Annotated in this window: 111 protein-coding genes and 1 pseudogene (1 of these 112 only partly in view); 67 read left to right on the top strand and 45 right to left on the bottom strand. The window is 66.6% G+C overall.

The genetic code is table 11. The annotated features are described in order from the left end of the window. Positions 1–66 precede the first annotated feature (66 nt). Positions 67–780 carry a cellulose biosynthesis protein BcsS gene (gene bcsS, locus VGN82_RS25155; RefSeq protein ID WP_327529804.1) on the top strand — a complete coding sequence of 238 codons (714 nt, stop codon included), beginning with the start codon at positions 67–69 and terminating at the stop codon, positions 778–780. Positions 781–784: 4 nt separating this feature from the next. Here bcsS and VGN82_RS25150 read toward each other — a convergent pair whose 3' ends face one another. Genes VGN82_RS25150 through VGN82_RS25135 form a run of 4 tightly spaced genes read right to left on the bottom strand, consistent with a single transcriptional unit; the run spans position 785 to position 4,029 of the window. Beyond that, the gene (locus VGN82_RS25150; RefSeq protein ID WP_327529803.1) at positions 785–2,383 is read right to left on the bottom strand and encodes a molybdopterin-binding/glycosyltransferase family 2 protein; all 1,599 of its coding nucleotides are present in this window, start codon (positions 2,381–2,383) and stop codon (positions 785–787) included. Then, positions 2,380–3,072, bottom strand: a complete 693-nt coding sequence (locus tag VGN82_RS25145) for an XdhC family protein (RefSeq protein WP_327529802.1) — start codon at positions 3,070–3,072, stop codon at positions 2,380–2,382. Before VGN82_RS25145 ends, VGN82_RS25150 begins: the two co-directional genes overlap by 4 nt. 4 nt (positions 3,073–3,076) lie before the next feature. Further along, on the bottom strand, positions 3,077–3,706 hold the full coding sequence (locus VGN82_RS25140) for a LysE family translocator (RefSeq protein ID WP_327529801.1): 630 nt from the start codon (positions 3,704–3,706) through the stop codon (positions 3,077–3,079). Beyond that, entirely contained in the window at positions 3,706–4,029 is a 324-nt protein-coding gene (locus VGN82_RS25135; protein ID WP_327529800.1) for an XdhC family protein, read from the bottom strand. The genes VGN82_RS25140 and VGN82_RS25135 overlap by 1 nt, the downstream gene beginning before the upstream one ends. Before the next feature lie 177 nt (positions 4,030–4,206). On the opposite strand from VGN82_RS25135, the gene VGN82_RS25130 reads away from it, so the two are divergent. Then, positions 4,207–4,899 (top strand): esterase/lipase family protein, encoded by a 693-nt coding sequence (locus tag VGN82_RS25130; protein WP_327529799.1) that lies wholly within the window; start codon positions 4,207–4,209, stop codon positions 4,897–4,899. Here the strand turns inward: VGN82_RS25130 and VGN82_RS25125 are convergent. The 6 genes from VGN82_RS25125 to VGN82_RS25100 all read right to left on the bottom strand — a co-directional run bounded on the left by VGN82_RS25125 (position 4,896) and on the right by VGN82_RS25100 (position 11,447). After that, a complete protein-coding gene (locus tag VGN82_RS25125; RefSeq protein WP_327529798.1) occupies positions 4,896–6,095 on the bottom strand; it encodes a vWA domain-containing protein in 1,200 nt (399 codons plus the stop codon). The genes VGN82_RS25130 and VGN82_RS25125 overlap by 4 nt on opposite strands. Then, positions 6,092–6,469 carry a nuclear transport factor 2 family protein gene (locus VGN82_RS25120; protein ID WP_327529797.1) on the bottom strand — a complete coding sequence of 126 codons (378 nt, stop codon included), beginning with the start codon at positions 6,467–6,469 and terminating at the stop codon, positions 6,092–6,094. The genes VGN82_RS25125 and VGN82_RS25120 overlap by 4 nt, the downstream gene beginning before the upstream one ends. A gap of 87 nt (positions 6,470–6,556) precedes the next feature. Next, a complete protein-coding gene (locus tag VGN82_RS25115) occupies positions 6,557–7,471 on the bottom strand; it encodes an AAA family ATPase (protein ID WP_327529796.1) in 915 nt (304 codons plus the stop codon). Positions 7,472–7,588: 117 nt separating this feature from the next. Continuing rightward, complete coding sequence (locus VGN82_RS25110; RefSeq protein ID WP_327529795.1) at positions 7,589–8,392, bottom strand: FAD binding domain-containing protein; 804 nt, start codon at positions 8,390–8,392, stop codon at positions 7,589–7,591. Between the two features lie 79 nt (positions 8,393–8,471). Beyond that, positions 8,472–10,835: a xanthine dehydrogenase family protein molybdopterin-binding subunit gene (locus VGN82_RS25105; RefSeq protein WP_327529794.1), complete on the bottom strand. Its 2,364-nt coding sequence runs from the start codon at positions 10,833–10,835 to the stop codon at positions 8,472–8,474. A 99-nt stretch (positions 10,836–10,934) separates the two neighbouring features. Then, positions 10,935–11,447, bottom strand: a complete 513-nt coding sequence (locus VGN82_RS25100; protein WP_327529793.1) for a (2Fe-2S)-binding protein — start codon at positions 11,445–11,447, stop codon at positions 10,935–10,937. A gap of 327 nt (positions 11,448–11,774) precedes the next feature. On the opposite strand from VGN82_RS25100, the gene VGN82_RS25095 reads away from it, so the two are divergent. Then, positions 11,775–13,118, top strand: a complete 1,344-nt coding sequence (locus VGN82_RS25095) for a methyl-accepting chemotaxis protein (RefSeq protein WP_327529792.1) — start codon at positions 11,775–11,777, stop codon at positions 13,116–13,118. A 43-nt stretch (positions 13,119–13,161) separates the two neighbouring features. Here the strand turns inward: VGN82_RS25095 and VGN82_RS25090 are convergent, their stop codons facing one another. Then, positions 13,162–13,614, bottom strand: coding sequence for a CoxG family protein (locus tag VGN82_RS25090; protein ID WP_327529791.1), 453 nt, complete (start codon positions 13,612–13,614; stop codon positions 13,162–13,164). 170 nt (positions 13,615–13,784) lie between these two features. Between VGN82_RS25090 and pcaB the strand changes: the two genes are divergently transcribed. Genes pcaB through pcaC form a run of 5 tightly spaced genes read left to right on the top strand, consistent with a single transcriptional unit; the run spans position 13,785 to position 18,069 of the window. Continuing rightward, the gene (gene pcaB, locus VGN82_RS25085; RefSeq protein WP_327529790.1) at positions 13,785–15,191 is read left to right on the top strand and encodes a 3-carboxy-cis,cis-muconate cycloisomerase; all 1,407 of its coding nucleotides are present in this window, start codon (positions 13,785–13,787) and stop codon (positions 15,189–15,191) included. After that, on the top strand, positions 15,184–16,437 hold the full coding sequence (locus VGN82_RS25080; protein WP_327529789.1) for an aconitase X catalytic domain-containing protein: 1,254 nt from the start codon (positions 15,184–15,186) through the stop codon (positions 16,435–16,437). Before pcaB ends, VGN82_RS25080 begins: the two co-directional genes overlap by 8 nt. After that, on the top strand, positions 16,428–16,853 hold the full coding sequence (locus VGN82_RS25075) for an aconitase X swivel domain-containing protein (RefSeq protein ID WP_327529788.1): 426 nt from the start codon (positions 16,428–16,430) through the stop codon (positions 16,851–16,853). Before VGN82_RS25080 ends, VGN82_RS25075 begins: the two co-directional genes overlap by 10 nt. 30 nt (positions 16,854–16,883) lie before the next feature. Further along, entirely contained in the window at positions 16,884–17,663 is a 780-nt protein-coding gene (pcaD, locus tag VGN82_RS25070; RefSeq protein ID WP_327529787.1) for a 3-oxoadipate enol-lactonase, read from the top strand. A gap of 10 nt (positions 17,664–17,673) precedes the next feature. Further along, positions 17,674–18,069 (top strand): 4-carboxymuconolactone decarboxylase, encoded by a 396-nt coding sequence (gene pcaC, locus VGN82_RS25065; RefSeq protein ID WP_327529786.1) that lies wholly within the window; start codon positions 17,674–17,676, stop codon positions 18,067–18,069. Between the two features lie 3 nt (positions 18,070–18,072). On the opposite strand, the gene VGN82_RS25060 is transcribed toward pcaC, so the two are convergent. The 3 genes from VGN82_RS25060 to VGN82_RS25050 all read right to left on the bottom strand — a co-directional run bounded on the left by VGN82_RS25060 (position 18,073) and on the right by VGN82_RS25050 (position 20,497). After that, positions 18,073–18,696: a class I SAM-dependent methyltransferase gene (locus tag VGN82_RS25060; protein WP_327529785.1), complete on the bottom strand. Its 624-nt coding sequence runs from the start codon at positions 18,694–18,696 to the stop codon at positions 18,073–18,075. 417 nt (positions 18,697–19,113) lie between these two features. Continuing rightward, a complete protein-coding gene (locus VGN82_RS25055) occupies positions 19,114–19,638 on the bottom strand; it encodes a flavin reductase family protein (RefSeq protein ID WP_327529784.1) in 525 nt (174 codons plus the stop codon). A 154-nt stretch (positions 19,639–19,792) separates the two neighbouring features. Then, positions 19,793–20,497 (bottom strand): GntR family transcriptional regulator, encoded by a 705-nt coding sequence (locus tag VGN82_RS25050; protein ID WP_327529783.1) that lies wholly within the window; start codon positions 20,495–20,497, stop codon positions 19,793–19,795. A 420-nt stretch (positions 20,498–20,917) separates the two neighbouring features. On the opposite strand from VGN82_RS25050, the gene VGN82_RS25045 reads away from it, so the two are divergent. The 9 genes and pseudogenes from VGN82_RS25045 (at position 20,918) to VGN82_RS25005 (ending at position 29,694) form a co-directional block, all read left to right on the top strand. Beyond that, the gene (locus VGN82_RS25045) at positions 20,918–22,150 is read left to right on the top strand and encodes an NAD(P)/FAD-dependent oxidoreductase (RefSeq protein WP_327529782.1); all 1,233 of its coding nucleotides are present in this window, start codon (positions 20,918–20,920) and stop codon (positions 22,148–22,150) included. Between the two features lie 7 nt (positions 22,151–22,157). Continuing rightward, positions 22,158–22,742 carry an AAA family ATPase gene (locus tag VGN82_RS25040; protein ID WP_327529781.1) on the top strand — a complete coding sequence of 195 codons (585 nt, stop codon included), beginning with the start codon at positions 22,158–22,160 and terminating at the stop codon, positions 22,740–22,742. Then, entirely contained in the window at positions 22,739–23,749 is a 1,011-nt protein-coding gene (locus VGN82_RS25035) for a 4-hydroxyproline epimerase (protein ID WP_327529780.1), read from the top strand. The genes VGN82_RS25040 and VGN82_RS25035 overlap by 4 nt, the downstream gene beginning before the upstream one ends. A gap of 405 nt (positions 23,750–24,154) precedes the next feature. Further along, positions 24,155–25,072, top strand: a complete 918-nt coding sequence (locus VGN82_RS25030; protein WP_327529779.1) for a branched-chain amino acid ABC transporter permease — start codon at positions 24,155–24,157, stop codon at positions 25,070–25,072. A 4-nt stretch (positions 25,073–25,076) separates the two neighbouring features. Further along, on the top strand, positions 25,077–26,471 hold the full coding sequence (gene livM / locus VGN82_RS25025; protein ID WP_327529778.1) for a high-affinity branched-chain amino acid ABC transporter permease LivM: 1,395 nt from the start codon (positions 25,077–25,079) through the stop codon (positions 26,469–26,471). Continuing rightward, positions 26,471–27,295, top strand: a pseudogene (locus VGN82_RS25020) (ABC transporter ATP-binding protein); the annotation flags it as partial. The gene livM and the pseudogene VGN82_RS25020, both read left to right, overlap by 1 nt. Before the next feature lie 26 nt (positions 27,296–27,321). Further along, entirely contained in the window at positions 27,322–28,071 is a 750-nt protein-coding gene (locus VGN82_RS25015) for an ABC transporter ATP-binding protein (protein ID WP_327529777.1), read from the top strand. Position 28,072: 1 nt separating this feature from the next. Further along, on the top strand, positions 28,073–28,438 hold the full coding sequence (locus VGN82_RS25010; protein WP_327529776.1) for a DUF6867 family protein: 366 nt from the start codon (positions 28,073–28,075) through the stop codon (positions 28,436–28,438). A gap of 140 nt (positions 28,439–28,578) precedes the next feature. Further along, complete coding sequence (locus tag VGN82_RS25005; protein WP_327529775.1) at positions 28,579–29,694, top strand: branched-chain amino acid ABC transporter substrate-binding protein; 1,116 nt, start codon at positions 28,579–28,581, stop codon at positions 29,692–29,694. Positions 29,695–30,305: 611 nt separating this feature from the next. Here VGN82_RS25005 and VGN82_RS25000 read toward each other — a convergent pair. The 5 genes from VGN82_RS25000 to VGN82_RS24980 form a co-directional block, all read right to left on the bottom strand. Further along, positions 30,306–30,887, bottom strand: coding sequence for an RBBP9/YdeN family alpha/beta hydrolase (locus tag VGN82_RS25000; RefSeq protein ID WP_327529774.1), 582 nt, complete (start codon positions 30,885–30,887; stop codon positions 30,306–30,308). A 39-nt stretch (positions 30,888–30,926) separates the two neighbouring features. Beyond that, complete coding sequence (purB, locus tag VGN82_RS24995) at positions 30,927–32,234, bottom strand: adenylosuccinate lyase (RefSeq protein WP_327529956.1); 1,308 nt, start codon at positions 32,232–32,234, stop codon at positions 30,927–30,929. Positions 32,235–32,320: 86 nt separating this feature from the next. Continuing rightward, positions 32,321–33,004: a ribulose-phosphate 3-epimerase gene (gene rpe / locus VGN82_RS24990; protein WP_327529773.1), complete on the bottom strand. Its 684-nt coding sequence runs from the start codon at positions 33,002–33,004 to the stop codon at positions 32,321–32,323. 96 nt (positions 33,005–33,100) lie between these two features. Continuing rightward, complete coding sequence (locus VGN82_RS24985; protein ID WP_327529772.1) at positions 33,101–33,784, bottom strand: glutathione S-transferase family protein; 684 nt, start codon at positions 33,782–33,784, stop codon at positions 33,101–33,103. A gap of 47 nt (positions 33,785–33,831) precedes the next feature. Continuing rightward, on the bottom strand, positions 33,832–34,812 hold the full coding sequence (locus tag VGN82_RS24980) for a hypothetical protein (protein WP_327529771.1): 981 nt from the start codon (positions 34,810–34,812) through the stop codon (positions 33,832–33,834). A gap of 261 nt (positions 34,813–35,073) precedes the next feature. Here VGN82_RS24980 and VGN82_RS24975 point away from each other — a divergent pair, with 261 nt between their 5' ends. The 3 genes from VGN82_RS24975 to VGN82_RS24965 all read left to right on the top strand — a co-directional run bounded on the left by VGN82_RS24975 (position 35,074) and on the right by VGN82_RS24965 (position 38,620). Then, on the top strand, positions 35,074–36,324 hold the full coding sequence (locus VGN82_RS24975) for an NAD(P)/FAD-dependent oxidoreductase (RefSeq protein ID WP_327529770.1): 1,251 nt from the start codon (positions 35,074–35,076) through the stop codon (positions 36,322–36,324). A 223-nt stretch (positions 36,325–36,547) separates the two neighbouring features. Next, positions 36,548–37,687: a dipeptidase gene (locus tag VGN82_RS24970; RefSeq protein ID WP_327529769.1), complete on the top strand. Its 1,140-nt coding sequence runs from the start codon at positions 36,548–36,550 to the stop codon at positions 37,685–37,687. A gap of 123 nt (positions 37,688–37,810) precedes the next feature. Then, the gene (locus tag VGN82_RS24965) at positions 37,811–38,620 is read left to right on the top strand and encodes an RNA methyltransferase (RefSeq protein ID WP_327529768.1); all 810 of its coding nucleotides are present in this window, start codon (positions 37,811–37,813) and stop codon (positions 38,618–38,620) included. 41 nt (positions 38,621–38,661) lie between these two features. Here the strand turns inward: VGN82_RS24965 and VGN82_RS24960 are convergent, their stop codons facing one another. Both VGN82_RS24960 and VGN82_RS24955 read right to left on the bottom strand, forming a co-directional pair. Beyond that, complete coding sequence (locus VGN82_RS24960) at positions 38,662–39,312, bottom strand: glutathione S-transferase family protein (protein ID WP_327529767.1); 651 nt, start codon at positions 39,310–39,312, stop codon at positions 38,662–38,664. 176 nt (positions 39,313–39,488) lie between these two features. Further along, entirely contained in the window at positions 39,489–41,783 is a 2,295-nt protein-coding gene (locus VGN82_RS24955; RefSeq protein ID WP_327529766.1) for a TonB-dependent hemoglobin/transferrin/lactoferrin family receptor, read from the bottom strand. Positions 41,784–42,173: 390 nt separating this feature from the next. Here VGN82_RS24955 and VGN82_RS24950 point away from each other — a divergent pair, with 390 nt between their 5' ends. Beyond that, the gene (locus tag VGN82_RS24950) at positions 42,174–43,451 is read left to right on the top strand and encodes a flavin monoamine oxidase family protein (RefSeq protein WP_327529765.1); all 1,278 of its coding nucleotides are present in this window, start codon (positions 42,174–42,176) and stop codon (positions 43,449–43,451) included. 32 nt (positions 43,452–43,483) lie between these two features. Here VGN82_RS24950 and VGN82_RS24945 read toward each other — a convergent pair whose 3' ends face one another. Next, positions 43,484–44,404 (bottom strand): bifunctional helix-turn-helix transcriptional regulator/GNAT family N-acetyltransferase, encoded by a 921-nt coding sequence (locus VGN82_RS24945; RefSeq protein WP_327529764.1) that lies wholly within the window; start codon positions 44,402–44,404, stop codon positions 43,484–43,486. Positions 44,405–44,550: 146 nt separating this feature from the next. Here VGN82_RS24945 and murI point away from each other — a divergent pair, with 146 nt between their 5' ends. Both murI and rpsD read left to right on the top strand, forming a co-directional pair. Further along, a complete protein-coding gene (murI, locus tag VGN82_RS24940) occupies positions 44,551–45,420 on the top strand; it encodes a glutamate racemase (RefSeq protein ID WP_327529763.1) in 870 nt (289 codons plus the stop codon). Between the two features lie 193 nt (positions 45,421–45,613). Continuing rightward, positions 45,614–46,231, top strand: coding sequence for a 30S ribosomal protein S4 (gene rpsD / locus VGN82_RS24935; protein ID WP_327529762.1), 618 nt, complete (start codon positions 45,614–45,616; stop codon positions 46,229–46,231). A 157-nt stretch (positions 46,232–46,388) separates the two neighbouring features. Here the strand turns inward: rpsD and VGN82_RS24930 are convergent, their stop codons facing one another. The 5 genes from VGN82_RS24930 to VGN82_RS24910 form a co-directional block, all read right to left on the bottom strand. Beyond that, entirely contained in the window at positions 46,389–46,685 is a 297-nt protein-coding gene (locus VGN82_RS24930; protein ID WP_327529761.1) for a cupin domain-containing protein, read from the bottom strand. A 150-nt stretch (positions 46,686–46,835) separates the two neighbouring features. Further along, positions 46,836–47,021, bottom strand: coding sequence for a hypothetical protein (locus VGN82_RS24925; protein WP_327529760.1), 186 nt, complete (start codon positions 47,019–47,021; stop codon positions 46,836–46,838). 11 nt (positions 47,022–47,032) lie between these two features. Continuing rightward, positions 47,033–48,223: a Na+/H+ antiporter NhaA gene (nhaA, locus tag VGN82_RS24920; RefSeq protein ID WP_327529759.1), complete on the bottom strand. Its 1,191-nt coding sequence runs from the start codon at positions 48,221–48,223 to the stop codon at positions 47,033–47,035. A gap of 322 nt (positions 48,224–48,545) precedes the next feature. After that, complete coding sequence (locus tag VGN82_RS24915; protein WP_327529758.1) at positions 48,546–49,130, bottom strand: threonine transporter RhtB; 585 nt, start codon at positions 49,128–49,130, stop codon at positions 48,546–48,548. 88 nt (positions 49,131–49,218) lie between these two features. After that, on the bottom strand, positions 49,219–49,371 hold the full coding sequence (locus tag VGN82_RS24910) for a hypothetical protein (RefSeq protein WP_327529757.1): 153 nt from the start codon (positions 49,369–49,371) through the stop codon (positions 49,219–49,221). A gap of 223 nt (positions 49,372–49,594) precedes the next feature. On the opposite strand from VGN82_RS24910, the gene VGN82_RS24905 reads away from it, so the two are divergent. Beyond that, the gene (locus VGN82_RS24905; protein ID WP_327529756.1) at positions 49,595–49,837 is read left to right on the top strand and encodes a hypothetical protein; all 243 of its coding nucleotides are present in this window, start codon (positions 49,595–49,597) and stop codon (positions 49,835–49,837) included. 79 nt (positions 49,838–49,916) lie between these two features. On the opposite strand, the gene VGN82_RS24900 is transcribed toward VGN82_RS24905, so the two are convergent. Continuing rightward, positions 49,917–50,552, bottom strand: a complete 636-nt coding sequence (locus VGN82_RS24900; protein ID WP_327529755.1) for a Spy/CpxP family protein refolding chaperone — start codon at positions 50,550–50,552, stop codon at positions 49,917–49,919. Positions 50,553–50,734: 182 nt separating this feature from the next. Here VGN82_RS24900 and VGN82_RS24895 point away from each other — a divergent pair, with 182 nt between their 5' ends. Genes VGN82_RS24895 through VGN82_RS24885 form a run of 3 tightly spaced genes read left to right on the top strand, consistent with a single transcriptional unit; the run spans position 50,735 to position 52,952 of the window. Further along, positions 50,735–51,733, top strand: a complete 999-nt coding sequence (locus tag VGN82_RS24895) for a P1 family peptidase (protein WP_327529754.1) — start codon at positions 50,735–50,737, stop codon at positions 51,731–51,733. A gap of 32 nt (positions 51,734–51,765) precedes the next feature. Further along, positions 51,766–52,554: an ATP12 family chaperone protein gene (locus VGN82_RS24890; protein WP_327529753.1), complete on the top strand. Its 789-nt coding sequence runs from the start codon at positions 51,766–51,768 to the stop codon at positions 52,552–52,554. An 11-nt stretch (positions 52,555–52,565) separates the two neighbouring features. Further along, positions 52,566–52,952: a DUF1801 domain-containing protein gene (locus VGN82_RS24885; protein ID WP_327529752.1), complete on the top strand. Its 387-nt coding sequence runs from the start codon at positions 52,566–52,568 to the stop codon at positions 52,950–52,952. On the opposite strand, the gene VGN82_RS24880 is transcribed toward VGN82_RS24885, so the two are convergent. Next, positions 52,949–53,434, bottom strand: a complete 486-nt coding sequence (locus VGN82_RS24880) for an RrF2 family transcriptional regulator (RefSeq protein WP_327529751.1) — start codon at positions 53,432–53,434, stop codon at positions 52,949–52,951. The genes VGN82_RS24885 and VGN82_RS24880 overlap by 4 nt on opposite strands. Next, positions 53,434–53,913, bottom strand: a complete 480-nt coding sequence (locus tag VGN82_RS24875) for a carboxymuconolactone decarboxylase family protein (RefSeq protein ID WP_327529750.1) — start codon at positions 53,911–53,913, stop codon at positions 53,434–53,436. The genes VGN82_RS24880 and VGN82_RS24875 overlap by 1 nt, the downstream gene beginning before the upstream one ends. Before the next feature lie 196 nt (positions 53,914–54,109). Here VGN82_RS24875 and VGN82_RS24870 point away from each other — a divergent pair, with 196 nt between their 5' ends. From VGN82_RS24870 to VGN82_RS24820, 11 genes are all read left to right on the top strand, one after another. Beyond that, positions 54,110–55,639 carry an acyl-CoA carboxylase subunit beta gene (locus VGN82_RS24870; RefSeq protein WP_327529749.1) on the top strand — a complete coding sequence of 510 codons (1,530 nt, stop codon included), beginning with the start codon at positions 54,110–54,112 and terminating at the stop codon, positions 55,637–55,639. Between the two features lie 264 nt (positions 55,640–55,903). Continuing rightward, positions 55,904–56,668, top strand: coding sequence for an ABC transporter permease (locus VGN82_RS24865; RefSeq protein WP_327529748.1), 765 nt, complete (start codon positions 55,904–55,906; stop codon positions 56,666–56,668). Continuing rightward, positions 56,661–57,407 (top strand): ABC transporter ATP-binding protein, encoded by a 747-nt coding sequence (locus tag VGN82_RS24860; protein WP_327529747.1) that lies wholly within the window; start codon positions 56,661–56,663, stop codon positions 57,405–57,407. Before VGN82_RS24865 ends, VGN82_RS24860 begins: the two co-directional genes overlap by 8 nt. A gap of 19 nt (positions 57,408–57,426) precedes the next feature. Beyond that, positions 57,427–58,383 carry an ABC transporter substrate-binding protein gene (locus VGN82_RS24855; RefSeq protein ID WP_327529746.1) on the top strand — a complete coding sequence of 319 codons (957 nt, stop codon included), beginning with the start codon at positions 57,427–57,429 and terminating at the stop codon, positions 58,381–58,383. Between the two features lie 92 nt (positions 58,384–58,475). Beyond that, entirely contained in the window at positions 58,476–59,489 is a 1,014-nt protein-coding gene (locus VGN82_RS24850; protein ID WP_327529745.1) for an MsnO8 family LLM class oxidoreductase, read from the top strand. Between the two features lie 93 nt (positions 59,490–59,582). Then, a complete protein-coding gene (locus VGN82_RS24845) occupies positions 59,583–60,956 on the top strand; it encodes an MBOAT family O-acyltransferase (protein ID WP_327529744.1) in 1,374 nt (457 codons plus the stop codon). Beyond that, positions 60,931–61,965, top strand: a complete 1,035-nt coding sequence (locus VGN82_RS24840) for a hypothetical protein (RefSeq protein ID WP_327529743.1) — start codon at positions 60,931–60,933, stop codon at positions 61,963–61,965. The genes VGN82_RS24845 and VGN82_RS24840 overlap by 26 nt, the downstream gene beginning before the upstream one ends. Positions 61,966–62,138: 173 nt before the next feature. Then, a complete protein-coding gene (gene dksA, locus VGN82_RS24835; protein ID WP_327529742.1) occupies positions 62,139–62,561 on the top strand; it encodes an RNA polymerase-binding protein DksA in 423 nt (140 codons plus the stop codon). Between the two features lie 209 nt (positions 62,562–62,770). Further along, positions 62,771–63,481 carry a L,D-transpeptidase gene (locus VGN82_RS24830; RefSeq protein WP_327529741.1) on the top strand — a complete coding sequence of 237 codons (711 nt, stop codon included), beginning with the start codon at positions 62,771–62,773 and terminating at the stop codon, positions 63,479–63,481. Positions 63,482–63,882: 401 nt separating this feature from the next. Further along, a complete protein-coding gene (locus tag VGN82_RS24825) occupies positions 63,883–64,602 on the top strand; it encodes a DUF1254 domain-containing protein (RefSeq protein WP_327529740.1) in 720 nt (239 codons plus the stop codon). 7 nt (positions 64,603–64,609) lie between these two features. Beyond that, positions 64,610–65,320, top strand: a complete 711-nt coding sequence (locus VGN82_RS24820) for a DUF1214 domain-containing protein (RefSeq protein ID WP_327529739.1) — start codon at positions 64,610–64,612, stop codon at positions 65,318–65,320. Between the two features lie 293 nt (positions 65,321–65,613). On the opposite strand, the gene flgH is transcribed toward VGN82_RS24820, so the two are convergent. Genes flgH through flgF form a run of 4 tightly spaced genes read right to left on the bottom strand, consistent with a single transcriptional unit; the run spans position 65,614 to position 69,036 of the window. Beyond that, positions 65,614–66,366: a flagellar basal body L-ring protein FlgH gene (gene flgH / locus VGN82_RS24815; protein WP_327529738.1), complete on the bottom strand. Its 753-nt coding sequence runs from the start codon at positions 66,364–66,366 to the stop codon at positions 65,614–65,616. A 21-nt stretch (positions 66,367–66,387) separates the two neighbouring features. Beyond that, positions 66,388–67,461, bottom strand: coding sequence for a flagellar basal body P-ring formation chaperone FlgA (gene flgA, locus VGN82_RS24810; protein WP_327529737.1), 1,074 nt, complete (start codon positions 67,459–67,461; stop codon positions 66,388–66,390). Positions 67,462–67,478: 17 nt separating this feature from the next. Beyond that, positions 67,479–68,270 carry a flagellar basal-body rod protein FlgG gene (flgG, locus tag VGN82_RS24805; protein ID WP_327529736.1) on the bottom strand — a complete coding sequence of 264 codons (792 nt, stop codon included), beginning with the start codon at positions 68,268–68,270 and terminating at the stop codon, positions 67,479–67,481. Between the two features lie 22 nt (positions 68,271–68,292). Beyond that, complete coding sequence (flgF, locus tag VGN82_RS24800) at positions 68,293–69,036, bottom strand: flagellar basal-body rod protein FlgF (protein ID WP_327529735.1); 744 nt, start codon at positions 69,034–69,036, stop codon at positions 68,293–68,295. 288 nt (positions 69,037–69,324) lie between these two features. Here flgF and fliL point away from each other — a divergent pair, with 288 nt between their 5' ends. The 5 genes from fliL to VGN82_RS24775 all read left to right on the top strand — a co-directional run bounded on the left by fliL (position 69,325) and on the right by VGN82_RS24775 (position 75,911). After that, positions 69,325–69,831, top strand: a complete 507-nt coding sequence (fliL, locus tag VGN82_RS24795) for a flagellar basal body-associated protein FliL (RefSeq protein ID WP_327529734.1) — start codon at positions 69,325–69,327, stop codon at positions 69,829–69,831. 43 nt (positions 69,832–69,874) lie between these two features. Beyond that, on the top strand, positions 69,875–71,005 hold the full coding sequence (fliM, locus tag VGN82_RS24790; protein WP_327529733.1) for a flagellar motor switch protein FliM: 1,131 nt from the start codon (positions 69,875–69,877) through the stop codon (positions 71,003–71,005). A gap of 13 nt (positions 71,006–71,018) precedes the next feature. Next, positions 71,019–71,489 (top strand): DUF6468 domain-containing protein, encoded by a 471-nt coding sequence (locus VGN82_RS24785; RefSeq protein ID WP_327529732.1) that lies wholly within the window; start codon positions 71,019–71,021, stop codon positions 71,487–71,489. Beyond that, positions 71,486–72,322, top strand: coding sequence for a MotE family protein (locus tag VGN82_RS24780; protein ID WP_327529731.1), 837 nt, complete (start codon positions 71,486–71,488; stop codon positions 72,320–72,322). The genes VGN82_RS24785 and VGN82_RS24780 overlap by 4 nt, the downstream gene beginning before the upstream one ends. Before the next feature lie 112 nt (positions 72,323–72,434). Beyond that, on the top strand, positions 72,435–75,911 hold the full coding sequence (locus VGN82_RS24775) for a hypothetical protein (protein WP_327529730.1): 3,477 nt from the start codon (positions 72,435–72,437) through the stop codon (positions 75,909–75,911). A 19-nt stretch (positions 75,912–75,930) separates the two neighbouring features. Here VGN82_RS24775 and fliP read toward each other — a convergent pair whose 3' ends face one another. Continuing rightward, a complete protein-coding gene (fliP, locus tag VGN82_RS24770) occupies positions 75,931–76,731 on the bottom strand; it encodes a flagellar type III secretion system pore protein FliP (protein ID WP_327529729.1) in 801 nt (266 codons plus the stop codon). A gap of 127 nt (positions 76,732–76,858) precedes the next feature. Next, a complete protein-coding gene (locus tag VGN82_RS24765) occupies positions 76,859–78,250 on the bottom strand; it encodes a hypothetical protein (protein ID WP_327529728.1) in 1,392 nt (463 codons plus the stop codon). A 226-nt stretch (positions 78,251–78,476) separates the two neighbouring features. Here VGN82_RS24765 and flgB point away from each other — a divergent pair, with 226 nt between their 5' ends. The 8 genes from flgB (at position 78,477) to VGN82_RS24725 (ending at position 85,031) form a co-directional block, all read left to right on the top strand. Next, positions 78,477–78,881, top strand: coding sequence for a flagellar basal body rod protein FlgB (gene flgB / locus VGN82_RS24760; protein WP_327529727.1), 405 nt, complete (start codon positions 78,477–78,479; stop codon positions 78,879–78,881). Positions 78,882–78,934: 53 nt separating this feature from the next. Then, positions 78,935–79,345 (top strand): flagellar basal body rod protein FlgC, encoded by a 411-nt coding sequence (gene flgC / locus VGN82_RS24755; protein ID WP_327529726.1) that lies wholly within the window; start codon positions 78,935–78,937, stop codon positions 79,343–79,345. 14 nt (positions 79,346–79,359) lie between these two features. Then, positions 79,360–79,683, top strand: a complete 324-nt coding sequence (locus tag VGN82_RS24750; RefSeq protein ID WP_327529725.1) for a flagellar hook-basal body complex protein FliE — start codon at positions 79,360–79,362, stop codon at positions 79,681–79,683. Positions 79,684–79,705: 22 nt separating this feature from the next. Beyond that, the gene (fliQ, locus tag VGN82_RS24745) at positions 79,706–79,972 is read left to right on the top strand and encodes a flagellar biosynthesis protein FliQ (protein ID WP_108048817.1); all 267 of its coding nucleotides are present in this window, start codon (positions 79,706–79,708) and stop codon (positions 79,970–79,972) included. Between the two features lie 80 nt (positions 79,973–80,052). Further along, entirely contained in the window at positions 80,053–80,811 is a 759-nt protein-coding gene (gene fliR / locus VGN82_RS24740) for a flagellar biosynthetic protein FliR (RefSeq protein WP_327529955.1), read from the top strand. A gap of 6 nt (positions 80,812–80,817) precedes the next feature. Beyond that, positions 80,818–81,885, top strand: a complete 1,068-nt coding sequence (gene flhB, locus VGN82_RS24735; RefSeq protein ID WP_327529724.1) for a flagellar biosynthesis protein FlhB — start codon at positions 80,818–80,820, stop codon at positions 81,883–81,885. Between the two features lie 115 nt (positions 81,886–82,000). After that, positions 82,001–84,511, top strand: a complete 2,511-nt coding sequence (gene cckA / locus VGN82_RS24730; RefSeq protein ID WP_327529723.1) for a cell cycle histidine kinase CckA — start codon at positions 82,001–82,003, stop codon at positions 84,509–84,511. A gap of 16 nt (positions 84,512–84,527) precedes the next feature. Then, entirely contained in the window at positions 84,528–85,031 is a 504-nt protein-coding gene (locus VGN82_RS24725; RefSeq protein WP_327529722.1) for a hypothetical protein, read from the top strand. Positions 85,032–85,045: 14 nt separating this feature from the next. Here VGN82_RS24725 and VGN82_RS24720 read toward each other — a convergent pair whose 3' ends face one another. After that, on the bottom strand, positions 85,046–86,356 hold the full coding sequence (locus tag VGN82_RS24720; protein ID WP_327529721.1) for an MFS transporter: 1,311 nt from the start codon (positions 86,354–86,356) through the stop codon (positions 85,046–85,048). Positions 86,357–86,645: 289 nt separating this feature from the next. Between VGN82_RS24720 and recA the strand changes: the two genes are divergently transcribed. The 4 genes from recA (at position 86,646) to VGN82_RS24700 (ending at position 92,430) form a co-directional block, all read left to right on the top strand. Beyond that, the gene (gene recA, locus VGN82_RS24715) at positions 86,646–87,731 is read left to right on the top strand and encodes a recombinase RecA (RefSeq protein ID WP_327529720.1); all 1,086 of its coding nucleotides are present in this window, start codon (positions 86,646–86,648) and stop codon (positions 87,729–87,731) included. A 253-nt stretch (positions 87,732–87,984) separates the two neighbouring features. Beyond that, the gene (gene alaS, locus VGN82_RS24710; RefSeq protein ID WP_327529719.1) at positions 87,985–90,627 is read left to right on the top strand and encodes an alanine--tRNA ligase; all 2,643 of its coding nucleotides are present in this window, start codon (positions 87,985–87,987) and stop codon (positions 90,625–90,627) included. A gap of 7 nt (positions 90,628–90,634) precedes the next feature. Beyond that, a complete protein-coding gene (locus VGN82_RS24705; RefSeq protein ID WP_327529718.1) occupies positions 90,635–91,795 on the top strand; it encodes a cyclic nucleotide-gated ion channel in 1,161 nt (386 codons plus the stop codon). Beyond that, the gene (locus tag VGN82_RS24700; protein ID WP_327529717.1) at positions 91,792–92,430 is read left to right on the top strand and encodes a hypothetical protein; all 639 of its coding nucleotides are present in this window, start codon (positions 91,792–91,794) and stop codon (positions 92,428–92,430) included. Before VGN82_RS24705 ends, VGN82_RS24700 begins: the two co-directional genes overlap by 4 nt. An 18-nt stretch (positions 92,431–92,448) precedes the next feature. Here the strand turns inward: VGN82_RS24700 and VGN82_RS24695 are convergent, their stop codons facing one another. Beyond that, positions 92,449–92,904: a GFA family protein gene (locus tag VGN82_RS24695; RefSeq protein WP_327529716.1), complete on the bottom strand. Its 456-nt coding sequence runs from the start codon at positions 92,902–92,904 to the stop codon at positions 92,449–92,451. Positions 92,905–93,031: 127 nt separating this feature from the next. Continuing rightward, on the bottom strand, positions 93,032–94,246 hold the full coding sequence (locus VGN82_RS24690) for an NADP-dependent isocitrate dehydrogenase (RefSeq protein ID WP_327529715.1): 1,215 nt from the start codon (positions 94,244–94,246) through the stop codon (positions 93,032–93,034). Positions 94,247–94,524: 278 nt separating this feature from the next. On the opposite strand from VGN82_RS24690, the gene VGN82_RS24685 reads away from it, so the two are divergent. The 4 genes from VGN82_RS24685 to VGN82_RS24670 all read left to right on the top strand — a co-directional run bounded on the left by VGN82_RS24685 (position 94,525) and on the right by VGN82_RS24670 (position 97,335). Beyond that, positions 94,525–95,313, top strand: coding sequence for a hypothetical protein (locus VGN82_RS24685; RefSeq protein WP_327529714.1), 789 nt, complete (start codon positions 94,525–94,527; stop codon positions 95,311–95,313). 53 nt (positions 95,314–95,366) lie between these two features. Then, positions 95,367–96,101 carry an SDR family NAD(P)-dependent oxidoreductase gene (locus tag VGN82_RS24680; protein ID WP_327529713.1) on the top strand — a complete coding sequence of 245 codons (735 nt, stop codon included), beginning with the start codon at positions 95,367–95,369 and terminating at the stop codon, positions 96,099–96,101. 129 nt (positions 96,102–96,230) lie between these two features. Next, positions 96,231–96,758: a 2,4'-dihydroxyacetophenone dioxygenase family protein gene (locus VGN82_RS24675; RefSeq protein ID WP_327529954.1), complete on the top strand. Its 528-nt coding sequence runs from the start codon at positions 96,231–96,233 to the stop codon at positions 96,756–96,758. 208 nt (positions 96,759–96,966) lie between these two features. Continuing rightward, entirely contained in the window at positions 96,967–97,335 is a 369-nt protein-coding gene (locus VGN82_RS24670; protein ID WP_327529712.1) for a hypothetical protein, read from the top strand. An 8-nt stretch (positions 97,336–97,343) separates the two neighbouring features. Here VGN82_RS24670 and VGN82_RS24665 read toward each other — a convergent pair whose 3' ends face one another. Then, a complete protein-coding gene (locus tag VGN82_RS24665; RefSeq protein WP_327529711.1) occupies positions 97,344–97,751 on the bottom strand; it encodes a flagellar assembly protein FliX in 408 nt (135 codons plus the stop codon). 295 nt (positions 97,752–98,046) lie between these two features. On the opposite strand from VGN82_RS24665, the gene VGN82_RS24660 reads away from it, so the two are divergent. The 8 genes from VGN82_RS24660 (at position 98,047) to flaF (ending at position 104,562) form a co-directional block, all read left to right on the top strand. Beyond that, on the top strand, positions 98,047–99,111 hold the full coding sequence (locus tag VGN82_RS24660; RefSeq protein WP_414644402.1) for a flagellar basal body P-ring protein FlgI: 1,065 nt from the start codon (positions 98,047–98,049) through the stop codon (positions 99,109–99,111). Further along, positions 99,111–99,470: a rod-binding protein gene (locus VGN82_RS24655; protein ID WP_327529710.1), complete on the top strand. Its 360-nt coding sequence runs from the start codon at positions 99,111–99,113 to the stop codon at positions 99,468–99,470. Before VGN82_RS24660 ends, VGN82_RS24655 begins: the two co-directional genes overlap by 1 nt. Position 99,471: 1 nt before the next feature. Further along, complete coding sequence (locus VGN82_RS24650; protein ID WP_327529709.1) at positions 99,472–99,960, top strand: hypothetical protein; 489 nt, start codon at positions 99,472–99,474, stop codon at positions 99,958–99,960. Positions 99,961–100,116: 156 nt separating this feature from the next. Further along, a complete protein-coding gene (locus VGN82_RS24645; protein WP_327529708.1) occupies positions 100,117–100,587 on the top strand; it encodes a hypothetical protein in 471 nt (156 codons plus the stop codon). A gap of 258 nt (positions 100,588–100,845) precedes the next feature. Beyond that, positions 100,846–102,186: a flagellin N-terminal helical domain-containing protein gene (locus tag VGN82_RS24640; RefSeq protein WP_327529707.1), complete on the top strand. Its 1,341-nt coding sequence runs from the start codon at positions 100,846–100,848 to the stop codon at positions 102,184–102,186. Between the two features lie 234 nt (positions 102,187–102,420). Further along, entirely contained in the window at positions 102,421–103,758 is a 1,338-nt protein-coding gene (locus tag VGN82_RS24635; protein WP_327529706.1) for a flagellin N-terminal helical domain-containing protein, read from the top strand. Between the two features lie 56 nt (positions 103,759–103,814). Further along, on the top strand, positions 103,815–104,207 hold the full coding sequence (flbT, locus tag VGN82_RS24630) for a flagellar biosynthesis repressor FlbT (protein ID WP_327529705.1): 393 nt from the start codon (positions 103,815–103,817) through the stop codon (positions 104,205–104,207). Beyond that, entirely contained in the window at positions 104,191–104,562 is a 372-nt protein-coding gene (flaF, locus tag VGN82_RS24625; protein ID WP_327529704.1) for a flagellar biosynthesis regulator FlaF, read from the top strand. Before flbT ends, flaF begins: the two co-directional genes overlap by 17 nt. A gap of 85 nt (positions 104,563–104,647) precedes the next feature. On the opposite strand, the gene VGN82_RS24620 is transcribed toward flaF, so the two are convergent. The 5 genes from VGN82_RS24620 to VGN82_RS24600 all read right to left on the bottom strand — a co-directional run. Continuing rightward, on the bottom strand, positions 104,648–106,165 hold the full coding sequence (locus VGN82_RS24620) for a hypothetical protein (RefSeq protein WP_327529703.1): 1,518 nt from the start codon (positions 106,163–106,165) through the stop codon (positions 104,648–104,650). A 7-nt stretch (positions 106,166–106,172) separates the two neighbouring features. Beyond that, positions 106,173–108,038, bottom strand: coding sequence for a flagellar hook-associated protein FlgK (flgK, locus tag VGN82_RS24615; protein ID WP_327529702.1), 1,866 nt, complete (start codon positions 108,036–108,038; stop codon positions 106,173–106,175). 175 nt (positions 108,039–108,213) lie between these two features. After that, on the bottom strand, positions 108,214–109,611 hold the full coding sequence (locus tag VGN82_RS24610) for a flagellar hook protein FlgE (RefSeq protein ID WP_327529701.1): 1,398 nt from the start codon (positions 109,609–109,611) through the stop codon (positions 108,214–108,216). A 199-nt stretch (positions 109,612–109,810) separates the two neighbouring features. Continuing rightward, positions 109,811–110,824, bottom strand: a complete 1,014-nt coding sequence (locus VGN82_RS24605; RefSeq protein WP_327529700.1) for a YcjF family protein — start codon at positions 110,822–110,824, stop codon at positions 109,811–109,813. Continuing rightward, positions 110,821–111,315 carry the 3' end of a YcjX family GTP-binding protein gene (locus VGN82_RS24600; protein WP_327529699.1) on the bottom strand. It continues 951 nt past the right edge of the window, so 495 of the gene's 1,446 nt are visible here — the last part of the coding sequence; its start codon lies beyond the right edge, outside the window; the stop codon is at positions 110,821–110,823. Before VGN82_RS24600 ends, VGN82_RS24605 begins: the two co-directional genes overlap by 4 nt.

The raw sequence follows: 111,315 nt of genomic DNA, 5'->3' as shown, positions 1-111,315 counted from the left end.
CCGCCGCGCCGGGGGGCGTGAGTGGCGTATGGGGCGTGGATCGCTAGAGCCGCGAGGCGGGCTGCCGTGCCCGCGATCCTGCTCGCCTGCCCGCTCACCTCTCCGGCCATGGCCGAGGACGAGACGACCGAGGAGCGCACGCCGCTCTCGACCGTCATCTTCGGCTCACTCGAAGCCGGGCCGACCAAGACCTTCGCCGCCATCGGCGTGAAGAAGGCGCTGACCGGCGGGCTGGCCAGCAGCGGCTTCCGCGCGTTGCTGAAGGTCGGCGGCTCCCAGGAGCAGACCGGAACCCGTCGCCCCCACGGTACCGCCTACAAGAGCGAGGCGCAGGTACTGATCGGCTATGAATGGCGCATCGGTGACACGTTTCTGTCGCTCTATGCCGGCCCGGACTATGAGAGTGAACTGCGCGACGAGCCGCTCGTCACCGTTGTCACGCATCGCTACGGCGCTCGCCTTCACGGCGATCTCTGGATGACACCAACGCCCGATACCATGCTGCACGCCAGCGCCTATGTCTCGACGATCGATGGCCGAGTCTGGGGCCGCGTCGCGCCCGGCTGGCTCCTGCCCCAGAACCTGGCGCAGAGAGGTCTCTATCTCGGCCCCGAAGTCGAGGCCTATCGCGAAAGCGACTACAGCAAGCTCCGCCTCGGCCTGCACCTGACCGGCCTGCGCTTCCTCGGACTGAGCTGGCGCATCTCCGGCGGCTGGCAAAGCACGAGCGACCGCCCGTCGGAGGCCTATGCGACGCTCGGCCTGCATTGGCAGCGCTGAAGGATCAGCGCTCCAACGCCGCCAGCGCTTCGGGCGTATCGACGTCGAGCGCAATGGCAGGATCGTCGAGCGGCACCTCGACGATGGCATCGCCCGCCGCATCGAGCAGCCGGCGCGCGCCCTGGTCGCCGCCGAGCTTCTCGACCTCGTCGAACAACGTCCGCGCCAGCAGCACGGGGTTGCCGCGCTGGCCGAGCAGCGTCGGCACCACGGCGAGCGCCTCGCTGCGCTCGGCGAAGACCTGTGCCAGACGGTCGATCACGCCGGCCGTGACGTTGGGCATGTCGCCGAGCGACACGACGACACCGGCCGCGGCTGCCGGCAAGGCCGCGAGCCCAGCCTTGACCGAGCTGGCGAGGCCGCTGGCGAATTCCGGATTGTGCACGAGCTCGACATCGAGACCGGCGAGCGCCGCCACGACCGCCTCGTGCTGGTGTCCGGTCACCACGATCACCGGCCGGGCCCGCGAGGCGAGCTGCGCCTCGACCGCGTGACGAACCATCGGCTTCCCGCGCACGCTCTGGAGCAGCTTGTTCGCCTCGCCCATGCGCGTCGAGCGGCCGGCCGCCAGCACGATCCCGGCCACGGGCGCCGCCTCCAGATGCGACGGAGCGCGCGGCTGCGGCCGCGAGACGATCTCCATGAGAAGCCCACCCACCCCCATCGCCTGAATGTCGGCCCGAGAGACCGGAATGCCGGCAAGGCTGCGCTGCAGCACCCAGTCGAAGCCGTTCTCCTTGGGTGACCGCGCACAGCCCGGCGCGCCGATCACGGGCTTTCCCGCCAGCTCGCCGATCAGCAACAAGTTGCCCGGATCGACCGGCATTCCGAGATGCTCGATCTGTCCGCCCGCTTCCAGCAGCGCCTGCGGAATCACGTCGCGGCGGTCCGTGATGGCGGACGCGCCGAAGACGACCACGAGATCGGCCGAAGCCGCCTGCGCGCCGATCGCCTGTGCCAGCGGCGCCTCCTGATGCGGCACGCGAAGATCGGACGTGATCATGGCCCCGGCCGGCTCCAGCCGATCCGCCATCACCCGCAACGTCTTGTCGACGACCGAGGGCTTGAGGCCCGGAAGCAGCGTCGAGATCACCGCCACGCGCAACGGCCTGTAGGGCGCGATCGCGATCGGCTTCAGATCCTCCAGAGTGGCGAGCGCCTGCTCGACCAGCGCCGCCGGGAGGCCATAGGGAATGATCTTGACCGTGCCGACCATCTCGCCGGCGACGACCGGCTTCATCGGCGGCAGCGTCGCCACCGTGATCGCCTCGTCGATGCGGTTGAGACCGTCAATCGCGCCGGCATCGATCGTCAGCACGCCCGCTGTCGCCGCGAACAGGTTGACCCGCCCGGTGAAGGCAGCCTCCGTCACGACGCCGCGCCCAGCCAGAGCCGCCGCGAGCCGAGTCGCGGCCTCATTCTCGCCGATGTCCCCGGCTTCGAGCCTGACCGCGACCAGCTCCGAAAGCCCAGCCTCCGTTAGCCGCATGACATCCTGGGGCGTGATCGCAGCGCCCTTCTTCACGATCACCGCGCCGGCACGCACGCTATGGGCGGCGATGCAGCCGGCCGCTTCCGCGACGGGAACAGGCCCGAATTTCATGCCGGCTTCCGTCGCGGACCGCGCAGCGTCGAGACGATCTCGCCGAGGATCGCAAGCGCGATCTCAGCCGGCGAGACGGCGCCGATATCGAGCCCGATCGGCGCATGGATGCGACCGGTCGCAGCCTCGTCGAAGCCGGCAGCCGCGAGACGCTCGACACGACGGCCATGCGTCTTCCGGCTGCCCAGCGCGCCGATATAGAAGCAGTCCGAGCGCAAGGCCGCCTCCAGCCCCGGGTCGTCGATCTTGGGATCATGCGTCAGCGCCACGAAGGCCGTATACGCATCGAGCCCGAGCGTCGCCAGCGCCTCGTCCGGCCACTGCGTCAGCAGGGTGACCTCCGGAAAGCGCTCCGGGGTGGCAAAGGCGGTGCGCGGATCGATGATGGCGAGATCGAGATCGAGCAACTTCGCCATCGGCGCCATCGCCTGCGAGATATGCACGGCGCCGGTGACGATGACGCGCGGATGCGGCGCCTGGACGGTCAGGAAGAGCTGCCGCCCCTCGGCCTCGACCATCGCGCTCTTGGCCGTGCGCAGTTGCCTGTCGAGCGTCTCCCCGAGCGGATCGGCCGGGATGTCCGCAGCCTTCACCAGCCGCTGCGCACCGCTTGCGACATCGGTCACCAGCACGGTTGCGCGACGCGCCGCGCGCTCGGCATTGAGCGTCACCAGGACTGCGAGATCCATCGCCTCAGCCCTTGTCGGTGGCGAGCTTGAGACCAAGCCCGATCATCAGCGATCCGCCAAGCCAGCGACCGAAGGCGAAGCCGGCCCGCGTCTTCTTCATCAGCCGCATCACGGAGGATGCACCGAACACGGTGACGATATCGGCGGAAGAGAAGGCGAAGTTGACGACCGTGCCGAGGATCAGGAACTGCGCCCAGACCGGGAGAGAGCCGGCGGGATCGACGAACTGCGGCAGCAGCGCGATGAAGAACAGCGCGACCTTCGGATTCAGGATCTCGACGATGAAGGAATCGAGCAGCGCCCGCTTCACCGTCTTGGGCGGGGTGATCGGCTGCTGGGCGGCCGCAATCTGCGAGCGGATCATGCCGATGCCGAGCCAGACCAGATAGAGCGCGCCGGCGATCTTCACCGCCAGATAGAGCTCCGGCACATGCTTGAATACGGCCGACAAGCCGAAGGCCGCAGCCATGACATGGACATAGCAGCCGAGATGGATGCCGAGCGCCGCCATGAAGCCGGCGCGCCGGCCATGGGAGATCGTTTGCGCCGCCGTGTAGAGCAGCGCCGGGCCGGGGAAATAGGCGACGAGGATGGTCACTGTCGCGAAGGCGAAAAGCGTTTCCCAGGAGGCCATCAGTTCACTTTCTCTACGAAGACCCTGACCCGGCCGCCGCAGGACAGTCCGACCTTCCAGGCGGTCTCGTCGGCGACGCCGAATTCGAGCGTCCGGGCCCGCCCGTCGGCGATCACGTCGATCGCCTCCTCGACCACTGCTCCCTCGACGCAGCCGCCGGAAACCGAGCCCTGGAAGTTGCCCTCCCCGTCGATCACGAGATGCGAGCCGACCGGGCGGGGCGCCGAGCCCCAGGTCTCGACCACCGTGGCGAGCGCCACCGAACGACCGGCCCTGGCCCAGGTTTCCGCAGTCGCGAGGATGTCCGTGTCCGTGCTGATCATGTGCCCATCGATCCTGCCTCAGGCGGCCACGCTCTCAGAATATGCGCAGATCGCCGCTTTGACGCATCTACTTAAGCATGACCGCCACAGCTTTCGAGCATGCATGGCGCGAATCCACGGCTCGCGCCTCGACCATCGATGACGATCTCGCTATCGCTCAGGTCGGCGAGGCGGGACATGGCGAGAGAACACCTAAAAGAAGATCCGGCAAGGCAGGACGGCATCGTCCTTCTGCACGGAATCGCACGGCGCTCGGGCTCTCTCGAAGCTCTGGAAAATGCCCTGCAGGCAGACGGCTATCGCACGCTCAACCTCGATTATCCCGCCCGCAGCCACAATATCGAGGACATCGTCGCATTCATGCGGGAGCCGGTCGTGCGCTTCGGCGCGGAACTCGACGGCGAGCTGCATTTCGTCACCCATTCGATGGGCGGCCTGGTCGCCCGCGCCTATGTCAACCGCCACCGCCCGGAACGGCTCGGCCGTGTCGTAATGCTGGCACCGCCGAACGAAGGCAGCGAGATTGCCGACCTTCTCGGGAACAACGCGCTCTTCCGTGCCTTCTTCGGGCCGGCGGGCTCGGAACTGGGGACGGAGCGACCCGAAGCCCTCTGCGAGGTCCTGGGCGGTGTCGACTATCCGCTCGGCGTCATTGCCGGCGATCGCTCATTCTATCCGATCGGGTCGCTGATGCTGGCCGGCGCCAATGACGGCCGGGTCTCGGTCGAGCGCACCAAGGTTGCCGGCATGGCCGATCACATCACCATCCACGCCACCCACCCGCTGATCATGCGCAACCGCGAGGCGATCGCGCAGACGCGGCATTTCCTGAAGCATGGGCGCTTCGAGCGGTCCGAGATCCCAGCCTAACCGGCCTTCTTCAGCCACTGGCGCGGATCGCTCGCCCGGCTCGCCTCCGGCGAGAGCGCGGCGCAAAGATCGGCCATCGCCGCGAGGTTGTGGATCGGCCTGAACGAATCGACATGGGGCAGCATCGCCCGGATGCCGCTGGCGCGCGCCTGGAACTGATCGAAGCGCAGCAACGGGTTCAGCCAGATCAGTTGCCGGCAGGAGCGGTGCAGCCGGTCCATCTCGAAGGCCAGCTCGCCATCGAGATGGCGCTCTAGGCCATCGGTGAAAAGCAGCACGATCGCACCGCCCCCGAGCACGCGCCGCGACCAGACCCGGTTGAACGTGTGGAGCGCCGTCGAGATGCGCGTGCCGCCTTCCCAGTCGGGCGCTGCCTTGCCGGCCAGCGCCAGCGCCTCATCCGGGTCGCGAGCGCGCAACGACCGCGTGATGTTCGTCAGCCGGGTACCAAAGACGAAGGAATGCACGCGCCGACGCTTTTCGGTGACGGCATGCAGGAAGTGCAGGAAGATGCGCGAATACTCCGCCATCGAACCGGAGATGTCGACCAGCGCCACGATCGGCGGATGCACCTCGGCCCGTTCGCGGAAGGCGAGGTCGATCGCGCCTCCCCCGCCCCGCAGCGAGCGCCGGAAGGTCCGGCGCGGATCGATCCGCGCGCCCTGATGAGCCGCCTGGAAGCGCCGTGTCGCGACGAAATCGTCGGGAAGGCTGAGCTCCGAGACCAGCTGCTTGGCCCGCGCGATCTCGGCCGCACTCATCTGGGCGAAGTCGCGCGATTTCAGCGTTTCGCGATCGGACACGGTCAGTTGCGCCGTCAGCTCGGTCAGCTCGACCGGCGCATCCTCCTCGCGCCTCGGCGGTGCGAAGGCTTCGGCCACCCGAAGCGCCCCGGCCTCCTCCTTCTGAGGCGCGCTGTCGGCGCCCGGCGAGACCGGCGACATTTGCGCCATGATCTTCTCGATCAGGTTGCGCCGACGCCAGAACAGCCGGAAGGCCTGGTCGTAGACGGCGCTGTCCTCGTGGCGCTTCACGAAGATCGCATGCAACGCCCAGTAGACGTCCTCGCGCTCGCCGAGCGCTCCGTCGGCCAGCGCCTCGACAGCCTCGACCACCGCGCCGGGACCGACGCGAAGGCCCGCGATCCGCAAGGCGCGGGCGAAATACGCGATGTTCTCGGGCAGTTTGCCGGTCACGGCCCCATCTCGGTCATGTAGACCTTCTGCACGATCTGCCATTTGCTCTCGACCTTCACGAAGGAGAGCAGATCGGTGAAGTAGCGCGGCGGCATCTGGCACTTCACCTTCACCAATGCCAGCGTCGGCCCGACGATGTCGATCGTCAGGATGTGGTCGCCGCGCACCATGCCCGCGGCCTTGGGCGACGGGCGCGCGGCCACTGCGGCCAGCCATTCATCGCGTGGCACGATCCGGATCAGCCCCTCGTCATCGGCGGTGGTCAGCGCGCTGGTCGGGTGAAAGGCGTGCTCGAGCTTGGCGACATCGCCTTCATAGAGCCCATTGAGATAGGTCCAGGTCACCGCCTCGACCGCCTTGAGATCGTTGTACATGATCGCTCCTCCGCCCATCCCGCCAGAGCTGTTAGCCGCCATCGCGCGCGCCGTCGTTGATCTGGCGCAGGGCCAGAGGCCGGCCGGTTAGGCCTTCGCTTCTGACTTCGCTTGGTCCAGCAGCTCCTTCACCTTCGAGCCCTGCATCGCCTGGATGTCGTCCTGGTACTTCAGCAGGGCGCCGAGGGTGTCCGAGACCAGCGCGGGGTCGAGCGCGACCGCATCAAGCTCCACGAGCGCGGTCGCCCAGTCCAACGTTTCGGCGACGCCCGGCGCCTTGAACAGCTCCTCCTTGCGGATCGCCTGCACGAAGGACACCACCTGCCTGGCGAGCTTCGCCGGGGCGTGCGGCGCACGCGCCTTCAGGATCGCGAGCTCGCGGCCTGCGTCGGGATAGCCGACCCAGTGATAGAGGCACCGCCGCTTCAGCGCGTCATGGATTTCGCGGGTGCGGTTCGAGGTCAGGATCACGATCGGCGGCTCGGCCGCCTTCACCGTGCCGAGCTCCGGAATCGTCACCTGGGAATCCGCGAGAACTTCGAGCAGGAAGGCCTCGAAAGCCTCGTCGGTGCGGTCGAGTTCGTCGATCAGCAGGATCGGCGCGCCGCCCTCCTGTGGTTCCAGCGCCTGCAGCAGCGGACGCTTGATCAGGTATTTCTGCGAGAAGATGTCGCCTTCCAGCCGTTCGCGATCACCGGTCGCGCCGCCGGCTTCCGCCAGGCGGATCGCCATCATCTGCCCGGCATAGTTCCACTCATAGACGGCGGAGGCGAGATCGAGCCCTTCATAGCATTGCAGCCGGATCAGCTTTCGCCCGAGCGCAGCCGAGAGCACCTTCGCGATCTCTGTCTTGCCGGTGCCGGCCTCGCCTTCGAGCAGCAGCGGCCGCTTCATCTTCAGGGCCAGGAAGAGCACCGTCGCCAGCGCGCGATCAGCGACATAGCCTTGGCTCTGCAGCAGGGTGAGCGTCGCGTCGATGGAGGTCGGGAGCAATTGGGGCATGACAACTCGCGTCATGCTCGGGCTTGCCCCGAGCATCTCTTGAACGACGGGCAGAAGGCGCCAAACGAGATGGCCGGGTCAAGCCCGGCCATGAGCTACCACCCTTGCGTGCTGGCGCTACTTGCCCGTCGCCTGGGCCACGGCCTGCTTCGCCATCACCCCGATCAGATGCGCGCGGTACTCCGCATCGGCATGCATGTCGGCATTGATGCCCTTGGACGAGGCCTTGAGACCCTCGAGCGACTTCGGCGCGAAGCGCGCCTTGAGGGCCGTCTCCGCTTCCGGCCAGCGGAAGACACCGCCCTCGCCCGCCCCGGTCACCGCGACGCGGATGTCGCTGCCACGCTTGGCGACGAAGACGCCGACCAGCGCATAACGCGAGGCCGGATTGCGGAACTTGGCATAGCCCGCCTTGGAGACGACCGGAAACACCACCTTGGTGATGATTTCGCCCTCTTCCAGCGCCGTCTCATAGAGCCCGGTGAAGAAGTCGTCGGCCTCGATCTTGCGCTTGTTGGTCACGATCGTTGCGCCCAGCGCGAGGCAGGCCGCCGGGTAATCCGCCGCCGGATCGTTGTTGGCGACGGAGCCGCCGATCGTGCCGCGATGGCGCACATGCGGATCACCTATATGCGAGGCGAGATAGGCCAGCCCGGGGATAGCCTCCTGGACGATCGCGGATTCCGCGACCTCGGCATGGGTCGACATCGCGCCGATTACGACCGTGCGGCCCTTGCGAGCGATACCCTTGAGATCGCCGCAGGCGCCGAGATCGATCAATGCGCTCGGAGCCGCGAGACGCTGCTTCATCGTCGGCAGCAGGGTGTGGCCGCCGGCGAGGATCTTGGCATCCTCCTTCTTGGCGAGGAGGCCCGCAGCCTGACGCGCAGAGCCCGGGCGGTGATAGGTGAAGGCGTACATGGGTATGATCCCTTGCTGAAATCTGCGGGGTTCATCCCGGCCCTGCGCGCTTCGCTCCGGCCGGGATGACGAGCAAAAACTATTCCGCTGCCATTCTCTTCACGCTCTTCTGCGCCGCGCGCCAGACGGCCTGCGGCGTCGCCGGCATGGCGATGTCCTCATGGCCGAGCGCATCGGTGATGGCATTGATGACGGCAGGCGGCGCGGCGATGGCACCGGCCTCGCCGCAGCCTTTGATGCCGAGCGGATTGGACGGGCAGGCCGTCACCGTCATGCCGACCTGGAAGGACGGCAGATCGTCGGCCCGCGGCATGCAGTAGTCCATGAAGCTCGCTGTCACGAGCTGCCCGTCGCTGTTGTATTTCGCGCCTTCGAGCAGGGCCTGGCCGACGCCCTGTGCGATGCCGCCATGGACCTGGCCCTCGACGATCATCGGATTGATGACATTGCCGAAATCGTCGACCGCCGCCCAGCGGTCGATCTTCGTGACGCCGGTCTGCGGATCGATCTCGACCTCGCAGATGTGCACACCAGCCGGGAAGGTGAAGTTGGTCGGGTCGTAGAACGCCCCTTCCTTCAGCCCCGGCTCGAGATCCTGCCCGTTGAACTTGTGCGCGATATAGGCCTGCAGCGCACACGACCCGAAATCGAGCTTGCGGTCGGTGCCCTTCACCGAGAAATGCCCGTCCGCGAAGTCGATATCGGCCTCGTCGGCCTCCAGCACATAGGCGGCGACCTTCTTGCCCTTGGCGATGACCTTGTCGACGGCCTTGACGATCGCAGACATGCCCACCGCGCCCGAGCGCGAGCCATAGGTGCCCATGCCCATCTGCACCTTGTCGGTGTCGCCATGGATGATCGAGACATTGTCGATGGGGATGCCAAGACGGTCCGAGACCAGCTGCGCGAAGGTCGTCTCATGGCCCTGGCCGTGGCTGTGCGAGCCGGTCAGCACCTCGACCGTGCCGATCGGGTTCACCCGGACCTCGGCCGATTCCCACAGGCCGACGCCAGCACCAAGCGAGCCGACCGCGGCCGAGGGCGCGATGCCGCAGGCCTCGATATAGGCGGAGAAGCCGATGCCGCGCAGCTTGCCCTCGCGGGCCGAGTCGCGCTTGCGCTTGCCGATGCCCTTGTAGTCGATGATCTCAAGCGCCTTCTTCATCGAGGCGCCGTAATTGCCGGCGTCATACATCATGATGACCGGCGTCTGGTGCGGGAACTTCTTGACGTAGTTCTGCATACGGAACTTCGCCGGATCCTTGCCGAGTTCGCGCGCCGCGACCTCGACCAGGCGCTCGACCACGAAAGTCGCCTCCGGCCGCCCCGCCCCGCGATAGGCATCGACCGGCGCGGTGTTGGTGTAGACCGCGTCGACCTCGCAATAGATCGCCGGGATGTCGTACTGGCCGGAGAGCAGCGGAGCGTAGAGATAGGTCGGCACCGAGGACGAGAACGTCGAGAGATAGGCACCGAGATTGGCTGTTGTCTTGACGCGCAAGCCGGTGATCTTGCCCTCGGCGTCGGTCGCGAGTTCGGCATGGGTGACGTGGTCGCGGCCATGCGCGTCAGAGAGGAAGGCCTCGGTACGGTCGGAATTCCACTTCACCGGCCGGCCGACCTTCTTCGCAGCCCAGACGCAGACCGTCTCCTCGGCATAAATGAAGATCTTGGAGCCGAAGCCACCGCCGACATCGGGCGCGATCACCCGCAGCTTGTTCTCGGGAGCGATACCGATGAAGGCCGAGAGCACGAGCCGGGCGACATGCGGGTTCTGGCTGGTGGTGAAGAGCGTGAAGACGCCGTCGCCGGCGTCGTAGTCGCCCACCGCGGCGCGCGGCTCCATCGGGTTCGGCACGAGCCGATTGTTGACGATGTCGAGCTTGGTGACGTGCTTCGCCTTCTTGAAGGCGGCCTCGGTCTCGTCCTTGTTGCCAAGATGCCAGTTGAAGACGGTGTTGTCGGGGGCTTCCGCATGCACCACCGTCTTGGCCCCGGCCGCCTTGGCGGTGTCGACCACCGCCGGCAGCACCGCATAATCGACCACGACCACCTCGGCCGCGTCGCGCGCCTGCGCCAGAGTCTCGGCGACGATGACCGCCACATGATCGCCGACATAGCGCACCTTGCCCTGCGCCAGCGCCGGGTGCGGACCGGCGCGCATCGGCGAGCCGTCCTTGTTGTGGATCATCCAGCCACAGATCAGCCCGCCGACCTTGTCGGCCGCGAGATCGTCACCCGTATAGATGCCGAGCACGCCCGGCATCTTCGCAGCCGCCTTGGTGTCGATCGACTTGATCGTGGCGTGGGCATGCGGCGAACGCAGGAAATAGGCATGGGCCTGGCCCGGCCGGTTGATGTCGTCGGTGTAGCGTCCCTGGCCGGTGATGAAGCGATGGTCTTCCTTGCGCCGCACCGAGGCGCCGATTCCGGTTGCCGACATGGTGTTTCCCTCCCTCAGCGCGCCTCTGGCGGGCACGTCATGACCTCACGACCAGGCCTGCGCCGATGGCGCGGCCCGCGGCATCTCACTCGCAGGCCTTCACTCGGCAGCCTGGCGCGGCGGCTCCTTCGTGCCCATGCCCTGCCCGGCCATGGCCTCGGCTCCGGCGGCAACGGCCTTGACGATGTTGTGGTAGCCCGTGCAGCGGCAGATGTTGCCGTCGAGATCCTCACGGATCGTCTTCTCGTCGAGGTTGTGGCCGCGCCGGTTCACGATGTCGACGGCGGACATGATCATCCCCGGCGTGCAGAAGCCGCACTGCAGGCCATGATGCTCGCGGAAGGCTTCCTGCATCGGATGCAGCGCCCCGTTTGCGGCCAGCCCCTCGATCGTCGTCACGGAGGCGCCTTCGAGCGAGACCGCCAGCGTCGTGCAGGACTTCGCGGCCTTGCCGTCGATATGGACGACGCAGGCACCACACTGGCTGGTGTCGCAGCCGACATGGGTGCCGGTCAGGCGCAGGTTTTCGCGCAGGAACTGCACCAGCAGCGTACGCGGATCGACCGTCGCAGTGACGGCTTTGCCGTTCACCGTCATGGAGAGGGTGGCCATCGTCTTCCTCCTGTGACCCGGGTCTGACGCCCGGCTCGTGACATAACCGAACGCTGCGCTGGAGCGGAGGCTCGCGGCATGGCGCCAGCTTCTCCTTGGAACAGCTTTAAACCAACTGTGGACCCGCGTTTTTCCGCGGTCAAGCGGGAGGCGAAGAGGGAAGACCGGCTGTTTGGCAGCGTTTCGCGGGTGTTTCATCACGCCCCGGCGACGCCGGACAGGATCGGAGAAACCGCGTCGCTCGTCACATTGGCGGAATCTTAACGGAGGCTGGTCACAGTGCCTCGGTTCGGCGAAGTGCTTTTGCCGGCGGCACGGGGGCCGATCTTGACGTCGATTTCCGAACAGGTCGAGCGACGCTTGGGCTCGACAGGCTACGGCGCGGAAAAACGCGCAGCTCTGCGCGGCTATCGCAAGCATGTCGATCTCGTCATCGAGGACATCGTCGCCAAGGCGTTCTCTTATGGCCGCCAGATCCATCCCGGACTGAAGGACAATATTACGCCCCTATCCGAAGACATCTACGCGATCACGGAGCAGCACTTCCGGCTGATCTTCGATGGCGATTTCGACGAGAAGTATTTCGAGTCGATGGAACGCGTATGCACGCTCGAGCGCGCCATCAAAGTCGGCACCCGATCGCGCGTCTCGATTGCGGGAGCCGTCTTCAGGTCGATCGCCGCGAAACCGCGCCTGACGTCCCTGCTCTCTCCCCGTCGGTTCGCGCGAGATATGGAGATTATCGAGAACGTCCTCGTCATGGACATCAACACGGCGATCACGCTCGACCAGGCGCTCGAAGCGGCCGAGGCCCGCCATCGCGGCGAGGCGCTCGACACCGCCGCGCATATGCTGAAGTCGCGGATCGGCACGCTCGATGCCTCGATCAGCGGCGCCGTCGAGCAATTCGTCAGCTCCGCCGACGAGACCGCAGGCGCCACCGCCTTCATCCGAGCGCAGGTTCTCGACGTCACCCGGGCAGCGGAAATGATGCGCGACCGCGCCCGCCAGACGGCGGCCGCGACCGAGGAAATGTCGGCCAATATCGGCGAAATCGGCCACCGTGCCCGCCAAAGTGTCGCCATCGCCTCACGCGCCGTCGGCGATGCCGAGGCGATGAACAACGCGATCGCACAGTTGCGTGAATCGACCACGAGCATCGGCTCAGTGCTCGGCCTGATCGCGGACATCGCCGCTCAGACCAACCTGCTCGCCCTCAACGCTACGATCGAGGCAGCGCGCGCCGGAGAGGCCGGGCGCGGCTTCGCCGTCGTCGCCTCGGAGGTGAAGTCGCTGGCGACGCAAACGGCAAGTGCGACGCAGGAGATCTCGCGCCAGATCAACGAACTCTCGGCGAGCGCCGCGGCCTGCGGCGAGCATGCCGCCTCGATCAGCACGACGATCGGCGAAATCCGGGGCGATGCGGAAGCGATTTCCGACGCGGTCGCCCATCAAAGCCTGGTCACGTCTGGCATAGCCCACGACGCCTCGGACGTGGCCGGCTGCTCGGATGACACGATCGCCAGCGCCCAGGCGGTTGGCCACAGCCTTGAGACAACGACAAGGGCGATCGAACGCGCGACCCAGGTCGCTTCCCAGATCGCGCTTCAGGTCGGCGCCGCCGAGGCCACCGTCAGCGCAGCCCTCGAGAGCCTGCGCCGCGCAAGCTGAGGCCGGTCAGCCCTCGCTGGCCGGCATCAGAAGCAGGCCCGGCTCAACCTTCGCTGACCGCCTTGGCAAAATTGGCGAAGAACTCGTCGGCGAGTTTCTTCGAGACCGAATCGATCAGCCGTGAGCCGAGCTGCATCAGCTTGCCGCCGACCTGTGCCTCGACATCGTAGCGCAGCAACGTCTGGCCTTCGTCCGCATCGCTCAGCGTGACCTTGGCGCCGCCCTTGGCGAAGCCCGCGATGCCCCCCTCGCCCTCGCCCTGGATGCGGTAACCGTTTGGCGGATCGAGATCGACGAGCTCGACCTTGCCCTTGAAGCTCGCCTTCACCGGCCCGAGCTTTACCTTCACCACGGCGGAGAAATGCGTGTCGTCATCCTTGCTGAGCTGCTCGCAGCCGGGAATGCAGGCCTTCAGCACCTCAGCATCGTTGAGCTTGGCCCAGACGACCTCCTTGGTCGCGGGCAACGTCACCTCGCCATTCATCGTCATCGCCATGGCGCCACTCCCTCGGATCCCTGCCGCAACCATCCGGCTCCTGTTGCAGCCGGCCACGCCTCGGGTCTATCCAAGGCTGTCGCGCCTATCCATGAGCGGAAAGCGCCGATCGGCACAAGAGGACGAAGCGTGACGACCGACCCCAGCCGCCGCATGGCGCACGCCACCCAATGACGTCCGACGCATCGGGCCTGTTCGGCGAGCTTTTCGTCGATGCCGAAATGGCCAGGATCCTCGGCGATGAGATGCTGCTTCAGGGCATGCTCAACTTCGAGTCGGAACTCGCCCATTCGCTCGAGGCCGAAGGCCTCGCTCCGGCCGGGAACGCCATGGCGGTCGCGCAGCAATGCGACGCTCGCCTCTACGACATCGCCGCGCTCGGCAGAGCCGCTACGCTCGCGGGCAACCCTGCGATCCCGCTGGTCAAGGCATTGACGGCGCGCGTTGCCGAAGCCGCGCCCGAGCATGCCAAATGGGTCCACTACGGCGCAACCAGCCAGGATGTGATCGATTCGGGCTATGCCTATGTCATCGGCCACGCGCTCGAGATCATCGATTTCAGGCTTGGCCGGATCGCGCATTTCCTGCGTGCTCTCATCGAAGAGCATCGCGCGACGCCGATGATCGGCCGCACCTTCCTGCAGCAGGCCGTGCCGATCTCGTTCGGCCTCAAGGCTGCACTCTGGCTCGATCCGCTGCTAGAAAGCCGGCGCGTCCTCGACGAGATGCTCACGACGCCGGTCGTCCAGTTCGCCGGAGCTGCTGGCACGCTCGCAGCCCTCGAAAGCGACGCAGAACGCGTGCAGGCGCAGTTCACGGCGCTGATCCAGGGAGCGCCGGCCTCGAGCATCTCCTGGCACGCGCAGCGACATCGCATCGTCCGGCTCGCCGCCGAACTCGGCATCCTGACCGGCAATCTCGGCAAGATCGCCCGCGATGTCGCCCTGATGGCTCAGACAGAGATCGGCGAACTCGCCGAGCCGGCCGCACCGGGCAAGGGCGGCTCCTCGGCGATGCCCCATAAGCGCAATCCGGTGCTGTGCACGCTGATCCTGGCCGCGGCACAGCGTGCGCCGGGCCTGGTCTCGACCCTGCTCGCCGCCATGCCGCATGAGCACGAACGTGCGCTCGGCGGCTGGCATGCCGAATGGCCGACGCTGCCGGAGCTGTTCCGTATCGCCGGCTCGGCCTTGGCGCAGACGGTCACCCTGATCGAAGGGCTTCAGGTCTTTCCCGAGCGCATGCGCATCAATATCGAGGTCACGCATGGGCTGGTGATGTCGGAGCGCGTCTCGGTCGCCCTCGCCGCGGCCTTGGGCAAGGCGCAGGCGCATCATCTTCTAGAAGAGGCGAGCCGTGCCTGTCTGGCGGAGCAGCGGCATCTGCGCGACGTCCTGACCGACATTCCTGCGGTGACCGACCATATCGACGCCGTCGCCCTCGCGGAGCTGTTCGACCCATCGACCTATCGCGGCGCCTCCGACGCGATCATCGACCGCGTTCTGGCTCGTTGCGAGCAGCGCCCGCGGCCCGTTCCCCCCGCACCAGCGCGGGATTACAGGGCCGTCGATGGTTGAACTCACGACGCAGCAGCATGCCATAGCGGCCAGCAACGACGCCGCCGCCATGGCGCTGCGCATCGTCGCCGAGGCCGCGCGCCTGATGGGTGCGCCGCGGCTGATCCCGATCGCTTCCGCCCATATCGACGGCGCGCTCTATCACGGCGATTCCGGCACGCTCTTCGCCGAACGGCTGGTCGCGGGCGGCGCCCGCGTCGCCGTTCGCGCGACGCTGAATGTCGGCGCCTTGGCGCCCGCTGGCTGCGCGGCGATCCGCCTGCCGCCACATGAGCGCGACATGGCCGCCCGGATGATGCGCGCCTATGAGGCGATGGGCTGCGAGCCCTCCTGGACCTGCGCGCCCTATCAGGCCGGCCATCGCCCTGCTCTCGGCAGCGACGTCGCCTGGGGCGAATCCAATGCCGTCGTCTTCTGTAATTCGGTGCTGGGCGCCCGCACCAATCGCTATGGCGACTTCCTCGACATCGCCTGCGCCATCGCCGGCGTCGCGCCCGATTACGGGCTGCACCGGCCCGAGAACCGCATCGCGACGCTGCTGATCGACACGAACGGGCTGAGCCCGCGCCTGCGCGCCTCCGACGTCTTCTACCCCGTCCTCGGCACGATCCTCGGCCGCGCGGCCGGTACATCGGTCGCGGTCATTGACGGCCTGCAGGGCTGCACGACCGAGGATCGCCTGAAGGCCCTGGGTGCAGCCTCGGCCTCGGCCGGGGGCGTCGGGCTCTTCCATGTCGCCGGCGTCACCCCCGAGGCGCCGGACGCGGCCACGGCTCTGGGCCACCTGCCACCCCGCGAGACTCTGACACTAACGCCGGATCTGGTGCAGCAGGCCCTTGCCGGGCTCTCGACCGCCGGCTCAACGGAGCGCGTCGATGCGGTCGCGATCGGCTCGCCGCACCTCTCCCTGGCCGAGATCGACGAGGTCGAACGCCTCCTCGCCGGGCGCAAGCTCAAGGTGCCGCTCTACGCCAATACGGGGCGTCATGTGCAGCGCCCTCTCGAGGCGCAGGGACGGCGCAGCGCATTGGAACGCGCGGGGGTGATCTTCGTCGTCGACACCTGTGTGGTCGTGACCCCGATCCTGCCCGACATTCCAGGAGCGGTGCTGATGACCAACTCCGGCAAGTTTGCCCACTACGCGCCCGGAACGACCGGCTATGCCGTGACCTATGGCTCATTGGCGGAATGCGTCGAGAGCGCCGTCGCCGGCCGCCTCGTCAGGGAGCGCCAGGCATGGTCCTGAACGCCCAGCCCCTGAATGCTCAAGTCCTGATCGCCGGACCTCAGGTTTCAGGACGCTGCCTCGCATTGACCGCGCCGATCAGCTTCTGGGGCGGGGTCGATCCCCGCTCCGGCACCATCATCGACGCACGCCACCCGCAACGCGGCGAGGCTATCGCCGGCACCGTGCTGGCCCTGCCGGGCACGATCGGCTCGTCCTCCGCCTCGGCCGTGCTGCTCGAGCTTGTCCATGCCGGCAAGGCGCCGGCCGCTCTGCTGATGGATGCGCCGGACGCCATCCTGCTGCTGGGGTTGGTGGTCGCGCGGGAGATGGGCTGGCCGACGCCGCCCGCGCTACGGCTGCCGGCAGCGGCGCAGGCAGCGCTCGCCGGTCGCTGGCTTATGCTTTCGGGCGACGGCAAGATCACCGCCGAATAGGCGAAAGACGACGAGACAAGGAGACCGCCGATGCCGATCGAGACCATTGCGGGCGAGCCGTTCAACATCCGCTTCGACGGCCCGGCCGACGCACCGGTGCTCATGCTGTCGAACTCGCTCGGCACCAACCTGTCGATGTGGGATCCGCAGATCGCCGAATGGGCGAAGGCCTTCCGCATCCTGCGCTACGATTCGCGCGGGCATGGCCTTTCCGTGGCGACCGACAGGTCCTTCGGCATCGACAGGCTCGGGCAGGACGCCCTCGCCATCCTCGACCATTTCGGCATCGAGAAGACGCATTGGTGCGGCGTCTCGAAAGGCGGAATGGTCGGCCAGTGGCTCGCTACCAATGCGCGCGAGCGAATGGGCCGCGTCGTCCTCGCCAACACCGCCGCCCATATGGGACCGCCATCGCTCTGGAACGACCGGATCGACATCGCGCGCAGCCGCGGCATGGCCGCCCTCGTCCCAGGCGTGCTGGAACGCTGGTTCAGTCCGCGCTTCCGCGAGACCGAGCCCGCGACGGTGGTGAAGGTGAGCGAGATGCTGACCACCACCCCGGCGATCGGCTATGCCACCTGCTGCGCCGCCATTCGCGACATGGACCAGCGCGAGACGATCCGCAGCATCGCGAACCCGGTGCTCGTCATCATCGGCAAGCTCGACCCCGCGACGCCACCCGCCGCCGGCCACTTGATTGCCGACGCCATCGCGGGCTCGCGCACGGTCGAGCTCAACGCCGCCCATCTCTCCAATCTCGAGCAGCCCGAGGCCTTCACCGGCGCCGTGCTCGATTTCCTGAAAGCCTGAGGAGCCCGCCATGGACGAGAAGACCCGCTACGACGAGGGCATGAAGACCCGCCGAGCCGTGCTCGGCGGCGCCTATGTCGACAAGGCCAGCACCGGCCTCACCGACTTCAATGGCGAGTGGCAGGAGTTCATCACCCGCACCGCCTGGAACGACATTTGGAACCGGCCGGGCCTGCCCCGGCGCGAGCGTTCGATCATCGTGCTGGCGATCGCGGCCTCTCTCGGCGCCTGGGGCGAATTCCGCATCCATGTCCGCGGCGCCATCAACAACGGACTCAGCCGCGACGACGTCAAGGAAGTGCTGCTGCAGACGGCGATCTATGCCGGCGTCCCAGCCGCGAACCATGCCTTCAAGGAAGCAGCCAGCGTCTTCGCCGAAATGGAAGCAGAAGCGGCGAAGGCCTGACGGCTATGTGACCGAGAAGGCGGTGTAGGATTTGGGAATGCCCCAAACCCGCTCGACATAGATTTCGGCCTCGGGAAAGAGACGATGCATCTCTTCCCGGGAGACGATATCTGTTCCCTCCACCATCTCCGTCCAGGCCGGCAGTGTTCGTTTCCATCTCTTGATCGTCGCCGCGCGCAGGGCTTGCGGCCAGAACCACCAGAACGGCATGCCGTTATGGGGCTCGATCGGAAAGTATCGTGCCGGGGTCTGCACCCAGTAAGACTTGCCCAGTCGACGCACTTCACTCGCAAATCGAGCGCGAAAATCGGAATTTCCGACATGCTCGATCACGCTATTGCTAAATACGATATCGAACTCTTTCTTCTCAATGCCGACGACATCACAAGCATCACCTTCGACATATTTTATATTGTGATGCGTGGGATGCAGCGTCTCGGCCCTACCGGGCAGATTCAGAATAACAATGTCGAGTGGCTCGACCACTGTGTCCCAGATGGTGGGCTGACCGCCGAGATCCAGAATCGCCGGGTGATGGTCCAGGTGGAAAACACTGCAGAATTTGCGCATCCGCTTTCGGCGATAATGCGCCGAAATGGGGCCGAGCATAAAATAAAACAACTTCAATCTTAGATGCCGGAAGTCCATAATTGACCACCCAATCTAAAAGAGACGCAACGATACATATTAATTGAATGAAATTATTCGATAAAAATAAACCAAATCCCTCAGAAACAACTAGCTCCAGATATTTGACTTCAGATATAAACTGAAAAGATCATCTGAAATCCAACTGCCAATCGATCAGCTCCAGCCACTCTATTAGGCCCACCGAAATCGTTGCGCCAAAGCGAACCTCAATACCGCCGCCCGTGAGAAGCTGACCCGTTACGGCATCTTCCGGCGTAAGCTATTACGTCTTTCGGTCGAGGAGCAAGCCTCCCCAAGGCCACTCGATCGCGACAACCTTCCGACTACTTGGGACATCGGCCCAACAAGTGGAAAGCGGCCTTCGGGAAAAGCCATTGCAAGCACCGACGCCGCTCAGACGGCCTCGAAGCGCCGCCCCCGATAGATCAGGCTCGTTGCCCCAGCCGGTTGCGCCCCGGCCCCACCGAGGCCGACGACCTCACCGATCAGGACGCGATGCGTCGCGATGTCATGCGCGGCCACCAGCCGGCAGTCGAAGGCGGCAACCGCTTCGGCCAGGACCGGCGCACCGGTCGCGAGGCTGCTCCAGTGGCGCGAGGCGAAACGCGCCTCGCCATCGATACCGCGCCGGCTGGCGAAGATCTCGGCCAGGTCCTCGCAGCCGCCCGGCAGCGTGTTGATGCAGAACACCCCGCTTGCCTCGATCACGGCCAGCGTCCGGCTCGGCCGCGCGATCGAGACCAGCACGGTCGGCGGCGTATCCGAGACGGAGGCGACCGCCGTCGCGGTCAGCCCGATCCGGCCACCGGGCCCGACCGTGGTGACGATATGGACCGCGCTCGCAACCCGCGCCATCGCGTCGCGATAGAGCGGTGCATCGGGCGCGGCCCGCCGCACGGGTTGAACGAGTTCTGTCATCGGATTCCGGCTGGCCAGCGAAAGCGGGTTCGCCGCTCATGTAGAGACTGCCGACCGGAAAAGCCAGAATCGCCGGAGCAGGACGGGCCTGCGCCAGCAGCGCCATCACCGAGATCAAATATATCAACGAATGTCGGACCTAACAGAACCGGCATCACTCTCGGTCGAGCGTCGCCAGCAATCCGTTGCGCAGATGCAGCATCAGCGCATCGCTGGCAGCCATCGCCGCGGCGGGATCGGCCGTCGCCAGCGCCTGGGCGAAGGCGACGTGATGGCTCGCCGCCGGCATCAGGTCGTCCTGTCGCTCGAAATGGTACCAGGCACGCCGGATCAGGGCCTGCAGCGGCTCGACGGCGCGCGTCGCATAAGGGCTGCGTGCCGCCACCGCGACTTCGGCGTCGAGCTCCTTGTCGAGCCGCATATAGGCGTTGGCATCGCCGCTGGCGGCGGCCTCGCGCATGGCCCGCGCCTTCTCCACGATGGCGATGCGCTCGCGCGGGCTTGCCCGCTTGGCGGCATCCCCTGCGATCAGCCGCTCCAGCACCTCGCGCGCATCGAGTGCCGATACGATGTCGATCGCATTGATACCGGCGACCACGACGCCCTTGCGTGGCAGCACCTCGACCAGCCCCTGCTGCGCCAGGCGGATCAGCGCCTCGCGCACCGGAGTCCGCCCGACGCCGACCATGTCGATCATCTGCGCTTCGGTGAGCACCGCTCCCGGCCGCAGCGAGAGCGTCACGATTGCCTCCTCGAGCCTGCGATAGGCGATCTCCGTCAGACTCGGCGCTCCCGGGCCGTGGGCCGGCAGAGCACTCTCGTCAGCGAAATCCATGGCGGCCGCGGGACGAAGATTCATGCCCCATCTCCCCGCCCACGCTCTTGGATTGACGCACCGAGAGGCATTGATATATCAACCCTGTCATATCGCGATTGGACGCCACGCCTGCAATCTGCAAGCGAAACGGGCCGCCGCGCAAGACGCATTGTACGAAACGCATGGCCTCCGGCGCATTCTGCCATGAACGAGCCGGGGGGCCTATCGGCTTGGGGAGGCCTCGACCTCCGCAGATGGCTGATGCACAACGAGGCGCTGTCAGAGGGGCCGCGCCGCCTCTGTTGGACCGGAGAGCGAAATGGCCTTCGCCTGTACATTGCCTGCCATTCCGACCGCCCGGCTGGATGACGAGACGATCGGCAGCATGCACTGGGATGTCGAACCCGGCTCCCTCGCCACTCGCCCTGTCGCCACTTGCCCTGCCATGACGAGGGTCCTGACATGAAGGTCGCCGTCGTCGGAGCCGGGATCGTCGGCTCGGCCATCGCCCATGCCCTGCTTGACGAGGGTCACGAGGTCCTGGTCCTCGACAAGGAGGGGCCGGGCTTCGGCCCTTCGCGCGGCAATGCCGGCTGGATCGCCCATACCGACATCCTGCCGATCGCAAGCCCCAAGATACTCAGGCAGGTGCCGAAATTCCTGCTCGACCCGCTCGGCCCGCTGGCGATCCGCCCGGCCTATTTCCCCAAGCTCCTGCCCTGGCTCGCGCGCTTCGTGCTGGCCGCGCGGCCGGACGCCTATGAGCGCTCGATCCAGGGCATCGGCGCATTGCAGCAGCGGGCCCTGCCGGCTTGGCTCGCCCGTGCGAAGAGCACCGGCCTCGAGAGCCATATCCACCGCAAGGGTGGACTCTATGTCTTCACGGAGGCCGGCGCCTTCGAGGAGGCCCGCGGAATCGCGAAGCGCCAGGCCGAGTTCGGCATCAAGGTCGAGATGATCGGCCCTGCCGAGCTACGCCAGTTCGAGCCCGCGCTGAAGGACAAGTTCGTCGGCGCCGCCTTCCATCCCGACACCGCCCACATCAGCGATCCGCTCCAGCTCACGCTGGCTCTGTTCGAGGCAGCATTGGCCCGCGGCGCGACTTTCGAGAAGGCCGAGGTGGTCAACATCTCGACCGGCGAGCGCCCTGCCCTGATCGGCCGCGACGGCTTCCAGCGCGTGGTCGATCGCGCCGTCGTCGCAGCCGGCGCCTGGTCGAAGCCGCTGGCATCGGCGCTCGGCGACAAGGTGCCGCTCGACACCGAGCGCGGCTACAATGTCAGCTTCCCGGGCGTGACCGGGCTGACCACGCGGCCCGTCGGCTTCGAAGGCCACGGCTTCGTCATGACGCCGCTGGAAAGCGGCCTGCGCATCGGTGGCGCCGTGGAGTTCGGTGGGCTGGAAGCCCCGCCCAACCACGCCCGCACGAAGATCCTCTACGACAAGGCGAGCCGGTTCGTGGACGGCCTGCCGGCCTTCGACAGCGGCACGCTCTGGATGGGGTTTCGCCCCTCCCTGCCGGACTCGCTGCCGGTGATCGGCGCCGCCAGCCGCAACCCCCATGTCGTCTACGCCTTCGGTCACGGCCACTACGGCATGACACAATCGACGATTACGGCCGAGTTTGTGGCGGCGTTGATCGCAGGCCGCGCTCCCGCGATCGATCTCGCGCCCTTCAGCCCGCGCCGATTCTGAGGGTGGGATGGCCGAGCGCGACCTGATCATCCACATCAATGGCTGGCCGGGCAGCGGCAAGCTGACGATCGCCCGCGAGATGGCGCGGGAGATGGGTGCGCGGTTGCTCGACAACCACACCATCATCAACCCCGCCCAGGTGCTGTTCGACCGGCGCGACCCACTGCATAACTCTTTGCGCCTGGCGCTGCGGGCCGCGATCTTCGACCACCTGTGTCGAATGAAGTCGGGGACGCCGTTGATCCTGACCGACGCCCTCTCCGACGACCCCTATGACAGCGGCGTCTTCGAGGAATATCGCACGCTGACGAACACGCGTGGTGCGATGCTCGTTGCGGTGGTGCTCGACTGCTCGCCCGAGCGCAATGCCGAGCGTCTCGTGGCGCCGGGCCGTGCCGAGCGCCACAAGCTTACCAGCCAGTCCGTGCTCGACGGCCTGCGTTCCAGGCACCGCCTGCTCAGGGCCCAGGGCCTGCCGCTCGTCGAACTCGACGTCAGCGAGCTTTCCGCGGCCGAAGCGGCCCGGATTCTCATCGAACGCTGCCGTGCCGCAGCGGAATCGGATTCTCAGCCAGCAAGGCCAACACCATGAGCAGCCACACCTTTTTCTGCGTCGACGGACATACCTGCGGCAATCCGGTCCGCATGGTCGCGGGCGGCGCCCCGCCGCTCAAGGGCGCCAACATGGTCGAGAAGCGCGCGCATTTCCTGGCGGAGTATGACTGGATCCGCACCGGCCTGATGTTCGAGCCGCGCGGCCATGACGTCATGTCGGGCTCGATCCTCTACCCGCCGACGCGCGACGATGCCGACATCGCTTTCCTCTTCATCGAGACCTCGGGCTGCCTGCCGATGTGCGGCCACGGCACCATCGGTACCGTGACGATGGCGCTCGAACGCGGCCTCGTCACGCCCCGGGAGGAAGGCGTGCTGCGGATCGATACGCCGGCGGGGCTGGTCACAGCGCGCTACACGCGCAATGGCGACTATGTCGACAGCGTCCGCATCACCAACATCGCCTCCTATCTCCACGCGACCGGCCTGACCGCGGAGATCGAGGAGCTCGGCGAGGTCACCGTCGATGTCGCTTATGGCGGCAATTTCTATGCGATCGTCGATCCCCAGCAGAATTTCAGCGACATCGCCAACATTCAGCCGTCCGACATCCAGCGCTGGAGCCCGAAGCTGCGCGCGGCACTGAACGCGAAGTACCAGTTTGTTCACCCGGAGAACCCGGCGATCAACGGCCTCAGCCACATTCTCTGGACCGGCGAGCCGACCAAGCCCGAGGCCCATGCCCGCAACGCCGTGTTCTATGGCGACAAGGCGATCGACCGTTCGCCCTGCGGCACCGGGACCTCCTCGCGGATGGCGCAATGGGCGGCGCAGGGCAAGCTCAAGGTCGGCGACGACTTCGTCCATGAGAGCATTATCGGTACGATGTTCCGCGGCCGGGTCGAAGCCACGGCCCAGGTCGGCCCGTTCGAGGCGATCATCCCCTCCATCGAGGGCTGGGCCCGCATGACCGGCTACAACACGATCTTCATCGATGACCGCGACCCCCTCGCCCACGGCTTTCTGGTGACGGACAAGGCCTGAACTCCGCGCGGCAACGGCAGGATGAAAAGGGCCCTCATGGGCCCTTTTTTCGTCCTGCACGCGCGGCGGAAGTGCGGGTCGGGACTGCCCGCAGGGGGCGGAAGGAGCGCCATCCAGCGTTGCACTCCCCGTTTGCAAGAAAACGCCGGAACGCATTTTCTGCCGGGAGGGCCTCTCGCGCCTGCCCCTAACACAACCATCTTGCGCGAAATCGGCGCGCCGCCGCAGAGAATACTGCCCAATTCCGAGGCAGTTCACAGCAGATTGCTTTTGACAGTTTTGTGGCCCGGCGCGATTGTCGAAAGCGCAAGGCGTTGGTAGCTCTGCATGGTGATCGCATCCCGCATGCGTCGGCGTCATGCCGATGACAAGAACGGGAGCGGATTCGAGGGGTCGGCGTCGTCAATGGAAGTCTTCCTGCAGCAGCTCATCAACGGGCTGACCTTGGGGTCGATCTACGGCCTCATCGCCATCGGCTACACGATGGTTTTCGGCATCATCGGCATGGTGAACTTCGCGCATGGCGACGTTTTCATGCTGTCGGCCTTCATCGCGCTGATCTTCTTCATGCTGATCGCCGCCTGGTTCGGGGCCGGGCTGATCGTGGTCGCGCTGGTCATCGTGCTGGCCCTGGCGATGTTCTTCACCTCGCTCTGGAACTGGACGATCGAGCGCGTCGCCTACCGGCCCTTGCGCGGCTCCTTCCGCCTCGCCCCGCTGATCTCGGCGATCGGCATGTCGATCTTCCTGATGAACTTCGTCCAGGTCGTGCAGGGCCCGCGCAACAAGTCGATCCCGCCGATGCTGAACAAGTCGATCACTCTGATCGAGAGCGCGACCTACTCGGTCCAGATCTCCTACAAGCAGATCGTCATCATCGCGACGACCGCTGTGCTACTCGCCGCCTTCTGGTACATCGTGCAGAAGACGCCTCTCGGCCGCGCCCAGCGCGCCTGCGAGCAGGATCGCAAGATGGCTGCCCTGCTCGGCATCGACGTCGACCGCACGATCTCGATCACCTTCGTCATGGGCGCGGCCCTCGCGGCGGTCGCCGGCGTCATGTACCTCGTGCTCTACGGCGTCGTCAGCTTCCATGACGGCTTCGTTCCGGGCGTGAAGGCCTTCACGGCCGCCGTGCTCGGCGGCATCGGCTCGCTGCCCGGCGCCGTCATCGGCGGCCTGCTGATCGGGCTGATCGAAGTGATGTGGTCGGCCTATTTCACCATCGACTACAAGGACGTCGCCGCCTTCTGCATCCTGGCGATCGTTCTCGTCTTCATGCCCTCGGGTATTCTCGGCCGGCCCGAAGTCGAGAAGGTCTGAAGCGATGAACCGCCCCGCCGCGACCACCACGCTCTCGACGACCGCTCCAAGGCTCGACCTTGCCGCGGCCGTGAAGGAAGCCGGCTTCGCCGCCCTCGTCACCCTGGGCCTGTGCATCCCGATCATCGCCTGGGGCACGCGCCAGAACATGGACAACGTCCTGGTGCTGGACCCGCGCTGGGGCGCGGTCGCCTGGGCGGTGGCCATCGTCTTCGTCGGGCGCTTCCTCGTCGTCCTGCGCCAGCAGACCAAGTCGGAGCGCAAGTCGCTCGTGCGCTTCCTGCCGCACGGCACCTTCGCCTTCTTCCAGCGCCACTCGCGCAAGTTCTCGCTGTTCGGCCTCGGCTTCCTCGTCACCTTCCCGATCATCGCGATCAATCTGGCGGGCTGGGGCGGCGCGCTGAAATGGATCGACAATTTCGGCGTCCAGATCCTGATCTACGTGATGCTGGGATGGGGGCTGAACATCGTCGTCGGCCTCGCCGGCCTGCTCGACCTCGGCTATGTCGCCTTCTATGCCGTCGGCGCCTATTCCTACGCGCTGCTGGCCAAGAATTTCGGCCTGTCCTTCTGGATCCTGTTGCCGCTTTCGGGGATCCTCGCAGCCTTCTGGGGCATGCTGCTCGGCTTTCCGGTGCTGCGCCTGCGCGGCGACTATCTCGCCATCGTCACCCTGGCGTTCGGCGAGATCATCCGCCTCGTGCTGATCAACTGGGTCGACTTCTCCGGCGGCTATGCCGGCATCTCCGGCATTCCGCGCCCGAGCTTCTTCGGCATCCCCTTCAACGCCAGCGACACCGGCTTCGCCGCCGTGTTCGGGTTGGAGTTCTCGCCGCTCTACCGAACGATCTTCCTCTACTACCTGATCCTGTGCCTGGCACTGCTGACCGCCTTCGTGACGCTGCGACTGCGACGCCTGCCGGTCGGGCGCGCCTGGGAAGCCCTGCGCGAGGACGAGATCGCCTGCCGCTCTCTCGGCATCAACACGACGAGCACGAAGCTCACCGCCTTCTCGATCGGCGCCATGTTCGGCGGCGTCGCCGGCGCCTTCTTCTCGGCGCGGCAGGGCTTCATCAGCCCTGAATCCTTCGTCTTCATGGAATCGGCCATCATCCTGGCGATCGTCGTCCTCGGCGGCATGGGCTCGCTCTGGGGCTGCGCCATCGCCGCGATCGCGATGATCGGCGGGACCGAATTGCTGCGCGAACTCGAATGGCTCAAGGCGATCTTCGGCAATGATTTCGACCCGACGAAGTATCGCATGCTGATCTTCGGTCTCGCCATGGTCGTGATCATGATCTGGAAGCCGCGCGGGCTGATCTCGACGCGCGAGCCGACCGCCTTCCTGAAGGAGAAGAAGGCGATCTCGGCCGACATGGTTCAGGAGGGCCACGGCTGATGACGCCAGCTCCTGCCACCGCCGCCCCCCTGCTCCGGGTCGAGCATGTCACCATGCGCTTCGGCGGTCTGACCGCCGTCAACGACCTCTCCTTCGAGGCCCGCAAGGGCGACATCACGGCGCTGATCGGCCCCAACGGGGCCGGCAAGACCACGGTCTTCAACTGCATCACCGGCTTCTACAAGCCGACCGAGGGCATGATCACGCTGACGCAGGATTCCGGCGCCAGCTACCTCCTGGAGCGGATGCCGGATTTCAAGATCAGCTGGCACGCCAAGGTCGCGCGAACCTTCCAGAACATCCGCCTCTTCGGCGGCCTGACCGTGCTGGAGAACCTCCTCGTCGCGCAGCACAACCCGCTGATGATCGCCTCGGGCTACACCTTCCTCGGCGTGCTCGGCGTCGGCGGATACAAGGCCCGCGAGAAGGAGGCGATCGAGAAGGCCAAGTTCTGGCTGGAGAAGATCAACCTGATCGACCGCGCCGACGATCCCGCCGCCGATCTGCCCTATGGCGACCAGCGCCGGCTCGAGATCGCGCGTGCCATGTGCACCGACCCGGTGCTGCTCTGCCTCGACGAGCCGGCCGCGGGCCTGAACCCGCGCGAAAGCCATGATCTCAACACGCTCTTGCTGTCGATCCGCAAGGACATCGGCACGGCGCTGCTGCTGATCGAGCACGACATGTCGGTGGTGATGGAAATCTCGGATCATGTCGTGGTGCTCGACTACGGCACCAAGATCGCCGACGGGACGCCAGCAGAGGTCCAGGCCGACCCGCGCGTGATCGCAGCTTATCTCGGGGTCGACGACGAGGAAGTCGCGACCGTCGAAGCGGAGGTCGGAATCGCGTGACCGAAGCCCATCCCCAGACCGGGACCCCGTCGCTGCTCGCCGTTCGCGGCGTCAAGACCTACTACGGCAAGATCATCGCGCTGAAAGGCGTCGACATCGACGTCCGCGAAGGCGAGATCGTCACCATGATCGGCGCGAACGGCGCCGGCAAATCCACCCTGATGATGACGATCTTCGGCAATCCGCAGGCGCGCGAGGGCACGATCACCTATGAGGGGCGCGACATCACGAAGATGCCGAGCCACGAGATCGCGCGGCTGGGCATCGCGCAATCGCCTGAAGGGCGCCGCATCTTCCCGCGCATGACGGTGTTCGAGAACCTGCAGATGGGCGCCGCGCTGCGCGACCTCAGCCATTTCGACGAGGATCTCGAACGGATCTGCACGCTCTTCCCGCGCATCCGCGAACGCCTGCAGCAACGCGGCGGGACGCTTTCCGGCGGCGAGCAGCAGATGGTCGCGATCGCGCGCGCCCTGATGGCGCGACCCAGGCTGCTGCTGCTCGACGAGCCCTCGCTCGGTCTTGCCCCGCTGATCGTCAAGCAGATCTTCGAGGCCATCCGCGAGCTCAACCGCACGCAGGGCCTGACGGTCTTCCTGGTCGAGCAGAACGCCTTCCACGCGCTCAAGCTCGCCCATCGCGGCTATGTCATGGTCAATGGCGTCGTCACCATGAGCGGCAGCGGCCAGGAACTCCTGGCCAACCCGCAGGTGCGCGCCGCCTATCTCGAAGGCGGGAGGCACTGAGATGCAGGGCATCCTCTACGAAGAACCGAGCGCCTGGCTCTTCCTGCTGGTCAGCGTGATCATGGGCGGCTGGCTCGCCTGGATGGCAGGCCGTGCGATTGCCAAGACCTGGCGCCCGATCTGGCAACTCATCATCTACATGCTGGTGCTGGGACTGTTCGTCCGCTTCATCCATTTCGCGCTGTTCGAGGCGACGCTGCTGACGCTGCACTACTACATCGTCGACGTGATCGTGCTGATGGCGTTCGGCTTCGCGGGCTGGCGCTACAACCTTACCCGACAGATGACGACCCAGTATCGCTGGCTCTACGAGCGCACCGGCCCCTTCTCCTGGAAGGCCCGGGAAAGTGCCGGAAAGCCCGTCTAAAGGACCAAAAACCATTAAGAGCTTGTCACGTGACACACACCGGAAAAAGCGCAAGACTGCGTTTCACGGTGGCACCACGCGCCGAGACGGGCGGATCACCCAGCCCGTACATAGTGCATAATGCAGGGGAGTCTCATCTCATGAAGAAACTGCTGTTGAGCAGCATCGCGCTCGGCGCGGTCCTCGCCTTCTCCGGCGTGGCGAATGCTCAGATCAAGCTGGGCGTCGGCGGCCCGATCACCGGCCCCAACGCCGCCTTCGGCGCGCAGTTGAAGAACGGTACGGAAATGGCCGTGGAGGACATCAACGCCGCCGGTGGCGTGCTTGGCCAGAAGCTCTCCGTGACCGTCGGCGACGACGTCTCCGATCCGAAGCAGGGCGTCTCGGTCGCCAACAAGTTCGTCGGCGACGGCGTCAAGTGGGTGGTCGGCCACTTCAACTCCGGCGTCACCATGCCGGCATCCGAAGTCTATGCCGAGAACGGCATCCTGATGATCTCGCCTTCGGCCACGAACCCGAAGATCACCGAGCGCGGTCTCTGGAACACCTTCCGCACCTGCGGCCGCGATGACCAGCAGGGCGAAGTCGCGGCGGCCTATGTCGCCAAGAACTTCAAGGACAAGAAGATCGCCATCGTCCACGACAAGACGACCTATGGCCAGGGCCTCGCCGACGAGACCCGCAAGGGCCTGACCAAGGCCGGCATCAAGGACGTGCTCTATGAGGGCATCAACGCCGGCGAGAAGGACTTCTCGGCCCTGATCTCGAAGATCAAGTCGGTCGGCGCGGACTTCGTCTACTGGGGCGGCCTGCACACCGAAGGCGGCCTGATCGTCCGCCAGATGCGCGACCAGGGCGTCAACGCCGTGCTGATCTCCGGCGACGGCATCACCACCGACGAGTTCGCCACGATCGGCGGCCCCGGCGTCGAAGGCACGCTGATGACCTTCCCGCCGGATCCGCAGAAGCGTCCCGAGGCGGCCGCCATCGTCAAGAAGTTCGAGGCCAAGAACTTCAAGCCCGAGGCCTACACCCTGTACAGCTACGCAGCGGTGCAGATCATGGCGGAAGGCGCCAAGCGCGCGAACTCGGCCGATCCCAAGAAGATCGCCGAAGCGCTGAAGGGCGGCCAGCCGGTCAAGACCGTGATCGGCGACATCTCCTTCGACAAGAAGGGTGACATCACCCGTCCGGACTACACCGTCTACACCTGGAAGAAGGGTGCCGACGGCAAGGTGACCTACGTCGAGAATTGATCTCGACGCCTGATCCCAGACAGGCCTGAAGCGAGACCGCCCCGGAGTGATCCGGGGCGGTTTTCGTTTGGAGCCGAGCGAGAGGGCGAGGCTGACACTTGAGTCAGATTTGGGTCGGAAGCGGTCGTTGGCCTGATAGTGGCTTCAGGCTTACGGTCACGTCGATAATGCTACGGGGTTCCCGTGATCCGATTTCGAAATGCTGCTCTTTGCGCGATGAGCGTTAGCGCCACTGTCGGCTTCCTAATCCTAGCTGGGGCAATCATCGGATACATGTTGCCCCTCAGTGCCTCAGAAGCCTTGAACGGAGTGCCAACGGGAGCCCACGAACTTGGCTTCTGGCTGCTCCTCTTGATTTCTCTGCCGCTTTGGCTGGCGGGCTCGTGGTTATCGACACTAGCCACCATCAAAAATGCGCCGGATGGTCGGGGACGCCGCCGCGCAATATGGGCATGTGCGTTGCTAACATCGGCGTTAGCGATAGCCGCAATCAACAACACTTTCGGTTTCGGCGATCAATTCCGACCGATTTGAAGAGCGAGCGGACTGAGCTTCAAGGTCAGCAATGGGTCGAAGGCCGACGCTCGCCCGCGGACGCAGGCCGTCTGGCCTCAGCCCTGAATCGGCTTCTGCGGAACCGCCGTCAAGCTCCTGAGAAAGCCCGCGAAACGCAGGAGCCCGTCCGGCCAGGGGCCGTGTCCGGACTCGGAATTGATATGCCCACTCTCCCCGGCATCGACGAATTCGGAACCCCAGACCGAAGCCAGATCCCTGGCCTCCTCGGGCGTGCAGTAGGGATCGTTGGTGCTGGCGATCAGCACGCTGCGGAACGGCAGGATCTCGCGCCGATGGGGAATGAAATCTGCCGCCATGCCGGGGATCGCGCCCTTGGCGCGCTCGGACGCTGGCGCGACCAGGAAGGCGCCGGCGACCTCGCCCGGATGCAGATGCTCTGCCGCATGCGCGACCGCGCTGACGCCCGCCGAATGGGCGACCAGAACCACCGGCCGCGTCGCCGCACGCACCGCCTGGACGATACGCTCGGCCCAGAGATGGCGCGAGGGCTTGTACCAGTCCTCCTGCTCGACCAGGCGCGCCGTGGTGAGCTTGGCCACCCAGCGGCTCTGCCAGTGATCGGGACCGGAACCCGACAAGCCGGGAACGATCAGGATGTCGGTATCGGAGGTTTTCATCAGGCGTAGATAGCTCTGCCGCCTGCGAAGTCCAGCCCTTCAGCTCGCCCCGAACACCCGCGCGAAGATCGTGTCGACATGTTTGAAGTGGTAGCCCTCGTCGAACATCGCCTCGAGCTCGGCATCGGAGAGCTTCGCCGTGACGTCCTTGTCCTTCTTGAGGTTGGTCAGGAAGTCCTCGCCATGCTCCCAGGTGCGCATCGCGTTGCGCTGGACCAGCGAATAGCTCTCCTCGCGGCTGGCGCCGGCCTGCGTCAGGGCCAGCAGCACGCGCTGCGAATTGTGCAGGCCGCCGAGCCGGTCGAGGTTCTTGCGCATGTTCTGCGGGTAGATCAGCAGCTTGTCGACGACGCCGGTCAGCCGCGCCAGCGCGAAATCGAGCGTCACCGTCGCATCCGGGCCGATCATGCGCTCGACGGAGGAGTGCGAGATGTCGCGCTCGTGCCAGAGCGCGACGTTCTCCAGCGCCGGCACGACCATGCCGCGCACAAGCCGTGCGAGGCCGGTCAGGTTCTCGGTCAGCACCGGGTTGCGCTTGTGCGGCATCGCCGACGAGCCCTTCTGGCCGGGCGAGAAGAACTCCTCGGCCTCGTATACCTCGGTCCGCTGCAGATGCCGGATCTCGATCGCCAGCCGCTCGACGCTGGAGGCGACCACGCCCAGCGTAGCGAAATACATCGCATGCCGGTCGCGCGGGATGACCTGCGTCGAAACCGGTTCGACGGTCAGCCCCATCTTCTCGGCGACGTAAGCTTCGACGCTCGGATCGATGTTGGCGAAGGTGCCGACGGCGCCCGAGATCGCGCAGGTCGCGATCTCGGCGCGCGCCGCGACCAGGCGCGCGCGGCAGCGGTCGAACTCGGCATAGGCCTGGGCGAGCTTGAGCCCGAAGGTCACCGGTTCGGCATGGATGCCGTGCGAGCGGCCGATCGTGGGCGTCAGCCTGTGCTCGAAGGCGCGGCGCTTGATGGCGCCAAGCAGACCATCGACATCGGCGATGAGGATATCGGTGGCGCGGGCGAGCTGCACCGAGAGCGTGGTGTCGAGAATGTCCGACGAGGTCATGCCCTGGTGGACGAAGCGCGCCTCGGGCCCGACGATCTCGGCCAGATGCGTCAGGAAAGCGATGACGTCATGCTTGGTGACGCGCTCGATCTCGTCGATGCGGGCGACATCGAAGGTCGCGTCCTTGGCCTTGGCCCAGATCGTCGCGGCGGCCTCCTTCGGCACGACGCCGAGCTCGGCCAGCTTGTCGGTGGCATGGGCCTCGATCTCGAACCAGATCCGGAACCGCGTCTGCGGCTCCCAGATCGCGACCATCTCGGGGCGGGAATAGCGCGGGATCATCGTCTCGTCCTTGTCACCACACGAGCCCTCATCCTGAGGAGCGCTCCGCAATGAGCGCTCCTCAGGATGAGGGCTTTACCAAAACCTCAAACCCACGCCCCGCGGGCGGCCTCAGCCGCCTTGCGGATCGCGGAAATATTGCCGGCATAGGCGGAAGGCCCGCCCTTGAACACGGCAGAGCCCGCCACGAAAACGTCGGCGCCGGCCTTCGCCGCCAGCGGCGCGGTGTCCGTCGTCGCGCCGCCGTCGATCTCGAGCCAGATCGGGCGCTCGCCGATCAGTGCCTTCACCTGGGCGATCTTCGGCACGACCGAATGGATGAAGCTCTGTCCGCCGAAGCCGGGATTGACCGTCATCAGCAGGATCAGGTCGAGATCATCGAGCAGCGGCTCCACCAGGCTCGCCGGCGTGCCGGGGTTGAGCACGATGCCGGCCTTCTTGCCCTGCGCCTTGATCGCCTGCAGCGTCCGATGCGGATGCGGGCCTGCCTCGACATGGAACGAGATCAGGTCGGCGCCGGCCTTGGCGAAGGCTTCGATGTACGGATCGACCGGCGCGATCATCAGGTGCACGTCGAAGAACTTCTTCGTATGCGGGCGGATCGCCTTCAGCACGTCGGGCCCGAAGGTGATGTTGGGCACAAAATGCCCGTCCATCACGTCGCAATGAATCCAGTCGGCGCCGGCCTCGTCGATCGCGCGAACCTCCTCGCCGAGCTTCGAGAAGTCGGCCGAGAGGATGGATGGGGCGATGCGGATGGGAGTGCTCATGCCGCGCGGTTTAAAGCATCGCGCGGGAAAATGGGAACGCGTTTTCCGCAGAAAAGCGATGCAACGAACAAAAAGATCTGGCAGCCAACCGGCGCCTCAGGCCGAGCGCACCTTGACCGGGAAGGAGAGTCGCCTGTCAGCCTCGATCATCTCCGCCACCGCCGTCGCGAAGGCCGGGCGCTGCTTCAGCCGCTCATACCAGCGCGCCAGCCCCTCGAACCCGTCCAGCGAAGGACCGCCGAGGCGCAGCGCATAGAGCACCGACATGAACAGTGCGACATCGGCAGCCGACAGCAGGCCACCGAAGAAGTCGCGGCCGGCCAGCTTGTCCTCGAGCACCGCGTAGTGCCCGGTGAGCTGGCTCTCGCCGATCAGCGCGTCGGCCTCCTGCGCGGCGCGCCGCATCGGGTCGGACGCCGGCGGCTCGGTCCGGTGCATCAGAAGCCGCAGGCTCGCGAACATGATCTCGTCGGCATAGACCTCGTCGAGCCGACAACGCGCCCGGTCGACCGGGCTCTCGGGATAGAGCGGCGGCTCCGGATAGGCATCCTCGAGATATTCGAGGATGACGGTGGAATCGTAGAGCACGAGCCCGCAGTCGCTCAGGATCGGGACCTGCTTCTTCGGATTGAGCGCGACGACCTCCGGATGCCTCGGATCATAGCCCGTCGTCTGGTTGAACGGGACCACGATCCGCTCGAACGGCAACCCCTTTTCCCGCAGGGCGATCTCGACCTTGCGCGAGAACAGACTCAGCGGTCCGGAATAGAGGGTGATCATGACGCATGGCTCCGATGGCAACGGAGCCAGCTTCGCAAACGCCGCCGTCAGGCGCCGTCAGCAGCCGCCTCGGCCCGGCGAATCCGCCTCGCCAGGCCGCTGAGCAACCAGGGCATCAGGTAGATCGGGAACTGCGCCAGCGCGAAGAACAGAAAGGTCGAGGGCGGCACGCCGGCCCCGAGTGCCGCGACAATCATGCCCATATTGCGCTGACCGGCCCCATAGCCGACCATGAAGCGCTCTGATCGGCGCAGGAAGCGCAGGGCGACATAGCTGGCCGCCAGCCCGACCACTGACACGCCGAAGACGCAGGCGAGAAAACCCGCGACGCGGGTCGGATTGTCGAGCGCAGCCCGGGTGACGCCGTCCATCGCCGCGATGGCGAAGATGAAATACATCAGTACGCCGAAGCCATCGAGATTGGCCTTCATCCCCTTGATGCGAGACGATCCTAGCCAGGTCCGCAGGATTGCGGCACAGGCCATGCCGCCGCCCACGAAGAACAGCAGCCGCAGGGTCAGCACCCAGCGGTCGAGCGGTACGGCGGCCCCGGCAAGAAGCTCCACCAGCATCGGCGCGACCAACGGGCTCGCGATCGTGGTGATGATGACTCCGGCGATGATCAGAGACGGCTCGAAACCATAGAGGATCGCAACCGCGGGCGATGACATGATCGGCGGCGCCGCGGCCATGATGGCGAGGCCAAGCAGCAGGCCGGGATCGAGCGCATCGCGCCCCAGGACCAGGAGCGCCGCCCCGATCAGCACGACGGGCGCGCCAACCATCCAGAGGCAGGTCAGGATCAGCTTGCCCGGGCGGCGCAGCAAACCGGCGATGATGCCGAGATCGGCCCGCATGAAGACGATGGTGGTGAAGCAGAAGATCGTCACCGGCAGCACCGGGCGCGCCGCCGCGGAGAACTGCGGCAGCGCCAGGCCGAGAAAGATCGAAAGCGCGAATCCCTGCGTGCCGTAGCGCCCGAGCCAGGCCAGGCCGGCGGCCAGTGAAGCAGCGATGCGCGTGAGCATGGAAAGGCCCGACTCGTCCCGAAAGGAGGCCGACACTGGCCGATCGCCACCCCTGCGTCACCCGCCATCGCAACAGACCCGCCCTGCGCCGGCAGGAAATTGCGTCGAGGCCATGCTTTGCCGGTTGCCAGGCAGGCATCAGGGCATCTTGGCGCAAATCTTGCGAAACTTCAGGCCAAACCGCGCAAAAAGGCGCCGCGGCGCTGACAAGGCGGCGCAAACGGCTATTTTTGCGAAAGCTGGGACTGGCAGGAGTAGGTCATGCGGACGGACACGATCGTTCTGGGTGCGGGCATCGTCGGCATTTCGGTGGCGCTGCATCTGCAGAAGGCCGGCCGCTCCGTCCTGCTCGTCGACAAGCGGGGGCCGGGCGAAGAGACGAGCTACGGCAATGCCGGGCTGATCCAGCGCGAAGGCGTCTATCCTTATGGCTTCCCGCATGACTTCGGCGCGCTGCTGCGCTACGCGATGAACAACACGATCGACGCGTCCTACCACTGGAGCGCGATCCCCAAGCTCGCGCCGTTCCTGTTTTCCTACTGGATGCATTCGCGCGCCTCGCAGCACGAGGCCATCGCCCACAAATATGCGAAGCTGATCGAGCATTGCGTCACCGAGCATGACGCCCTCGCCGAGGAGGCCGGCGCGACCGCATTGCTGCGGCGCAAGGGCTGGATGAAGGTCTTCCGCACCGCCGCCGAGCAGGAGACGCGCCTTGCCGAGGCCGCGCGCTGGAACCGGGAATTCGGCCTGAACTACAGGCCTCTCGACATGGCGACGCTGCGCGCCGAGGAGCCGCATCTCGACCATGCCAGCCTGGTCGGCGGTCTGCACTGGACCGATCCGGTCACCGTGATCGATCCGCTCGGCCTCTCGAAGGCCTATGTCGTGCTGTTCGAGAAGCTCGGCGGCAAGCTCGCGCTCGGCGATGCCGGCACGCTCACGCAGCAGGGCGACGAATGGAGCGTGACGCTTGCGGACGGGACCAAGGCGCAGGCCAGGGACGTCGTCGTCGCGCTCGGCCCCTGGGCCGATGTCGTGAGCCGCAAGCTCGGCTACCACCTGCCGCTGGCGGTGAAGCGCGGGTACCACATGCACTACAAGCCCAAGGGCAATGCCGTGCTGAACCATCCGGTGCTCGACACCGAGCGTGGCTACTTCCTGGCGCCGATGCAACAGGGCATCCGCCTGACGACCGGCGCCGAGTTCGCCGAGCGTGACGCGCCCAAGACCCCGGTCCAACTCGAGCGGGCCGAGCCGATCGCGCGCGCGCTGTTCCCGCTGGCTGAGCGGCTCGACCCCGAGCCCTGGCTCGGCCGGCGCCCCTGCACGCCCGACATGATGCCGATCATCGGCCCGGCGCCGAAGCACAAGAACCTGTGGTTCTCCTTCGGCCACGCCCATCACGGCCTGACGCTGGCCGCCGTCACCGGCCGGATGGTCGCCGAGATGGTCACGGGGCAGAAGGTCTTCGTCGATCCAGCCCCGTTCTCGCCGGCACGCTTCGGCTGAGCCGGCGCCATCCCGTGCGCGACGCAGCGTAAGACGCTGCTGCGCTGACACGGGACCTCGTGACGTCAGAGCGCCTCTCGATCGCGAGCGGCCACGCATCCGCGCAGCAGCACTCCGTGCCGCAGCGCGTGCGGGATGACAGCCCTGCACCGCGCGCCCTCGCCTTGCGCTTCACGACCTGCCACGATCCGCGCCGCTCACGATTCCAACGCAAGGTTGCGCCATGGCTCTCGCCTCCCCTCCCGTTCAGGACAACGCCTACGCTGCGGCGCTGGCCCTTCTCGATCGCGCTCCCATGATCGACGGGCACAACGACTTGCCCTTCGTCATCCGGCAGCATCGCGAGGCCAGGGGCGATGTCGGCGTCTATGACCTGGGCAAGGTCCATGCCGAGGGCGACACCGACATCCCGCGCATGCAGGCTGGCAAGCTCGCCGCCCAGTTCTTCGCGGCCTATGTCCCCCCGAAGCAGAAGGGCCCAGCCGGCTTTGCGCTCGCCCAGATCGCGCTCATGCGCGGCATCCTGAAGCGCCACGCCAAGGTATTCCGTCCCGGCCTTGGCGCGGCGGATGTCCTCGCCGCCAAGGCGGAAGGGCGCATCGCGCTGATCATGACGATCGAGAACGGCTCGGCGCTCGACAACCAGCTCGATGCGCTCGACGCCTATTACGACCTCGGCGTCCGGTTGATGACCCTCTGCCACAACGACACCACCGACTGGTGCGATTCAGCGACCGACGCGCCGAGGCATGACGGGCTCACCGCCTTCGGCAAGGATGTGATCCGCCGGATGAACAAGCTCGGCATGATCGTCGATCTCGCCCATGTCTCGCCGAAGGTGATGCACGACACGCTCGACGTGACGAGCGCGCCGGTCGTCTGGTCGCACTCCAACGCCTTCTCGCTCTGCGACCATCCGCGCAACGTCCCCGACGACGTGCTCGACCGTGTCGCCGGCAATGGCGGCGTCGTCATGGCGACCTTCGTGCCGGACTTCATCAGCCAGGCCTCGCGCGACTGGCACCGCCCGGCCAAGGATCAGTACGGCAAGACGCCGGAAGGGATCGACAGCGCCAAGGCCGAAGCCGAGATCGCACGCACGGCCGGCCCGCGCCCCAAAGCGACGCTGCCGCAATATTGCGACCATCTCGACTATCTCGCGGAGCGCATCGGCCACGACCATGTCGGCGTCGGCTCGGACTTCTTCGGCTGGATCAATCCCGACGGGCTCGAAGACACCTCCGTCTTCCCTGCCCTGATCGCCGAGCTGATCCGCCGCGGCTGGTCGGAGGAGAATCTCGAGAAGCTTGCCGGCGGCAACACGCTGCGCGTCATGCGCGCCGTCGAAAAGGCGGCTGGCTGAGACCGCCTTCGTCATCGTCGGGCTTGACCCGACGATCTCTTTCCGGCCTGAGGTTCCGGGTCTGCGCTGCGCTCCGCCCGGGAACGCCGCGCGAGGCCAGCCGATACGATTCAGTTCATCATCATGACCGGCTCCGGTACCGACCGCACCCGCCCGCCCGTCGAGGCCCCTGCCCCCGTCATCATCCTCGTCGAGCCGCAGATGGCCGAGAACATCGGCATGTGCGCCCGCGCGATGGCGAATTTTGGCCTCTCCGAAATGCGCCTCGTCGCCCCCCGCGACGGCTGGCCGACCGGCGGCGGCCTGAAGAAGGGGGCGACTTCCGCCGCCTCCGGCGCGACCCATATCCTCGAGAACGCCCGGCTCTTCACCACCGCGGCCGAGGCCATCGCCGACCTGAACTACGTCCTGGCGACGACCGCTCGCGAGCGCGGCCAGATGAAGCGTGTGCTGACCCCGGCAGAGGCGATGCCGCCGATCGCCGACCGCATCGGTTCGGGCGAGCGCGTCGGCATCTTGTTCGGACGCGAGCGCATCGGTCTCAACAACGAGGAGATCTCGTTCGCCGACGCGATCCTGACCTACCCGGTCAATCCGGCCTTCGCCTCGCTCAACCTCGCCCAGGCGGTGCTGCTCGCCGGCTATGAATGGTTCAAGGCAAGCGGCGGCGAGCCGCCCTTCCGCGAGAACAACCCCTCGCCCCCGGCCAGCCGGGCGACGGTGCTGTCGATGTTCGACTATGTCGAGAACGAACTCGATGTCTGTGGCTTCTTCCCGCCGGGCAAGAAGCAGATCATGACCGCCAACCTGCGCGACATCCTGCATCGGCTGGAAATGACCGAGCAGGAAGCCCGCACCCTGCGCGGCGTCTTCAAGTCGCTGACCGAAGGCCCGCGCCGCCTGCGTGTACCAAAGCCAGTCGACGGCGATTAGCACGGAGCCGCGTGGCAACGCGCACCTGATCCAGCCTCGTCTCAGCCTGCCGACGCCGCGGTGAAAACAGCCAGTTGCGCGTCGAAGGCACGCTTGTAGGCGGGCCGCGCTTCGCCACGGGCGACATAGGCGGCGAGGTTCGGATGCTCCTCCAGCATGCCCGACCCATGCAACCGGCGGAGCACGGTCACCATCAAGAGATCACCGGCGCTGAACGCGCCATCGAGCCAGTCGGCATCGCCCATGTGGCTGGACAGATCGCCCAACCGCTTCCGAATGATGCCGTCCAGCGCACGCAGGCGCTGCTCGTACCAGGGCTGATCACGCTCGAGGATGTTGACGAGCGAGCGGTCGAAGATCGGCGGCTCGACGGTGTTGAGGGCAGCGAACATCCATGTAATCGCGCGCGCCCGGCCGTTGGGCTCGGTCGGCAGCAGCCCTGCATGGCGCTCGGCGATATGGAAAACGATGGCCCCCGATTCGAACAGGGCAAGATCGCCCTCCTCATAGGTCGGAATCTGCCCGAAGGGATGAAGTGCGAGGTGGGGCTCCTGCTTCATCGCTTTGAACGACAGCAGGCGCACGTCGTAAGGCTGGCCGACTTCCTCCAGCGCCCAGCGGACCCGCATGTCACGCGCCAGCCCCTGGCCACGATCAGGGGAGCGTTCGAAGGCGGTGATGGTGATCGGCATGGTGCAACTCCGGATGGTTCCCAGCTCCCGACGGCAATCGACTGGGCGGCGGCCAGTCGACTGGCTGCTCGCCATCATGCCCGCCCCCTTGCATAGAAGGCGACAAGGTCAGCCAGAATGCAAAAGGCCGGCCCCTTGCGGGGCCGGCCCATGGCAGCGTCGCGAAGCGCGGCCGATCAGAACTGGTACTTCACGGTCGCCTTCACCGTGCGACCCGGCTCGGTGTAGTAGTCGCGAGCCTGGGCGAGCGCGCCGGTCGGGACATTGACCGCATCCCAGTACTTGCGGTCGAAGATGTTGTAGACGCCGACCTGGACCTCGAGATCCGCGACCTGCGGCATGGGCTTCCACCACGCCGTGGCATTGAAGAGCGCATAGCCCGGCGCCTTGAAGCCGGCATTGGCGCCCGTCGTCGCGGCGACGTCGTTGCGCGCGGCCGCCAGCTTGGTCGAGACCTCGGCACCCCAGTTATCCGTGGCATAGGCGATGGCGACGATGCCCTGGATCGGCGGGATCGAGTTCAGGTAGGTGTCGGTGTCCTTGTTCTTGCCCTGTGTCCAGGCGAACGAGCCGCGGATCAGCCAGTTCGGCGAGAAGGCGTACTGGCCGTTGGCCTCGATGCCCTGGATCTCGGCCTTCGTCACGTTGCGGAAGCTGGTGATGCCGCCCTGCGGGTAGAGCCCGAGGAAGCCGGGAGGGGCCACCTGATAGGTTTCGATAAAGTTGCGGTAGTTGGTGTGGAAATAGGTCACCGAACCGCCGAAAGCCTTGTCGCCGAAGCGGAAGCCGACATCGATGCCGTTGCCGATCTCGGGCCGCAGGTCGGGGTTTCCGGTCCGCAGATAGGTCGTCGCCGAGCCGAACCTGCCATAGAGCTCATTGGCCGTCGGCGGACGGAAGGTCTTGGCCCACTGCCCGAACACCGTCACGTCCTTGAACAGCCCTGCATTCTTGACGATGTCGTATTCGAGCCGGACGCGCGGCGACCAGGCGGAATCGCTCGACGCCGGCGGCAGGCCGGTCGGGCGCGAGAGGCCCACGAAATACTCCGGCGTGTACTTCGGCTTCTCCTCATACCAGTCGTAACGCACGCCCGGCGTGACCCGCAGACGGTTGTCGAGCATCCCGATCTCGTCCTGCACGAAGAAGCCAGCGAGCTGGCCGTCGACCTTCGGCTGCTCGGCCTGGTTGGACGGGATGTTGTTGCAGGTCGTAAAGGCGCCGGTGAAGCTGCCCGTGGCCGGCCGGGCCGGGCAGTTGTCATAGCCCTTCGAATACTGCTCCAGCTCGGTCATGCGCAGTTCGGTTCCGGCCATCAGCCGGTGCGTGAGCATGCCGGTACTGAAGTTCTTGATGACGTGGCCGTTGAAGCCGTAGGCGTTCTCCTCGTTCTCGTTGTTGCGAGAATAGGGCCCAACGATGCTGGTGAAGCGGTACGCGTTGGTCAGGTCGTTGCGCTTCAGCCGCTGCCAGTAGAGCTGCGCATGGGCCTCGTCGAAGAAGGAGCCGGGCAGCTTGTAGTCATAGCTCAGCGAAACCCGGTCACGCTCGACGTCCTCGCCCGTCGTATAGGCACCGGGGCGGAAATTGCCGGTCAGCGAGACGGAGTTGTCCCGGTTCTGGATCCGCGCGGAGCGCTTGAACGTCTCCGCGGTCAGCCCGAAGCGATGCGCCTGATCGTTCGAGTACTGATGGATCTTCGCCAGGAAGTTGTACTGGTCGAAATCGGTCGGGTTGGGTTCGGTGCGGGCAGCGCCGACGGTCTTGTCGCTGCCCCGATTGTCGATCTCATGACCGGTACGGAAGCCGCCCTGTACCAGGGCCCAGGTGTTGTTCCAGCGCCCGGCCACGGCCGCGCTGCCGAAAATGGCGCGATCGGTCGTGTCGAAGCCGGTCTTGGCGAGGCCGCCGAAGTTGCGGCCGTTGCGGATGAGATCCTCGGGATCGAGCGTGCGCACGGCGAGCGCGCCGCCGAGCGCACCAGCGCCGAGCGTGGCGCCGCCGCTGGGGCCGCGCAGCAGGTCGAGCGTCGAGAGCGAGTCGAAATCGAAGGCGGTCGTACCGCCGCGGTTGATGCGCGTATCGACGAGGAAGGACTGGCGGATGCCGTCGATCGTCGTCAGGACGCGCGAGCCGTCCAGGCCGCGGATGTTGAGCGAATTGGTCTGCCGGTTCAACGTGATACCGGCCTCGACGCGGTTCGACAGGTCGGACAGGCTCTGAACCTGCTGGCGGTCGAGCTGCTCACGCGTCGTGCGGGTCGTGGTCGGCCCCTCGACGAGAGCGGTGCCCGCTCCGCCCTCACCCTGAACCGTGATCTGGTCCAGCGTGACAGGCGCGTCCGAGGCCTGCACGACGGGCGCCGGCCGCGCGCGGCTTTGCTGCTGCGCGACGGCAGGCGATGCCAGCAGGACCATCATCAGAGTTCCGAGGGCAACCCCCTCGCGCAGCCTGCCGGTATGCATCCCCATCGTCCCAATCCGTCCTTCTCGGCGCGGCCCGCAACGGCAACCGCATCTCAGTAGTTTAAAATGAATACAAACAAGACCTTACGCGCTCCGGTAAGGCACTATTCGGATATGAAGCGACTCGATAACTGTCAATCATCGGAAATACGAAGAAATCGACTCGGTGCACGAACAACACAGTAGTAGAATTATTCTAATCAAAGCGATTTTATAGCGTCGATCCAATATGAGACCCCTCAGCGCGGCTCGTCGCGCCTCCCGATCTCGTGATCGCAGCCTGCCCGATGCCCGACACCTTCCTGTTGCATCGCAAGGAGAGGAGCCCAACATGGGCGCGCAGAATGGGCCCCACGCATGCTCGACCGCCGGACGATGTTGACAGGATCAGGTGCGATGGCGGCGGCGCTGGCGCTACCGGCGCGCAATGCCCGTGCAGCCGACGTCGATGTCATCGTCATCGGCGCCGGCGCCGCGGGGCTTGCCGCCGCTCATGATCTCAAGGCCGCCGGACGCAAGGCGATCGTGCTCGAGGCCCGGGACCGCGTCGGCGGCCGCGCCTTCACGGACGCCTCACTCGGCCCGTCCTACGACGCCGGGGCGATGTTCATCCACTGGGCCGAGCGCAACCCCTGGGTTCGGATTGCGCGAGAACTCGGCATTGAGACGCGAAACGAATCCTGGGGCGGCGGCTTTCAGGTCTTTGCCAGCGGCAAGCCCATGCCCGAGGCCGACCGGCAGAGGCGTCGCGGCGCCTTCGGCCAGATCGACCGCCGTCTCGACGCGGCCGACCTCTCCCGGCGCGATCTCTCGATCCGGGATCTTCTCAGCGATCTCGGCCCGGACGTATCGCCGATCGCGTCGTCCGGCCTGCTGCTCTCCATCGGCGAGGAATCCGACCGCATTTCCGCGCGCGACTACCAGCGCCTCTGGGCGGGCGATGACCTGGTCGTGCCGTCGGGGTACGGCAACCTCGTCGCCCGCCATGGAGCCGGACTCGATATCCGCCTGAACCAACCGGTCAGCGCGATCCGCTGGGACGGGCCGGATGTCGCGGTGACGACGCCGGCCGGCACGCTGCATGCGAATGCCTGCATCGTCACGGTTCCCGTCGGCGTGCTCAAGGCCGGCACGATCCGCTTCACGCCCGCCTTGCCGTCCCGAACCCGCAATGCGCTGGACGGCCTCGGCATGGGCGCCTTGACCAAGATCGCTCTGAAGGTCGAGGGCGAGCGCTTCGGCATCGCGCCCGGCACGAGCTTTCTCGAAGCCGGCTCGCCCAGCCGCCTGATGAATTTCGACATGTTCCCGGAAGGCAAGGACCTGGTCATCGCCTATTGCGGCGGCGACTATGCCCGAGAACTCTCCGTCGCCGGACCCGAGGCCGCCCGTGCCCATGTCACCGAACTGCTGACGCAGATGGTCGGCGCCGACATCGGCAAGGCCGTGACGGAGATGGCCTTTCCGGCCTGGTGGACCGATCCGTTCTCGCGCGGTTCCTATTCCGTCTGCCTGCCTGGCCGCGCTGCTGCCCGCGAACAGCTGGCCGAACCGATCGGCGGACGCATCTTCATCGCAGGCGAGGCCACGGCCGGCGGCGGCGCCATGACAGTCGGCGGCGCCACCCTGGCAGGGCGCACCGCGGCCGCGGCAGTGGCCAGGATCAAGGCGTAAGTGCCGTCAGCACTTCCCCCGGTACGCGCCTGCTAGAGCGCTAGCTCCCAGTTCTGCCCGACGAGATCCTGCCCGAAGGAATGATGCCTCTCCTCGGCGACGAGCCTGAAGCCCTCCGCCATGTAGATCGCGCGCGCCGCGTGCAGGATGTCATTGGTCCACAGAACCATGCGGCGGTAGCCGGCAGAACGGGCGAAGGCGATCGCCTCGCGGACCAGGGCCTTGCCGAGCCCCAGCCCCCGGCCCGGCCGGTCCACGATGACCATGCGCAGCTTGGCGACCTCGTCGCTCTCCCGCACGACGAAGGCCGAACCGACGGGCGCGCCATCGAGTTCGGCGATCAGGCAACACTCCCGCTCCGGCTGGAAGTCCCGCAGGAACTGTGCCGCGATCTCGGCCACGAAGCCTTCGAAGCTGATGTCCCAGCCATGATCCTCGGCATAGATCCGGCCATGGGCCGAGATCACCCAGCCGATGTCGCCGGGGCGGTGCCGACGGATCGCCATGCGCGAAGCGGCACCGGCCTCAGCCCCCGAAAGCAGCGCCTCGGCCTCGCCCAACGCCGAGACCAGCCGGTCGCGGCCCGCAGCGTCGAGCTTCCGCAGGACGCCCGATGCTTCCTTGCGCGAAGCCTCGTCGAGCGGCGCGAAAACGGCGCGGCCCGCCTGCGTCAGGCACAGTCTCAGCGCACGACCGTCCTCGGGCGAACGCCGGCGCTCGAGCCATCCCGACGCAGCGAACCGCTTGAGGATTCGCGACAGATAGGCGGGGTCGAGCCCCAGATCACGCGCCAGCTCGCCCGCGAGCCAGCCATCACGCTGCGCGAGCTCGTAAAGCACCCGCGCCTCGGTGAGGGTGAAGCCGGAGCCATGAAGGCTGCTGCCCAGCGCGCCAACAAAGCGGGTGTGGAAGCGGTTGAAACGACGCAGCGCCGCCACGGCATGATCGGTCATCGGAAGGTCTCCCTCGACCGGATCCTTCGTCGAAATAATGGACCGAGTCAATTAAATTGAAGATCCACCCGCAACACGATCTTGACGATCCCTTAACCCCTCTCTGGCGCAATCCTACCCTTCCTCACCCTGGCGGGCTCAGGCGCATGCAGGTCGATCTTCTGGCCGGAACGGCGTATCGGGCGACGATGCTGCCGCGGCACACCCCAACCATCCTCGTCTTCGATTCAGGGCTCGGCGGCCTCACCGTGCTGGCGCGGACGATGCAGGCCCATCCCGGTGCCCATATCGTCTATGCTGCCGACGATGCTGGCTTCCCTTATGGCGGCCTGCGCGAAGATGAGCTCGTCACGCGCGTGCTGTCGGTGATGGAGCGGCTCGTCGCGCGCTTCCATCCCGATCTCGTCGTCATCGCCTGCAACACCGCCTCGACGCTGGTCCTGCCGGCCTTGCGGGCCCGCTTCGCGCTTCCCTTCGTCGGCACGGTCCCGGCCATCAAGCCTGCAGCCGCCCTGACGAAATCCGGCCTGATATCGGTACTGGCCACCCCCGGCACGGTCGCACGCGATTACACGCGGGAACTCGTCGAGCACTATGCCGGCGGCTGCGACGTTACGCTGGTCGGCTCGACGAGGCTCGCCGGCCTGGCCGAGGCCGCATTGAAGGGCGACCTCGTCGACGACGAGGCCGTCGCCGCCGAGATCGCGCCCTGCTTCGTTACCCGCAGCGGCGCCCGGACCGACGTCGTCACCCTCTCCTGCACGCATTATCCCCTTCTGCTGGAGCGGATGCGGCGCCTCGCGCCCTGGCCTGTGGAATGGATCGACCCGGCGCCGGCCATCGCCCGGCGCGTCGTGCAATTGCTGGGTCCGGACCCGTCGCCCGACCGGACCGGAGCCAACGAGGCCGTTGCAGTCTTCACCGCCGGCACCGGCATCACCGGCCCATTGCGCATCGCGCTCGCCGGTTACGGGCTGGCCGAGGTTGTCATCGAACCGATCCCACTGACGCACTGACGCGGGATTCTCGCCTTCCAGTTTGACAAACGCCGCCACAAGTGGTTGTAAGCCGGCGTCGCGCGGCTCCTCACGGGGCCGCGTGGCTTTTTCCGCACCCGTGATCCGCTCTTCTTCGGAAGCTGGATCTGTCGCCCCGCGAGGGGACAGGAGGGCGCGGTCCTCAACTCGCGAACCACAGAGGACACGCGATATGTCGAAGCGTCATGAGGCGAAGTACAAGATTGACCGCCGCCTCGGTCAGAACATCTGGGGCCGTCCGAAGTCCCCGGTCAACCGCCGCGAATACGGCCCCGGCCAGCACGGCCAGCGCCGCAAGGGCAAGCCGTCCGACTTCGGCACGCAGCTGCGCGCCAAGCAGAAGCTGAAGGGCTATTACGGCTCGATCTCCGAGAAGCAGTTCCGCCGCTACTACGCCGAGGCGATCCGCCTGAAGGGCGACTCGGGCGAGAACCTGATCGGCCTGCTCGAGCGCCGCCTCGACGCCGTGATCTACCGCGCCAAGTTCGTCCCGACGGTCTTCGCCGCCCGTCAGTTCGTCAACCACGGCCATGTCACGGTCAACGGCAAGCGCGTCAACATCGCGTCCTACCAGGTCAAGCCGGGCGACGTGATCGCGATCAAGGAGAGCTCGCGCCAGCTCGCCATCGTCATCGAGTCGGCCCAGCTCGCCGAGCGTGACGTGCCGGACTATCTCGATGCCGACCACAGCAAGTCGACCGCCACCTTCACCCGCACCCCGACCCTAACGGACGTGCCCTACGCGGTGCAGATGGAACCGAACCTGGTCATCGAGTTCTACTCGCGCTGATCGGAGGCAACGGGTCGCAAGCCCGTTCGCCCGCAAGAATTCGGGGGATGGCGAGAAATCGCCATCCCCCGAACTGTTTCCAGCCGACGCTGCCCGCCTGGCTTAGTCTGGCTGAGCTGTCGCTCCGGTCCGCCGACGCCCCCCGCGAGAAGCCTGGCTACCGCTTCGTCTCGATCTCGATGAAGCTGAGCTTCGTCGTCCCCGCATTCTTCACGTCATGCTTGACGCCCTTCGGGCGAATGTAGCTGTCGCCGGTCTTGACCTCCTTCTCGGTCACGACGCCGTCCACCTCATAGGCCATGACGGCATCCGTCATGATGACCACGGCATAGTCCATCCCGTGTTCATGCCATCCCGTCGTCGCGCCGGGCTCGAAATCCCACCGTGTGATCTTGGCGCGCTCGTCCTCGGCCAGAACCGTGGCGACTGCGGGAACCGTGCATTCGAAAGGCATTGTCGCTTGTCTCCGTTGGCGAGGCGCAACCTCGGCTGCTCCCGAGGATCAACGCAGGCGCGACCGGTGCTGGATAGCACGATGTTCGCGGGGATCACTCCGGCCCAAGGCCTTCGCATGCGCAATGTCTCACACCGGAAATGGTGGGCCTCACGAGAACAATGCGGATAGCAGAATCGCGGCGCCGAACGTGATCAGCCCGAGTACCGCCGTCGGAAACAGGGCGGAAATCGTGACGCCCGAGACGACCGGATGAGAGTCGCCATCCGCATTCGGCCGCAATACCGCGAGCAGTGCCAAAGCGGCCAGCAGCAAGCCAATTCCCAGATAGATCATGCGTGTCCCCGTCATGTGGCGGCTGGGGCCGGGCGGCCCTGCCGTAATGGCTCCTGAAGTCGCAGGACGAGGTATCCCGCCAAGCCGGCGGCGACGGAGCCGGCCAGAATCCCGTATTTGACGCGGTCCTGCATCGCGGGATCCTCGAATGCCAGCAGGCCGATGAAGAGGCTCATCGTGAAGCCGATGCCGCACAGCAGCGCGACGCCCAGCATCTGGGCCCATGTTGCGTTCGAGGGCAGCTCGGCCCACCCCACCCGGACCATCAGGGCGACGGCTCCGAAAACGCCGATCAGCTTTCCGAAAACGAGGCCGGCGGCGACACCGATCGCGAGCGTATCGCCCAGCACCGCGGAGGTGACGTTGCCGAAGGAGACGCCGGCATTGGCGAAGCCGAAGATCGGCACGACCAGGAAGGCGACCGGCATGAGCAGCGCGTGCTCGAGTCGGTGCAACGGCGATGTCGCGTGGTCGGCCTCCGGCTTCCCAGGCGTCGGCGTGATGGGGATCGTCAGTGCGAGCAGCACGCCGGCGATGGTCGCGTGCACGCCGGACATCAGGACCAGCACCCACAACGCCGCACCGAAGGCCAGATAGGGTGCCAAGCGATCGCAGCCGGATGCGTTGAGCGCACGAAGAACGCCCAACACGACGAGTGCGCCAAGGAGCGCATAGACGTTCAGCTGGGCCGTATAGAAAACGGCGATGATGATGACTGCGCCGAGATCGTCGATGATCGCCAGCGCCGCCAGGAAAATCTTGAGCGAAACCGGCACGCGCGACCCGAGCAAGGACAGGACGCCAAGCGCGAATGCGATGTCTGTCGCCGCGGGAATGGCCCATCCCCGCAGAGCCGAGGGATCCGACCAGTTGAACGCGACGTAGATGAGACCCGGCACGATCATGCCGCCGAGCGCCGCCACGCCGGGCAACGTCCTGCGACTCCAACTCGAGAGCTGGCCGTCCAGCACCTCGCGCTTGATCTCCAATCCGACCAGCAGAAAGAAGACCGCCATCAGGGCATCGTTCACCCAATGCAACAGGCTCAGGGGGCCGAGATAGAGCTTCAATGCGGCGAAATAGGCCGGCGCGAGGGGGGAGTTCGCGACGATGATGGCGAGAAGCGCGGCGCCCATCAGCACAAGGCCGCCTGCGGCTTCACCGCGCAGAAATTCACGAAGCGTGGAAAAAGGGCGTGTCACGGGCGCAGGCTCTCCGCACTGGCGGCCCGACCTGCGCAAATCCTGCCCGCTCAACCGATCGAAGCGGAACACCCTAAGGCTTTTATGGCATCCTTGCTGAGCTCTCGCAACCCCTGCTGATATCGTCCAAGATGTCTCGCGGCCATCGTCGCTCTGGCGATGAACAAAAGGCCGTCATGCATCAGACGATTCTGGATCTGAGTGAAACGACAACCAATCTCTTCTCGTCAGTCGGGCGTCAGCCCCTACAAGACCGGGGAAGCAGCAGTAATAATGCCCCGATCGCACACCGCATCTCTGACGTTCGATCGATCAGTGGAGCTCACCACCCGGCGAGCGCACGCCCCGCTAACAGCATCGCGAACAGGCCGAGGAGAAGTGCCGAAACCCGCGGCAGGAGCAGCCTGCGCCCCGTGCCGGCGACCACCGCAAGCGCTCGCCCACCGCCGAACCATGCAGTCCCCGCTACCGGAATCAGGACCGACATCGCCAGGAGATGCGCGGCGGCAATCGCGGCGTCGCCGCTCCAGCCCTGCGGCATCAGCACGAAGGCGATGATCAGCGTCTTGGGGTTCAGCAGCGTCGTCGTTGCGACATGATAGGGACGAACCTGGCCGGCACCCGACAGATCGGGCCGCCAGCGCCACATCTTGCCGGCGACCCAGAGAAGATAGAGGGCAGCGGCCGCCTGCAGCCACGGCCGCAGGCCCTCGATCCGGGCTCCGATCAGCGTGGCCAGTGCTCCCAGGGCCACGACCGTGCCGAGATAGGTGGTCAGTTCGGCGAGGAGCAGCATCGGGGCCGCGCGTGGCCGGCTCGTCGCGCCCGCCAGCGCAAGCAAGGTGTTGGTGGGGCCGGGCGTCGCGAGTAGAAGCGCGAGCCCGAGGATGAAGCCGCTGGAGACCATGCCGATCCAGCTACACGCGGCCGGGGCCCCGGCTCTTGCGCTGGATCAAGCCCTGCGTCGCGAGAGGTGAACTACGGCGCGCCTATGCTCACAGATGCGAGCCGACCTCGTCGCGAAAATAGTAGCAGCCCAGCCCCAGGCAGCCGATCAGGATCGACAGCGCATACGGCCCGAACAGGCTCGCCACGAATACGAGGCCGATGAAGCCGCGCATACCCCAGATCAACCATGTCGCCTTCATGGCCCGCCTTTGATTCGCATTCACTGCCGAACCGTAAACGCGAACAGATGAATCGAAGTTGAACAGGCAGGGTGAATCGCCGTTTCCGCTTTGTTTCCCAAGACATTAGGGCATGAGGCGGAATGATGGCGGAGCGCCGCGGAAATGCCGCTTGCCCTTCGCCCGCGCCGCGCTAACCCTTGGGTACCCAACCTTGGGAATCACGAGTCGGGAAACACGAGCGATGATGAAGACCCTGATAGCGGCCGTGGCGCTGAGCTGCCTTTCCACCTTCGCCCATGCCCAGAGCTGCACCGTTCAGGCTGGCGACAAGAAGCTCGCCGGCGCAGCCAAGACCAGCTTCCTGACCAAGTGCCAGAAGGACGCCGGCGCGGCCTGCGACAAGCAGGCAGCCGACAAGAAACTCTCCGGCGCGGCCAAGACGAGCTTCACCAAGAAATGCGTCACGGACGCCGTCGGCACCTGATCCCGCGGCGCCTGATCGCACAAGCAAAAGGGCGGCTCGCGCGAGCCGCCCTTGTCCGTCCGTAAAGAACCCGCCGTGTTCAGCCGCGGCGGTCCCAGCGATCGCCACGGTCCTCGCGCCAGCGGCGCGGGCCACGCTCCTCGTCGTCCTGGTCCCGGCCGCCACGACGCTCGTCCATGCGCTCGCGCATCCGCTGCATCATGTCGCGTCCCTCGGCCATGGCCTCGCGCACGGCGCGGCGCGCCACAGTCTTCTGTTCGTCGCTGAGCGTGACCCATAGCGGGCGCACAGCATCGGCGAGTTGCTTGGACCGGGTCGCACGGTCCGCTTGGCGGGTGGCCATCATGTCGAGTCTCTCCATGATGTCGGCGTGGCGGAAGGTCTCGCGCTGCTCGCGCATCGCGGCCCAGCCCGCGCGGCGCTCCTCGGACCGCTTCTTGACGAGGGCCTCGACGGTGTCGAACAGCGGCACCTGCTCCGGCTTCAGCTTCATGTCGGTGCGCAGTTTGGCGAGGCGCTCGTTGAGCCGCTCCTGCATCCGCTGGGCGCGCTGCTCGCGCCATTCCCCGCGCCGCTGCTCGCGGCTTTCCGAACGCTCATGGCGCGAGCTGTCGCGATCGGCGCCCGCGGGCGGCAGCGGTTGCGGCTGGGCGATCGCAAGGGTCGCGGCGAGCGCAGCTGCGGAGGTCGCTGCGAAGAGTGCGATATGTTTCATGCGAGATCTCCCATGGAGGCATCGGGTCGTCGGTCGCTGAGCGGGTCTCGAAGCCGGTTCGCGATGACGCCAGACTGGGCACAGGGCGGTGACCCCATGATGGCGCAAGCATGAAAAGATCGTAATGTGCCGGCTGCGCGCGAGCCAGCGCCCTTGTGTTTCCAGCTCCTTCGGCTTCCCCCATGCGCAATCTGATCACCGATGTCCGTGGCGTGCTCGTCGGGCAGGCCCATGACAGCGCCGCCGCGACCGGCGTCACGGTCGCCCTCTTCGAGCGCCCGACCGTCGCCTCGGTCGCGGTCCTCGGCGGCGCGCCCGGCACGCGCGAGACGCCCCTGCTCGAGCCCGAGATGACCGTGGAACATGCCGACGCGATCGTCCTGTCGGGCGGCTCGGCCTGGGGGCTCGCCGCAGCCGATGGCGTGATGGCCTGGCTCGCCAGCCAGGGACGCGGCTTTCCCGTCGGCTCGCTGCGTGTTCCGATCGTACCGCAGGCGATCCTGTTCGACCTTCTCAATGGCGGCGACAAGCCCTGGGCAAAGGGAGCGGCCGAAGCCCCCTATCGCGGGCTGGGTCACCTCGCGGCAGCGGCGGCCGGTGCCGACTTCTCGCTGGGCACCGCCGGCGCCGGCTTCGGCGCAACGACGGCGACCCTCAAGGGCGGCATTGGCTCGGCCAGCGCCCGCGCCGCCACCGGCCAGATCGTTGGCGCCTTGGTCGCGGTGAACGCGGTCGGCACCGCCACGATCGGCGATAGCCCGCATTTCTGGGCAGCACCCTACGAGCAAGGTAACGAGTTCGGCGGCATCGGCTGGCCTGCCGAGATCGCGCCGGACCATCTCGGCCTGCGCTTCAAGGGGGGCACCGGCCAGAACACCACGATCGCGCTCGTGTGCACCGACGCCGTGCTGACCAAGGCGCAATGCAAGCGGCTGGCACTTGCCGCCCATGACGGGCTTGCCCGCGCGCTGCGCCCCGCCCATGCGGCGCTCGACGGAGACGTCGTCTTCGCGGCGGCGACCGGCCATAGCGGTGCGCCGTCCGACGCCTTCGCACTGACCGAACTCTGTTCGACGGCCGCCGACGTGCTGGCCCGTGCCGTGGCACGCGGCGTCCATGCTGCAACGGCCCTCCCTTCCGCAGAGGCCAAACCGGCCTGGCGCGACAGGTTCGGCGGCTGACGCGGCGCGCCGTGCATGCTAGAGGCGCGGGCATGTCCACAGACGATTTCCTTGCCCGCTTCGGCGCCGCCGGCCAGCGCCAGCCCGATCCCGTCGCCGCCGCGCAATCCGCGATGCGCAATGCCCTGCCCAAGCGCTTCTATGAGACCGCCGGCGTCACCGAGCGCGACGGGCTGTTCCATGTCGCGCTCGACGGGCGCACGGCCCGCACCCCAGCCCGCAACCCGCTGGCCGTCTCGTCGCAGCCTGTCGCCGAGGCGCTGGCCGCCGAATGGCAGGCGCAAGGTGAGCGGATCGACCCCGCCCGGATGCCCATGACCCGGCTGGTCAATTCGGCGCTGGACGGCGTCGCCGACCAGCATGAGGCCGTGCGCGCCGAGATCGTGCGCTATGCCGGCAGCGACGCGCTCTGCTACCGCGCCGGCGAGCCGCAGGAGCTGGTCGCGTTGCAGAACGCGGTCTGGGAGCCGATCCGGCACGACGTCGAGACCAGGATCGGCGCGCGCTTCCTGCTGACGGAGGGCGTCGTCTTCGCGCAGCAGCCGCAGCAGACCCTCGACGCGGTCGCCCGACATGTCGGGCAGATCTCCGCCCCGGTTGCGCTGGCTGGCGCTCACAACGTCATGACGCTGACCGGCTCGACCATCCTGATGCTCGCGCTCGCCTTCGGCCTGCGCGATGCGGATGCCGTCTGGGCCGCCGCCCATCTCGACGAGGACTACCAGATCGGCATCTGGGGCCAGGACGAGGAGGCGGCCGAGCGCCGCGCGATCCGCCGCGCCGAATTCGACGCGGCCGCCCTGCTGCTCGCACGGGGATAAGGGGGACGGCGATGGCGATGATGGGCCCCACTGCCGCTTCGCCTGACGCCTATGTCGCCGCACTGACCGGGTGGCAACTCGCCCTTGTCGAACAGCTGCGCCGCGACGTGCTCGCAGCGGCGGCACTCGAGGAGCGCATCAAATGGACGAATCTCGTCTATGTCTCGAATGGTCCCCTCTGCCTGATCCGGGCGGAGGCCGAGCGCGTCCTGTTCGGCTTCTGGCGCGGCAAGCGCCTGCGCGGGATCGAGCCGCGCCTGAAACCGGGCGGCAAGTTCGAGCTAGCCAATATCGTTCTGCGTGAAGGTGATGCCGTCGGTACCGGGACCGTCGCCGCGCTGATCACCGAAGCCGTCCGGCTCAACACCGAGTTGGGCGACCCGACCAAGCCCGGCTAGGTTCGCTCGGCGACCCATTCCCCGGTCTTCCGCCACAACTCGGCGGGGATGTCCTCTTTGAGTGTCACCGCCAGATCCGCGAGGCTGACGCCGGCGAGACTGTCCCGCCAGGCGCGATCCGCTTCCCACATGACCCGCGCTATCGCGCAGGGCTTGCTGTCGCAGAGGCCGGCGGGCCGGCAGGGATTGTTGCGGCGGATCTCGGTGCAGGCGAAGGTTCGCCCCTTGCCTTCCACCGCCTCGACGATGTCAAGGAAGCTGATCCCGGCGGGCGCTCGCGCCAGCCGGTAGCCACCTGAGGGCCCCAGCGTGCTCTCGACCAGCCCCGCCTGTGAAAGCCCCTGCAGGGCTTTCGACAGATATTCCTTCGGGACGCCGTGGAGCTCCGCCAGCGCCTTGGTCGCCAGGTAGCGGCCGGCGGGCAAGCCCGCCAGGATCGCGCTGCAATGCAGCGCCCACTCGACCTGGTTCTTGAGCTGCATCAGCTGAGGCCTGCCTTGGTCAGTCCATAGGCCGCGTCCTGCGAGCCCGGAACCGCCCGGAAGGCGACGCTCGCCCGATTCCAACCGTTGATGGCCATGACCGCGAAGGTCAAGTCGGAGATCTCCTTCTCGTCGAATTGCTCGCGGACACGCAGATAGATCTCGTCGGAAACGCCCTTATCGGCGAGCTTCGTCAGCGCCTCCGTCCATTCCAGTGCCGCGCGCTCTCGCGCGCTGAAGAGCGGCGATTCCCACCACACCGCGACATGGTGCACGCGCAGCTCGCGCTCGCCCGCGAGCTTCGCCTCCTTCACATGCATATCCACGCAGAAAGCGCAGCCATTCAGCTGGGAGGCGCGGATGTTCACGAGATCGCGCAAACCGGGCTCGATCGCGCTCTTCTTCAGAGCCATCGAAAATTCCGCGTACTTCTTGAAGAGATCGGCCGAGAGCCGGCCGTATTCGACACGCTGCGTCATCACGCTTCCCCATTCCTCATTGCTCGGGCGGCCCATCCGTCGCCCGTAATTACGGATATTTAATATCCTTAAGGATGTCAATTATCCTTATTAAAAATCCCCCATCCCCCTTCCGACGTTCGAGCAATGGACAGCGCGCGGCCTGCCCCTTAATCCGGAAGCCGGTTCACTGTTCGTCGGCTCCGGGGCGTCCATCATGAAAGACATTCTCGACCAGCTCGAAGTTCGCCGCGAAGGCGCGCGCAAAGGCGGCGGCGAGCGCCGTATCGAAGCCCAGCACAAGCGCGGCAAATTGACGGCGCGCGAACGCATCGAGCTCCTGCTCGACAAGGACTCCTTCGAGGAGTTCGACATGTTCGTGCAGCAGCGCTGCGTCGATTTCGGCATGGACAAGGCCGAGAAGATCCCCGGCGACGGCGTCGTCACCGGCTGGGGCACGGTCAATGGCCGCACCGTCTTCGTCTTCTCCAAGGACTTCACCGTCTTCGGCGGCTCGCTCTCCGAGACCCACGCCCAGAAGATCATCAAGATCCAGGACATGGCGCTGAAGATGCGTGCGCCAATCGTCGGCCTGTTCGATGCCGGCGGCGCTCGCATCCAGGAGGGCGTCGCCGCGCTCGGCGGCTATGGTGAGGTCTTCAAGCGCAACGTTGCGGCCTCGGGCGTGATCCCGCAGATCTCCGTCATCATGGGCCCCTGCGCCGGCGGCGACGTCTATTCGCCGGCGATGACCGACTTCATCTTCATGGTGCGCGACACGAGCTACATGTTCGTGACCGGCCCCGATGTGGTGAAGACGGTCACCAACGAGACGGTGACCTCTGAGGAACTCGGCGGCGCCAAGGTCCACACGACGAAATCCTCCGTCGCCGACGGTTCGTTCGAGAACGATGTCGAGGCGCTGCTGCAGGTCCGCCGCCTGCTCGATTTCCTACCCGCCAACAATACGGTCGGCGTGCCGGAATGGCCGTCCTTCGACGTGCCTGATCGCGTCGACATGAGCCTCGACACACTCGTTCCGGACAATCCGAACAAGCCCTACGACATCAAGGAATTGATCCTGAAGACGGTCGACGAGGGCGACTTCTTCGAGATCCAGGCGGCCTATGCAGGCAACATCGTCACCGGCTTCGGCCGTGTCGAAGGCCGCACCGTCGGCATCGTCGCCAACCAGCCGATGGTGCTGGCCGGCGTGCTCGACTCCGACGCCTCACGCAAGGCTGCCCGCTTCGTTCGCTACTGCGACGCCTTCGAGATCCCGATCGTCACCTTCGTCGACGTTCCCGGCTTCCTGCCAGGCACGGCGCAGGAATATGGCGGCCTGATCAAGCACGGCGCCAAGCTGCTCTTTGCCTATAGCGAATGCACCGTGCCGCTGGTCACGATCATCACGCGCAAGGCTTTCGGCGGCGCCTATGACGTCATGGCCTCGAAGCATGTCGGCGCCGACGTCAACTACGCCTGGCCCTCCGCGCAGATCGCGGTGATGGGCGCCAAGGGCGCGGTGGAGATCATCTTCCGCGGCGGCGACGCCGACACCATCGCCCGCCAGACCAAGGAATACGAGGATCGCTTCATGTCCCCCTTCGTCGCGGCCGAGCGCGGCTATGTCGACGAGGTGATCATGCCGCACTCGACCCGCCGCCGCATCGCCCGCGCGCTCGCCATGCTGCGCACGAAGAGCGTCGAGCGGCCCTGGCGAAAGCACGACAACATCCCGCTCTGAGCGCTCGGGATAAGTCAGGCGTCGACCCGCTCAGCCGGGCTTGCCCCTTCTCCAGGCCTTTCCCGACGAGCCTCCCCTCGCCCCCCATGATCGACACGAGGCCGATCATGGGAGGACATAAGACCGGCAAGATCTTAGCGCTCATAGATTGCAATTAGAATATTTTTAAATAACAACTGCGACATTTGGAGCTATCAGCCACTACTTGCCATTCGAGTGAGGGGTTCTATTGAAGAGCCGCCCGTTTTAGTTTGGCTCACTCCATTGCCTCGCCCGATTACCATCGCAGTCTTTGCCGCAGCCATCGGCCTGTGGTGGCTGGCCAGCCATTCCGGCTGGGTCAGCGCCTTCTTGCTGCCGAGCCCCACCACGGTGGCCGAAACGACGGGCGAGTTGCTTGCCTCCGGCGAACTCCTGCGGCACAGCCTCGTCAGCCTGCGACGCGTGGCGCTCGGCTATGTGCTGGCGATCGCGCTGGCGGTCCCGCTCGCGCTGCTCTTCGTGCTCAGCCGGCCGCTGCGCGCTGCGCTCGAGCCGCTGCTCGAATTCCTGCGCCAGATCCCGCCGCTGGCCCTGATGCCGCTGCTGATGCTCTGGCTCGGCATCGGTGAGACCCAGAAGATCGGCATCATCATCCTCTCCTGCTTCTTCCCGATCTTCCTCGGCGTGCGCGGCGGTTTCGCCGCCGTCGACAGGAAGCTGATCGATGTCGGCACCGTCTGCGGCTTCTCACGCGCCGAGATGATGCTCAGGATCGTGCTGCCCTCGGCGTTGCCAGCCATCGTCGTCGGGTTGCGCGTCGGCCTAGGCTACAGCTGGCGCGCGCTCGTCGGCGCCGAGCTGATCGCCTCCTCGGCCGGCCTCGGCTACATGATCGTCGACGCCGAGAACCTGGCGCGCACCGACATCGTGCTGGCCGGCATCCTGGTCATCGGCGGGCTCGGCCTCCTCGCCGACCATCTGCTGCGCTTTGCGATCCGCCGCGCCGCGCCCTGGCTCGCGGGCGATCTGGAGATGGCCCGTGCTTGAGCTCGCGAACATCGGCCGGCGCTACCGCGTCGACGGCGCGGAGGTCACGGCCCTCGCCGATGTGACGCTCGATTTTCCGCCGGGCTCCTTCACCACGGTGGTCGGGCGCAGCGGCTGCGGCAAGACCACCCTGCTGCGCGTCCTCGCCGGGCTGGAGACGCCGAGCGAAGGTGAGATCCGGCGCAGCGAGGACGGCCCGCCGCGCATTGGAGTCGTCTTCCAGGAAGCCAGGCTGATGCCCTGGCTCGACGTGCGCGGAAATGTTGGTTTCGGCCTGCGCGGCCGGCTGCCACAAGCCACGATCGAGCAGCGCTGCGCCGACACGCTGGCGCTGGTCGGTCTCGCGGATTTTGCCCGCGCCATGCCGAGCCAGCTCTCGGGCGGCATGGCGCAGCGCGTCGCCATCGCCCGCGCGCTCGTGCTGGAACCCCAGCTCCTGCTGCTGGACGAGCCCTTCGCCGCCCTCGACGCCTTCACGCGCCGCTCCATGCAGAACGAACTCGTCGCGATCTGGCAGCGCCGCAGCCCGACCATCGTCTTCGTGACGCATGATGTCGAGGAGGCCGTCCTGCTCGGCGAGCGGGTTCTGGAAATGCAGTCCGGGCGCGTCGTCGGCCATGAAACTCTCGACCTGCCGCACCCACGCGATCCGACGGCCCCAGAAGCCAACCTGCATCGCCGGCGCATCCTCGCGCGGCTGATGCAAGCTCCCTCATCTGCCCCGGCCGGCCCGGCCTGACCCTTCACAGGAGCCCGTCATGAAACTCTTCGCCTCCATCGGCCTTGCGATCGCCCTGCTGCTCGGCCCGGCCGCAGCCGCGGACAAGCCCAAGACCGTGCGCATCACCTACGTCACCGCGCCCTTCAACGTCCCCTCGATCGTGATGCGCGAGAAGGGGTACCTGGACGAGGCCTTCGCTCCCTTCGGTATCAAGGTCGAAAGCCCGGAGATCACCTCTGGCGCGCAGCAGACTCAGGCGATCGCTGCCGGAGAGATTGACATCGCCAGCGTGCTCGGCGGCACCTCTGCGATCCTTGCCGCCGCCAATGGCGTGCCGCTCAAGATCGTCGCGGCTTACGCCCGTTCGCCGAAGGCCTATTTCCTGATGACCCGGGCCGATGGCCTCCCCAAGCTGGCCGACCTCAAGGGCAAGAAGATCGCCGGACCGAAGGGCACCGTGCTCAACCAGTTGCTCGTCGCCGCGCTGGCTTCGCAGAAGTTGACGCTGGCCGATGTCGAATACATCAACATGGATCTGCCGGCCGCGCGCGCCGCGCTCCTCGCCGGGCAGGTCGATGTCGCGACGCTGGCCGGCGCCAACGTCACGCTGGTCGAGAAAGCCGGCGGACGCGCCCTTACCAGCGGTGAAGGCCTGATCAAGCCGACGACCGTGATCGGCGCCCGCACCGCCTTCCTGGAACAGCACCCCGACCTCGTCGCCGCCTATTTCGCCGCCCACCACAAGGCGCTCGACTTCATGGCGAAGAACCCGGAGGAGGCGCTGGCCATCGCGGCGAAGGAACAGAAGATCTCGCTCGAGGACGCCCGGGCCCAGCTGCCGCTTTACGATTTCACCCCCGTCATGACCGACGCCGATGTCGCCAACCTCGCCGCCGACCAGGATTTCATGATCGAAGCGGCGATGCTGCCCAAGGCCAAGGCGCTGGATCTCAAGGCGAAGCTGATCGCGCCCTCGGCCTTCACCCTGAAGTGACCTCTACGGCGCCTGCCACTGGCGGGCGCCTCTTTCCGTTGATCCGGCCGGCCGTCGGGCCGGCGTTCCTCTTCGCCAACCCGGCCGGCCGCATGAAACTCTCGATCCTCGACCCGCTCGTCATCCCGAAGGGCTCGACCTCTGGCGGCGCACTGCGCACCGCCATCATGATGGCGCAGCAGGTCGAGCGCCTCGGCTTCACCCGCTACTGGATCGTCGAGCATCACGATGTCGCCTTCGAGGCCAATCCGGCCCCGGAGGTGTTCGCCGCCGCGCTCGCCGGGGCCACGTCGCGCATTCGCATCGGCGTCGGCGGTGTCCTGCTGAACCATTACAGCCCCTACAAGGTGGCGGAGGCGATGCGGACGCTGAACGCGCTCTTTCCCGGCCGCATCGATGTCGGCATCGGGCGCGCGACGGCCGGCCCCCTCGCCGACAAGGCCCTGAGGCGACTGCGTGACGCCGACATCCCCGACGATCAGGCCGAACGCGTCGAGGAACTGATCGGCTGGCTCGGCAATGACCTGCCGGCAACCTCGCCATTCCGCGGCATCGGCATCATGCGGGACGAGTCGCCCGGCCCCCTGCCCTGGATTCTGGCCGTCAGCGAAGAGAGCGCGCGACGCGCCGCGACACTGGGCCTCGGCCTCGCCTGCAGCGCTTTCCACAAACCGGAGCAGGCACCGCATTCGATGGCGGCCTATCGCGGGGCCTTTCGCCCCTCCCCGCACGCGGCCGGCATCGCCAGGCCGCAGGCCTTCATCGCCGTGCGCGTCATCATCGCCGAGACGCAGGACGAGGCCGAGCGCCTCGCCATGCCGGTGCGGGCGGTATTCAAGCTGCGGCGCAGCCCGGAGCGGATCATGGTCGAGAACCTGCCGACGCTCGACGAAGCCATCGCGATCATGGGCGGCATGGTCCGGGCCGGGAATGAGGACTGGCCGGCCTTTCTCGTCGGCACGCCGGCGAGCGTGAAGGCCAGGCTCCGGCGCATGGCCGAGATCACCGGCGCCGAGGAATTCATGGTCCAGGACTTCCTCGACGATCCCGACCTGCGGCTGCGCAATTACAAGGTGCTCGCTCGCGAGTTCGGCCTCGACGCCTGAGCGGCAGTCCGCGGCTGCGACATCACGCCCCTGCGACATGACTTTCGCGGCAGAATCCTCTAAGGCGAGCGCTCCCGCAGCACCGTCGGCCAGATGCTTTTCAACTCCTTCGCCTTCCTGCTCGCCTTCCTGCCGCTCGCGCTCGCTCTGCACTGGCTGGTCGAGCGCTTTGCGCCGCAATGGCGCCTTGCGCTGCTGCTGGCGCTGTCGCTGGCGTTCTATGCTTGGTGGGATTGGCGTTTCCTGCCGCTGCTCGTGATCTCGATCGGGCTGAACTGGATAATCGCGGAAGCCTTCCAGAAGACCCGGGCAGGCGCGCTGATCACCGTCGCCATCGTCGTCAACCTCCTGCTGCTGGCGCTGTTCAAGTACTTCAACTTCTTCGCCGATCTCGCTGGATTGATTCCGGGATTGCCGACAACGAAGATCGAGCTCGCCCTGCCGCTCGGCATTTCCTTCTTTACCTTCCACCACGTCATGTACCTGACCGATCTCAGGCGCGGGCAGGCTCCGCGTTATGACCTGGTGCGTTACGGGCTCTACATCGCCTTCTTCCCGCAGGTGCTGGCCGGGCCGCTGGTGCGCTGGCGCGAGATCATGCACCAGTTCGAGGAGCGGCCCTATCTGCGGGAGGACGCCGCCAAGCGCTTCGGCCAGGGCCTCCTGCTGCTCACCGCCGGCCTCGCCAAGAAGGTCCTGCTCGGCGACCCACTGGCCGAATACGCCAATCCCGTCTTCGCCGCGGCGGCCACCGGCAAGGTCGTGTCGATGGCGGAGGCCTGGCAAGGCACCCTAGCCTTCGGCTTCCAGATTTATTTCGACTTCTCCGGCTACACCGACATGGCGCTCGGCCTCGCCTTGCTCTTCGGCATCGTGCTGCCGCAGAACTTCGAGACGCCCTATCGCTCGACGAGCATCCAGGACTTCTGGCGCCGCTGGCACATGACGCTGTCGCGCTTCCTGCGCGACTACCTCTACATTCCGCTCGGCGGTTCGCGCAGCGGCCTGCCGACCCAGGTCTGGGCGCTCTTCGCCACCATGGTGCTCGGCGGCCTCTGGCACGGCGCCGGTCTCACCTTCGTCGCCTGGGGCGCGGCCCATGGGCTGGCGCTCATCGTCGCTCTGTTCTGGCGGCGGGCGGGATGGCCGATGCCGGCCCTGCTCGGCTGGCTCCTGACATTCCTGTTCGTGACGCTCTGCTGGGTCCTCTTCAGGGCATCGAATTTCGATGCGGCGCTCACGATCTACAAGGGTCTGTTCGGCCTTGCGCCCATCGGGAGCGGCTTCAAATGGCGCGCTTTGCTCCCGGCAGCGGCCTTCGCCATCATCGGGCCGACCGCATGGGCGCTGGTCAACCGGCTGCCGCCCTCGCGCTGGGTTGCGGTGATCGCTGCGGCTCTGTTCGTCCTCATCCTCTTCAAGATCGGCGAAGACGCCAATTATGAGTTCATCTACTTCCAGTTCTGAGCGCGAGGCGCCGCAGGTCGCACGCACGCCCCCCACGCCCTGGGGCGGGTTCGTTCGCACCTTCGCGGTCGCGGCCGCCTCGCTGCTGATCGGCACGCTCGCGCTGGCCTACCTCATCGACCCCTACGGCACCGGCCGCACCCCGCTCTCCCTGCCCGAGGGCGTGCGCCCGCAGGGACCACGCACAGCCGCCGCCAGCCGCGGGCGCGACCCGGCCTTCAGTGCCGCTATCTTCGGCAATTCCCACGTGCAGCTCCTCTCGCCGGAACAACTGCGGGCGCGGACGGGCATCCCCTTCGTCTCGCTGATCGCCCCCGCATCCGGCCCGAAGGAAGGGCTGGTTCTGATCGACTGGTTCCTGCGCAACCGCAAGGAACCGGCGCAGGCGGTGATCGTCGGCGTCGACGCCTTGTGGTGCACGCCCGATCCGGCGATGCCGAACGCCAAGCCCTTCCCGTTCTGGCTCTACAGCCGCGATTCTGCCGAGTATCTCACCGGACTGTTGCGCTTCGACGTGCTGGAGGAGTTCCAGCGTCGCATCACCTATCTCGCCACCGGCAAGGGCGCGCGGGCGCGGCCCGACGGCTACTGGGACTATGAGGAGAACTATGTCTCGCTGGGCTACGACCGCGATGCCAAGAAGCGGGCCGAACTGGAAACGCCCGGCGAGAGCAGTGGTGGCAACGCGACAGGCCCCTATGCCGCGGCCGACGCGCTCGAGGCCCTGATGAACACGGTGCCGGGAACGGCGCTGATCCTCGTCAGGCCCCCGGTCTATCACAAGGTTCTGCCCATTCCCGGCAGTGCCGATGCCGCGGCAGATGCGGGTTGTCGGGAGGCCTTCCGGCGAATCGCGGAGCGCCGCCCGCGGACCGCTTTGATCGACTGGCGCACCGATCGTCCGGAGCTGCGCAACCCGAATCAGTTCTTCGACCACACGCATTACCGCCAGCCGATCGCCCGGCTGGTCGAGGCGGACATCGCGGCGGCACTGGCGAGGATGCGCTGAGGGCCGTTTACCCGGCCGTGCGGGGGCAAAACGGCGCCTTCGCGGATAGCGTTGGACGCTTCCGCCAAGCCGATTGTTCCGGGACGGGTCCCTCGCTATAAGGGCGCCAAATCGGCGGCCCTCCTACGGCAAGGTCGGTGGGCGCTGGGGAACGACAATCAGAGAGTGCGCCTATGTCGAAGCAGATCACCCTCGACGCGGACTACAAGCCCACCGACGATGAGCCGTTCATGAACGACCGGCAGCGGGAATATTTTCGCGGCAAGCTGCTGGCCTGGAAAGAAGAGATCCTCAAGGAAGCCCGGGACACGCTCGTCACGCTGCAGAGCGAAAGCGAGAACCATCCCGACATCGCCGACCGGGCCTCGTCCGAGACCGACCGCGCGATCGAGCTGCGCGCCCGCGACCGCCAGCGCAAGCTGATCTCCAAGATCGAATCGGCCATCGCCCGGATCGACGACAACACCTACGGCTACTGCGAGGAGACGGGCGAGCCGATCTCGCTGAAGCGCCTCGAAGCCCGCCCGATCGCGACGCTCTCGCTCGAAGCCCAGGAACGCCACGAGCGCAACGAGCGGGTCTTCCGCGACGATTGAGCCTTGGGCGGTCGTCACAACATTCGAGAGGCCCCGTCCCCAACTGGAGCGGGGCCCTTTTTTTTTGAGGGGCGCGGAATTCACCGCGTCGCGAGGACCCGGGTTGCCAGCCGGACGGTCTGGCGGCAATCTCGGCCGAGATTGGCGTTCAGTGGGTGTATGCCGGGGCATTGGCCCGTCCGGCAGCAGTGCATGGAAAGTCGAAAATCATGATCATCGACAATGGCAAGGCCGAAGCCGGCAGGACGGGCGAAATCGCCATGGACGGGCGTCGGGCGGGACGTCTCGATCGCCGGTCGTTTCTGGTCGGCTCTGCCGCCAGTCTCGGTGCAGTGGGACTGGGCGGCTGCGTGACCTCCGACGGCATGAGCGTCGCCGAAGCGCAGAAGCTCTACGGCCCGGTGCCCGAGGAGAAGTTCCCGATTCCGGCGGCCGACATCAGCAAGGTCGATCCGAAATATTTCCGCCGGACGGTGCGCTACGAGACCAAGGAAGCCCCTGGCACGATCATCGTCGATCCCGGCAATTACTACGTCTACCGCATCGAAGGCGACGGAAACGCCACCCGCTACGGCGCCAATGTCGGCCGCGACGGCTTCCGCTGGAGTGGTGACGCCTATGTCGGGCGCAAGTCCGAATGGGCGACCTGGACGCCGCCGAAGGAGATGATCAAGCGCCAGCCCGAGGTGGCGGTCTGGGCCCGCGGCATGCCCGGCGGCCTCGAAAACCCGCTCGGCGCCCGCACGCTGCACCTCTACCAGAACGGCGCCTACACGCTCTACACGATCTATGCGAGCAGCGATCCGGAATCGATCGGCTCGGGCGTCACGAGCGGCTGCGTCGGCCTGCTCAGCCAGGACATGATCCATCTGTACCAGCAGACGCCGGTCAAGACGAAGGTCGTCGTCCTGCGGGCTTGAGCGGGCGACGCCCGCCCGACCTACGCGCAAAGAGGCCATTCCGCGCCATCAGCCTCGGATCTTTTTCCTACTTCGGATCTTTTTCCTACTAAAGAGCCCCGCCCCCCGCAAGGAGCGGGGCTCTTTTTGCGCGACGCGCTTCGCGAAGAGGCGACGGCTATTCTCCATTCTCTCGGACGAGGACGCGGAGAGCCCCCTTCCCGGGAGAGGGCTCCATCGCGCCGCTCGAGCACGACTTCTCCCCCCGCTCAAGAGGGCTTTCGTCGCTCTCATCGGCTTGCCAGACCGGGCGTTGCTGATAGCGTCTCCTCGTGCGGCGGAAGACGTACGGGGGGTTCCAGCCAGCATATTGTGCGCACCGATGATCGGGAGTGTTTGCTGTGGCACCACAAAGCACAAATTTGGCGGCCTTTGCGCTCGCAGGCCTACTAGCAACTGCGGCTCACGCTGCCCCGGTTGAGACGGTTCAAACGCCGATCGGCGATCTCAAGCTCCAGTTCGGACTACCCGCCAACGCCCAGGAAGAGCGCCGCATCTACGACCAGATGGACTTCCAGCGCGCGACGCAGGCCTACATCTGGGCGATCCCCTTCGTCGCGATGGCTGAATGGAAGCATGCCCATCTCAACGAGATCGGTGCCGCTGAGAACGAGACGGTTCTTTACACCACGTTCAAGGACAAGATCGGCATTCTCACCACCAACCTTACCACCCCCTACGTCATCACCTTCGGCAACCTCCAGAAGGGGCCGGTCGTGGTCGAGGTGCCTGCCGCCAGCATGGGCGGCATGATCATGGACTTCTGGCAGCGGCCCATGTCGGATCTCGGCCAGGTCGGCCCGGACAAGGGTAAGGGCGGCAAGTTCCTGCTGGTCGGCCCCGGTCAGAAACCGCCAGCGAACACCAAAGGCTATTTCGTCGTGCCCGTCACGACCAACAATTTTTTCGCGGGCGTCCGTGTGCTCGACGCCGGCGCGGACAATGTTGCGAAGGTCCAGAAGGGCTTCCGAATCTATCCCTATGCCCAGCGGAACAATCCGCCCGCGCAGAAGACGCGAGGTGTCAATGGCAAGACCTGGTCCCAGGTTCAGCCGCGGGGGATCGAGTTGGCAGCGCTTTGACGAGTACATGCAGCAGGAGCCGGTACAGGAGCGTGACCGCATGATCATGGCGATGCTGGCGCCGCTTGGCATCGAAAAGGGCAAGCCGTTCAAGCCCAGCGATCGCATCAGGAAGCTGCTGGCTGATGGCGCACTGATGGGCGAGCTGATGTCCATGAACATCTCCTACGCCAAGCGCTTTCCTGACTCCTACTACAGGGACGACGCGAAGTGGGCCTATGTGCTGATGTTCGATCCGGGACAGGAGAAGCCCGGCTATACCGAACTCGATGAGCGCACCGATTACTTCTACGAAGCTGTCACCTCGTCCAGTGGCATGATCACGAAGACGCCCGGAGTGGGTTCGGCCTATCTCGGAGCCTACAAGGACAAGGACGACAAGTGGTTCGACGGCAGCAAGACCTATCGCCTGCATGTGCCACCGAACGTGCCGGCCAAGAATTTCTGGTCGCTCACGCTCTATGACACCTACAACCGCGTCCAACTCGACAACAAGACGCAGGTTGCCGACATCTCGTCGCGCAACGAGAAATTGCGGAAGAACCCGGACGGCAGCGTCAATCTCTATGTCGGTCCCAAGGCACCTGAGGGCTGGGAGAACAACTGGATCGAGACGATCCCCGAGAAGGCCTGGTTCGCCTATTTCAGGTTCTATGGTCCCGACAAGCCCTATTTCGACCGCAGCTGGAAATTGCCCGACTTCGAGGTCGTGCCATAGCACCCGCCGGCACGAGAATCCGGCAGCTCCGCACTTGTTGGGCTGCCGGACGCAGCGTCCGTCGCCCACTCGCGGAAGCCTTCCCACCACCCCACCTTCCCGCCCCTCTTCCGCACGCGCGAAAAGCCCCGCGTCGGGAGAACGCGGGGCTTCGGGCCGCCAACCTTTTTGAGCTTGGGGAGCGTGGCGGGCGGCCGGGAGATGCGGCGGCTCGGGAGAGACCGCCGGCCGGTTGCGGCGCGGGGAAAGCGGGGAGCGTTCCGCGCCGACCGGGTTTGGGGGAGTAGCGGGGCTCAGAAGGGCAGCAGGATATCCATCACCTGCTGGCCGTAGCGCGGTTGCTGGACATCGGTGATCTGGCCGCGGCCGCCATAGGCGACGCGCGCCTGGGCGATCTTGGCGGATTCGATGGTGTTGTCGGATTCGATGTCCTCGGGCCGGATCACGCCGGCGACGATCAGCTCCCGCACCTCGAAATTGACGCGAATCTCCTGCTTGCCCTCGATCACGAGGTTGCCGTTCGGCAGCGTCTGGGTCACCACGGCGGCGACGTTGGTTGCGAGCTGCTCGGCCCGGCGCACCGAGCCCGAGCCTTCGCTCGAGCCTTCGGAATCGAGCTTGAGCAGTTCGCCGGCGCTCGATCCGTCGGGCAGGAACTTGTCGAGCTTGTTCTCGAAACCCATGATCCGGGACGCGCCGAAATCCTCGCCGTTCTTGCGGCTGCGCTTGGTGGTGTTCTCGAGCTGGGCCCGGTCGGTGATCTTCACCTTGACGGTGACGAGGTCGCCAACCTGACGGGCGCGCTGGTCCTTGAAGAAGGCGCGCGAGCCGGTGCGCCAGAGCGAGTTCGGTGCGAAGGAGGCATGCTCCATCTGCGGCATCGGCATCTGCACGGGCTTGTAGCCCTTGGCCGCCGTCGGATCCTCGATCGGCGAGAGCGCCGGCGCCGCGCCGACATTGGCGAGCCGGTCGGCTGCGCCGCAGGCGCCGAGAGTGGCACCGACGACGAGCACGCCGGAGAGCTTGAGGAGGGTCATCTTGGTCATGGCTTGCTTTCCGCGACGAGATTACTGGGCGCTGGCGATGCGGCCGGCCGAGGCGGCCTGGACCGAGATCCGGCCGGGCCCGCTGACCGTGCCCTGCAGCACGCGCTTGGATTGAGGGTTGGTGACGGTGACGACATCGCCCATCGCGCCGGCCTCTCCGGCCCGGCCGCGCATGGTGATGGTCAGGCCCTTGGTTTCGTAGACGATGGTAACCAGGTCGCCCTTGGCGACGATCTCCTCGCGCTGGACGTCGCCGGCGCGCAGCGGCAGGCCGGCCATCAGCGCCCGCCGCGCCACCTTGTCGATGGCGGCGCGCGGATCGCCGAGCAGATCGGCAACCTGGCCGTCGCGCGGACGGCGCTCGACAACGACATCGGCCTTGTCGAGCGTCTCGCCGCGCGCGATCGCCCGCTTGGGCACCACGACCTCGATCGTCTCGACGAGCTGGCCGCCGATGCGGACCGGCTTCAGGCGCATCGCCATGCTGCCCGGCACGGAGACACGCGCCTGGAGCCGCCGCGCGCGGGCGTCATAGCTCAGATCGGTGACGGCGACGTCGCCGGTCAGCTCCGGCTCGACCGCGATCGTGGGCGCACCGCCGTCGATCGCCAGGGCGAAGGCGCGAGCATCGATGCCGTAGCGCTCCTGAAGCCCGGTCTTTACTGCCGCCTCGATATCCGAGGCCGTGATCCGCCGCGCCGCGCGCGTGACCACGACCTGGGCCGAGCCGTTGCTTTCGAGTTCGCTCGCGGAGCGGATGATGCCCGCCGCCTGGGCGGCCTCGACAATGCGTGCGACCTGGATCGTACCGGTCTCGCCCAGCGCAGGGGCCCGGAAGGCCGGCGTCGCGGCGGCTTCCGCGCCGAGGCCGGTGATCAGGTCGCCGAAGCCAACGAGGTCGCGTGCCAGGCTCAGTTCGGTGCGCAGCTGCAGCCTGCGGGGAGCCTGCGGCGCCGCGGGCTGAGCGGTCACGGTCTGGCCTGCCGACAGCGCCGCGACCGAAACGCCCGGCTGGGCGGCGGTGCGCGGCTGGGCGTGGAGCGCCGACGGCGCCACCAGGAGCAGGACGGACAAGGAGAGGACGGAGCGGATCATGATGCCTGACCTTCGACCTAGCCGCGGAACATCGCTGATGTCGCCGACATCATCTGGTCGGCGGCGGTGATGACCTTCGAGTTCATTTCGTAGGCGCGCTGCGCCGCGATCAGGGAGGACAGCTCCGTCACCGCCTGCACATTGCCTTCCTCGAGATAGTTCTGCTGCAGCGTGCCGAAGCCCTCGCCGCCGCCGAAGCCCTCGATCGGCTGGCCTGAGGCCGCCGTCTCGATGAACAGGTTGTCGCCGATCGATTCGAGGCCGACCTTGTTGACGAAGCGCACGAGCTGGATCTGGCCGAGCTGCTGCGGTGCTGTCTGGCCCGGCAGCATGACCTCGACCGTGCCCTGCGCATTGATGCTCACGCTCGTCGCATTGTTCGGGATCGTGATGCCGGGCTCGACCTGATAGCCGTCGCGGGTGACGAGCTGGCCCTGCGAGTCGAGGTCGAACGACCCGTCGCGCGAATAGGTGGTGCGCCCATCCGGCAGGCGGACGCGGAAGAAGCCCTCGCCCCGGATCGCGATGTCGTACTGCTTCTCGGTGGGCGTCAGGTTGCCCTGGGTCATCACGCGACCGGTCGACACCGTCTTCACGCCCCCGCCGACGAAGGTTCCGGCCGGCACCTGCGTGTTCTGGTCGGAGGTGGCCGAACCGGCGCGCCGATAGTTCTCGTAGAGCAGGTCCTGGAAATGGACGCGCTGGCGCTTGTAGCCGGTGGTGCGGACGTTGGCGATGTTGTTGGAGATGACCTGGACGTTGAGTTCCTGGGCCATCATGCCGGTCGCGGCGGTCTGAAGGGCGCGCATGGGTTTGGCTCCGTTAGCCCGTTCAGGCTTGCTGGTCGGCGAGGCGGGCGATCGCCTTGCTGCGCAGTTCGTCGGTCTTCGACATCATGTTGGCCGTGCTCTGATAGGAGCGCTGGACCTCCATCAGGCGGGTCATCTCGATCACCGCCTTGACGTTCGAGCCCTCGATCGCGCCCGGCTCGAGGCGAGCCTCGGGCCCCGCCGGCAGCGGCGCGGCCGTCGAGGCGAACAGATTGGTGCCCTCGCTGGCCAGTGCGAGCGGATTGGCGAAGCGCACCATCCGGAGCTTGCCGCGCTGCCCCTGATCGGTGGAGACGGTGCCGTCGGCGGCGATCCGGGCGTTGCTTTCGTTGGCGCCGAAGGTGATCGGCCCGCCATCGCCCATGACCGGCTGGCCCGACTGGGTCACGAGCTGACCGCGCGCATTGATGTCGAGCGAACCGGCGCGGGTGTAGCGATCGCCGTTCGGCGTCTGCACGACGAGATAGGCGTCGCCGCGCAGCGCGACGTCGAGCGGGTTGCCCGTGCGTTCGATCACGCCTTGCGACAGGTCGATCGGAGTGCCCTTGTCGATGACATAGGACAGCGGCCGGTCGCTCGGCTTGAAGCTCTCGGCGCTGGCGATCGGCATGACGAATTCGTTGAAACGCGCCGAGCGCGTCTTGAAGCCGTTGGTCCCGACATTCGCCATGTTGTTGGCGATGACATCCAGCTCACGCGCCAGGGCCACCTGGCGCGACAGGCCGACGAGAAGCGCGTTCTCCACGGCAGTCTCCCGATTCTGTTCCGCGACCGCTTCGACGCTCCCCAGCGCAGCGGCCACGGAAACCATTCCGCAAGCAGCGTGCCAGCATGGTTAATTCCATCAAGTAGTTGATTTAACTTATTATCTATGAATTCCAGCGTCGCGGACAGCCCTGCAGTCCTGAACCGCCGGGCAAGATCGACCCGGCAGAAATTGCCCTCCTTAACGAGGCGTTAACCGTGATTGTTCAGGGTGCTCCCACGGTCCGCGCAGGCGCGCTGGCCGCGCGGATTTCGAGGCGTTCAGGCGATGGCGAAGAAGCCCAAGACCAAAGAGGAAGGCGCTCCTGGCGAGGAAGCGCCGAAGGGCGGCAAGAAGAAGCTGATCATGATCGTCGGCGGCGTCATCCTGCTGGCAGCCGCCGGCGGCGGTGGCTGGTTCTTCCTCAAGAAGCCCTCGCCCGAACAGATCGCCGCAGCCGAGGCTGCCAAGAACGTCAAGAAGCCGGTCTCCTTCATCGAGATGAAGGACATGATGATCGGCATCACCGCCGGCCCGCAGCAGGACAGGCAACCGATCATCAAGATCAAGGTCGTGCTCGAAGCCGCCGACGCGAAGGTCTCTGACGAGATCAAGCCGCTGCTGCCGCGCGTGGAGGACGCCTTCCAGGTGTTCATGCGCGAGCTGCGTCCCTCCGACCTCGAAGGCTCGGCAGGCATGTATCGCCTCAAGGAAGAGCTGCTGCGCCGCGTCAACATGACGGTCTTTCCCGCCAAGGTCGACGCCGTCCTGTTCAAGGAACTGCTGGTTCAGTGACCGGCCGGATTCTGCCTAGCAAGCTGGAAGCGACGACAGGCCCATGAGCACGAGCGATCGCGACAATGCCGGTGCGCCGCCCAAGGACGCGCCCCTGAGCCCGGAGAGCATGGCGGCCGAATGGGCCACCATGCCCGACATCGTCGAGGAGGAAGGTGAATCGGAAGGCGGCACAGACCGCCTGATGAGCCAGGAAGAAATCGACACGATGCTCGGTTTCTCCCTCGGCGACGACAAGGATGGCCGCAACGGCATCCAGGCGATCGTCGATTCAGGGTCGGTCTCCTATGAACGCCTGCCGATGCTCGAGATCATCTTCGAGCGTCTGGTCCGCCTGCTCTCCACCAGCCTGCGCAACTTCTTCACCGACAACGTCGAGGTCACGCTCGAGAGCATCCGCTCGGTGCGCTTCGGCGACTACATGAACTCGATCTCGCAGCCCGCCCTGCTCTCGGTCTTCAAGGCCGAGGAGTGGGACAATTTCGGCCTCGTCACGATCGAGTCCTCGCTGATCTATTCGGTGCTGGACACGATGTTCGGCGGCAAGCGTGGCCAGGCCGCGCCGCGCATCGATGGCCGCCCCTTCACCTCGATCGAGATCCGCGTCATCCGACGCGTGATTTCGCTCGTGCTGGGCGATGCCGAGGCTGCCTTCAAGCCGCTCTCGCCGGTCAATTTCACGATCGACCGGATCGAATCGAACCCGCGCTTCGTTTCGATCTCCCGCCCGGCCAACGCCGCCATCCGCGTCGAGCTCAAGTTCGACATGGAAGGGCGCGGCGGCTCTCTCCACCTCCTCCTACCCTATGCGACGATCGAGCCGATCCGTGATCTGCTGCTCGAAAGCTTCATGGGTGAGAAGCTCGGCCGCGACCCGATCTGGGAGAGCCATCTCGCGACCGAGGTCTGGCAGACCGAGGTGCCGGTCACCTGCGTCCTCCACGAAACGCAGATGCCGCTGAAGCGGATGATGAATCTCGAGATCGGCGACACGCTGATGTTCGATGCCCGCCCGGATTCGACGGTCTCGCTGCGCTGCGGCGACTTCGTCGTCAGCGACGGGCGCATCGGCCGGGTCGACGACAAGATCGCCGTCCAGATCGTCAGCCCGCTGCGGCGCTCCAAGACGACGATGGCGGCCTTCGATACCAACCATCTTGGCCAACCCTCCTGACAAGGCGCCCAGCATGACGATCACTCTCATCGCCGATGTGCTGGTTGCCAGCCTGCTCGTGGCCACGATCATCACCTGCTTCGTCCTGACCAAACGGATCGAGCGCCTGAAGGCCGATGAAGCCGGCATGCGCCAGACCGTCGGCGCGCTGATCGCGGCGACCGACACGGCCGAACGCGCCATAGCCGGCCTCAAGCTGACGCTCGGCGATTGCGACCGCACCCTCGCCGAGCGCCTGCAGACCGCCGAGCGCTACGCCGCTGATCTCGCCGCCCAGATCGAGGCCGGCCAGGTCGTCATGGACCGCATCGGCCAGATCGTCAGCGCCGCCACAATGGTTGCGCCGAAATCGGCCGGCGACACGGGCGTCGCCCAGGCAGCCGCGGCCGAGGCAACGCCGATGGCCCGCCTGACGACCGCCGCCCAGTCCGCCGCCGCGATCCGGGCTCGCGCCGCCCGCCGCCTTGAGGGTCAGGCTGCGTGATCGAACGGCCCCGCCTGCTTCCGGCCGTCATCCTCGGCGCCATGGGTCTCCTGGCGCTGAAGATGCTTGCCTGGATGGCGGAGCCCTACCCCGGCAAAGTGCCGGCGCCGCAGCCCATCACCTCCGCCGCCCTGCCGAAGCCGGAGAAGGAGGTCTGGGGCCTCGCCAAGGTGACCGCGCACGCGCGTTCGCCCGACATCCAATACCGCGATCCCGAGACGACCGGCTCCGTGCCCGCGCCCGATCCGAAGAAGGAAGCGGAGAAGGCAGAGGCTGCGGCGAAGGAGGAAGCCGCCCGCGCCGCCAATCCGTTGAACAAGGCCGGCGTCATGAACGGTGTGGCTGCGCCGGTCTCGCCCGCCGAGCGCGCTTTGCTCGAGCGTCTGGGCGAGCGGCGCGAGGCGATCGATGCGCGCATGCGCGAACTCGAAATGCGCGAGCGCCTGCTCGATACCGCCGAGAAGAAGCTGGACAGCCGCGTCGGCGACCTGAAGGAGCTCGAGACCAAGGCAGGCGGCCCTGCCAGCAAGCAGGCGGGCGAAGAGGCCAAGGCGATCAAGAACCTCGTCATCATGTACGAGGCCATGAAGCCGAAGGACGCCGCCCGCGTCTTCGACCGGCTCGGCCTCGACATCCTCGTGCCAGTCGTCCAGCAGATGAATCCGCGCAAGATGTCGGAAGTCCTCGCAGCGATGGCGCCCGAACGGGCCGAGAAGCTCACGGTGGCGCTGGCGACCATGGCGCGCAGCCCGGCCGTCGAGCGTGTCGCGGTCGACCCGACCACCCTGCCCGGCACCGAGCTGCCGGCGATCGCGCCCGCCCCGAGGCGCTGATCGGAAACCCGCGCCTTTAACTCTGCATTATCCTTGACGCGCTAACGTCGCGACGATCGGTGCAGGCTCGTCTGCCTGTTCCGGCAGTGTCGTGTTGCGTGAGTGTCCGGCTTTGCGTCTCCCGCGTTCCCTCGCCTTCGGCATCGGGCTGTCCGCCCTCGCGGTCGCCGCCGGTCTCGGCGCGCCAGCGCTCGCCGCCGACGCAACCTTGCGCGGCGACGTCATGCCGCCGGGCTTCGGGCGCCTGTCACTGACCTTCGACGAACCCACGCCGACACGCATCCGCGTGTCCAACGGCGTGCTCGTGGTCGCCTTCGGCAGCAGCGTGAAGGTCGACGTCGCCAAGATCGCCCGCGAACTGCCGGCCTATATCTCCATCGCGCGCGTGGATCCCGATGGCCGCGGCATGCGGCTGGCTCTGACCCGGCCTTTTCGCACCAACCTGATCGAGGCAGGCGAGCGCGCCTTCATCGACATCCTGCCCGAGAACTGGACGGGCGTCCTGCCTGGCCCGCCGCCCGAAGTCCTCGCCGAGATCTCGGAGCGCCTGCGTGCCGCGGAGGCCCGCAGCCGCGAGGCAGCGCGCCTGGCACAAGAGCAGCGCAAGACGCTAGGCGTGCGCAGCGCGAGCCTGCCGACACTCGAACGGCTGGTCTTCGAAGCGCCGCCAGAGGCAACCCTGACGCCCGTGTTCGCCGACGACGTGCTGACGCTGTCCTTCAACCAGCCGATGACGGTCGAGCCCAGTGCGATCCGGACCGCGCTGCCTAGCGGCGTGCGGCTCGTTTCCCACGATGTCGGCAAGTCCAGCACGACACTGGCGCTCGCACTGCCCAAGGACTGGCAGTTCCGCAGCTTCCGCGATGAGGACGGTCTCGTCGTCGACCTGCTGAAGCCATCCAAACTGTCCGCAGCCGCATTGGTCGATCCGGTCGGCGCGCTCACCGCTGCGGCAGCGACGGCAGCGCCGACCGCCCCCCAGCCCGTTGCGGCCCAGCCGGCGACCGTCCCGGCGAGCGCGAGCCAGCCGGCGCTGGAACCGCCGACCGCGCCGACGCCCGCAGTGACCGCCCCACCCGCGGTCGATCCGACGCCGCAGGCGGTGAAGGTCGCCGTCGTCGGGACAAGGCTCGACTTTCGCTTTCCTCGACAGACCGGCGCCGCCGGCTTCGTCGAGGCCGGAATGGCAACCCTGGTCTTCGACACCCGCGATACGATCGATCCGGCCGCGCTCAAGGGCCTCCTGCCGCAACTGATCGAGGATGCCAGCGTGACCCGCGAGGGCAAAGTCGCCCTGGTACGGCTGCGCCTCGCCGGCCAACCGCTGACGCGCCTGTTTGACGATGGCACGACCTGGTCGCTCGACTTCGGCGAGAAGGGCGGCAAGCCGGCCGAGCCGCTGGTGCCGGCCCGCGCCATGGACGAACAGGGGCAGACGATCGTCGCCGTGCCGCTGCGCGGCATGACCGGGGTCCATTGGCTGGAAGCGGGTCCCTCGGGCCTGCCCGTCGCGGTCGCCACAGCGACAGGGCCGACGCGCGTCACGTCCAAGCCATATCAATTCGTCGAGTTCGCCCTGCTGCCGACCGCGCACGGACTGGCCGTCAGTCCGCGCTCCGACGATGTCGTCGTCCGGGCCGGCACCGAACAGATCCGCATCGGCCGGCCGGCCGGGTTGACGGTGACGCTCGATGTCCCCGCGCAGACGAAGGATACCGAGGCCGAGGCCGCGAAGCCGCAGGCACCCCTGCTCGACCCCGAGCAATGGAGCAAGCTGATCGTCCCCACGGTGCGCGAGCATGAGCGGGCGCTCCAGCGCGAGATCATCGGCGCGTCCCGGTCCCGGAAATCGGAGACCCGCCTCGCCCTCGCCCGCTTCTACGCCGCCAACGGCCTGCTGTCCGAGGCCAAGGGTCCGTTGCAGAGCCTGATGGCCGACGACCCGGCGATGCGGTCCAACCGCGAGGCGCTCTTCCTGAAGGGCCTGATCGCCGCCCAGATGCACCGGCATCAGGAGGCCGCCACGGCCTTCGAAGCGGCCCCGATCAAGGACGATCCCGAAACCGGCCTGTGGCGCGCGCTCGTCGATCAGCGCCGTGGCCGCAATGCCCAGGCCCTGCTCGGCTTCCGCCGCGCCGAAACCCTCCTCGATCGCTATCCGCCCGAACTGCAGGCGGAACTGCGTCTAGCCAAGGCGCGCGCGGCGCTGGCCATGCGCGATATGACGATCGCCGAGCGTGAAATCGAGGCCCTCGCCGGCCTGCCAACCGAAACGGTCGATCAGGAACACCTCGCCTTGCTCCGCGCCATGCTCGACGATGTCAGCGGCCGGCCGGACAATGCCCTCGTCGGCTACCGACCGCTCTTCGAGGCCCGCAGCCGGCCGGTGGCAGCCGAGGCGCAATTGCGGGCTGTGCGCCTCGTCCAGGCCGAGAAGCGCTCCGATATCTCGCCGGATGAAGCCCTGGCGCGTCTCGAGACGGTCTCGATCATCTGGCGCGGCGGCGACCTGGAGATTGAATCCCTCGGCGAATTGGGGCGCGTCTATGCCGACCAGCAGCGCTGGCGCGATGCCTTCCAGATCGCGCGTCGCGCAACCGAGACCTTCCCCGACCATGCCCTGACGCGGCGCCTGCAGGACGAGACTGCGCAGCGCTTCGCCGACCTGTTCGGCGGCGGCGGGCTCGACCAGCTCCCGCGGATCGACGCATTGGCGCTGTTCTACGACTTCAGGGAGTTCCTCCCGATCGGCCGGCGCGGCGATGAGATCACTCGGCTGCTCGCCGACCGCCTGATCGGCCTCGACCTGCTCGATCAGGCCAGCGACATCCTGCGCTATCAGATCGAACGACGCCTCACCGGCGCGGCCCGTTCGACCGTCGCCGCACGGCTCGCCATGGTCGAGTTGATGAACGGCAAGCCTGCCGAGGCGCTGCGCGCCCTGAGCACGACGCGACTGCTCGAGTTGCCCTCCGACGTCAAGCGCGCCCGGCTGCTGCTGGAGGTCAAGGCATTGTCGGACCTGTCGCGCACCGACCAGGCGCTTGAGCTGCTCGAGGGCGAGCGCGGTGCCGAGGTCGATCGCCTCCGCGCCGACATCTTCTGGACCGGGCGGCGCTGGCGCGAGGCGGGCGAGACGCATGAGCGCATCCTCGACGAGGCCTGGCGCGGCCAGGCGCCGCTCAGCGATGGCGCGCGCGCGGACGTGATGCGGGCCGCGATCTCCTATGTCATGGCCGATGAGGGACTGGCGCTCGACCGGCTCCGCAGCAAGTTCGCAACCAAGATGGCGCAGGGCAGCGACGCGCGCACCTTCGCCTTCGTCACCGGCGCCAACCGCTCCAGGGCATCCGACATCCGCGAAATGGCCCGCGCCGCGGCAGCGGCGGGCGCCGACACCCTATCCGACTTCATGCAGGCCTATCGCGAGCGCTACCCGGCCTATTCAGCCGCGATGCGCCAGAGGAAGTCGGATGCACCGGCCACACCACCTGAACCCGAGGCCGCGCCACAGGCGCCCGCCCCGACGCCCGCCGTGACAGGCGCTGCGCCCCAGGCTCCGGGAGCGGCCGCGCCCGGACGAAGCTGATACGCTCCGGCGTGCTGACCTAGACGCCGTAACTCTTCACCAGCGATCCGGCCACGAGCCCCCAGCCGTCGACGAGCACGAAGAAGATCAGCTTGAACGGCAGCGCCACCGTCACCGGCGGCAACATCATCATGCCGACCGACATCAGGATCGACGCGACGACGAGGTCGATGATCAGGAAGGGCACAAACAGCAGGAAGCCGATCTCGAAGGCACGGCGCAGCTCCGAGATCATGAAGGCCGGCACGAGCACATGGATCTGCACCTCCTGCGGCGTTGCCGGGGGCGGCTCGCGCGACATCTCCATGAAAAGCGCGAGATCCTTCTCGCGGACATGGCGCAGCATGAAGGTCTTGAACGGCACGACGCCACGATTATAGGCCTCGGCCGGCTGGATCTGCCCGGCGACAAGCGGCGCCACCGCATTGGCATAGGCCTCGCGCAGCGTCGGCGCCATCACGAACCCGGTCAGGAACAGTGCGAGCCCGATGATCACGGCATTGGGCGGGGCGGTCTGCGTGCCGAGCGCCGAGCGCAGCAGCGACAGCACGACCGCGATGCGGGTGAACGACGTCACCATGATCAGGATCGACGGCGCCAGCGACAGGACCGTGATGACGGCGATCAGCTGCAGCGCACGCTCGGCAACGCCGCCGCCCTGCCCGAGATCAAGCGATAGCGTCTGCGCCAGTGCCGGCCCGGCCGGTACGCTAAGCAGCGCGGCCCACAACGCCAGGCAAGCCGGAACGCCCCATACGCTCCGCGCGCGGCGACGCCATTTCGCAGGAGTGCTGGTCAGGTTCACGCGCACGGCCGTCATTGCGCCCGACTCAGATGATCGGGCGGTGCGAGGCTAAGGCCGGCTCTTGTCCAGCGGCAACCGGCTCGGCACCGTCAGAGCGCCGCGCCGGCAGAATCCTGTTGATCGATCCCGTCGATCGCGCCGCTCAGGAGCGAGGTTTCGGATCACGCCCGAGCAGTCGTGCGAACTCGGCCTCGATGGCATCGACGGAGAACGGGTCGATCGTCTTCGGCTCGGGCTCGGGTTCCGGCTTCGTGGGCTCGGGCTCGGGGGCCGAATGAGCAGGCTTCGGCTCCTCCGGCGCGGGCTCCTCCGGAACGGTGTCCAGCTCTTGCTCGTCCGCCTGCTGCTCGGCGGCGATCACCTCGGACTCATCCTCGCCCGGTTGCGGCGCCACGGCTTCCGGCGCGGTCTCGACCTCGGGTTCTGGCTCGGGCTCGGGTTCCGGGGAAGGCGCCACGGCGACAGGCTCGGGAACCACCACCGGTGCGGGCTCGAACGGCTTCGGCGCAGGCGCGCTGTACGGTGCAAACACCGGCGGGGCGGCGATCGGCGGCTTCGGCGTGATCCGTTCCGGCTTCAGGCCCAGAGCCATCTCCAGCTCCGCCTCGACATCCAGCGGCACCACCCGCGGGCCGGGGCCCGCTGCGACGGGCGCGGGCGGCACGATCACGGCTGGGGGCGGCTCCACCTGCGGTTCGGCCTTGGACGGAGCGGGCTCGGCGGCCGAGACGGCCACGCCGGACTCAGCGGAGATATTGGCCTGCCCCTGCGACGGACGCACCGCCGAGAACGGGCGCTTCAGCGCTTCGTCGAGCTGTCGGGCCATGTCGTCGAGTTCGCCGACGCTGGCCGCAGGTGCGGGCGCATGGTCGCGCGTGAAGCTCGGAGGCGGCACCGCAGGCGCCGGCGGCGGAGGCGGGGCCGCCTGCCCCCGCGCCAGTGCCGCGCCGCCGATGGCGGCGATGCCACCGGCCGCCGCCGCGGCAACCGCAGCCTCGGCCTGCGTGAATGTCTGCGTCCCGCGCGGGGCCGACCGAACCGGCGGCGCCGGTGGCGCCGGCGGCACTGGCGGCTCGATGACCGATGGCGCCGTTGCGACCGGAGCCGGCGGCGCCCCGCGGCGCGGATCCTCGGCGGGCTCGGGGCGCAACGGCTCCTGCGGCACCAGCGTATCGAAGGGCAGCGGCCGCTCGGGCATGCCGAGATCGGCCTGGGCCGGAATCGCGGCGCGCGCGCCGCTGCGCACAATGTTGGTCTCGACGACGACGTCGGACGCCCCGCCGATCATGATCAGATGCTCGACATTGTCGCGCCGGATCAGCACGAGCTGTCGCTGGCGGTCGAGGTCGTGGATGTCAACCACGCCGAGCCTGGGCTGCCTTGTGCGGCCTCCGCCCTGCCCCTTGAGCCGCAGCCGGCCGTCCTTGATCTGCCGCGCGAACAGGCCGAGCAGCACAAGCAGCACCAGGATGACGCCAAAAGCGATGACCCACTTTTGCGCGGTCGGAAGATCGAAGCCAAACAAGCTCTGCAAGGTCTGCCTCATATGCGGCGGCGCACCGGGCCCCGGCTGCCGATAAGTCCAACCTGACGTTGAACACGCTGGCTATAGCATAGCGCCCGCGCTTTCAGGAAACATGGTGAACGTGTGGTTAACCGGATCGGCGAAACCCGCGATCTTAACCGCTCGTTAACCATGCACCCGGCAATATTTACCCAGTGGACTGCGGCGTCACGCCGGCACTGGGAGGGTCACGGCCATGGCGAACACTGCCCTCGGGACAGGCGGAAACCTGATGCTCGCGCTCAAGACCCGCATGCAGTGGCATCAGACGCGCCAAAAGGTGCTGGCCGAGAATGTCGCCAACGCCGACAGCCCGGGCTTTCGCCCGATGGACATCAAGCAGCCGCCGATCGGCGCCGCCGGCCAGGCGAGCGTCGGCCTCGTCCAGACCAGCGCGGGACATATGGATCTGGCGGGCCGCCTCGGCACTTTCGACAGCGCGCGCGCGCAGCGATTCGAGACGACGCCCAACGGCAACGCGGTCAATCTCGAGGACGAGATGACGAAGGTTGCCCAGAACCAGTCGGACTATCAGCTCGCCGCGTCGCTCTACAGCAAGGGCCTCGGCCTGATGAAGATCGCGATCGGCAAGGGTCGCTAGCAAGCTTGAGTTGCTGACGGGCCTGACGGCCCGCGCTGGAAGGAACAGGTAGGATGGATCTTCTCAAGAGCATCTCGGTGGCGACGTCGGGCCTGCGCAGCCAGTCCGGCCGCATGCGCGTGATCGCCGAGAACATGGCCAATGCCGATTCGGGCCCCGAGCGGGCGGGCGCCGATCCGTATCGCCGCAAGATCCCGACCTTCCAGCGCCGCTTCGACCGCGAGCTCGAGGCGCAGGTCGTCGATATGGGCCGCGTCCAGCGCGACAACAGCGCCTTCAAGACGAAATTCGAGCCCGGCAACCCCACGGCCGACGCCAGCGGCAACGTCAAGATGCCCAACGTCAACTCGCTGATCGAGACGATGGACATGCGCGAGGCCCAGCGCAGCTACGAAGCCAACCTCAACCTGATCTCGTCGACGCGCCGGATGATCCAGCGCACGATCGACATCCTGCGCGCCTGAAGGAGGCGTTCGCCATGGCCACCTCCAGCTTCGCCGCCGGCGCCTATGCATCGACGCAGGGATTGGGCGCGGGCAATCTGCTCCGCAAGCCGCTCTCCTCGACCGGGGCCCAATCGGGCAGCACCGACTTCTCGGCCCTGATCGGCAAGGCGCTCGAGGCCACCGCCGATGCCGGCCGCAAGGCCGACATGCAGTCCGCCTCGGTCGCGACCGGGCGCGCCGACGTCGTCGACGTCGTCACCGCCGTGGCCGAGAGCGAGGCTGCGATCGAAACGCTGGTCGCAGTCCGCGACCGCGTCATCGCGGCCTATGAAGAAATCATGCGCATGCCGGTCTGATCCGGCTTTTCAGGACGAGAACATGACTTCCGGAGCCATCCTCGACGTCGCCCGCGACGGCATCATGGTGTTTCTCAAGGCGGGTGGGCCGCTGATGATGGTCGCGCTCATCGTCGGCCTGGCTGTCTCGCTGGTGCAGGCGCTGACCCAGATCCAGGAGCAGACCCTGGTCTATGTGCCGAAGATTCTCGCTGTCTTCGCCGCGCTGATGCTGTTTCTGCCGTTCATGGGAGATGCGCTGGCGGGGTATATGGGACGCGTCGCCGTCCGAATCGCCACGGGCGAATGATTCTGCTGCAACCCGCGCTCGCCATCGGCGATGCCCCGGCCCTGCGGCGCCCGGAATGGCGGCGGAGTGCCGGCGGCACGATGCAGATCGCGATCCTGCCCGAGATCAGCGCCATCTTCGTGCTCGTCTTTGCGCGCGTCGGGACGCTCGTCATGCTGATGCCGGGCATCGGCGAGCGCTTCATCTTTTCGCGCGCCCGGCTCTCGCTCGCCTTCTTCATCGCGCTGATGATGGTCCCGATGGCGCGCCCGCTGCTGGCGCTGCCGCCCGACACGCCCGGTGTCGTCAGCCTCCTCCTGAGCGAGATTCTGATCGGCCTTGTCATTGGAGTCTGCGCCCGCTTCGTCATGGCCTGCCTGCAGACGGCCGGCACGCTGGTGGCGCAGACCATGGGGCTCGGCTTCGCCATGACGGTCGATCCGACCGGCGGAACCCAGAATCCGTCCATCGGCAACCTCTTGACCATGCTCGGCATCACGCTCGTGCTGACCAGCGACCTGCATCATGTCGCCATCGTCGCGATCCATGAGAGCTACCGCGTGCTGCCACCCGGCGGCGTGCCGGGGATGGGCGACGTCGTCACCCTGGCGATCCGCGCCGCAGCGCAAGGCTTCGCGCTGGCGGTGCAGATCTCGGCCCCCTTCATCGTCTTCGGCCTGCTCTTCAATCTCGGCCTCGGCGTGCTCGCGCGCATGATGCCGCAGCTCCAGGTCTTTTTCCTCGCGGTGCCGGCATCCATCCTCGGCGGCATGCTCGTGCTGCTCGCCGTCGTCGGCGTGATGATGAGCGTCTTCCTCAACGACCTCGGCGGCTTCCTGCGCCAGTTCACGGGGAACTGACGGAACATGTCAGAGGATGCCGACAACGAGGACAGAACAGAGGAGCCGACACAGCGAAAGCTGGATCAGGCCACCGAGAAAGGCGACATCCCCAGATCGCAGGAAATCGGCACCTTCTTCGTGCTCTGCGGCTTCACCATGGCGCTCCTCGTCGGCGCCGGCTGGTCGGCCCGCGATGCTGCGCTCTCGCTGCGCGCCTTCCTGATGAATGCCCATCAGGTTCCCTCAGACGGCGCGTCCTTCGCCAATGTCGCCGAGCAGGGCGTCATGACTGGCTTTGCCGCGCTGGGCCTGCCCTTTGCCTTCATCCTTTGCGCCGCGCTGGCGGGCGCGATGATACAGCACAAGCCGCTCTGGACCTTCGACCCGCTGATGCCGAAATTCAGCCGGATCTCGCCGATGGCGGGCGCCAAGCGGATGTTCGGTAAGGAGGCCTGGGTCAATTTCGCCAAGGGCCTCGCCAAGACCGGGCTGGTCGGCGCGGTGCTGTGGACGACGCTGTGGGCCGAGCACGACCGGCTCGAGGGCTTCGCGCAGATGAATGTCGCCGCTGTGCTGCCGGCCACTCTCGTCCTTGCGATCAAGCTCATGGCCAGCGCGCTCGCCCTCTTCGCCATCATCGCGCTCGGCGATTTCGGCTGGCAGCGCTTCACCTGGTACCAGCGCCAGAAGATGACGAAGCAGGAGCTCAAGGACGAATACAAGAACTCGGAAGGCAATCCCGAGGTCAAGGCGAAGCTGCGCCAGATCCGCTCCGAGCGCTCGCGCCGACGCATGATGGCGGCCGTGCCGAAGGCGACCGTGATCATCACCAACCCAACCCACTATGCCGTCGCGCTGCAATACGAGCCCGGCATGGCGGCGCCGCTCTGCCTCGCCAAGGGCGTCGACGCGGTCGCCTTGAAGATCCGCGAGGTTGCCGGCGAGCACAGCGTCCCGATCGTCGAGAACGTGCCTCTGGCGCGTGCTCTCTACGCCACGGTGGAGATCGACGAAGAAATTCCTGTCGAACACTACCAGGCGGTGGCCGAAGTGATCGGATACGTCTTGCGCCTGAAGGGGCGGCGCGCCTAACTCGCTTGAGCGTGATATCGAAAAGTGGGAACCGGTTTTCGGCATCACGCATCTGACTACGCGCGCGAGTCCGCCATCGCGGCGGCTCGGCAGCAACGGGACGGACCACACCGCAATGGGCGGCACCACGACTGCGATCGATCGCTCCGACAAGCCGGGCCATATCGGCATCATCCTGCTCGTCGCGGGGCTGCTCGTCGGCGCCGCGATCGCGCTCGGCTTCATCGCTCATGAATGGGCCCAGCCCCTGATCCTCGGGCTCCTGGCGCTGCTCTCGGTCGTCGGCGTCTTCGGCCTCTTCGCCTTTGCCGTCGGTCTGATCCAGTTCTCCGGCCGGGCCGCCCGCAACGACCTGACCAAGACGATCGTCGACAGCGCCGACGAAGGCGTCGTCGTGACCGAGGGCGAGAACGGCATCGTCTACGCCAACGAGGCCTATCTCGCCCTGGCGGGTGCCCGCGGCGCCAGCGACCTGCGGCCCGTCGGCAGCCTCTTCACCGGCCGCGCCGAGGTCTCCGAGGCGATCTATCGCCTGGCCACCGCAGCCCGCGAGAACCGCAGGCTCGCCGAGGAGATCAGGCTAGAGCCCGCCCTCAACGGCCGCGGCGCCGTCGGCTGGTACCGGATCAAGGTCTCGCCCGTGCGCCGCGACGGCCGGCCGGCCACGCTCTGGGCGGTGTCGGACGTGACACCCGAACGCGAGCGCCAGGAGAACGCCTTCCAGGAGCTCCAGCACGCGATCGACTATCTCGACCATGCCCCGGCCGGCTTCGTCTCGATCGACGCCGATGGCGAGGTCTCCTATCTCAACGCGACGCTCTCCGGCTGGCTCGATTTCGACCTCGCCCGCTTCGGCTCCGGCGGTCTGCATCTCGACGACATCGCCACGCCGGGGGCGGCCGCCCTCGTTCAGGCCATCCGTGGCCAGCCCGGCGATGTCCGCATCGAGGTGCTCGACGTCGATCTGAAGCGCCGCAACGGGGCCCCGCTCCCGGTCCGCCTGCATCACCAGGTCGCCTTCGGCAGCGACGGGCGCGCCGGGCCGTCGCGCACCCTCGTCCTGAATCGTGCGCCGGGCGAAGCCGGCACCGACGGCGGCAGCGAGGCGGAGATTCGCTTTGCACGCTTCTTCCATTCGACGCCGATGGCGATCGCGACCGTCGACCGCGCCGGCACGATCCTACGTTCCAATGCCGCCTTCGCCCGCCTGACCCAAGCCGGCCCGCAACCCGGTCCGCAACCCGGCACCATCCACGATCTCGTCGCGGCCGATGGCGGGCTCGACCGCGCCCTGGCCGAGGCCATGGAAGGCCGCTCCGAGATCGCACCGCTCGACCTGACGCTGGCTTCCGACGAGGCCCGCTCGGCAAGGCTCTATCTCTCGCCGGTCGCGGCCAGCGAGGATGCCGACGGCGAGCGCGCGATCATCTACGCGCTCGAGACCACGGCCGAGCGCAAGCTCAAGGACAATATCGACCAGGCCCAGAAGATGCAGGCTGTCGGCCAACTCGCCGGTGGCATCGCGCACGACTTCAACAACGTGCTCCAGGTCATCATCAACGCCTCGGAGTTCCTGCTGGCCAGCCACCGGCCGACGGACCCCTCCTTCCCCGACATCATGCAGATCAAGCAGAACGCCTATCGCGCCGCGGCGCTGGTGCGGCAGCTGCTCGCCTTCTCGCGTCGCCAGACGCTGCGCCCGCAGGTGCTCGAACTCGGCGATGTCCTCTCCGACCTCTCGCTGATGCTGAAGCGCGTCGTCGCCGACAAGGTCACGCTCGATGTCCGCCAGGGCCGCGACCTCTGGCCGGTCAAGGCCGATCTCGGCCAGCTCGAACAGGTCATCGTCAATCTCGCCGTCAATGCGCGCGATGCCATGGCCGACGGCGGCAAGCTGACCGTACGGACCCGCAATGTCGCGGTCGGAGACTGTGCCGGCTTCGGCCATGCCGCCCTGCCCGCAGACGACTACGTCCTGCTCGAAGTCGAGGACAGCGGCACCGGCATCGCGCCCGAGCATCTCGACAAGATCTTCGAGCCCTTCTTCACCACCAAGGAGGTCGGCAAGGGCACGGGCCTCGGCTTGTCGATGGTCTACGGCATCGTCAAGCAGACCGGCGGCTTCGTTTTCTGCGACTCCGTGGTCGGGCGTGGCACGATCTTCCGCATCTTCCTGCCCCGCCACGTGCCGAGCGAGGAGGAGATCGCTGCCGAGGTCGCCATCAAGGAGGCGCCGAAGAAGGTTGCAGCCGACCATACCGGTGCCGGCGTCATCCTGCTCGTCGAGGACGAGGATGCGGTGCGGGCGCTGAATGCCCGCATGCTGGTCTCGCGCGGCTACACGGTGCACGAGGCGGCCTCCGGCGTCGAGGCGCTCGACCTCTTCCTCGCCGAGGACGGCAAGGTCGACCTCGTCGTCTCCGACGTGGTGATGCCCGAGATGGACGGTCCGACCCTGCTCGGCGAGCTGCGCAAGCGCAACCCCGCGACCAAGGTGGTCTTCGTCTCCGGCTATGCCGAGGAGGCCTTCCGCAAGAACCTGCCCGAGGGCGAGGATTTCCAGTTCCTGCCCAAGCCCTTCACGATGAAGCAGCTCGTGGAGACGGTGAAGGCGGCGATGGGGTGAGCAGGACGTCCGGCCGATGCGGACTGGGCTGGGCGGGAGCCAATCCTATGGGCCGCACGCCATGACCGGCCGCAAGCTGCTGCATTACGCTCTGCTGCTCGGCGCACAGACCGCCTGCGCCGCGGTCGTGCTCGCGAACATCCATGCCGGCTTTCGCCTCCTGATCGAGAACATCGGCGCGCACAACGCCGCCAAGCCTGGGTCCCTGATCCCGATCGTGAGCGCCGCTGCGCTCGGCCAGGCCTGCTATTGGTACCGCCTGCGCAATGTGCCGGTGCCCGCGAGCTACAGGAACATCCCGCTCGGCCATCTCCTCGCCTTCGCCAGCCGGCTCGGCTTCATCTTCGGCGGTGCGCTGTTCTCGGTCTACTTCCTGCGCCACGCGCCGGAGCTGGCGCTCGCCCCGCTCGCCATCGCCTGGCGGGGCGCCGTGCTGATCGCGATCCTGTTCTCGCTCTACTGCTACACGCTAGAACTGGAACGCCTCGGCGGCGCCTTGCAGCTGCCGCCGAAGCTCTGAACCCAGTCCCGCGCTCAGTGCGCGGCGGCAGCCGGCGAGGCCGCGGTGTCGCGGACCGGTGAGCCGATCGCCAGCAGAGCCAGGATCGTCAGCACCGAGGCCGCCGACAGGTAGTAGCCGACATGAGCAAGGCCGTAATGGGTCGCCAGCCATGTCGCGATATAGGGCGCGAGCGAGGCGCCGACGATGCCGCCCAGGTTGAAGGTGAGCGAGGCGCCGGTGTAGCGCACCGCGGTCGGGAAGATCTCGGCCAGCGCCGTGCCGAGAGGGCCATAGGTCAGCCCCATCAACCCAAAGCCGATAACCGAGAACAACAGCACGCTCGCAACGCTGTCGGGCACGAAGAGCGGCGCGACCAGGAAGCCGAAGAGCGCGATGGCAATCGTGGTGCCGATCAGCGTCCAGCGACGGCCGAAACGATCGGCGATCACGGCCGAGCCGGGGATCGCCAGGCCGAAGAACACAACGCCCGCCATCTGCACCGGCAGGAAGACGTTGCGGCTATAGCCCAGCTTGGTCGTCGCCCAGCTCAGCGAGAACACCGTCATGATGTAGAAGAGAACGAAAGTCGCCACCGCCGCGATCGTGCCCAGCAGCAAGGGCAGCTTGTGCTGTGCGAAAACGCTGACGAGGGGCACGCGCACGCGTTCATGCTTGTCCAGCGCCTTCTGGAAGGCTGGCGTCTCGCTGATCTTCAGCCGGACATAGAGGCCCATGAAGACGAGCAGCGCGCTGGCAATGAATGGAATCCGCCAGCCCCAGGTGAAGAACTGCTCATCGCTCAGGACATCCCCCAGCAGCAGGAAGCTGCCGGTGGCCAGGATGAAGCCGATCGGCGCGCCGAGCTGGGGGAACATGCCGTACCAGGCCTCCTTGCCGGGAGGCGCGTTCTCGGTCGCGAGCAGGACCGCCCCGCCCCATTCGCCGCCGAGCCCGAGCCCCTGGCCGAGCCGGCACAGCGCCAGCAGCAGCGGGGCGACGAGGCCGAGCTGCGCATAGGTCGGCAACAACCCGATCGCCACCGTCGACAGCCCCATCGTCATCAGCGCCGCGACAAGCGTCGCCTTGCGGCCGACGCGGTCGCCGAAATGGCCGAACAGCGCCGCCCCGATCGGCCGGGCGAAGAAGGCGATCGCGAAGGTCGCGAAGGACTGCAGCATCGCCGAGGTCGGGTCGCCAGCGGCGAAGAACAGTTTCGGGAACACGATCACCGCGGCGGTCGCATAGATGTAGAAGTCGAAGAACTCGATCGTAGTGCCGATCAGGCTGGCGAACAGCACCCGGCGCGGCGAATTGGCCGGCGCCGATTGGGATGGAGAGGACACGAAACGAAACTTTCGAAAAATTCGCAGGGAGGCGGCGCAATTAACAGAATGTGGAACGCTGCGCCAACGACATGAAGCTCACTCGACATGCGCAAGAGGCATGACGAGCCAAGAACAATTCAACCCAAGCGCTCCTGACGCATGCAACTGACACTCCTGACAACTCCTGTCAGGGCTCGCAAAACAAGAACAGAAAAAGAACTTGCGAACAGGAACAAACCATGACCAATCTGCATTCACCGGCGCGGATTGAGATGTCCCTGCGCCCCTGCCATAAGGAGCGCAAATCGTGAGTCAGGCGAATCTCAAGCTGGTGGAAGGTTCCTCGATGGACAAGGCCAAGGCGCTGGATGCGGCGCTCTCCCAGATCGAGCGCGCCTTCGGCAAGGGCTCGATCATGCGGCTGGGCAAGAACCAGCAGGCGATCGAGATCGAGACGATTTCGACCGGCTCGCTCGGCCTCGACATCGCGCTCGGCGTCGGCGGCCTGCCCAAGGGCCGCATCGTCGAGATCTACGGTCCCGAATCCTCCGGCAAGACCACGCTGGCGCTGCACACCATCGCCGAGGCCCAGAAGAAGGGCGGCGTCTGCGCCTTCGTCGACGCCGAGCATGCGCTCGATCCGGTCTATGCCCGCAAGCTCGGGGTCAATCTCGACGACCTTCTGATCTCGCAGCCGGACACCGGCGAGCAGGCACTGGAGATCACTGACACCCTCGTCCGCTCGGGCGCGATCGACGTGCTGGTTGTCGACTCGGTCGCGGCCCTGACGCCGCGCGCCGAGATCGAGGGCGAGATGGGTGACGTCCAGCCCGGCCTCCAGGCCCGTCTGATGAGCCAGGCGCTGCGCAAGCTGACCGCCTCGATCTCGCGGTCGAACTGCATGGTCATCTTCATCAACCAGATCCGCATGAAGATCGGCGTCATGTACGGCTCGCCCGAGACGACGACCGGCGGCAACGCGCTGAAGTTCTACGCCTCGGTCCGCCTCGACATCCGCCGCATCTCCACGCTGAAGGAGCGTGACGAGGCGACCGGCAACCAGGTCCGCGTCAAGGTCGTGAAGAACAAGGTCGCGCCGCCTTTCAAGCAGGTCGAGTTCGACATCATGTTCGGCGAGGGTATCTCCAAGGTCGGCGAGTTGATCGACCTCGGCGTCAAGGCCGGCATGGTCGAGAAGGCCGGCGCCTGGTTCTCCTTCGACAGCCAGCGCCTTGGCCAGGGCCGCGAGAACGCCAAGTCCTTCCTCAAGGCCAATCCCGAGGTCGCGGCCAAGATCGAGGCGACAATCCGGCAGAATTCCGGCCTCGTGGCCGACCGCATCCTCGACCAGGCGACACCGACGGACGACGACCTCGACGAGGGCGAGGCCTGAGCCGTTCCCGCAGGCGGCATGCTCGGGCTTGCCCCGAGCATCGCCTGCAAGAGATTCTCGGGTCTACGCTTCGCTTCGCTCGAGAATGACGTCCTGAGAAGCACGGGCGGCCCCATCGGCCGCCCGTTTTCGTTTCGGCTCAAGACGTTGGCAGCCCGCAATCTCTCGACAGCGGCAAGCGGCCTCACTAGAACGCTTGAAACCGCCGGCCCGGCCCGGACGGAAGCCCGATGAAGCAAGAGTTCGAACAGCGATGAGCGGCGTCAACGATATCCGGTCGACCTTCCTCGACTACTTCAAGTCCCAGGGCCACGAGATCGTGCCGTCGAGCCCGCTCGTGCCGCGCAACGACCCGACGCTGATGTTCGCCAATTCGGGCATGGTGCAGTTCAAGAACGTCTTCACCGGCCAGGAGAAGCGCCCCTACGTTCGCGCCACCACGGCGCAGAAGTGCGTTCGCGCCGGCGGCAAGCACAACGACCTCGACAATGTCGGCTACACCGCCCGCCACCACACCTTCTTCGAGATGCTGGGGAACTTCTCCTTCGGCGACTATTTCAAGGAACAGGCGATCACCCACGCCTGGACGCTGGTCACGCGCGAATTCGGCCTGCCGAAGGAGAAGCTGACCGTCACCGTCTATTCCGAGGACGACGAGGCGCACGCCCTCTGGAAGAAGATCGCCGGCCTGCCCGACAGCAGGATCATCCGCATCCCGACCTCGGACAATTTCTGGCGCATGGGCGACACCGGCCCCTGCGGCCCCTGCTCCGAGATCTTCTACGATCATGGCGACCATATCCCCGGCGGCCCCCCCGGCTCGCCCGACGAGGACGGCGACCGCTTCATCGAGATCTGGAATCTCGTCTTCATGCAGTATGAGGAAGCGGCCGGCGGCGTCCGGACGAACCTGCCGCGCCCCTCGATCGACACCGGCATGGGCCTCGAGCGCATCGCGGCCGTGCTCCAGGGCACGCATGACAACTACTCGATCGACCTGTTCGCGGCTCTGATCAGCGCCATCGCCGACATGACATCGGTCGCCTCCGACGGGCCGATGAAGGCGAGCCATCGCGTCATCGCCGACCATCTGCGCTGCTCGGCCTTCCTGATCGCCGACGGCGTGCTGCCCTCCAACGAGGGCCGCGGCTATGTGCTGCGCCGGATCATGCGCCGCGGCATGCGCCACGCCCAGCTGCTCGGTGCCAAGGAGCCCTTGCTGCACAGGCTGGTGCCGGTTCTGACCCGCGAGATGGGCCGTGCCTATCCCGAGCTGCTGCGCGCCGAGGCGCTGATCACCGAGACGCTGCTGCTCGAGGAGACCCGCTTCCGCACCACGCTGGCGCGCGGCCTCAACCTGCTCGACGACGCGGCGAAGGATCTGGTCGCGGGCCAGAGCCTGAAAGGCGACGTCGCCTTCACCCTCTACGACACCTATGGCTTCCCGCTCGACCTGACGCAGGACGCGCTGCGCGCCCGCAACATTTCGGTCGATACCGACGGCTTCGATGCGGCGATGCAGCAGCAGAAGGCCAAGGCGCGCGCCGCCTGGGCCGGGACCGGCGAAGCCGCGACCGAGAAGCTCTGGTTCCCGCTCAAGGACCGCGTCGGCGCGACCGAGTTCCTCGGCTACGACACCGAGACCGCCGAAGGTGTCGTCACCGCGCTGATCCGCGACAATGCCGAGGTCCAGTCGCTGAAGGCTGGCGAGAGCGGCTTCGTCACCGTCAACCAGACGCCCTTCTATGGCGAGTCGGGCGGTCAGATCGGCGACGCCGGCACGATCCGGGCGGCGGACACGGTCGTCGAGGTCAGCGATGTCCAGAAGAAGCTCGGCGACGTCTTCGCCCATGCCGTCACGGTGAAGCAAGGCGAGCTCAAGCTCGGCCAGCCGGTCGAGCTCGTCGTCGACCATGCCCGCCGCAGCGCGATCCGCGCCAATCACTCCGCGACCCATCTGCTGCATGAGGCGCTGCGGCTCGTCCTCGGCGACCATGTCGCGCAGAAGGGCTCTCTCGTCTCGCCCGACCGGCTGCGCTTCGACTTCTCGCATCCCAAGCCGATCAGCGACGAGGAGCTGCGCGAGGTCGAGGAGATCGCCAACGCGATCGTGCTGAAGAACGAGCCGGTCACGACCCGGCTGATGAGCGTCGACGAGGCGATCGCTTCAGGCGCCCGCGCCCTCTTCGGCGAGAAATATGGCGAGGAGGTTCGCGTCGTCACGATGGGAACGAACCCGGGCGGCCGCGCCTTCTCGGTCGAGCTCTGCGGCGGCACCCATGCGGTACGCACCGGCGATATCGGTCTCGTCAGTGTCGTCGGTGAGAGCGCCGTCGCAGCCGGCGTGCGCCGGCTCGAGGCCATGACCGGCAATGGCGCGCGCCTGCGCCTCAACGAGGAGTCGCGCCTGCTCGACGGGCTGGCGAGCCTGCTCAAGGTCCCAGCCGCTGAGGCCGGCAACCGCCTCACCGCACTGATCGAGGAGCGCCGTAAGCTCGAGCGCGACCTGTCCGATGCCCGCAAGAAGCTCGCCATGGGCGGCGGCGGCGCGTCCGAGGATCCGATCCAGGAGATCGGCGGCGCGAAGCTTTTGGCGCGGGCCGTCACCGGCGTCGAGATGAAGGACCTGAAGAGCCTGGTCGACGAGGGCAAGGCGCGGGTTGGCTCCGGCGTCGTCGCGATCGTCGGCGTGGCCGAGGATGGCAAGGCCGGCATCGTCGTCGGCGTCACCGCCGACCTGACCGAGCGCTTCGACGCGGTCGCCCTGGTGCGGGCCGGCTCCGAGCAGCTCGGCGGCAAGGGCGGCGGCGGGCGGCGCGACATGGCGCAGGCCGGCGGGCCCGACGGCACGAAGGCGCAGGCTGCGCTCGATGCCGTCGCCGCGGCGATGGGCTGAGGCGCGCATGGGCGCCGCTTCTCTCGCGGGATGGCGGCGCCAGCTTCACCTCTGGATCGATCATGGCGCCGGCGACGACGCCGTGGCGCGGTGGATCCATCACGGCCTCGTCCTGCTGATCTGCGTCAATGTCGTCGCGATCGTGCTGGAATCGATCCCGGACTTGGCTCAGCGCTTCGGCCCTGCCTTCCAGGCCCTGGAAGCGGCCTCGCTCGCCATCTTCACGCTGGAATATCTCGCCCGCCTCTGGGTCGCACCCGAGCATGCGCGCTATCGTTCGCTGAGTCCTGCCCGCGCGCGGCTCGCCTATGCCATGTCGGCACCGGCGATCATCGATCTCTTGGCCACGCTGCCCCTCGCATTTGCCTTCTTCGGCCTCGGCGAACTGAAGGTCCTGCTCCTGCTGCGGCTGCTCCGCTTCTTCAAACTCGGGCGCTACTCGCCGGGGATGGCCTCGCTTGCGGCGGCACTTTCCGCCGAGCGCAAGGCCCTCTTCGCCTGCTTCGTCGTGCTGATGGGCGTCATGCTGATGACGGCGAGCCTGATGCATCTCGTCGAGCACGAGGCCCAGCCTGAAAAGTTCGGCACGATCCCCGACGCGATGTGGTGGTCGATCATCACCCTGACGACGGTCGGCTATGGCGATGCCTTCCCCATCACGGCGCCGGGCAAGGCGGTCGCCGCCGTCACCGCCGTGCTCGGCCTCGTCATGCTGGCGCTGCCCGTCGGCATCGTCGCGACGGCCTTCGCCCAGGAGATCCACCGCCGCGAATTCGTCGTGACCTGGAGCATGATCGCCCGGGTGCCGCTGTTCGGCCAGCTCGACGCGGCCGAGATTGCCGAGGTGATGCAGTTCCTACGCGCCCGGACCGTCAGGAACGGGGTGGTGGTGACACATGAAGGCGAACCGCTTCAGGCATTCTATTTCGTCGCCAGCGGCGAGGTCGAAATCTCTCTGCCCGATGGCCAGGAGAAACTGGACGAGGGCCACTTCTTCGGCGCTCTGACCCTGGACGACGTCGCGATCACCAGTCATTCCTCCGGCGTGAACGCAGCCGTCGCGACCGCTCCGACCAAGCTCCTGGTTCTCGACCAGATCGACTTTCGGGCTCTGACGGCGCGCAGCCCCAAGCTTGCCGCCCATATCCGGGCGCTGGCGCGGGCATGAGACGGCGCGCGCTCATCGGGCTGGCGCTGCTGTTGGCCCCGCTTACGGCCTGGTCCCCGGCTCAGGCGCAGCGCCCGCAACGGCCGCCGCAGCCATCGGGCCCTGCGATCTCCGCCTCGCGCAGCCTCATGGCAGGCTCGATCCTGAGCGTCCTGGTCAGCCGGGCGCCACCCGGCGCGCGGGTCGCCATTGCTCGACCGACCGATCCACCGACTGCCGCCATCGTCGTGGTCGAACTCGGCGGCAGGGCGTCCGTCAGCCTTCCCGTCCCCGGAGAGCCCGGCGGCTACGAGCTGCGCCTGACGAGGGATCAGGACGGCGCGCCCGCAATCCTGGTTGCACAGCCGCTGGTCACGACGCCTCCGGAGGCAACGCTGGCCGCGCCCGATCGCGTCAAGCGCGGCACAGACTTCCCCGTCCGAGGCATCGGCCCCAATGGCGAGCGCGACCGGGTGGTGCTGGTGGCCTCTGACGTTGCGCCGGAGGCCAGCGGCCCGTCCTTCTTCCCGGTCGAGAACGTCGAAGCGAGACTCGAGGCACCGGATCAGCCCGGCCTCTATGAACTTCGCTACGTCATGGACGCCCCGGTCTCGGGACTGCGGATCCTCGCGCGACGGCCGCTTGTGGTGGAATAGAGGCGCGGAACGGCCGCCTCAGTCGTGGTCGGGATGCTGGCGCGAGCGGAAGCGCGGCAGCTCCGTGGCGGGAATGTCGTCTTCGGTGCGGGGGCCTTCCAGCCTGCACACCTCATCGAACCAGGGCGGCCGCCCTTCCACGCCATAGGCCGTGCTCGGCGGGAAGGCCGAGGGGTCGTCGAGGCTGCCGGATGTGACCGAGATCCGGCCTGAGCCACGCAGTGCATAGGTCAGGGGCGTGCCGCAATCGCGGCAATAGCCGCGCTCGGCGGCTTCGGAGGAGCGAAAGACGGCGATCTCGCCGTTCGTCCAGGTCAGGTTGGCTTCGGTCGTCGAGGAATGCGCGGCGAAGTAGTTTCCGGAGGATTTCTGGCACATCCGGCAGAAGCAGATACCCGTCCTCTCGGGCGGGGCCGCCATCCGATAGCGCACGGCACCGCACTGGCATCCGCCCGTGATTCCGTCACCAGCCATCGCCCGCCTCTCCCTGCCCGCTCCCTCGGCGGGATCGAAACGAAAAACGCCCGGGAACGTTCCCGGGCGTTCGTCCATGGCGAACCATGTCATTCGGGCGTGACGGCCGGCAAGCCGGCTTCGCGCCTCAGGCGGCCATCGCCTTGCGCATGTTCTCGCTGACCTTCTCGAGGAAGCCGGTGGTCGAGAGCCACTTCTGCTCGGCGCCGACCAGCAGCGCGAGATCCTTGGTCATGTCGCCGGCCTCGACGGTGTCGACCGTGACCTTCTCCAGCAGCGAGGCGAACTTGGCGAGCTCGGCATTGTTGTCGAGCTTGGCGCGGTGCGCGAGGCCACGGGTCCAGGCGAAGATCGAGGCGATCGAGTTCGTCGAGGTCTCCTTGCCCTTCTGGTGCTCGCGGTAGTGGCGGGTCACCGTGCCGTGCGCGGCCTCGGCCTCGACAGTCTTGCCATCGGGCGTCATCAGCACCGAGGTCATCAGGCCGAGCGAGCCGAAGCCCTGCGCCACGGTGTCGGACTGCACGTCGCCATCGTAGTTCTTGCAGGCCCAGACATAGCCGCCCGACCACTTCATCGCCGAGGCGACCATGTCGTCGATCAGGCGGTGCTCATAGGTGATGCCGAGCTTGTCGAACTCCGCCTTGAACTCGGCCTGGTAGATCTCCTCGAAGATATCCTTGAAGCGGCCGTCATAGGTCTTGAGGATGGTGTTCTTGGTCGAGAGATAGACCGGGTACTTGCGGATCAGGCCGTAGTTCAGCGAGGCGCGGGCGAAGTCCTTGATCGACTCGTCGAGGTTGTACATCGCCATCGCGACGCCGGCCTCAGGGGCCTTGAAGACCTCCTTCTCGATGACATTGCCGTCCTCGCCGACGAACTTGATCGAGAGCGTCCCCTTGCCCGGGAACTTGAAGTCGGTGGCGCGGTACTGGTCGCCATAGGCATGGCGGCCGATCACGATCGGCTGCGTCCACCCCGGCACGAGGCGCGGCACGTTCTTGCAGATGATTGGCTCGCGGAAGATCACGCCGCCGAGGATGTTGCGGATCGTGCCGTTGGGGCTCTTCCACATCTGCTTTAGGTTGAATTCCTTCACGCGGCCTTCGTCCGGCGTGATCGTCGCGCACTTCACGGCGACGCCATGCTTCTTGGTGGCATTGGCTGCGTCGATCGTGACCTGGTCGTTGGTCGCGTCGCGGTTCTCGACCGAGAGGTCGTAATAGTCGAGCTCGAGGTCGAGATAGGGGAAGATCAGCGTGTCCTTGATCTTCTGCCAGATGATGCGGGTCATCTCGTCGCCGTCCATGTCGACGACCGGGTTGGCGACCTTGATCTTGCTCATGTGAAACGACCCCTGCTTCTGGCCAGACTGGAATGGTTCCGGCCTGCGGCGGCGCGGCCGCAGGCGGTTGGGGGGCTTCCTAGCGGGTAAAGCGCCGCGAAGGAAGGGCGGCTTTTGGACGACAGCCACGCCTTGCGCCTCAGTCGATGCTGCGCTGCCGCAAAAACGTCGACTTGCGCATTCACCCTGCATCGCTCGCCACCGTTGCAACGGGGACGATCGTCTTGCCGTATTGTCACTCTCTCGCTGCCGTCCGCCTCCTCGGTCGGGCTGGCCTCATGCTGATGCTCGTCGCCGGGCCGGCAGCACTCGCGCGAGCCGAACAGGCTTTGCCAGCGCCTGTGGACCGGCCGGACATGGCGGCCGATGATGGCAGCGAGACGCGCCTCTTCGCGCCGATTCCACGTTGGGAGGCGCCGCCGCCGCCCCCCGATCCCGTGCTCGCGACGCCGAGTTTCATGGCCCCCACCCTGAACAAGCAAGATGCCGCGAGACAGCGTGCCGAACGGAATGGGTTCGCCCGTCCGGAGATCGACGCAACAGCGATCCGCAGAGGGCTCGGCCCGGCTGCCTCGCCGCTGCCAGCCGCCAGCGAGCGAGCCGTCGGGGTGAAGCTCGGCGCCGAGCAGCTCTCCGTCTCGACCGCCATCGTCACCGGCCAGGGCGGCTGGCAGCGCAACGACACCCGCCTAGACTGGAACGTCAGCCGCGGTTCGGCTGGAGACGCCAACCTGCGTTGGAGCGCGGCCACAGGCGGCAATCTCCAGGCCTCGGGCAGCGCCGGGCAGAATGCCGAGGCCGTGCTCGGCTACCGTCTCCAGCCGCTCGACATCGTCACGCTGACGACGGAGATCGCGCTGGCCGGCAACTACACCTTCGCGGTCGAGAATGGTCTCGCGACAAACATGACACCGCGGGTGAAAGTCCTCGCCGACCTGACGCAGCCGCTCTCGATGCCCTGGCGCACCACGCTCGACCTCAATCTCGGCCGGCAGGTGCCGCTCATCGGCAACAGTTTCCAGACCAACGCCGCAGCCCTGCTGCGGCTGGAGTTGCCGACGCCCTGAAATGCAGGGCGATCGCTCTTTCCGTCCCTTCGGCGCATCGATAGTCTCGCGCCATGACAGATAACTCCGCTCGCTTCGCCCTCGTCACCGGCGGCACCCGTGGCATCGGCCAGGGCGCCGCGCTCGCTCTCGCCAAGGCGGGCTACGACGTCCTCGCCACCGGCCTCACCGTCGAAGAGGTCACCGCCGCCCCGCCCCATCCGGCGATCCGGCACGCGCAGCTCGACGTCACCAGTGACGGTCAGGTCGCCGCCATCATGACCACCTGCCCGCGGCTCGATGCGCTGGTGAATTGCGCCGGCATGATCCAGCGCGGCGGCAAGGAGTTCGAGATCGATGCCTTCCGCCTGACCATCGAGGTCAATCTCAACGGCACGATGCGGATGTGCCTCGCCGCCAAGGACAAGCTTGCGGCGAACGCCGAGGGCAAGGCGGGCGGCGCGATCGTCAACATTGCCTCGATGCTGACCTTTCACGGCTCGCCCTTCGCGCCGGGCTATGCCGCCTCCAAGGGCGCGATCGGACAGCTCACCAAATCGCTCGCGGCCGCCTGGGCAACGGACGGCATCCGCGTCAACGCCGTCGCGCCGGGCTGGATCGCGACGGAACTGACGAAGCCCTTGGTCGAAGATGCCGCCCGCTCGGCGCCGATCCTGGCGCGTACGCCGATGGGCCGCTGGGGTGAGCCCGGCGATGTCGGCGGTGCAATCGCCTTCCTGCTCTCCGATGCGGCGGCCTTCATCACCGGCACGATCCTGCCGGTCGACGGTGGCTACCTCGCGGTCTGAAAACGATTCTGCACCAGGGACTTGGCGAGCAGGACTGAATCAATCTGCGAACCGCCTGAATCGGTTCGCGAAGAACAAGACCGGAGAGGATGCGCCATGAACCCTGTGAATGTGACGTCCGCCAGCCCGATGCCCGTCGAGGCCACCAAGGAAGAGCGCTGGACGCCTTACCGCCACCCCCAGCCGCAGCATTCCCCGCCGGAACTGGTCGTCCCCAACGTCATTCCTGAGGACGACCGGGTCTGGGTGCCGGTCGACGACAATGTCTGGTTCCGCCCCCTGCTCTTCTGCGTGACGCGCGGCTATTGGATGAACCTGCTCAAGGTGCGCAAGGCGGGCGTGCTCTCGCGCCATCGCCACCCCCTGCCCGTCCACGGCTATGTGCTGAAGGGCAAGTGGCGCTACCTTGAGCACGATTGGGTCGCGACCGAAGGCGCCTATGTCTACGAGGCGCCGGGCGAAACGCATACGTTGGTGGTCGACCCCGATGTCGAGGAAATGATCACAATGTTCCAGGTCAACGGCGCGATGATCTATGTCGATCCGGACGGCAAATGCCTGGGCTATGACGACGTCTTCACCCGGCTCGAGAAATGCCGGGCTCACTATGCCGCGAACGGGCTGGGCGCGGATTATGTCGAGCAGTTCATTCGATAGGTTGAGCCGCCGCTCGGCTCTCGCCGTTCTACCCGCGGTGCTTCTGGCTCGGCCGGCCTGGGCGCAACCGATCGACCGCCTGGCTATTCCGGGCCCGATCATGTTCGGTGACAAGCCGTTTGCCCTCGCTTGGAGTTCGGCTCCGCGGCCGGGCTACGTCAAACAGGAGTATCTGCCAGCGGGACAGGCGCCCGGCTCCTATGAGAGCATGCTGCTGATCGAGGTGCTGGACGGCCCCGTCGACGTCAGGGGCGCCGTCTCGGCCCAGGTTTCGTCATTGTCCGGCCGCCGCGGGCAGGATCCACTCTTCAATATGCAGCTTCTCCGAAAGGAAAGTTTGGGGGAGGTGCTTCTCGATTTCCTCATCGGCGGCCGCAGCGATGACGGCCGAAGCATCGCGGAGTGGAATGGCTATCGCTACCTGCCGCTGCCCGGCCGCGGCGTCATGCTCTTTGCGGTGAGCCATCGCGGCTATGGCGACAGCATCAACGCATTTCTGACCCGATTGAAGAGCTTCCGCCCCGCCGAGATCGCGCGCATCGCCGCATATGTGGTTCCGCGGCCGCGCCAAGCCTGACGGACCTGTCAGCGCCGGAGCTTCGCCAGTTCGACCGCGGCGCGCAGCTCGATATGAGCAAGCACGTCATCGAGACGCGGATCGTCGGTCGTCTCGCGGCGCAGCTCGAGCATGTTTTTCAATCGCTCGAGTTCCGAGGTCTGTACCGAACCGGAGAGCAGTGCCGCCTTCAGACGATCGAGGCCGTCGAGCAAATCATGACCCCGCTTGGCCTGGCGCTTCTTGCGCTCGTGGGGCTCCTCATAGGCCTGGACCGCGAGCAGCGTGTCGAGTGGGCCCGACGCGCTGACGCCGGCACTGCGCGCAGCCGCCTCGCCTTCCTTGGTCGGCAACGTGAATGCGGCGCCCCCCGAGCGCCTCGCGGAACCTGCCGGGCCGGCGTTGGAGATGGGCGCGCGCTGGTCGATCCTGATCATGGGCGCCTCGCTTGTTCGCTCGTCGGACCCTCGCGCCGGCATGGTTAACAGACGGTAAACCACCCGGCACAAACTGCCGCCCCGGCATTATCGGCAGCCGGCACTGGGCAGATCCGAGCCTGACCGAAATCTGCAAACAACTGATAAAACAGCGTTTTCAATTTTTCGACGTCTGGCACGGGGATCGCAGGAGGATATCCGACCATTTCCTCCTGCCGGTGAGACCATGTTCCGCATGCCCGCCCTGAAATCCCTGGTGACGCCGCTGGCCGCTCTGCTCGCGCTCGGCCTCGCCATGGCGGCCGGCCCGGCGCAGGCGCTGTCCCGCATCAAGGACCTCGCCTCCGTCGAGGGCGTCCGTTCGAACCAGATCCTCGGCTACGGCATCGTCGTCGGCCTCAACGGCACCGGCGACACGCTCAACAACGCCCCCTTCACCAAGCAGTCGCTGACGGCGATGCTGGAGCGTCTCGGCGTCAACACGCGCGGCGCCAACATGCGCACCGCCAACGTCGCGGCCGTGATGGTGACGGCGAACCTGCCGCCTTTCGCGACCCAGGGCACGCGGCTCGACGTCACCGTATCCGCGCTCGGCGACGCCAAGTCGCTGCAGGGCGGCACGCTGCTGGTCACGCCGCTGCTCGGCGCCGATGGCGAGGTCTACGCCGTCTCGCAGGGCCCGGTTGCGATCGCCGGCTTCTCGGCCGAGGGCGACGCCAGCAAGATCACTCGCGGCGTGCCGACGGTCGGCCGGATCGCCAATGGCGGTCTCGTCGAACGCGAGATCGAATTCGCCCTGAACAAGCTCAAGACGCTGCGGTTGTCGCTGCGCAATCCAGACTTCACGACCGCGCGCCGCATGGCCGCCGCGATCAATGACTTCCTCGGCGGCGACGCGGCCGAGCCCACAGACCCTTCGACGGTCGTTCTGCAGATCCCGCAGCGCTTCCAGGGCAATATGATCCGGATGCTCACCGATATCGAGCAGCTCCGCATCGTGCCCGACCAGCTCGCCCGCATTGTCATCGACGAGCGCTCCGGCATCATCGTCATGGGCAAGGATGTGCGAGTGTCCACGGTCGCGGTGGCGCAGGGCAACCTGACCGTCACGATCACCGAGGATCCGCAGGTCAGCCAGCCCAATGAATTTGCGCGCGGCAGAACCGTGGTGACGCCCCGCACCAACGTGAAGGTCGACACCGAGGGCGGCAACAAGCTCGCCCTGGTCAAGGAAAGCGTGACGCTGGCCGAACTCGTCGACGGGCTGAACGCGCTCGGCATCGGCCCGCGTGACCTGATCTCCATTCTCCAGGCCATCAAGGCTTCCGGCGCCCTGCAGGCCGAAATCGAGGTGATGTGATGAGTCCGACTCTTGCGCTACCGGCCGCGAAGCTGGCCCTCAACGCCGCCGGCAGCCTGGTCAACGGCATCGCCAACGCGCTCGACCCTGCCAAGGCCAAGGCCAAGAAGCAGGCCGACGATTTCGAGACGATGTTTCTCGAGCAGTTCACGCAGCAGGTCATGGCGTCGCCGCAGGGCAGCGAGGGTCCGCTCGGCGATAACGGCATCGGCGGCGACGTCTACAAGTCGCAGCTCACCCAGGAATACGCCAAGCAGATCCAGAAGGCCGGCGGCATCGGTCTGTCGGATACGATTCTGCGCGACCTGCTGAAGGTCCAGGAGCAGTCCGCCGGTCCGGCTCAGGGCGGCGGAGCGTAATATGTCGCTTGCCAGACGCGTTCTCGACGAGCGCCCGCGCATCGCCAGTGCAATCGAGGCCAGGACGCTGGTCGAAGGCGTCCTCGAGGCGCTTTCGGCCCTGTCCCACCTCGTCGGCGAGGAAACGGAACTCGTGCGAGCCGGCCGCCTGCCCGAAGCCCTGACGCGCGAACCGCGCAAGACGGAACTTGCGGGCGTCTACATGCGCGGCGTCGAGCAGGTGAAGCTCAACGCGGTCGCGCTGGCGCGCTTCGTCCCCGAGCAGGTGCAGCGCCTGAAGGCCGCGCATGTGTCCTTCCAGGCCCTGATCGAAACCAACCAGATCGTGCTGGCAACCGCCCGCGCCGTCTCCGAGTCGATCATCCGGGATCTCGCCGCCGATGCGAACCGCCCGTCCAAGGCGGCCGGCTATGGCCCGACGGCAACGGTCGGTGCCGGCGCCTTCGCCCGGCCGAACGCGGGGCCACTGATGGTGTCGCGGCGCCTCTGAGCGTCGCGGCAGCATTCGTCAATTTTTAGCTAATTCCCTTACGTCATATTCGATGTTGCCTGCCAGAATGCCCATGATTGGATAGGTCCGCCCTGTCCGATGCGTACGGCATGCAGCGGCCGCTTCCGCTGTGCCCGACTCCAGAAGGAGTGGAACATGGATTTTGGCAACGCGCCCAAGGCGGCGCCGGTCGGAGGCCTACCCCTCGTCAGCCGCGCCGACATCGTCGCTGCGCATGGCAGCGTTAGCGTCGAGCTTGCGCCCGAGAAGACCGTGCAGTCGGCCCAGGCCGGCGACGCGGTCAAGCTCGACGTGCGTGCCCAGGAGCGCGACGCCCGGGCCCGGGACGCCCGCAGCCGCCAGGCCTTCGAGGATCGCAGCGCTGCAAGGCAGCAGCAGCAGAGCCAGCGCGACGAGGAGATCGGCGAGGTCTTCGAGCGCCGCCTCGTCATCGATCCGAGCACGCGCGCCGTGGTCCTCCAGAAGAAGGACCGCGAAACCGGAGAGACGGTCTTCCAGCTTCCCGACGAAACGCTGCTCAAGCTGCGGATGTATTCGCGCGAGTTGACCGAGCGCGCCCGCGAGGCCGAGGACATGAACCACCGGCAGATCGAACGGATCGCCTGACCAACCCTCCTCCCACTTGCGCCGACGATGCCCGGACGCCCGCCTCGCGCGGGCGTTCGGCGTTCAGGCGCGTTGCCGTTTGGGCACCTCTCCGCGGCTCTTGTCGTCTCGTTAACCACTCTGCGAACCGGCCGCTGAAGCGCCGAATTCGACCTCGGAAATTTACCTCCTGTTACGGGCTGGCGACCAATGGTCCTCGGGTCGCGGCCAGAATGATCGCGACTGCCAGAAGGCACCAAACCAGAAGGGTTTACGATTATGGCTACCGCTATCTCGAACGGCGTTCGTTCCTCGCTCGCCTCGCTCCAGACCATCACCAGCCAGGCTGCCGCCGTTCAGAACCGTCTTGCCACCGGCAAGAAGGTGAACACGGCTGTCGATAATCCCGTCAACTACTTCACCGCCCAGTCGCTGAACAGCCGTTCGGACTCGCTGAAGGGCCTTCTGGATGGCATCTCCAACGGCATCCAGACCATCCAGGCGGCTTCCAAGGGCATCGACGGCATCACCAAGCTCGTCGGTTCGCTCCAGTCGACCGTGAAGCAGGCCCAGGCCGACGCGGCTCAGAACCGCCCGACCAAGGCCGGTACGGCTCTCGCCACCGCGGCTGAAGCCGCTGTGACCAGCAAGAGCCTGAAGGACATCGCGCTCGACAAGTCGATCGTCGACGTCACGTCGGTGACCACGCCCACGGCCGGCGCAGCAAACGCCGCCGAAGCTTCCAGCTCGGGTGACTTGGGTATCGCCGTCGCCGACACCTCGCTCGCGCTCTCGATCGTCTCCGGCAGCACGACTTACGAAGCTTCGTTCGATGCCGCCAACGTCACTGTTCGCGACGTCGTCAACGAGATCAACAAGTCGGGCATCGCCACCGCCTTCGTCGACGAGAAGGGCCAGCTCAACGTCAAGGGCACCGGCTCCGAGACGGTCGACTTCGGCTTCGGCTCCGGCGCTACAGCGGCCGCTGCCATCACCGACGCCCAGGCCGGTGGCGCCAATACCAACATCGGCTTCCTTGCCGCCGATGCCGTGCTGGCCACCTCCGAACTGACCTCGTCGAACGTCACCTCGGCTGTTCGCTCGAACCTCATCCAGCAGTACAACGACCTGCGCACGCAGATCGACGAACTCGCCAAGGATGCCGGCTTCAACGGCGTCAACTTGCTGCAGGGCGACAAGGTTTCGATCCAGTTCAACGAGAAGACCGGCAAGAACCAGTCGAAGCTGGACATCCAGGGCTCGACGATCACCTCGGACAACCTGGGCATCACCCAGGCGACCAACACGCAGCTCACCGGCTTCAGCAACTTCCAGAACGACGCGGACCTGACCAAGGCGACCGAAGCGCTGACCGGCGCGCTCACCTCGCTGAAGTCGCTCTCCTCGTCGCTCGGCGCCAACCTGTCGGTCGCCCAGACCCGCCAGGACTTCACCAAGGATCTGGCCGACGTCCTCTCGACCGGCGCCAGCAACCTGGTGAATGCCGACGCCAACGAGGAAGCCGCCAACCTGCTCTCGCTCCAGACCCGTCAGCAGCTCTCGCAGACGGCTCTGTCGCTCTCCTCGCAGTCCGACCAGGCTGTCCTGCGTCTGTTCTGATCCTTCGTCCGCAGAAGCGGGCAGCCCACAGGATGTGGGCCGAAGACAAGAAGGCGGCGGGGCCCATGGCTCCGCCGCCTTTCTTCATGAAGGCCCCCCTGCCACCATTGGACCTGAAGCCGGACACGGACCGGCTCCGGGCTCTCGTATTAACCAGTTGTTATCCTTAACGGGGGATTATCGGTCCAGATCAATCCGGACAGGCGCGCGAATCGCGTCTCCAGGGGACCGACGATGGCCAATACAATTCTCTCGAGCGGCGTCCGCAACAACCTGCTCACCCTGCAGCAGACCACGGCCCAGCAGAGCGTGATCCAGAACCGGCTCGCGACGGGCAAGCGCGTCAACTCGGCCATCGACAACCCCGTCAACTACTTCACCTCCCAGTCGCTGAACGATCGCTCCAGCCAGCTCACTGGGCTGCTTGACGGCATCTCCAACGGCATCCAGACCATCCAGGCCGCGTCCAAGGGCATCGACGGCATCACCAAGCTGGTTCAGTCGCTCCAGTCGACCGTGAAGCAGGCGCAGGCCGACGCCGCGCAGAACCGTCCGACCAAGGCCGGTACGGCTCTGGCCTCCGCAACGGAAGCCGCCGTGACCTCGAAGAGCCTCAAGGACATCGCGCTCGACAAGTCGGTCATCGACTTGACCGGCGGCACGGCGGCTACAGCGGACGCTGCCACCGCATCCAGCTCGGGTGACCTCGGTATCGCCGTCGCCAACACCTCGCTGGCGCTGTCGATCACCACCGGCACCACGACCTACGAAATCGCTTTCGACGCCGCCAACAAGACCGTTCGCGACGTCGTCAACGAGATCAACAAGTCGGGCATCGCCACCGCCTTCGTCGACGAGAAGGGCCAGCTCAACGTCAAGGGCACCGGCTCCGAGACGGTCGAATTCGGCTTCGGCTCCGGGACCTCCGCCGCGAACGCGATCACCTCGGCCCAGGGCGGCGGCAATAATACCGCGATCGGCTTCCTCGCAGCCGATGCCGTGCTGGCGACGTCCCAGTTGACCTCGTCGAACATCACGTCGGCCGTCCGTTCGAACCTTATCCAGCAGTTCAACGACCTGCGCGACCAGATCGACAAGCTTGCCGAGGATTCGAGCTTCAACGGCATCAATCTGCTGCAGGGCGACCGTCTCTCGATCGTCTTCAACGAGAAGACCGGCACGAACCAGACCAAGCTCGACATTCAGGGTTCGACCCTGTCATCGGAAAATCTCGGCATCGTCCAGGCGACGAATACTCAGCTCGCCGGCTTCTTCAACTTCCAGAACGACCTCGACCTCGACAAGGCCACTGAGGCCCTGACCAGCTCGCTGACCTCGCTCAAGTCGCTGTCGTCTACCCTCGGCTCGAACCTCTCGGTCGCCCAGACCCGCCAGGACTTCACCAAGGAACTGACCAACGTGCTGACGACCGGTGCCGACAACCTCGTTCTGGCCGATCCGAACGCCGAAGGCGCCAGCCTACTCGCGCTGAACACGCGCCAGCAGCTTTCCCAGACCGCCCTCTCGCTGGCCAACCAGGCCGATCAGGGCGTGCTCCGGCTCTTCGGCTGATCCGGCCGAAGACGGCGCGCCAACGTCCCTCCCCCAGCCAGAAGGCTCAGACGAACATGGCTCTCAAGGTCGAGCTCAAGCCGCGCGAGCGCATCATCATCGGCCAGGTGGTGATCCGCAACGACGAGCAGCGGACGCGGTTTTTCATCGAGGGCGACGCTCCGATCCTGCGCGAGAAGGACATTCTCACCGCCAACACCGCCGACACGCCGGCCAAGAAGATCTACCTCGCCATCCAGCTCATGTATCTGGCCCAGGACCCAATGCACCAGCACGAGGTCTATTTCGAGCTTGTCCGGGACTTCGTCCAGGCTGCGCCGAGCTCCCTGCCGCATATTCATGAGATTAATAACCGCATCTTAAGCAGCGATCTCTACAAAGCTCTGAAGGCAGCCAAGAAGCTGATCGCTTACGAAGCGGAACTCATCGAGAATGCAACACGGGTTTAACGCCTACGCCTCAGCCGCCCGAGCCAATCAGGCGGTCGTCTCTCCCCGAGAACTCGAAGCCTCCCTTCTGATCAAGGCCGCCGTTCGTCTTCAGGCCATTTCTGATGACTGGTCACTCGCGGATCGTGATCTTGACGAGGCGCTGAACTACAATCGCAAGCTCTGGACGCTGCTGGTCTCCGCTGTCGTGGCCGAGGACAACCCGTTGCCGGTCGGAATCAAGACCAACATCCTCAGCCTGGCCAATTTCATCTTCAACCAGACCTTCAGGATTGCTGCCAACCCCGCTCCCGAGGGGCTTCGCGTCCTCGTCGGCATCAATCGCGACATCGCTGCCGGCCTGCGCAACCGCTGAGCCCTTCCAGCAAAATCCCATCAAAACGAAAGGGGCGTCGCCGGTTGCCGGTGACGCCCCTTTCGTTTGTGCGCGAAGCGAGCCTTTAGAGATAGTTCGTCAGCGAGAGCTGCGAGAGAATCGACGTCGTCTGGTAGCTCGCCTGCAGCCGCGTCTGTAGCGCCAGGATCTGCACCGCGACCTCCTCGGTCGTCACGTTCTCGACGCCTGCGAGGGCCGTCGTGAGGTAGTTCTTGGTGCTGTCGTGGCGTTCCTTGGCGCGGGCCAGCGCTGTCTGCGCCGAGCCGAACTCAGTGATGATCTCGGCCGGCTTCTGGACGCTGCCGCCGAAGCCGAGCTTCTCGCCGACGCGGGAGGTCATCGCCTCGTAGCCGGCCTGCGCATTGGGGTCGCTGGCCGGGAAGGTCTCGATCGCCATGATCGCGAACTGCGCCAGGCCGACGCGAAACGCCTCCTCGTTGGCGCGCGCGCCGGTGCCGACCGTCTGCCCCTTGTCCGCCTGGACCGTCGCGGTCGAGCGGGCCGGGTCGCTGCCGTCATCACCCTGATACCAGATCACGGTGTTGGCGGCGGTACCCGCAACCGGCGCCGCCGTAGCGGTATCGTAGGGCGGGCCCGGCACTCGCAGCGGCGGATTGCTGACACTGCCCGCGAAGAAGTTTGCGGCAGCGACCTGCGAGGATGCGGCCGACAAGGTCGTCGCCGCCTCCTTGGTCACGGCGGAATTGATCGAGTTGCGCAGATTGGCAGCGGTCGCGTTGACGTCCGCGCCGATCTCGAAGGTGGTGGCGTCGGAGCCGTCGGTTCCAGGCGCGCGGGCCGTCAGGACGATCTCCTCCTGCGAGCCATCCGGCAGGTCGAGCACGATGCGCAGCGTATCGCCCGCGACCGGCTGGCTCGCCACCGTGACCGCAACGTCGGCGGGCGGACCGGCAGTGAAGGTCGAGGTCAGCGCGGCCGTGCTGCTGGTCGCTCCCGCGAGCTTGAACCCGTATGGATGCGCCGGGGCCTCATCGGCGATCGTCGCCGTCGCCGCAGCGCCACCCGTGACGAGGCGACCGAGCCCTGCGACACCGAGATCGGCCTGCTTGCGCTCGGAAATGAGCTGTCTGAGACCGGCACGGCCAGCCCCGTCCCCTTCGATCATCTCGGTATAGCTGACCGTGGGCTGGATGTCGGAGGTCTTCCCCGAGAACAGGTAACGCCCGTTCACCGACATGTTGAGCATGTCGAGGGTCTGCTTGAACTTCTCCTCGGCGAGCACCTGCGGCGCCGAACGGCCGGTCGAGCTCGCCACATAGCTGTTCGAGCGCGTGTCGTTGACGGTCTCGGCCGTCAGCTTGGCGAAGGTCTCGACCCCCGTCGAGGACAGCTTGAGGTTGACGTTCGCGAGAGCGATGCCGCTGAGCCAGGAATCGAGCGTCGAGACCTTGGCGTTGAGGTCGAGGCTCGTACGCCGATCCATGCCAAGGTCGCCGTAGCTCTCGGCCTTCTGCTGGGTCGCAAGCTGGCGCTCGAGATCCGTCAGCTCGGCCCGGTTGGAGACGAAGCTGTTGGGCTTGGCGGCACGATAGGCCCCGGTGCCGTAGGATGTGATGGTCATGGCGCGCTCACACTCTCATCAGGACGTCCATCATCTCCTTGACGGTCGAGATGATGCGGGCGTTGGCGGCGTAGGCGTTCTGAAGTTCGATCAGCGTCGCCATTTCCTGGTCGACATTGACCTGCGAGGTTTCCTGGAAGCGGCTCTGGACCGCGGCCAGCGCGACCTGCTGCCCTTCATCGAGCCGCTGGGCGGTCTCGACCGCCTGTCCCTGCGAGGAGACGACGCGCTGGACCAGGCTCGAGACGGTCGCGCTCGTCGTCGCGGTCGAGCCGTCCGTGCTCGTGCGGTTGGTCAAGGCGCGCTGGCTCTGGGTCAACCGCTCCAGCAGCAATTGCGGGCGCGTCACGTCGCCCTGTGCTGTCGTCGTGTCGAAGGTGACGAGCTTGGAGCGGTCGGCGATCAGCGCCGGGTTGACGGTGATCCGCCCCGCGAAACCGACGAGCTGCGAGCCGTTCTCGTAAGAGCCCGTATAGACCGCGTTCCCGGAGCCATCGACGAAGAAGGGCAGCTCGGCGCTGCCGCCGGCCGAGGACAAGGTCGTGGCGGTCGGACGGGAGGTCAGCGCCTTGACGTCGCGGGTGCCTGCGGCGCCGTCATCGACGATGCTCAGAACCGAGCCGGTGTTGGAGACGGTGAAACCGCCGCCGACCGCCGCCTGCATCTGCGCCGCGACGGAGGCCGGGCCGCCCGAGAAGTCGATGCCGATGACGCGGTTGTTGGCGTCGCCGCTGGCCGATGCCGGCAGGGGCAGCGATGCGGCCGACTCGACGCGCACGAAGGTGAAGCGCTGCGTCTGGCCGCCCGGCGTCACCGCATAGTCGAGCGTGACGGTATTCCCGGACTGCAGGCCCGCGAGGTCGACTTCGAACCCGGTCGCTGCGCCCGCCGTGACGGCCGTGCCCGCGATCTCGCGATCGGACAGCGCCCGCGACATCTGCGCCGCGATCTCGTCGAGCTGCGCCTGCGCCTGAACCAGCGTCTTGTCGCGCATCTCCACCAGCGCGGCGATCTCGCCGGAGCGGAAGGTCTTGTTCGCGATCGCGTCCATCACGCCACCAGAGCTGGTGGTCATGGTGATGGTGCCGACGCCGCGCTGGGTCGGATCGGAGCTCCACTGGTCGTCTGCCCCGAGACCGGAATGCTCGTCGAAGCCGAAGGTGACCGCCGGGCGACCATCGAAGATCTGCGTGCCCGATCCGGTGACGACGCTGATCGAGCCGCGCGCGTCCTCGCTGGTCTTGATGTCGATGTACTGAGACAGCTCCGACAGGATCAGGTCGCGCTGGTCCTTCAACCCGGCGACGCCCGCGTCGTTCGGGCTTCCGACGATGCGGGCATTCACATTCGTCAGTGCGTTGAGCAGGTTGTTGACCTGCGTGACGGCGCTGGCGATGCCGCTTTCCGCCTGTGAGCGCAACGCCTGCACGCCGTCCGACAAGGTGTTGAGCCGGGAGGCGAGCTGGCTCGCGGAGTCCAGCACGGCCGTCCGCAGGCTGTAGGATGACGGATCGTTCTGCAGCGCCTGCAGCGCGGAGGTGAAGCCGTTGTAGACCGTGTCGAGCGCCGTCGCGCTGCCGGGCGCGCCATAGAGCTTGTCGACGCTGGACATCATGTTCGCGCGCGTCGAGGTGTAGGCCGCCCCGGCGGATTCCTGCCAGAGCTGATGCTGGACGATCTTGTCCAGCAGGCGCTGGACCTGCGTGCTCTGCGTGCCGACCGTCAGCCCGCTCAGGCTGTCCGATGTCGAGACGGCGCGACGGACATAGCCCGTCGTCCCCGCATTGGAGACGTTCTGCGAGACGACGCCGATGCCGACCTGCGTCGCATTCAGCCCCGAGATCGCCGTATTGAGGGACGTGCTGAGACCCATCTCCAGCTCCTGTCGCGCGAGAGCCGGATCCGATCAGGTTGCATCAACCTGATCGGTGAATCCGCCTCTCAACTCTTGATAGAGAACGCGTGGTCCGATCGGATTGCTTCGCAATCTGATCGGCGCGTGCCCTAGCGGCCCTTCTGGGCCGCACCCAGACCCTGCAGCGAAGCCTTCAGCGGATGATGCTGAAGACGTCGCGCAGCATCTCCTGCGCCGTGGTGATCACCTTGGTGTTGGCCGAGTAGGCCTGCTGGGTGACGATCATCTTCGAGAACTCGTCGGCGATGTCGGTGTTCGACTGCTCGACATTGCCGCCGATGAGCTGCGAGGTGCCGAGGCCGATGATCGGCGGGCCGGACTCGATCGTCTCCTCGAAGGCTCCGCCATCGAGCCGCTTCAGAGCGTTGTCGGCGTTGAAACGCGCCACCGAGAGCTGCGCCAGCGCGACGACCTGGCCATTGCTGAAGGTGCCGATCACCTGGCCATCGGCAGAGACCGAGACGCGGTCCAGCGTACCGGCGGTATAGCCGTCCTGCCGGATCGAGCGGGCATCGATCTGGCCGCTGACGTCGCCGTTCTGGGTCAGGCCATTGCCTCCCGTGGTGACGTTGATGCCGGTGATCGTCGTGCCGGCGATGGTCATCGTCGGCAGCGTGATGTTTCCAGAGGCAGGCGCCGTCATCTGACCGGTCGAATCGAAGGTCACGTCGATATTGGCGTTGCGGTAGGCGGTCGCTGCGCCGGTTGCGCCGGTGTTCTCCGCGACGAAGAGGTTCCAGGTGTCGACCGTCGCCGGCGGGCCGGCCGAGGCGTTGGTGGTCTTGGCCCAACGCAGTTCGACGCTGGTCGCCTTGCCGAGCGCGTCATAGACGGTGACCGATCCGCCCGGGATCGACTGACTCAAGAAGTTAGTGATCTCGCTGCCGATGACGATGCCCGTGCCGCCCTGGGTGGTGGAGAGCGGGTTGCTTGTGAAGCCGGTCGGGCTCAGCAGTTCCGAACCAGGGACGGTCGCGTCGGCGTTATTGGTCCCCGGGAAGGCCGGGATGTTGGCGCGGTACTCGATCGAGGTCGTCGCCTTCGCCGGGAACTGCTCCTTGGTGATGCGCAGGACCTCGGGCTGGGTGCCGATCAGCGAACCCGTCACCGTGTCGATCTTCAGGCCCTTGAGGTAGTAGCCCGCGCCGTTGACCAGATAGCCATTGGCGTCGAAATCGAAATCGCCGCGCCGCGTGTAGAGATTGCTGTTGGCGAACTGCATATTCGAGCCGACGCCGTTGAGGCGCTGGTCGACGACGAAGAAGCCGTCGCCGTTGATCGCGGCGTTGGTCTCGATGCGGGTCGCGCTCAGATCGCCCTGGATCGAGTTCGTCGCCTGGCTGAAGGCCGCGACCGAGCCGGCGATCTGCCGGTTCAGTGCCGAATCCGGCACCAGATCGGAGAAGGTCGTATCGACCCGCTTGAAGCCGGCCGTGCGGGAATTGGCGATGTTGCCGGAGATGTTTTCCAGCGCATAGGACTGCGCCTGCATCCCCGAAACCGCTGTCGTCAACGCGCTGAAGACACCCATGAAACCCTCACCTCGACCGGCGCCCCCCAAGGGCAGCCACACTTTCGAGGCGAAGATTGCACGGCCCATGCCATGAGGCGGGGCCTTATATTTCAGCGCCTTGAATGGTTTAGAAGGTGTTTCGCGGTGGTTTTCGCCGGGCAGATTCAGCCCTGCCCGGCAGATTCTGCCTAAGCGCGGCCGCCAAAGGCCGGGCCGGTCAGGAAGTTGCCTGCTCTGAGCTGCCGCGCCACGAGGCCAAGTCGCCGGCGACATCCGCCAATGTCGGCGGCGGCGCCTCGACGAAAGGCAGCGGCCGGCAGACGGCCAGCGCCGCCAGCCCGATCCGGGCGGTCAGCATGCCATTGATCACGCCCTCGCCCAGCTTGGCCGAGAGCCGCGCCGCCAGGCCCTGCCCCACCACCTGCTGGATCACGGCGTCGCCCGCAGCGATGCCGCCGGTCAAGACGAGGTGGTTCAGCACCTGCCGTGCCAGCCTCAGCAGGCCGAGCGTGCCGGGCCTGCCAGCATAGATGCCCGCGATGGAGCGCAGCAGCCGCGCGCAGGCGACGAGCACGAAGACGACATCCACCAGGGCACGGGGGCTGACCGCCGTGACGAGCGAGACGCGCCGTGCCGCCTGCGCGATCTGTGCCTGGGCCGCCGCATCGAGCGGCGTCATCAGGCTGCGCTCGGTCACCGTCAGAAGATCGCGCGCCGCAAAGAGCTGCGGCAGGCTGTCGGCGAGCAGCGCTCGCCCCTTCGCCGTGTCCGCCCGCGACGCGTAGAGCTGCGTGAGCTCGTCGGTCACCGCCCTTGCTTCGGTGAGGTCGCTGTCGGCGAGAGCACTGGTCGCGCGCAGGCGCAGCGCCTCGACCTTGCGCTCGCGCAGGATGTCGCGCAGCACGCGCGCCAGCATAACGAGCAGCGCCAGCGCGGCCACGGCGGCGCAGGCCAGCGCCGCGTAACCCAGCACCGGGCTCTGGTTCATCAGCGAAACGATGGTGCGCTCGGCCCAGACACCGATCGAGAGCGTCAGGAAGCCGGAGAGGCCGGCGATGAACAGGCCGCCCCACGACCAGCGCCGCCGCGCGACCGGCACAACGGTCGTCTCGGCCGCGTCGATCGGCTCGCTTTCCGGCAGGATCGCGACGCCGCCCTCGCGGCTGATCTCGTCCCCCGCCATGTCCGGACTGGCCGGATCCAGCCTGATCGCGCGCGGAGCCTTGCTCATGCCAGTCTGTCCCCGATCAGGAACTCAAGCGCGCGGTCGAGGCGAATCTGCGGCGGCGGCCGGGTGCGGCCACCAGCATCGGGCACCATGAGCGGCGGGCGGAACCGTGGCGCCCGGATCTGCCAGCGCGCCTGCGGATCGAAGACCGCTTCCGGGCGCTCCGGCAGCTCGCCCGGAAAGATCGCAGCCTCGGCCGTTCCGTCGAAGACCTCGCCATCGATGGCCTCGCCGGCTTCGGGCACGCCCGCAATCGCGGGCAGTTCCTCGCGGCCCTGCTTGATGCGGACCTCGCGCGTCGCCCGCACGGCAGCGAGCGCCATGGCCTCGACGCGGGCGCCGGCTCCCTGCGCGCGGGAGGCCGCGCGGCTGACCAGATGCGACATCACCGCCGCCAGCCGGTCATGGCTCGAATGGTGGACATGGTCGGCCTTGGTCGCCGCGAAGAGCACTCGCTCGATCCGCGGCGCGAACAGGCTCGTGAGCCAGGAATT

Origin of the sequence: Allobosea sp., from assembly GCF_035999205.1 — a bacterium.
In the GTDB taxonomy this organism is placed as follows: Bacteria; Pseudomonadota; Alphaproteobacteria; order Rhizobiales; family Beijerinckiaceae; genus Allobosea.
The sequence above is the reverse complement of the archived record's forward strand: the minus strand, read 5'-3'. Positions and strand labels throughout refer to the sequence as shown.

Excerpts from the sequence above, each read along its gene's own strand:
- VGN82_RS25150 (WP_327529803.1), bottom strand. The coding sequence starts at position 2,383 with ATGAAATTCGGGCCTGTTCCCGTCGCGGAAGCGGCCGGCTGCATCGCC.
- VGN82_RS25145 (WP_327529802.1), bottom strand. The coding sequence starts at position 3,072 with ATGGATCTCGCAGTCCTGGTGACGCTCAATGCCGAGCGCGCGGCGCGT.
- VGN82_RS25140 (WP_327529801.1), bottom strand. The coding sequence starts at position 3,706 with ATGGCCTCCTGGGAAACGCTTTTCGCCTTCGCGACAGTGACCATCCTC.
- VGN82_RS25135 (WP_327529800.1), bottom strand. The coding sequence starts at position 4,029 with ATGATCAGCACGGACACGGACATCCTCGCGACTGCGGAAACCTGGGCC.
- VGN82_RS25130 (WP_327529799.1), top strand. The coding sequence starts at position 4,207 with ATGGCGAGAGAACACCTAAAAGAAGATCCGGCAAGGCAGGACGGCATC.
- VGN82_RS25120 (WP_327529797.1), bottom strand. The coding sequence starts at position 6,469 with ATGTACAACGATCTCAAGGCGGTCGAGGCGGTGACCTGGACCTATCTC.
- VGN82_RS25115 (WP_327529796.1), bottom strand. The coding sequence starts at position 7,471 with ATGCCCCAATTGCTCCCGACCTCCATCGACGCGACGCTCACCCTGCTG.
- VGN82_RS25110 (WP_327529795.1), bottom strand. The coding sequence starts at position 8,392 with ATGTACGCCTTCACCTATCACCGCCCGGGCTCTGCGCGTCAGGCTGCG.
- VGN82_RS25105 (WP_327529794.1), bottom strand. The coding sequence starts at position 10,835 with ATGTCGGCAACCGGAATCGGCGCCTCGGTGCGGCGCAAGGAAGACCAT.
- VGN82_RS25100 (WP_327529793.1), bottom strand. The coding sequence starts at position 11,447 with ATGGCCACCCTCTCCATGACGGTGAACGGCAAAGCCGTCACTGCGACG.
- VGN82_RS25090 (WP_327529791.1), bottom strand. The coding sequence starts at position 13,614 with ATGGCGATGACGATGAATGGCGAGGTGACGTTGCCCGCGACCAAGGAG.
- pcaB (WP_327529790.1), top strand. The coding sequence starts at position 13,785 with ATGACGTCCGACGCATCGGGCCTGTTCGGCGAGCTTTTCGTCGATGCC.
- VGN82_RS25080 (WP_327529789.1), top strand. The coding sequence starts at position 15,184 with ATGGTTGAACTCACGACGCAGCAGCATGCCATAGCGGCCAGCAACGAC.
- VGN82_RS25075 (WP_327529788.1), top strand. The coding sequence starts at position 16,428 with ATGGTCCTGAACGCCCAGCCCCTGAATGCTCAAGTCCTGATCGCCGGA.
- pcaD (WP_327529787.1), top strand. The coding sequence starts at position 16,884 with ATGCCGATCGAGACCATTGCGGGCGAGCCGTTCAACATCCGCTTCGAC.
- pcaC (WP_327529786.1), top strand. The coding sequence starts at position 17,674 with ATGGACGAGAAGACCCGCTACGACGAGGGCATGAAGACCCGCCGAGCC.
- VGN82_RS25055 (WP_327529784.1), bottom strand. The coding sequence starts at position 19,638 with ATGACAGAACTCGTTCAACCCGTGCGGCGGGCCGCGCCCGATGCACCG.
- VGN82_RS25050 (WP_327529783.1), bottom strand. The coding sequence starts at position 20,497 with ATGAATCTTCGTCCCGCGGCCGCCATGGATTTCGCTGACGAGAGTGCT.
- VGN82_RS25045 (WP_327529782.1), top strand. The coding sequence starts at position 20,918 with ATGAAGGTCGCCGTCGTCGGAGCCGGGATCGTCGGCTCGGCCATCGCC.
- VGN82_RS25040 (WP_327529781.1), top strand. The coding sequence starts at position 22,158 with ATGGCCGAGCGCGACCTGATCATCCACATCAATGGCTGGCCGGGCAGC.
- VGN82_RS25035 (WP_327529780.1), top strand. The coding sequence starts at position 22,739 with ATGAGCAGCCACACCTTTTTCTGCGTCGACGGACATACCTGCGGCAAT.
- VGN82_RS25030 (WP_327529779.1), top strand. The coding sequence starts at position 24,155 with ATGGAAGTCTTCCTGCAGCAGCTCATCAACGGGCTGACCTTGGGGTCG.
- livM (WP_327529778.1), top strand. The coding sequence starts at position 25,077 with ATGAACCGCCCCGCCGCGACCACCACGCTCTCGACGACCGCTCCAAGG.
- VGN82_RS25010 (WP_327529776.1), top strand. The coding sequence starts at position 28,073 with ATGCAGGGCATCCTCTACGAAGAACCGAGCGCCTGGCTCTTCCTGCTG.
- VGN82_RS25005 (WP_327529775.1), top strand. The coding sequence starts at position 28,579 with ATGAAGAAACTGCTGTTGAGCAGCATCGCGCTCGGCGCGGTCCTCGCC.
- VGN82_RS25000 (WP_327529774.1), bottom strand. The coding sequence starts at position 30,887 with ATGAAAACCTCCGATACCGACATCCTGATCGTTCCCGGCTTGTCGGGT.
- purB (WP_327529956.1), bottom strand. The coding sequence starts at position 32,234 with ATGATCCCGCGCTATTCCCGCCCCGAGATGGTCGCGATCTGGGAGCCG.
- rpe (WP_327529773.1), bottom strand. The coding sequence starts at position 33,004 with ATGAGCACTCCCATCCGCATCGCCCCATCCATCCTCTCGGCCGACTTC.
- VGN82_RS24985 (WP_327529772.1), bottom strand. The coding sequence starts at position 33,784 with ATGATCACCCTCTATTCCGGACCGCTGAGTCTGTTCTCGCGCAAGGTC.
- VGN82_RS24980 (WP_327529771.1), bottom strand. The coding sequence starts at position 34,812 with ATGCTCACGCGCATCGCTGCTTCACTGGCCGCCGGCCTGGCCTGGCTC.
- VGN82_RS24975 (WP_327529770.1), top strand. The coding sequence starts at position 35,074 with ATGCGGACGGACACGATCGTTCTGGGTGCGGGCATCGTCGGCATTTCG.
- VGN82_RS24970 (WP_327529769.1), top strand. The coding sequence starts at position 36,548 with ATGGCTCTCGCCTCCCCTCCCGTTCAGGACAACGCCTACGCTGCGGCG.
- VGN82_RS24965 (WP_327529768.1), top strand. The coding sequence starts at position 37,811 with ATGACCGGCTCCGGTACCGACCGCACCCGCCCGCCCGTCGAGGCCCCT.
- VGN82_RS24960 (WP_327529767.1), bottom strand. The coding sequence starts at position 39,312 with ATGCCGATCACCATCACCGCCTTCGAACGCTCCCCTGATCGTGGCCAG.
- VGN82_RS24955 (WP_327529766.1), bottom strand. The coding sequence starts at position 41,783 with ATGGGGATGCATACCGGCAGGCTGCGCGAGGGGGTTGCCCTCGGAACT.
- VGN82_RS24950 (WP_327529765.1), top strand. The coding sequence starts at position 42,174 with ATGGCGGCGGCGCTGGCGCTACCGGCGCGCAATGCCCGTGCAGCCGAC.
- VGN82_RS24945 (WP_327529764.1), bottom strand. The coding sequence starts at position 44,404 with ATGACCGATCATGCCGTGGCGGCGCTGCGTCGTTTCAACCGCTTCCAC.
- murI (WP_327529763.1), top strand. The coding sequence starts at position 44,551 with ATGCAGGTCGATCTTCTGGCCGGAACGGCGTATCGGGCGACGATGCTG.
- rpsD (WP_327529762.1), top strand. The coding sequence starts at position 45,614 with ATGTCGAAGCGTCATGAGGCGAAGTACAAGATTGACCGCCGCCTCGGT.
- VGN82_RS24930 (WP_327529761.1), bottom strand. The coding sequence starts at position 46,685 with ATGCCTTTCGAATGCACGGTTCCCGCAGTCGCCACGGTTCTGGCCGAG.
- VGN82_RS24925 (WP_327529760.1), bottom strand. The coding sequence starts at position 47,021 with ATGATCTATCTGGGAATTGGCTTGCTGCTGGCCGCTTTGGCACTGCTC.
- VGN82_RS24915 (WP_327529758.1), bottom strand. The coding sequence starts at position 49,130 with ATGGTCTCCAGCGGCTTCATCCTCGGGCTCGCGCTTCTACTCGCGACG.
- VGN82_RS24910 (WP_327529757.1), bottom strand. The coding sequence starts at position 49,371 with ATGAAGGCGACATGGTTGATCTGGGGTATGCGCGGCTTCATCGGCCTC.
- VGN82_RS24905 (WP_327529756.1), top strand. The coding sequence starts at position 49,595 with ATGATGAAGACCCTGATAGCGGCCGTGGCGCTGAGCTGCCTTTCCACC.
- VGN82_RS24900 (WP_327529755.1), bottom strand. The coding sequence starts at position 50,552 with ATGAAACATATCGCACTCTTCGCAGCGACCTCCGCAGCTGCGCTCGCC.
- VGN82_RS24895 (WP_327529754.1), top strand. The coding sequence starts at position 50,735 with ATGCGCAATCTGATCACCGATGTCCGTGGCGTGCTCGTCGGGCAGGCC.
- VGN82_RS24890 (WP_327529753.1), top strand. The coding sequence starts at position 51,766 with ATGTCCACAGACGATTTCCTTGCCCGCTTCGGCGCCGCCGGCCAGCGC.
- VGN82_RS24885 (WP_327529752.1), top strand. The coding sequence starts at position 52,566 with ATGGCGATGATGGGCCCCACTGCCGCTTCGCCTGACGCCTATGTCGCC.
- VGN82_RS24880 (WP_327529751.1), bottom strand. The coding sequence starts at position 53,434 with ATGCAGCTCAAGAACCAGGTCGAGTGGGCGCTGCATTGCAGCGCGATC.
- VGN82_RS24875 (WP_327529750.1), bottom strand. The coding sequence starts at position 53,913 with ATGACGCAGCGTGTCGAATACGGCCGGCTCTCGGCCGATCTCTTCAAG.
- VGN82_RS24870 (WP_327529749.1), top strand. The coding sequence starts at position 54,110 with ATGAAAGACATTCTCGACCAGCTCGAAGTTCGCCGCGAAGGCGCGCGC.
- VGN82_RS24855 (WP_327529746.1), top strand. The coding sequence starts at position 57,427 with ATGAAACTCTTCGCCTCCATCGGCCTTGCGATCGCCCTGCTGCTCGGC.
- VGN82_RS24850 (WP_327529745.1), top strand. The coding sequence starts at position 58,476 with ATGAAACTCTCGATCCTCGACCCGCTCGTCATCCCGAAGGGCTCGACC.
- VGN82_RS24845 (WP_327529744.1), top strand. The coding sequence starts at position 59,583 with ATGCTTTTCAACTCCTTCGCCTTCCTGCTCGCCTTCCTGCCGCTCGCG.
- VGN82_RS24840 (WP_327529743.1), top strand. The coding sequence starts at position 60,931 with ATGAGTTCATCTACTTCCAGTTCTGAGCGCGAGGCGCCGCAGGTCGCA.
- dksA (WP_327529742.1), top strand. The coding sequence starts at position 62,139 with ATGTCGAAGCAGATCACCCTCGACGCGGACTACAAGCCCACCGACGAT.
- VGN82_RS24830 (WP_327529741.1), top strand. The coding sequence starts at position 62,771 with ATGATCATCGACAATGGCAAGGCCGAAGCCGGCAGGACGGGCGAAATC.
- VGN82_RS24820 (WP_327529739.1), top strand. The coding sequence starts at position 64,610 with ATGCAGCAGGAGCCGGTACAGGAGCGTGACCGCATGATCATGGCGATG.
- flgH (WP_327529738.1), bottom strand. The coding sequence starts at position 66,366 with ATGACCAAGATGACCCTCCTCAAGCTCTCCGGCGTGCTCGTCGTCGGT.
- flgA (WP_327529737.1), bottom strand. The coding sequence starts at position 67,461 with ATGATCCGCTCCGTCCTCTCCTTGTCCGTCCTGCTCCTGGTGGCGCCG.
- flgG (WP_327529736.1), bottom strand. The coding sequence starts at position 68,270 with ATGCGCGCCCTTCAGACCGCCGCGACCGGCATGATGGCCCAGGAACTC.
- fliL (WP_327529734.1), top strand. The coding sequence starts at position 69,325 with ATGGCGAAGAAGCCCAAGACCAAAGAGGAAGGCGCTCCTGGCGAGGAA.
- fliM (WP_327529733.1), top strand. The coding sequence starts at position 69,875 with ATGAGCACGAGCGATCGCGACAATGCCGGTGCGCCGCCCAAGGACGCG.
- VGN82_RS24785 (WP_327529732.1), top strand. The coding sequence starts at position 71,019 with ATGACGATCACTCTCATCGCCGATGTGCTGGTTGCCAGCCTGCTCGTG.
- fliP (WP_327529729.1), bottom strand. The coding sequence starts at position 76,731 with ATGACGGCCGTGCGCGTGAACCTGACCAGCACTCCTGCGAAATGGCGT.
- flgB (WP_327529727.1), top strand. The coding sequence starts at position 78,477 with ATGGCGAACACTGCCCTCGGGACAGGCGGAAACCTGATGCTCGCGCTC.
- flgC (WP_327529726.1), top strand. The coding sequence starts at position 78,935 with ATGGATCTTCTCAAGAGCATCTCGGTGGCGACGTCGGGCCTGCGCAGC.
- VGN82_RS24750 (WP_327529725.1), top strand. The coding sequence starts at position 79,360 with ATGGCCACCTCCAGCTTCGCCGCCGGCGCCTATGCATCGACGCAGGGA.
- fliQ (WP_108048817.1), top strand. The coding sequence starts at position 79,706 with ATGACTTCCGGAGCCATCCTCGACGTCGCCCGCGACGGCATCATGGTG.
- fliR (WP_327529955.1), top strand. The coding sequence starts at position 80,053 with ATGCAGATCGCGATCCTGCCCGAGATCAGCGCCATCTTCGTGCTCGTC.
- flhB (WP_327529724.1), top strand. The coding sequence starts at position 80,818 with ATGTCAGAGGATGCCGACAACGAGGACAGAACAGAGGAGCCGACACAG.
- cckA (WP_327529723.1), top strand. The coding sequence starts at position 82,001 with ATGGGCGGCACCACGACTGCGATCGATCGCTCCGACAAGCCGGGCCAT.
- VGN82_RS24725 (WP_327529722.1), top strand. The coding sequence starts at position 84,528 with ATGCGGACTGGGCTGGGCGGGAGCCAATCCTATGGGCCGCACGCCATG.
- alaS (WP_327529719.1), top strand. The coding sequence starts at position 87,985 with ATGAGCGGCGTCAACGATATCCGGTCGACCTTCCTCGACTACTTCAAG.
- VGN82_RS24705 (WP_327529718.1), top strand. The coding sequence starts at position 90,635 with ATGGGCGCCGCTTCTCTCGCGGGATGGCGGCGCCAGCTTCACCTCTGG.
- VGN82_RS24700 (WP_327529717.1), top strand. The coding sequence starts at position 91,792 with ATGAGACGGCGCGCGCTCATCGGGCTGGCGCTGCTGTTGGCCCCGCTT.
- VGN82_RS24695 (WP_327529716.1), bottom strand. The coding sequence starts at position 92,904 with ATGGCTGGTGACGGAATCACGGGCGGATGCCAGTGCGGTGCCGTGCGC.
- VGN82_RS24690 (WP_327529715.1), bottom strand. The coding sequence starts at position 94,246 with ATGAGCAAGATCAAGGTCGCCAACCCGGTCGTCGACATGGACGGCGAC.
- VGN82_RS24685 (WP_327529714.1), top strand. The coding sequence starts at position 94,525 with ATGCTGATGCTCGTCGCCGGGCCGGCAGCACTCGCGCGAGCCGAACAG.
- VGN82_RS24680 (WP_327529713.1), top strand. The coding sequence starts at position 95,367 with ATGACAGATAACTCCGCTCGCTTCGCCCTCGTCACCGGCGGCACCCGT.
- VGN82_RS24675 (WP_327529954.1), top strand. The coding sequence starts at position 96,231 with ATGCCCGTCGAGGCCACCAAGGAAGAGCGCTGGACGCCTTACCGCCAC.
- VGN82_RS24670 (WP_327529712.1), top strand. The coding sequence starts at position 96,967 with ATGCTGCTGATCGAGGTGCTGGACGGCCCCGTCGACGTCAGGGGCGCC.
- VGN82_RS24665 (WP_327529711.1), bottom strand. The coding sequence starts at position 97,751 with ATGATCAGGATCGACCAGCGCGCGCCCATCTCCAACGCCGGCCCGGCA.
- VGN82_RS24660 (WP_414644402.1), top strand. The coding sequence starts at position 98,047 with ATGGCGGCCGGCCCGGCGCAGGCGCTGTCCCGCATCAAGGACCTCGCC.
- VGN82_RS24655 (WP_327529710.1), top strand. The coding sequence starts at position 99,111 with ATGAGTCCGACTCTTGCGCTACCGGCCGCGAAGCTGGCCCTCAACGCC.
- VGN82_RS24650 (WP_327529709.1), top strand. The coding sequence starts at position 99,472 with ATGTCGCTTGCCAGACGCGTTCTCGACGAGCGCCCGCGCATCGCCAGT.
- VGN82_RS24645 (WP_327529708.1), top strand. The coding sequence starts at position 100,117 with ATGGATTTTGGCAACGCGCCCAAGGCGGCGCCGGTCGGAGGCCTACCC.
- VGN82_RS24640 (WP_327529707.1), top strand. The coding sequence starts at position 100,846 with ATGGCTACCGCTATCTCGAACGGCGTTCGTTCCTCGCTCGCCTCGCTC.
- VGN82_RS24635 (WP_327529706.1), top strand. The coding sequence starts at position 102,421 with ATGGCCAATACAATTCTCTCGAGCGGCGTCCGCAACAACCTGCTCACC.
- flbT (WP_327529705.1), top strand. The coding sequence starts at position 103,815 with ATGGCTCTCAAGGTCGAGCTCAAGCCGCGCGAGCGCATCATCATCGGC.
- flaF (WP_327529704.1), top strand. The coding sequence starts at position 104,191 with ATGCAACACGGGTTTAACGCCTACGCCTCAGCCGCCCGAGCCAATCAG.
- VGN82_RS24620 (WP_327529703.1), bottom strand. The coding sequence starts at position 106,165 with ATGACCATCACATCCTACGGCACCGGGGCCTATCGTGCCGCCAAGCCC.
- flgK (WP_327529702.1), bottom strand. The coding sequence starts at position 108,038 with ATGGGTCTCAGCACGTCCCTCAATACGGCGATCTCGGGGCTGAATGCG.
- VGN82_RS24610 (WP_327529701.1), bottom strand. The coding sequence starts at position 109,611 with ATGGGTGTCTTCAGCGCGTTGACGACAGCGGTTTCGGGGATGCAGGCG.
- VGN82_RS24605 (WP_327529700.1), bottom strand. The coding sequence starts at position 110,824 with ATGAGCAAGGCTCCGCGCGCGATCAGGCTGGATCCGGCCAGTCCGGAC.